We start from the raw sequence: 115,343 nt of genomic DNA on the forward strand, positions 1-115,343 counted from the left end.
AAATTTAGAGGTTTAAAATTTTCACTAAAGAGATTTGTACGCACATCTTCATAAGAAAAATGATTTTGAGCGTCAATAAATATTTCCGAGTAGAGAGAGATATCTACTTTTTGTGTTTTGTCATTTACTTTAAGAAGATCTGCAGCACTTACTCCACTAACTATTCCAGCTATTATAAAAAAATTAAAAATTAAAAATTTAAACTTGTTATACATTAAAAAAAATCCCTCATATTTTATACATTATATCTATAATATTTAAATGATATAATATAAAAATATAGCAAAAAGTTTTCTTTTTTTACCATGAAATCTATTTTTTTAACATTGACCAAATAATGCCTATATATTCATGTGTTGCCATTTTTGAATTCTTTAATGCAATAATACGAGGAGCAGTAAAAAATTTTGCAGATTCATCTTTATGAAAATCTGTTGGTGCTGCAACTGGATTTAATCCGAGTGTTTTAAATAATTTTATAGATCTTGGCATATGTGTAGCTGATGTTACCAAAACAAAAGCTTCATTTCCTACTATGCTTTTAACAAAAACAGCCTCTTCTTTTGTATCTTTTGGTTTAGAGTTTATTATAATATTTTCTTCTTTAACACCAAGCGCAATGGCAAGTTTAGCATTCATTTTAGCATTTGAAATCTCTGTTTCGCCTTCAAATCCGGTAAATATAAGTTTAGAGCCGGGAGTTCTAAAATGGATAATAACTCCTTCGAGTATCCTTTTAGTCCCTGAATCGCCGATATTGGATGATATCGGCTGAGAGTTGTCCGTGTTGTGGGAACTACCCAATACATGTATGTATTTTACCTGCTGTTTATAGTCATATTTCAAATACTGATTTTCTAAATTTTTTACTAAAAAATTTGAAAACGGCTGATATGAGAAAAGAAGCAAAAGACCAAATGACAAACCTAAAAACAGTTTTGCAAAATTTATCTTATTTGTAAATACAAAGTAGATTCCAATAGCAAAAAGTGACAAAACCATACCTAATGGCTCAACAAAAAAAGTCACAAATTTCTTTAAAAAAAATTCAAGTTCCACTGCTCCACCACTCCTTGCAGAATTATAGTATAATTCCAATAAACTTAACAGGATTTAATTTGCAGGCATTTGGAAAATTTTCAACAAATTTCGATATAGAATATATATCAGAGCAATATATTTACATACCCCAAGCAGATGAAATCATGGATGTAGAGCAACTGGAAAAAATGCTTCAGAAAAAGCGTAAAACTGTTGCGGGAACCATATTTTTATACAACCCGACTCTCTCACCCGTTGGATATAACAACAACTCAAAACTTGCATCTCAAGGCTATCTGTTTGACGGAAAATATTGTGAACTCAATTTTGACAAAAACTGCAACCTGTTTGCCTCGTCTATAAAAGATGGTTACAGAGGCAAACTTATAGAGATAAAATATCTTTTTAACCTAAACAAAGCCGATATAGAGCCGACTCCTATTTTAGAAGAGTTTGATGCCGACTTAGACAAGTATACAAGCAATCAACTTACCAGATATGATAAAGAGCTTAATTACCACGACTATTTAAATATCCGCCTAAGTGGTAAATTTGTCTTTTTCGGTTCAGGAAACAAATTTGACAGACATCATAAAAATATTATAGCCTACGCTAGAAATATCGCTGCACAGGCTGCTAAGCTAGGAAAAGAGATATCATTTATATATGATAATAATCATGACGCCAAAGAGAGTCAGGAGTTGGCATATTTTATACCGCCGGTTGCAACCGGAAAACTTAAAGAAGTAAGAGCAAATGCTTTTAAAAAAGCATTTTCCTCATATCCTCCATCTATCGTAAAAATAGGCTAAAAAATACAATAAAAAAAAAGATATTTAAAAAGATGAGTTAAATACTCACCTCTTTAATATCTGCAATTTGCAAAATACTTTTATATATAGCTGCAATTAAAGATTTTCTGTTATTTCTAATTTTTTCATCTTCAGCATTTACCATAACTTCATCAAAAAATTTATCAAGTTCAGGTTTAAGACCTAAAAGCGCATCTAATTCCTCTTCATATGATTTGTATTTAACTTGAGAAACTTCACTGTATCTGGCAAACAACGCCTCTTCTTCCCCTTTTTCAAAGAGTTTTGAATCAACAGTGAATTCTTTTGACATATCAATATCTTTTGTAATATTTGCAACTCTTTTAAATGTTGAAAATGCTTCATCAAAACCGTCGCTATTTATCATGATTTCAAGAGCTTCTATCTTTTTGCCTATTGCAAGAAGTTCTCTTTCGCCCGAAGCAAGGACTGCCTCTACAATTGATGGATTTACTCTAAAGTACTGTTTTAATCTCTCTAAGAAAAATGCTTCAAGTTTTGAGATATCAAAAGATCTATACTCTTTGCTTAAAAGCGTCAAAGTTTCAATTATATCAAATTTAAAGTCATACTCTTTTGTTATTCTAATAAGTCCGTTTACTGCACGGCGCAGTGCGAAAGGGTCACGAGAACCTGTAGGAATCTGATTTATACTAAATAATCCTATAAGGGTATCAAGCTTTAAACTCATCGCAACAATAGCGCTCAGGGGTGTTGAAGGAAGTGCGCTCTCTTCTCCGTTTGGAAGATACTGCTCTTTTATAGCGATTGCTACTGCTTCGCTCTCTCCCGCCTCTTTTGCATAATAATAACCCATAAGTCCTTGAAGCTCAGTAAATTCATATACCATCTCACTCATTAAATCAGCTTTTGCCAAAGATATTGCGCGTTCAAGAATCTCTTTGCTTGCATCTTTTGGCTTATACATCTCAAAAAGAGTATTTGCTATTTTTCTCTCACGCTCTATTTTATCGGCAACACTTCCAAGACCTTTCATAAATACAACTTTTTCCAGACCTTTAATACTCAATCCATTTTTCAAATCATTGTTATAGAAAAAAAGTGCATCTGCCAAACGAGGGCGTAAAACTCTCTCATTTCCTTCTATTACTTTAGAAAAATTATCTGTAAATGCATTAGATACAACAACAAATTTATTTATCAATTTAGCATCTTTAAAAACCGGAAAATATCTTTGATGCTCTTTCATAGAAGTAATAATTACTTCAGGAGGAAGTTTTAAAAACTCTTCGTCAAATGAACCAAGCAAAGCAGTAGGATGCTCAGTAATAGCCACTACTTCATTTAGCAAATCTTCATCTATCTCGATTGTAATTTCATTATCCTTTTCAAGTGAAGAAAAATTATTTAAAATATTTTCTCGTCTTAGTTCAGGAAAAAGTGTAACACCACCCTCTTGTAATACTTCAAAATACTCTTTAATTCCACTAATTTCAATAGAATTAAAATTGCTGATACGGTGAACAAATGTCTCTTTTTTTGATTTAACGCCAAAAAGTTCTACATCTACCAACTCATCACCCAAAAGTACATTTACCCAGCGAATAGGACGAATAAAACTATCTTTTAAACTCCCCCATCTCATTGATTTGCCAAAATCCAAAGATTTTATCAATGTATTTATAATATCAGATAAAATTTCAGCTGAAGGTTTTCCCTTTAACTCTTTTTTGTAGTAAAGAACCTCTTTTGCACCTTTTTGCACAGAACCGATCTCATCAATTTTTACACCGCATTTTTTAGCAAAACCAAGCGCGGCAGGTGTTGGCTTAGCATCTTTATAAGCAATTTCTACAGGAGCCCCGAAAAACTCTTCGCTGCTATCGTCTTGTTTTGTTTTAAACTCTCTATGCCAAAAAACCAAACGACGAGGAGTATAGTAAAATTCAAACTCACATAAAAGTGAATTTTTTTCTAAAATGTCAGCATATTTTTTTTCAATATTTTTTAACTCTTTTAAAAGTGCAATCGCGGGAAGCTCTTCTACACCGATCTCTATTAGTAATGGTTTTATCATAAACAGACTCTTTATTTCAATATTAATACCGCGATTTTATCTATATTTTTGTTAAATGCTTATAAATTAAACAAATCTTAATTTGCATAAATAGAGTGTTAGTAAAGTTTTAAGTAAATAAGATTATGGCTAAAATATGGCATAAATAAAATTTAAAGGATTATATATGCCAAAAATCAATCGTTATGTTGATATAGATACTGTTGAGAGAGAAAGCAAAAAGGATTATATAGATAGACACTCTCCGTTTATCCACTGTGAAGATAGTGCAAAAGAGGGAGAGATGTTTAGCGTCACAGTTAAAATGGGAAATGAATATGCTCATCCGGATGATTTTGATCACTATATAGCAAATATGTCGCTTTTTAATGGCGAGACTCTTTTGGCTCGTGCTGATTTTGTTCCAGGAACATTAGCTAATATGAAAGCACATGCAACTGTTACATTTAATATTATACCTACAGGAAACAAACTTAAACTTACTGCTCAAGCATACTGTACAAAACATGGTATTTGGGAATCAACAGAAAAAGTTGTAGAAATAGTCAAATAATCATTTTATTTATCAAGAGAAATTACTCTCTTGATAAAAATACTACTTAAATTTTTACTCTCTAAAAGTATGTTTTAACCACACTTTAAATATACTTACATCAACATTTTAAATTTCAAAAGGTTATTGTTGAACTCTTTTCAAAATTTACTTTTACTTCAAAATTTATACAGATTAAAAGCTCTTGGTTTTGAATATAGCGATTCATTTTTGATAAATCAAAAAAGCTTCAATAAAAAATCTAATAATCTTGATGAATTGACAAAAGATATATCAACATGTCACTTATGCGATCTTAGCAAATCAAGATCTCAAAGCATGAGCGGCTATGGAAACACAAATGCTGATTTAATGATAATCGACTACACAGTCTCTTTAACCGAAGATAGTTCTAATAAATACTACTGTGGCAGAAGCGGTGAAATGCTAAAAAATATGATAGAGAATGTTTTAAGCTTAAAAATAGAAGATATCTACTTCACTCATGCTATAAAATGTAAACCTCTAAATTCAAATCTTCCTTCAAATTCAGAGTGGGATTCATGCAAAGACTACCTGTTTTCACAAATAGAATTTATAAAACCAAAAATAATTGTAACTTTAGGTAAAGAAGCTTATGCTAAAGTTACATCTGAAAATGAAAATTTTCAAAATGTGCGAGGACATGTTATAGACTTTAAAAGCTATAAATTGATTCCAATTTACCATCCAAATCATCTGCTTAGAAATCCGGATGATAAAAAAATAGCATATAATGATTTAAAAACTATAAAGAGTTATTTATGAAAAAACTATATTTTTTAATACTACTGTTTCCTTTTGTATTTTATGCAAAAAGTTTTTTGATATCAAATATCGCGCTTCCAAAAACAAGTATACAAAACTTAGACCCCTATCCGTGTGATGAAAAGTGTTTGCAAGAACATCTTGATAATGGCTATATATTCTCTTTTTTAGCACATGCGGATGAAAAACTTGCTAATGAAGAGTTAGAAAAAGAGAGAGCAAAATATCTATCTGCTCTTGATATAAAATGGTTTATGCAAGAGAGCAAGATTCGCATCGCCCTTTTACTGCCTTATAAAAAAATCGGCAGATATGCAGCTTCTACAACAAATGCATCATTTGCTTATTTAATGTCAAAAAATCATCCCTATGAGTTAAAAAGTTATAATATTGAAGATGAAAGTCATGAAGAAATTTTAACAGCGCTAATCAAGATTCGAGAGGATGGCTTTTACCATGTTATCGCTCCACTGACTCAAACAGGTGAAGAGATTGTTTCAACCATTAACCCAGACATAAATATATACTTTCCAACTATAAATAAAAAAGATACTAACACTACATCTAGTTATCTTTATTATGGTGGGATAGATCACCGCGCTCAAAGTGATTTGTTGTTAAAAGAAGCACTCTCTCCGCTTATAATATTTAATGACAACTCCGAAATCGGGCAGCAGCTAACTTATTATCAAGAGTATAAATTCAAGCATAAATACAGCGAAGATGAAAATACAACACTACAAAGAAATAACAAAAATTTAACTGTTATAAAATTTTCTATTCCTCAAAGAATAACAAATCTGGAAAAGCAGCTAAAAGATAATGAAAAGATAAACACAGGATCATTTTTTATAAATACGCCTATTATCAAAAGCGGTATGATTTTATCTCAACTTACACTTTATGACACAAATGCAACAAATATACTATCAACTCAAACAAATTATAATCCGTTGCTGCTCTCTATGACACAGTATCAAGATAGAAAAAACATGATAATAGCAAACTCTATAACTCAGAACAAAGATGTTTTAATTGAAACAAACTCTCTTTTGGATAATGATATCATGTATGACTGGATCAACTACACCACTAGCGTCGGAATAGACTACTTTTCTCACCTTATAAACGGAGAAAGACGAGAGTATGATATAGAAATCCAAAATAATCAAATGATCTATCCTATAGAACTGCTTCAACCCTCTTTTTCAAGATTTATCCCTTATAAATCAATTTACAAAGAGCAATAAAAGAAGATCCTTAACTTCTTTTGTAATTTTTTGAGGTTTACCTCCAAAAGTTATGTACACCAAAGTAATCTTCATCTCAAATATTTTTTTATTTTCTTTGTAAATAGTTTGCAAAAGTTTGAAAGAAGCACCTTTCATCTCTATCAGTTCAGTTTTAACTTTCAGTTCATCACCAAGTTTAGCACTTATTATATAATCAGCTTCTATTTTTTTTGCAACAAAATGACCATTTTCTAAAACAGGAGTCAATCCTTTTTTAAAAAACAACTCACTCCTAACTCTTTCGCAAAAATTTAAATAATTTGAATGATATACAACTCCTCCCGCATCCGTATCTTCGTAATAAACTCGTATTTGCACCTTATAAACCTCTATATTAAGGCACTTTGACGGCTAAGAGTTAGCCAATGTGTCAAAAATTGTGCCAAATTTCTCTAATTTCTGAAACCTTGTTGCTTCATCTTCTTGGATAAATTTTGTATATGTTGAAAGTGTTATTGAGACATCTTTATGACCTAAAGTTTTTGATACCCAAACTATATCAACACCTTGACTTATCATCTGTGAAGCAAATGTATGTCTAAGATTATACAGAACTCTCTCTTTGATTTTGTTTCGAATAAGCAATCTTTTAAATGAAGCAGCAAGGGTATCGTGTGAAAAATATCTTTTGCCACTTCTTGTATAAAAGAGATACTCTTTATCTCCAGTGAGCTTTTGTTGGCTTAGTAACACTTCCAAAGTTTGAGGCAATATATCCACATATCGCATAGATGACATTGTTTTTGGTGTGCCATCTTTTCCTGCAACTCTTGTTTGCATTATTTTGATTTGCTTTTTATCAAAGAGTATATCTTGCCATCTAAGAGCAACTGCTTCACCTGGTCGCATCCCTGTAAAAAGCATCAGTTTATAAAAGTTTTTATTGTGTTCAAAAAGTTGTGTATCTTCTAAAATAAGCTTAATCTCTGAATTGTTAAAAGGCATCACATCCTCTTCTTCATCAAATAAAGTGTTTTGCTTTGATTTTTGTTTTGGTGCTTTTACTAACTGCATTGGATTTTTAACGATTATCTCATTGATAAAGGCATCTTGTAAGATGTTATAAAAGATTGAACGATACTTTTGAGCACTTGATGGTGTGAGAGTTGTAAGCAATCTATTTTGCCAATCTTGAATATCCATAGGCTTTATAGCACTTATTTTAGTCTTTCCAAAATATGGAACCACATAGTTTTTAAAAGCTGCCATTTTTCGCTCATATACATGAGGTTTAATATTTGGTTTATTAGCATTTATGCTTTTTATTCCAAACTCTTCCACTGTCATATCTTTTGGATCATCAAACTCCTCTTCTAAGGCTATATTTGCACCTGTAAGTCCTAGCATCAACTCTGGGATAATCTCTTTTTTGATGATAAGTAAATTATCGCTATTTGCTTTTAAAGAGGTACTTCTTCTTTGTCGCTTATTATCAATGAAAAAATCCAAATTCCAATGACCACTTCGCTCAATAATCCTAAATCTAACATCTTGATAGATATATTTAACAGATTTTTGCTTTTTCATCATCCTGCCCTCTTCATTTTCTCAAACATCTTTTTTGCATTTGGATTTGACAAAATCACTGGTTTTTCTTCAATCTCGACTTTGAGAGGTTTTTTCATCTCCACTTGTCTTTTTATACCTGATTTTTTAAATGCAATAATTGCTTCAGGAATGAAACGAAGTTTATTTTTGCCAACTTTTTCATAATGTAGCCCCTCTTCTAAAACACCGTTTCTTATATAGTGGTTGAGTGTAGGCTCTGTAATGTCTAAAAATGTCAAAACATTTCTTTTGAGCTGTAGATTTGGCATAAACATTTGCAAAGTATCTTGTATATCTTCAAATTTTGCTAGTAATAAATCTAATTTTTGTCCGTCATACATAATCTTCCTCCTATTACTACAATACATTCATATTTTTTATTTTTAACGATTATCTGATTTATAAATTTCATTTTCAACTTCCTTTGCATCTACAAATGGAAGCTTTGCCATTTGTTCTAGTGTATAAAGCTTATTTGCATTTGCTTTTGCTGATGTTTGCACATCTTTTAAAATCAAGCGATATAGCTCATCTTCTATGTTGTAGCCGATTATTTCATAATAAAATATCTCAAGCTTATTTGTCATTTTGCTTTGAATTTCAATTTTTATATATCTACCTACATACTTTTCAATATAGTCTTTTTTAACTACACCTATCACATTTTGGTTTTCATATAAAATTTTCCACAATTCTTTTGCTCTATTTGGATTGATATCTATTTTATTACCATTGTAATAACTCTCAAGATAGCCATTATCATTAATTCTCAGCTCATTCCCCACAAGTAGTGTTGGACAACAATTTGTAAGCACCTGCCCTTTGTATTTTTCAACACAAAAACTTTTAAAGCTCAAAAAGCTTTTCATATCATTTTGCTCTGTAGCTTTTAGCTTTAGCTCTTTTTCTTTCTCTAGCTTTATTTCTAGCTCTAGCTCTGGTGGATTTTTGTCTGGACATTCTTCGGACATTTGTCCCAACAATTTTTTATCTTCATTAATTCTTAGTCTATAGGCTCTTTTCCTATCAGCTTCCGTTGAAGATTTTCCAATATAGTTTTGAATATCATTGATGTAAATTGCACCATTTTGTAGTATTTCAATTAGGTTCAATTTTTGAAATATATCTACTGCTTTTTCAATATCTCCTACACTATGTCTGGTTACATTTGCAAGCATATTTGAGTTAAAAGGGATTGTTTTATTGAACATTAACTTCCCATCATTTTTGATACTTCGTAGGATAAATTTGAGCAGAATATTTGAGTATTTATACCCATCTGGCATACTTTCAAGAACAATCATTTCATCACTATCAAAATAATCAGCTTTTAATTTGATATAGTAGTAATGTTTATTATCGCTCATACATCACCTCATTTGAAAAAAGATAAATTTGTGTATAATTCAAACTTATCCACTCTGGATAGCTTGGCTTGAGAATGTTTGGCGACGCCTCAAGCCCTTTCTTTAACTCTTTAAAATCAACTTGCATATTCATCATCAAATACCATCATTAGTTGAGAGTGGCCGCTTTGGGTTTGTTCTTTTTTATACTTTTGCAAATTAATTGCTTCAGTTCCTATAATCTGTGATACTTCAAATCCAAACTTTTTACAAAGATATTCCATATCAAAATAATCAAAATCTTCCTCAAGTATTGAGTTGTTCCAAATTGTTTGAAGTCCTTTTTTTATGGTATCTTTATCAAATTTTTCAAGTTCCATAAGCTCAAGCACCGCATCAAGTTCATCATTTGATTTGATATTTTCATGAAGTTGTCCAAAACTTGGAGCACAATATAGTTTATATTTTTGATTAGTGGTTATATTTCTCATATTGTTAAGTAGTCTCTCTATTAGCCAACTTACAGCATTGGCTATATTTTCACACTTTAAAAATCTACTAATTCCTTTTAGATGGGATTTTTGAAGCTGACTTTTTAACATCTCAACTGCATCAGCGTATGCAAAATCAAAATCAGAAAATTTGAGTCGTTTTGATTTAGCAATTTTGTAGATATCATCTCTTGCTAGTTCAACAACTAAATCAAAATGATTTAACAAATCATCAACGGTTTTGATTTTGTTACTATGGCTTAAAATTTCAACAAGTTGCATTTAATCTCCTTTTTTGTATAATTTATGTGTATAATTAGTATATATTCAATAAACTATAAATATATACGCATATTATTGTATATATACACTTAATAAATTCTTACAAAAGGAGTATTTTTGGAAATAAAAATTGAAATTAATGATAAAGATTTCACTCAATTTGCACAAAAAACAGCAGAATTGGGTTTAGATCCATTAGATACTATTGAATTAATAATCACAAAAAGCTTGAACGAAAGAAATTTAAAATCATCTATTATCAAGGAAGAAAAGCCTAAAAATGATACTGAAGAGCTATTTATAGATTTTGAAAATAAAATGAAAAAATATAATATTCATCAAAGTTCAATTGCTCATTATTTACAAACTACTCAAGCTTCAATCTCAAGAGCACTAAAAAGTAAAAAAGACAACACCCTACTTTTTGAACAAATGAGTATATTACATGATAAATTACTAATATATGCGTATATTTATCAAAATGGGCATAATATTGATTTTAATGAAGTTGAGTGTAAAAAACCTTTGTCTGAGCAAAGTATGCCATTTATTAGTGCCCTTGCAGGAAAAGTTGAATCAAATCTAAATTATAAATTCTCTAAATCAACTTTTTTAAATATTTTGTGTGGCTTTGTAAAAACAGAACTTTTTCAAAAAATTGATTTTGAAACAATATACAGTGATATCGATGAGTTTATTGAAACTATAAATGAAATTGCTGATAACTATTTTTATGAACAGTACAATCCTAGAGGAAACTATTAACTAGATTTCCTCTACATCTCATATTTTTTACAATACATCAAATAACTGTTGTAAGTTAGCTTATTTGGCAACTTGTCATTTATGATTTTATAAATCGACATAATACTCACACCTTTTTCTCTTAAACTTTTAATCTCTTCAAAATGGTAATCCAAAATACTTACCCTTTTTCTTTTGATTTGCATTTCCATAATGTACATCCTTTATTTTTCTCTTTATTACATTCATATTTTTACAAATCCAAAAAATATGAATGTAATAAACAAATAAAATCAAATGAGGTGAACATGGAACAAAAAAACAATATTGTTGACAGTGGAACTCTTTCAAGTTTAGAATTTCACACAAAGCTCTCCAAAGAGCAGCGGAAGTCACTTATCAACTGGTTCAATAAACAAAATATTGAATTTCAGATACTGATATTTGATGAGCAAAAAAATCAGTTTTTTAAACTCAAAAATGATGGAATTGATAAAAAGCTTTTATCTTTGGCTTCGTTTCTTCTTGCTATCAAGCACTTTTACGACAAAGAGCAGCTTTTAAAATCAAAAAATAAATCTCAAACTCTAAATGAGCTTGGAAGTATCGCAAAAATAGAGAGGATAAAACTTAAAAAAGAGAAACCAAAACAAAAGCTTCAAATGCTTTTATCGATTCACTCTGTGATTTTGGCACTGCATAATGATGGATATAGTCTAAGGGATATAAAACAGCATTTGCAAAGCAAATATAGAAAAACTATTTCTCATACCTATCTATCTCAATACATCAATGAGCACATCATAAAAAAGGATGCAAAGCATGTATAACCAAACAACTTTTATGATGATGCAGGTGGTTGTATTTTTTAGTGGAGTGATTGCTGGAGCTGGAATATTTTATTTTTTGCAAGATAGATTTGCTCTTGGGATTCAAAAGCTTCTTATGAACTATTCATCAGAGTTTCAAACCCAACTAGCTCAAAATGTTGATGAGATAGAGGAGCAATTTAATGAGTATAAAAAATACCTATTAAAAATCGCTAGTGAAAACGCAAAAGAGCAAAAAGATATCCAAGATAGTTTCAAACTTATAGATAACAGCCTCTCAAAATTTCATACAGAGATAAAGTCAACCCATTATGTAAGACAATCTTTAGAAGATGAGATTACAAAACTAAAAAATATTATCAAACGACAAAACAAACACAATAAACAAAAGGAGCAATAAATGGCATTTTTATTCGATAAATTTAAAAATATGTTCAAAGAAAAAACGGGTGAGGAATTCACAAAAAATGAAAAAGAGTATGTGATAATTTATTTTGCAAATAGCAATCCAAAGTCATCTTCTAAAACAATATTCTATAGTACAATGCATTGCTTAAGAGCATTTTATCCATTACCAGTGGTTAAAGCTATGGTACAAGGTGAAGTAAAAAAAGTATTTCAAAAAGAGAAAGCACCAAAGCGTATTAAAAAGCTTTATAAAGAGTTTGCGGAAATAATTTTTGATGCAGCTATGGAAAAAAATATCAGCAATACTATAAAGCGAGATGAACAATCATAAACTTTCCCCCATCTTACAAAAGAGTTCCTGTCAACTCTTTTGTAAAGCTTTGTAAAAAAAGGTGTAAATTGCACCTCTTCTAACTTTGTAAATTATCAATTCAAAATCCCCTAAAACAAGCCACTTTTGAAACAATCTAAAAAAACAAGGAAACGGGAAGCAAAAAATCTTATCGCAAATCTTTTTTTCTACTAGCGGTTATAGTTGACAAATTTGGTGTTAGAATTTTCTTTTTTATAACCCTTACCAAAAGTAAGCATTGATTCAAACAATGACTAAAGTTGAGCTAGGTGGAGGAGTTTACCAGAATCTTTTCTTTCTAGACTACTAAAAAAACTGTGAAGCAAAATGTAAAGTTTTCAGATACTTTTTAAAACTGTATAGCTGCTTTTAGCAGTAGGAGAAATGCCTAAATTTAGTTTTATTAGATCTATTAAAAATCTAATCTTTGTTTGATGCTTTCAAAGTGAAAAAAAGTAGAAGGACTCAACACATACCTGTAACTAGAGGCAGGAAAAAGTAAAATTATAGATAAATGGAAAAGGTAAAAATGAGAGGAAGTGTATATTATCAAACAGCGGTACTTACAAAGCTCATATTCTTTGAAGGTGCAAAAAAATCTGATAGAACCAATCCAAATCATGAACACTATGGATGTGTATCATCTTTTAAAACGATGGAGAGTTATAGAAATGTTTGGAATAACTTTTTTAACTATCTTTTAGAGCATTTTAAACTCAAAAACTGTGAGCTTATAACAGATGAGCATATAAAAAGCTATATTGAATATAAAATAGAATACTACCCTTCTAAACAATATTTAGAAAAAATCACATCTGCTCTTAGAAAGTTAGAGATTGCTCTTAATCGCTACTCAAAAGAGAAATACCAATTTCCAATTATCTATGATTTTAAAATAAGACAAGAACTATTAAATAATGCTCGAGATTTAAAACTTGTGGCGAACAACTATCATAACAGGGTTTATGATAATCCACTTTTAATAATAGAAAATCTCTCCAATCCTAAACACCAATTAGCTGCAACCATACAGCTTGAAGGAGGAGCTAGAAGTGAGGGAGTGACACTTATCAAAAAAGAGCAGCTAAAAGCTATAAAAACAGATGAGATTACCAATAAAAGTGTGGGTGTAATAGAAACCAAAGAAAAAGGTGGAAAAGTTGGTGATGTGTTTATCTCAACTAAAACCTATGAAACTTTGCAAAACTTCTTTTTACAAAGTGACACCTCACACTTCAAAATCTCTTACCAAGAGTATATCGATGATATCAAAAGCACTTGCCAAAAGCTAAATATCCCTCATCATGGTTCACATGGGCTTAGATGGACTTTTGCACAAAACCGTGTAAGAGAGTATCAAAACCACAGCTATACCTATGAGCAAGCCTTACAAGGGGTTAGCTGGGAGATGAAACACTATAGGGCAAGTATCACTGAGCACTATCTTGGACACTAAAAAAATAAATCATTACAAAGGAAAAATAAAATGCAAACACTCATCATTAAAGAGTATTTAACAGCCATAAAACTAGATGAAGAAAACAAACTTCTATTTGCTTATGACATCAAAGATAAAATCATAGATGAGCAAAGTGAAGGGATTTTAAGTGAAATACATGAGGTGATGTATCAAAAAATATCATCATACTTTCATATCAAGCCAGAGGATTTTGGGGTGCAAATTGGTTGAAATTTGAACTAAATTTTGGTAAAATTTGCTTTGAATATCAAGCCCTAAGATGGGAGCGACTCTGCTAGTTCTTGAGGGCTGAAAATTAAACTTTCTCTAAAATCTCTTTCCGTTTTTCCCAATCACTCATATAAAGAGCTAAATAATCATAAAATTGCTTAGAATGGTTTGGATAAATCAAATGAACTAGTTCGTGGAAAACTACATATTCTATACAGATCTTTGGCTTTTTTATAAGTTCAATATTAAGATTGATATATGATTTATGAGGGTTGCAACTCCCCCATCTTGTTTTCATTTGTCTGATTTTTATATCTTTTATCTCTTGCATCACAATTTTATTAAACTCTTGCAAAATATTAAAGAAATGAAGCAATGCTTTTTCATAGTACCACTCATAAACCAAATTTTGTTTTCTTTTTAAATCATTTTTATTTTTTACATAGATTTCTAAATAGCCTCTTTGAAGCTTAACAGCTTCTTTTTTTGATTCAATGACTTTAAGTCTGTAACTTCGACCTAGATATTTAAAATCCTCTCCACTCACATACTCTTTTTCAGTTGTTTCAAATGAGGCAAAAAACTCTTTCTTTTTTTCTATCCATTTAGCTCTTTTTTTGACTATATACTCTATATGTTCGTTGCTTGTTATCTTTGGAGCAGTCAAAATTACTTCTCCAGATGGCTTTACTTTTAAAGTGATATTTTTTACATCTTTTTTAGTAATTTGGATGTTTTCAAGCATAAAAACTTATCCCTATGCCTCTAATAGTTTGATAAATTTTTTCTTTGTTCTCGATTGATATATCATATTCATCTTCGATATCCCAAAGAACATCTTCCATCGCACTTGTTATTTCATTTTCGACATCTTTATTTTTATGCCATTCAGGTTTTTTAGAAGCCCCTGCATAAATTTCATCAAATTTCAAAGTCAAATTTTTAACAATCAGCTCAAAATCTACAACTTCTAAGTTACCCAAAATGTCACTCAAGTTATCATATATAGCAATTAAAGTTTTTTTGTTTTCGAACTCTTTTGGGTACTTGTCCTCATTTGGTTTTGACATACCTGTTATTAGGTCTTTTAATTGTTTTGCTTTAGCTAATTTTTCCTCTTCGCTGAGTCTTTTTGCTTTATATTCATTGATTACATCTTCAATTTGCTGTGCTATAGATTTGTAAAACGCTGGGTTTGATTCCATTTTTTCTTTTACTACAGCACTTACGGCACTCAAAATTGTGTCAGCTTTTGCACTTTTACCCTCTACTCTTTGCACCTCTTCTTCAAACTCTGTTTCAAAGATATTTACAAGCCTTGTAAGCTCATTCACCTCTTTGGCACTTACAAAAGTATCAAGAAGTTTTTGCATCTGCTCTTCATATTTTCCAAAGTCACAAGTTTCGTGGTATCGTAACTGCACTACTTTTCTGAGTTCATTGTAAAATTTGATTTTTTTCTTATAAAGCTTTATTTCACTCTCACTTAAAATATCATCAATTTTCTCACTAGAAAGAGCCAATTTAAAAGCTCTTGCTAAATGTGATAACCACTCTTTAAAATCATCTCTTTTTTGTATATCTGCTAAAATCACTACGAAACTTTCTAAATCATCTTTAAATTTAACATCACTAAAAAGGTCTTCTAAATGGGTGTAATAAGTTTTAGCTTTTGCTATCTCAGTTCTTACATCTACTACAGCTCCCGTCAGATCTTCTGGATCAAAACCATCAAGTGAAGCATAGTTTGTTAAAGCTTGGTCAAGTTCTCCTAAAAGCCCTCTATAATCTACAATATATCCATAATCTTTTCCATCATAAAGTCTATTTACCCTAGCTATTGCTTGTAAAAGATTATGTTCTTTTAGTTGTTTATCTATATAAAGTGTACTTGCTCTTGGTGCATCAAAACCAGTTAAAAGTTTATCTACAACAATAAGTAAATCTATCTCATCTCCGTGGATAAATTCATTTTTTACATACTTTAGATATTCCTCTTCACTTCCAAAGTTTTTAATAGTTTCTTGCCAAGCTTTTGCAACATATTCTTTATTGCCACCATCCAGTTCTTCATGCTCATTGCTTGAAATCACATAAGCAGTTCGTATATCTCCATACTCTTCAAAAATCTCATGATATTTTATAGCTTCATATTTACTACTTGTTGCAAACATCGCTTTAAAACCACTGTTTGCCATTTTTAGAGTTTTTTTGAAGTGTTCATTAATATCTAATGCTATTAGTTCAAGTCTTTGCTCACTTGATGCAACTTTTTGAAATCTTGCCCATTTATGCTGTAAATCTCTTTTTGCTTCATCACTTAACTCTCTGGAAATCATATTGAACTTTCGTACCAATCCATCAGGACTCAGCACCTCTTGATCCACAAGTCTTCCCTCATAAAGTAGCGGTAAAACAGCCCCATCTTTTACAGCATCATCTATAGTGTAGCGATGTATCTCACCACCAAACTTTAAAAAGCTATTTTTGTCTTTTTCTTTTTTAAGAAGTGGTGTTCCTGTAAATCCGAGATAACAAGCAAGTGGTAGAGCCTTTTTCATTGCATTGTGTAAATCTCCACCTTGAGTACGATGAGATTCATCCACTAGCACAAATACATTATTATCATTGATAACAGTTTGCGAGTTTCTTACTTTTTCAAACTTATGCACTAGTGTGGTAATTACACTTATACCACTTTGAAGTTTCTCTATCAAATCACTTCCACTACTTGCTCGTCCTGCTTTTATATCACTATTCTCAAAAGTTTTATGAATCTGCTCATCCAAATCAACCCTATCAGTTACTACGATGATTTTTGCGTTTGTATAAGTGAGTTTTAGAAGTTTTGTAAGCATTACCATAGTTAGCGATTTACCACTTCCTTGAGTATGCCAAATAAGCCCGCCAGCTCTTATACCATCAGTTATTTTTTCCACTCTTTTAAGCGTCTTTTCAATCCCGAAAAACTGTTGATAACGGCTCACTTTCTTAACTTTTTTATCAAATAAAATATAGTGTTTTATAAGTTTCAAAAGTCTATCTTTTGATAAAAGTGCAAATAGCGTAAGGTCAAGACTAGTTACTTCTCTATTTTGTATCATAGTTTTTAAAGTTGCCTTTGTCTTTTCGCTTTCTTCTTCTTTCCACAAGCTATAAAACTTCAAAGGTGTCCCCATTGTTCCATATCTAGCTTCATTGCTATTTGCTGCCATAGTTAGTTGTATGTATTTAAACAGATGTGGAATTTCATCTTTTTTTTGCTCTTTTTCAAGTTGTTTGATACCATTTTCATAATTTATACTTGATTTTTTAAGCTCAATTACCACAAGTGGAATACCATTTACAAATACAACCAAATCAGGTCTTCTAGTCTTTGTAATTTCGTTTTGGCTGGCACGGTCTACTATAAACTCTTCTGTTACAAAAAAGTGGTTATTTTCAATATTTTCAAAGTCTATATATTTAAAAGAGAAACTCTTTTTTGTACCATCATCAAGATTCTCTTCATAGCTAGTACCTAAAAGCAGATGATTGGTAATCTTCTCATTTGCTATTATCAATCCCTCGTTTAAAGATACATCTAAATCATCTACTGCCTTTGCTATATTGTTGGCACTGAATTTATAGTTTTGTCCTTTGTACTCATAGCTATTTATGGCATAAAGTCTCTCTATAAGTATCTTTTTTAAAAGCACGGCAGATGTTTTGTTTTCTCTAAATATAAGATTATCTTCTTTAGTTATAAACTTATATCCAAAATCCTTATGGCTCAAAAGATTGATACAGTTTTGTTGTATTACAAGTTCAAGTGTAATGTTATCATTCATTTTAAAATCTCCCAATGTCCGCCTTTAGCACCGCCAATTCTTTCAAGCTTACCATCTTCTTTTAGTTTTTTAATTTGCCACTCAATACCTTTTACAGTAAGTTCCAGTGTATCGGCTAGTTCTTGATTGGTAATATTTGGATTAGCACTAATAAGCTCCAAAATTTTCTCCCTAGTTTTTACCCTAGTTTTTACCCTAGTTTCAGTATTTTCTATTTTATTAGGGGCATTATTAAAATAAAACTCCACCCAAAGACCATTTTCCCATCTAAACTGTGGGGTGATACCATTGAATTTTTGTGATTCTTCTATGATTTTTTCTATTCCTCTTCCCCAAGACTCTATATAACCAGCTAAGAAAAAAGGATAAGCAACTAGAGGATTGTGTGGCTCAGATGTATGTTTTCGTAAAAGTGTATCTATAGTCCAGTGTGGTGGTAAATCTCCTGCATTCCACATAAGAAGCTTGTCATCATATACACTTATTTGGATACTATTTTGTGAGCTATAATCTTTGTGAACAACTGCATTGATAAGAGCTTCTCTAAATGCTAATTCTGAAATCGGGAAGCTCTCTACTCTTTGAATACCTTCATAAGTAATCAAAGCACTAAGATATTTTGTAAAAATAAGTTCCATAGCTTTATCTACTTGTTCAAATAGATTACCCTCTATCACATCTTGATAGACTAAATCCGTATTTGATTTGAAGTACCCTATTTTGATCATACTACCCATGACATATTTCATAGGCTCTTTTGCAAAAAGTAGTGCAGTCGCTCGCTTGAGATAATCACCCTCTCGCAGTCTTAATTTATCTACTAAAACATCATCACTCTCTTTTAAAAGTTCAGGATCTATTCTCTTCTTTTTAGAGGCTTTGTCTCTAAAGAGTTTAAAAGAATAAGGATCTAAATCTGTATCTCCAAAATAAGGTACTGGTACACTATCCCAAGTTTTACCTTGAGTTCTGAGCAAAAATTTGTCAAGTGCCACACCTTTTAGCTCTTGTGTTGTGCTTCCACTTCTGTAGTAATATGAACCTTTATAGCTTATAGGGTATGGATATTTATCTGTGATGATTTCAATGTACTCTTTATCTTCATCTTGCAAAAGATTGACATCTACCATGATGCCTAAAATATCTCGTACTTTGTTTGGTATATCTTCAAGAAGCTTTTTGGCATTGTCAATGCCTTTGATTTCGCCATCATCATCCACTCCGATATAAAGTTTCCCACCATCAGTATTGCCAAATGCACTAAGCCATTTGATATAGTCATCTCTCCAAGTCTGTTTAAATTCTATGTTTTGCGATTCGTTAATTTGTAGTTTCATGTTTTTTACTTCCTATCAATCTGACTTTTCATGATCTTTAATATAAAGTCGAATTAAATTTTTTTTATCATCTTTTGCACTAGTAATAAATTTTCTATTTTTTAGAATATCTATTAATTTTTTGTTGTAATAGTTATTTTTTAGAACAGTTTGTTTTCCATCTAGGTTTTTTATTTTAGAATACTCTTCTGGTAAAAATTCTAAGATTTCTAGAAATTCATCATTATTTAATTCACTATGTTGTTCTACTATTAAATTTATTTTTAATTCCAAACTATCTAAAACTTGAAGCATTTTTTTAGTGTAGTAAATTGATTTTATTATTGTTTTATCAACATATTTATAAATTAACTTGGCAATAGTTTTATTTGAAATTAAATCAAAATCTATCTTTTCAACCAGATCCGTTTTAGTTTTATCTGATAAAACACTATTATTTATTTCAAGAATTTTAATAATATCATCTGCTTGAAATTCAAATCCTTCAAATTCTTTCAACAATTTATGTTTGTTTTTTTCAATCAGAAGAATATGTAAATTTTCAGTATTTTCTTTGAGGGCATCAAAACATTCTTTATTAAATGAAAACCTGTTATATTCAAGAAGTAATAAAATTTTTTCTTTATCAAGTTTAGATATATCTAAATTCGAATAACTCCAACCAATATTTTTAATTAAATACTCATAAGATTTAATATTAATTTCATTTGATTGAATAATAAGCTTTAATAATTCTTGTGTAAAAAATTGATATTGTTCGCTATACTCTTTTCCACATTTTATTTTAGATATTTCTTTTGCATTTTCTTCTAAATTTAAATAATCTATCAAGAACTTATTATTAGTGGTTTCATTATTGAAATACTTAAACACATTATCCCAACTCGCTTTTATTTTATTAAGTTTGAATAAATCTTCCCACAATTGATTATCAATGCTATCAATGTGTGATATTTTAGTTTCTTCTTTATCAATAATTTTGATTTTCAAATTTATATCAAGACTGTCATTATTTAATAATTCTATTATAGTCTTCTCAGACTCTTTAGTATTTGTCTCTATTATTAAAAATATATTTGTGATATATTCGTTAATATTATCCAAAATATATTGGATAAGAACTTCTTTATCTTTAATTAATTTATCTGATTTTATTGTCGTCAAATGGGCTGTTTTTAAATCTTCTTCAACTTCACTCCTTGGAGCACATTTATTAAAAATCATTTTATTTACCATATATAAATTCAATTCGTAATGAGATTTTTTAAATATAAAATCTACTATTTCAATATTATTACTCCAATCAAGTTGCGAAAATTTAAGATTTAAATCTTTAATAAGATTAATAACTTTTTGTGATTCTAATCCGCTAAAAGATTGCATAAAAGCTAAGTTATTTAAACTAAAATTATTATAATTGAGTTTTTTGATATCTTCATAATCTGCATAATGAATCATCCAACCAAAATAAGTATTGAGTTTTTCAGCTCTCTTCTCAGAGAGAAATATCCATATATTTTTATAGTATTTAACAATATTTTTTACAAACTCCACTCTCTCATTACAAGTATCTAAACAATACAAAATAAAATCTTTTGAAACTTCACTTTCATCTGACAACTTATGAAAAAGTTTATTTATATATTTAGGATAACTTTTTTTATGCTCAAGTAAAAAATCGACTAAATATATATTGAAAATACTTTCTTTATTAAATTCGTTTAAAACCAATCTAAAATCTATAATTTCCTTTAAATTCTTTAGTTCATAGTTAAATTTTAAAGCTTTACCATTGCTTTTCACATTTCGTAAAAAGTCTTGTTCATCTTTTGTGATACTGACACCAAAAAAGTTTGATATATACTCTTCATAATTTTCATCAATATGTCCATAAGACAATAAGTATTTCATCAGTTCTTTATTCTCAAAATTACTATCTTCGAAAATAGTTACATCAAGAAATTCTTCAAAAAGCTCTTTAATACTTATATCTTTTAGTCTTTCTTGCTCTTTTTTTAAATCTTCAATTTGCTTTAAAAAATCATTTCTTTTATTATTTATTTTATCTAGAATAAGTTGCTCTCTTTTTTTATAATCACCTAAATCTTTTTCTATGTTGGAAAATTTAACTGCTAAATAATGACTTTGTTGATTGTAAGTTCCTAATCCATTAGCTTCCATAATTAATTCAAAATTACTATCATCTGTACTATTTTCAATACTAAAACTATTATTTGCTGTATAAATAGTTTTATTGAACTGCTGATTGGACTTCTCTATAATTTTTAGAATATAAAGTTGTCTTAATTCTTTAATGTCTTGTTTTGGCTCTTTTTCAATTTTTTCTATATAATCTTTAATATCTGCTATTTTATTATCTAGTTTCTCAATATGTGATTTTAAATAATTCTTTTTTTGCGTATGGAAAATATTGTAAACCAATCCTTTGGATTTATGTAGTTCTTCAAAATCTTGAGGCTCAAAATTTTTATAAATTATCATTGCAAGTAGTTTAGTTTTATCTAATTTATTATCAAGTTTTTTACTATATACTAAATATTCATTGTAAATATTTTTTACTAACCTCATGTCAGAGATAAAAAGAGATATATCGTAAATAAAATTTTTCTCAACATTGCTGAAATAATTTAGAAGTACATCTTTAGAATTTGTTGCATTTATATATGGAATAATAGGAATTAAAAAATCAAAGAACTTAGTTCGTTCATTTGCATTTTTAAACATTTCATCTTTAACAGCGTAAATAAATACTATTTTTTTATCCACTTGTTCAGAATTATTTATAAAATTGTTTAATTCTCTTAATTTCGTAAAAATTTCTAAATTCTCAAATCTATCTAAATCTTGAAATACAACTACATCAAAATTTGTTTTTTCAAAAAAATATAATATCTCATCTAAATACTTATTTAATAATGAAGCACTTTCACTATTTGAAACTAACTCTAAATTTTGCAAATTCAATTTTTCAATGTTTGTATTACTAATTAAAATTAATATTTTCCGTATTGCATAATATGAGCCTATTAATAAAATAAACATTGGCAAATATTCTACATATTCAATAGTATTAATTTGTAGCAACTCTTTTAAAAATAAAATATTTTCTAATTGTTCTGGTTTAAATGTAATAAAATAAGCTAAAACCACTGAAAATATTGAAATAATCTTTATAGGTATCCATCTTAGTCTATTGATTTTTTTAAGTCTTGACTGTGGAATAGTTTTATTTTTTACTTTATAAAACATTTGCTCTAAAATACTTTTTTCAATCAATGATAAATCTGTTGTTTTTTGATTATTCCCTTCCATATCTTTAGGCTTAAAAGTTGCAAGAGAGATATCTAAAAAATTGTATTGGGCATTATTTTTTTCAAATGTTTTTATGAAACTACTTTTTCCAGAACCATAAGAACCAGAAATAGCAATATTTTTTACTTTATTGTTTGCAAGTGCATTACTTAACGCTTTGTTGTATTCTTCAATATTTTCTGCTTCATCATTAGCAGTTAAAAATTGATATTCAGTTTTATTTAGTCTATTAGCATTAGCTAAATTCAAATGAAAAATATTGACTTTTTGAATAAGCATAAGCAATACATTATCTAAAAACTTTAATATTTTTTGTTTCATATCATCTTCCCTATACAACATTTTTTATATTTTTTACCACTACCACAAGGGCATTTATCATTTCGTCCTATTTTGATTTTACTTTCAAGCACTCTTTTGACAACTTTTGCACCCATATCCACAGAATAAGTCCATTCAGTATTAGACATAACACCAAATCTAAAAGTTTGCGTTAATGGATCAAAACAAAGTCCAAACCAATTATTAGCCTTTTGCCTATATTTTCTGTGTTTACAATGATCTAAAAGTTTTGCAAAAGCTTCTTTATGAGGTAAGTTATTAGTATGAAAGGTCATTCCAGCAGATGCATCATCAAAACCCACTGTAAAATCATGACTTTTGCCATCGCTATTAAATAAATCAATTGTTTTTTGAATACCTTCGTTGATTTGACCAATGGCCTCTTCTGATAAAGTTAAAAGAAATAATCCGATTTCAATTGATTGATCATCTTCATATTTTTTTATTTGATCAATAAAGTTTCCAACAATAGTTCCTCTGTATTTGGTCAAAATACCTTCTGGTAAATCTTTTCCTGGCAAACCTTTTTTTCTTACCATTAAAGCCAAATCTAAATCAGATGAAACGCTATCATCAATCATCATCATTGAATACTCATCAGATAAGTATAAGTTCTTTTTTAAATGATAAGATAAAATTGAATATTCGCTTTGTGCAATAAAATTTTTAAAGTATGTAGTTCTTTTATTTGTATAACTCAAGAAATACAATGGATTTGAAAGCATCTCAGACATAACATCGAGTAAAAATATATCCATTACAAAAGGTGGTTTGATTTTTTTATTTTCTTCAAATTTTAGAAATTGTTGAGTTTGAAAAGCTAAAGCTGGATAATGATCAGAAACTACACAAAAAATATAAATTTCTTTAAAATTATTTCGTATAGTAAGCTCATTTTTTGAGGCATCTAATAATTTGTACTTTTCTTCTTGAATTAGTTTTGCACAACTCAATCCCTGATCATATGAATCTTGAATTGCTTTTTTAAAATCTTCAGCAAGGAGATTGTCATTTCCCTTACGAGATTCTAATCGTAGTTTTTTTGATTTAGCTTGCAATACAATCGCACGATTTGCAAACACTACCAAGACATCAATTTCTCCAACTTTAGTTTTATTATTAAAAATATCTATATTTTTAAAAACATTTTTTGCACCGAATATATTTGATAAAACTTCATAAGAAAAATCTTCAGTAAAATCTCCTCTGTGTTTTGTAGCTGTTGTTTTAAAATATGTTTCATCATACTCTTTGAACCAAAAAAATGGAGATTCGTAAGCAGCTTCTAAAAGTCCATAATGTTGGAATAAAATATAAGTATTATCATCTTGTTTTATCAATGGTTTTGCATTAATTACATTATAATCACCAATTGTTTTAAACTGTTCATTAGATGTATTAACTGTAAATTCTTGTAAAATATTTGATATTAATTCTCTAGAAAAACTCGTTAAGTCAATTAGTTCATCAACTGTGAAACTAAAAATATCCATTGTAGTCCACAAATCAGGATGTATGCTAAGTAATTTTTCTCCAAGTTTCAATATCTTTTTTTGTTGAATATCTACAATACATTTAAGTAGGATTTGAATATTTTCTACTTCAAAGTTTTTATTTTCAAAAAAACCATTTATTGTCATTTTTATATTTTTTTACAAATAAATCTAAATATTGAAAGTCATAAGCTGATTCAGAAGCATAAAATATTGATTCCCTTAAAAACACACCTTTAGTAAATGGATTTTCATCTCTATTATTTTGAAGAATATCCATAAATATATCTTTTGAAGGTGCTATTATTGCTTGGTGCAATTCTTTCAAAAGTCTGTATGTATCTTCTATATATTTTTGCAAGATAATGGGTTTGGGAATAGTATAGTCAATCTCTTTTTTCAACATCAAACCAACTAAGGTTGATATTTCAGTTCGTATCAACCTTTCATTTGAATGAATTTTAGCTAACTCATCTGTTGTTGGTTCATCATCAAACATAACTACATTATTTGAGAAACATAAAAATGCTATCGCATGAATGTAACCAGATGATATACATAATTGAGCTAATTCATTAAATATATCAATTTCATTTTTGACTAAATTAACCATTGCTATTCTCATTTTGCATATAAATACTTTTCCGTTTTAGGTAAATTTCATTTATAATATTTTTAACGCTATCTTGCTTTTTTTTCTTTCTTTGTTCAATAATTAATTGCTTAGGAGTATTTTTTATATTTTCATTTTCTTCTTCTTTGGAGCTCTCGGGATGAATACCACCACCTTTCCATTTATTGCTATAAAGCCATTCTTCATAAAAATATAACCAAAGATATGTCCAAGAAACAATAGTATTGCAAAGTGGCATATTTGTATTCCACTCATTATAAGAAGGATAATATAAACATAATCTAATTTTTTTATGGTCATACAAATGTGGTATAGATTTGCTTTTTGAAACTTCCCATATATCTTTATTCAAAACAAACACATCAGGTGAGTAATTATCAATATGAAAAATAATCAATACTTTATATGTTTTACTTAGTACTGTAGGTTTTGCATCAAATTCCCAAAAAAAATATTTACCATAAAACTCACCCGTTCCATTTTTTGAAAGAGGACAAAATTTTACATTACTATATTGTTGTAATAATGTTGTTTTATGATATTTAGATACACCTTTTGCTAACACTATCTATTTTCCAAAAAAAGTATTTTGCTTCATTGCAAGTGAGTCTGTTGCATTACTAGACAATCCAAGGGAAAGTAATCCATTTAACCTGTTTTGAGCAACATTATCTGTCATATCTTTATAAACTTTATTAACAGGTGATTCACCCAATCCATTTCTAAGAGATTCAAAAATTAGATGTTGACCTTGAAGATTAATGACTGATTCAAATATTCCAATAATTGCATTATGCCAATTATCAAAATTTTGTTTTTTTATAGGCTTATAATTCCATTTTTCAGCAAAATTTTCGCCATTAACTGTAGGGTTTTCAATCCAATATCCATTACGATTTTCAATAAATTTTGTCATATATTTTAAGGTATCTGTCATTAATGCATATTCATTATCGTATGAATAGTTTTGAATACAATACTCATAAGATTTTGTCGCTAAAGTGGTAATTATAATTGATATTGGGGCATCATCTTTCCCATCAAACATAATATCTCTATGTCTTTTAAAAATTTGGATAAATCTTTTTAATAGAGGTTTATTTGGATTATGTTCTGGAAGTTCTGTTACTGTTGCTGCATCCTCAGTTGTAATCATCATATTTCTAGAATCAAACATAGCTTTTGTAGATTTCAATATTGGTTGCATTGATGCAATATCATCAAACCACTTTGCATACCCTTCTGGATTTGTTGGCATATATCGTTCAAGTTTTTTATCTGCTACCAATTCACTCTCATTATGGGGCTCAAAATGATTGTCAAGAGATGGTGTCACATCAAGATGAAATTCGTTTGCATAATTAATACACCAACCTCTATTTAATGGCGTTAACATTTTTTTATATGTATCATGTTCTTTAAGTCTATTACCTACAAGCTCCTTCAATCGCTCTGGAGTAATCATATCCGCTGATACATTCGGCGTATAAAAAACCAAATCAATATCAAACTCATTTTTACCAATAGGTTTAACTGTAGTTTCTAATCTAAATGAACCTTGAGGATATATTTCTCCATCTTTAAAGCATTGTTTTTTACCATCACCCAATAAGCAATATTCTCCTTCTGCTAGCCATTTCCCTACCGCTTTATATCGCTCTTCCGCCAATTGACGCTGTGTTTTAGTAATTTCTAAAGACTCACCAACTTTTTCTAGTATTTTAAATATTTCATTTTTAGTTGACATGCTCATCCTTGATATATTTATTTATAAAAGATTGAATTTCAGAATGTCTATCTGAAAAATCTTTATCTGCTTTACTTAACAAATTCTCATTTTGAGATACATCATCAAGTGGCAATGCTTTATCACTTGTATATGTTAATCGTAAAATATTTTCTTTTGGCATTAAAAACTGAAGTAAACTATTATTGGTTTTAGTTTGCAAATTTAATATCATAGAAATTAGTTTTTCTCTTTTCCATCCAGTCAAAAATCCCCACCATTTTGTATTAATATGGTAATCATTTTCTTCTACACCAGTTCCAATTGATACGATTATTACATCATTTGGTTCCATCTTAAATATCTTTTTTGCTTCAGCAAGTGCAACTAAAACAGGACTATTAGCCCAAAGCCCACCATCTGCAAGTAAAAAATTACCAATTTTATGAGGAGGGAAAAAGATTGGAGCTGAAGAAGATGCCAAAATAGCATCAGATAATAAGATTTCTTTATCTCTTACTAATTCTTTTGTATTACCATTACTATCTTGTTGACCATTAAAAGTGGTTTTAAATACAAACTGTGTTGAATTGCCAATGTCGGTTGCATTTATTAATAGTGGTTTTTCTATATCACCCAAAGTTGTATTTTTAAAAATTGCTTTTAGTTGTTCTTTTAATGGATTAGGATTATATTTACTTGCAAATAATCCGATTCGAGAAAGCCATCTCTTTTTAAATATATTTTTACCTTCATTTACATATAAAGCAATAACTTTTTCTATATCAATCTGTTTTACTATCGATCCAGCTAATATCGAACCAGTAGAAGTACCCACAATCAAATCAAAATCATTATAAAAATCTATATTGCAATCTTTTTTCATTCTTTTCAATATTTGAGCTGAATATAAACCTCTAATGCCACCACCATCTAAACATAATATTCTAAATTTTTTACTCATACCTTAACCCTCACTTCTCCAGTTAGTAGTTTTTGCATAAGTGCTTTTTTTTGTAGTTTTAACTCTTCAAGTTCGTTTTTGAGTAGGTTTATCTCATTATCTGCAAGACTTAAAACTTCTGCTATTTTTTGTTGTTCTGGTAATGATGGGAGTTTTGCTTTTGTTTCATTAAAATCTTTAATTGATAATGTAAATCTTGTACTTCCATTTGCTCTCTTAGCAAATTCTTTCAATATATCTATATTATTAAACACATAACCACTAAATTTTAAATCAATACTTTTTTTAGGTCTAAATCTAACTAAATGATAGCTATATACTGTATTTGGTAAATCTTCGATTATTACGGCTGAATGTCCAATATCATCTGGTGTTTCTGATGATGGAGTAAATAATATATCACCTTTTTTTAGATTAACTTTTTCATATTGTTCCTCTTTAAGTGATGTTTCGGAGCATTTGAAATTTTGATTAATATGTTTGTTTCGATAAACATCCATATAATTAATAAGATTAACAAGCTTTTCATTTTCATTAACAATTTTATCAATACTACTTGTTTTAAATTCTCCTATGTCTCCTAGTCTTACTTCTTCCCACTCATCATCAAACCCATCAAAACGAATTGTCCCACTTAAAAGTTTTTGCATTAAACCTTTTTTTAATTGCTCCTTTTCTTTTATTAGCTCTTCTTGTTTCACAATGGCTTCATCATAAATAGTAAAAATATTTGCAATTTTTTGTTGCTCTTTAAAAGGTGGTAGTGCTATTTCTAATTCTGCGAACTCACCTTGTCCTAATGTTTTATTTCTCCCAGCTCCACCAGGTGATGCAAGTTCAAGTAAATATTTTCCTCTTTTAGATTTGAATAGATACACCAAATAATCAAGATCTACTTTATTGGGTTGTGGCTTATACATTGGAAATCTATGTGAAGCAATCATTCCTAGCTCATTTTCAGTAGTTTTCCCTATAGCTTGTTCCCAAGCAAACACAATATTTACTATGAAACAATCAGGCTCAATCCAAAATACTGATTTATTTCCAAGTTCTTTTCCCAAAACTGTTTCTTTGTAAAATATACCTTTTCCGTGAGAACGAATTCCAATCTGTTTATATTCTTCATCAGCTATCACATCTACAGAATTTCGAACTCTTTTTAATACTTTATCAGTACGATATAATTGCCAATCATTGGGTATCACTCCAACTTTGGTTTTTTTATAGCCCTCTGGCACTATAGTTTTCATCTTATAGCCCTAGCTCTTTTAGATAAGCACTCATTTGAGTTTTTATAGTTACAAGTTCATTCTCTATTTTTGAAATATTTGCTTTTGTAGCTTCTATATCTACAGGTTCTTCCTCTTCAAATGTGTCTACATATCTTGGTATATTTAAGTTATAGTCATTTTCTTGTATCTCTTCAAGAGTAGCTACATGTGAGTACTTTTCTATTTCGCTTCTATTTCTATATGTTTCGATGATTTTATCAATATTTACATCACTAATATTATTTTGATTTTTTGCCTTGTCAAACTCTCTACTCGCATCTATAAATAAAATATCGTTATGTATTCTATTCTTTTTAAAAACAAGTATTGTTGCTGGAATACCTGTACCAAAGAAAAGGTTTGCAGGTAGTCCTATGACAGCATCTAGTAAGTTTTGCTCGATGAGTTTTTGTCTTATTTTTCCTTCACTAGCACCTCTAAAAAGTACACCATGAGGAAGTACTACACCCATTCTTCCATGTTCATTTAAACTTTTTATCATATGTATCACAAAAGCATAGTCGCCTTTACTTTTTGGTGGTACAGTATAGTGGTTAAATCTCATAAATGGATCGTTCTCTGCAAAATCAGCTCCCCATTTATCAAGACTAAACGGCGGATTTGCTACAACTACATCAAAAGTCTTAAGAAGATTATCTTGTAAGTGAAGTGGATTTCTTATAGTATCTCCCCACTCTATTACTGCATCGTTTATCTCATGTAAAAACATATTCATCTTACAAAGTGCTTGAGTTTGACCGTTTTTCTCTTGCCCATAAAGACGGAAGTTTTTGCTTCCTATCTCTTTTGATGCTTTGATAAGTAGTGAACCAGAACCACATGTAGGGTCATATATCATCTCTCCCTCTTTTGGCTCAACTAGTTTTGCTAAAAGTGTTGATACTTCACTTGGAGTATAAAACTCCCCACCTTTTTTCCCTGCATCACTTGCAAAGTGTGAGATTAAGTACTCATAAGCATCTCCGATAACATCATTGCCCTCAAGCATTGAAGGTCTAAGGTCTAGTCTTGTATCACTAAAGTCTTCGATAAGATTTTTAAGTATTGTGTTTCTCTCTTTTGTATCACCGAGTTTGTTTCTATTGTTGAAATCTATACTTCTGAATATTCCTTCTAGTTTGTCTCTATTGTCCTCTTCGATTCTCTCAAGCACTTTATTCATTATTTCACCAAGGTTTGGAGCCTCTTTGTGTTTAGCCAAATAATCAAATGTACAACTATCATCAAGTCTGAATTTTTCTCTTTTTAACTTTGCTTCGATTCTATCAGTTTTATCGCCGTACTCTGCTTGAAGCTGTTCTAGTTTTTCTTTGTAAAAATCAGATAGATACTTCACAAATAGCATCGTAAGAACATAATCTTTATAATCACTTCCATCCATCGTACCTCTGAATGTGTCGCAAGCTTTCCATACTACATTGTTGATTGTGCTTTGAGTCGTTTTTTGCATTTAATTATTCTCCTTGTAATGCTAATGTTTCAAATATCTCTTTTGAGTATTTTTGTTTTTGGTTTATTAGGTTTTGTAAAAGCTCGTTTTCTTGATGAGCAAGTTTTAGGTATTCTACTATCTTTTTTTGTTTATCTAGGTTTATAAGTGGTATTTTTATCTCATTTACATCTGCTACTTTTATCATAGGTATTGTTGTACCTGATAGCTCTGTAGATAAAGCTCTTCTGACAATAGTGCTATTAAGATAATGAGCTATGAAATGTGGAACAAATCTAGTATCTTGAATTTTTACACGAACCATCAAAGATGGATAGATAAGATTTTCATACTCTTTATCTATATATACAGCAAAGTTTGGCTCTCGAAGTCTTAAAAGGATGTCACCTTGCTTTACTTGATAATCCTCTTTGATTTGCTCATTTGAGATAAACTCATCTGCAAAAGTATTATCATAGAGGGCATTTTCATTAAAAGACTTGAGAGATACAACACTATAATAAAACTTAGATGCTTTGCTCATATCAGCTTTTTTTCTGTTGAGCACAAGTCCAGTTTTTATCTCGGCTATGTCGTTTAGTTTAATCACGAAAAAACCTTTGCCAATTTATAAATCACATAATCTTCTTTATTAATAGAGACCGCTTTAAAATTAAAATTATGTAAGATTTTAGTCATTTCTTTTGATTTTTCTTTGCATCTTGCCATTAAACTATAATTTGGAAATTCTCGATTAATCATTTTAAATAAAACTTCCATATATTTTGTTCCATTACCACTGTGTCTGTATTTCGGTAAAATGGAAAAATACCAAATCTCAATTTCTTTGTTAGCAGAATCAATAGCTAATGTCATAAAACCGATAGTCTCTTTTTCATATAATGCACATGATAAAGTTATAGCATTTCTTCCACGAGCATCAGCTCCATGTTTTCCATTTGTCATATGTTCGATCATATGGTGAAATTGACTTTTATCGCTTATGATACTTTTTTCATAACTACCATTATTGACTCCATCTATAAATAGATCTTTGATTATTTCAAAATCACTAGTTTTTGTATCAATAAGGTCAAATTGTGGTACAAAAAATTTTCTTACAAATGAAAGCATTTACTACCTTTTTATTTTTATGCACTATCTTTAAAATAATACATTTATTTTGAAAGTATAGCAGATGAAAATATTATTGTCAAGAGTTTTTTTGTCGTATTATTAAAATAATACAATATCAACTATTAAATACATAAATGTTAATAGCTATAACAGAAAGTATTAGAACAACATCAACTTTCCAGCTCCAGTAATTAGCAATATTATTGAAACCATCATATCCTGATTCGCTTACTCCATCATCAAAACTATTTGAGTTACAACCATAAGGTGTACCTCCTGCATCAATTCCTCCACCTGACATTGGCAAGCCTGTACTTGGGTTTATATCGTTCATTGTTTTCTTCCTTTTTATAAATATCTTTATGTATATTCATATTTTGGAGAAACCCAATACCCCCCTCTAAAATTTCTAGATTAAATATAAACCTATTTTATGGGGTTTAAGAGATGTTTACAGAAAATATTTTTCTAGAAAAAAGTATATGTTTTTCTAGAATTTTATTATCAAAATTCATTAAGATAAGTCAGATAACCAAGATAACTCTACTTTATAGGAAATACAAATAAGAAAATGAAAAAGATAGCCAAGGATAGCTCTAAAAAGATATGTAAAATTTGAGTGTCAAAAAGTAGATTTGATGTGTCATTTCTTGTGACAAAAAGATTTTCTTAAAGGGTAAATTTTGAAGAGTTGTGAAAATTTAAAACCCTTTATTTATGGGCTTTACAGGGGTTTTAAGTAAAAGTTTCCTTTCTCGTAATAGACTTGTATTTTCAATATTTAATCCTTTCTTATATTTTTCTTGTTTATAAAAATGTATCTATATTTTTACAATTATTGAAAATCTATGCATAAACTAAATTAAGTTACATTAAGTTAAGAACAACTTAATATATTCAACAGTATACTAAAACATATTTAACATTAAAGGATAACAAATGAAAGGTTTATCACTCGTTCTTATAACTTTGATACCGGCAGTATTGAGCGCTATGACAATTACGGAGGCGGTTCAAAAGTCAGTTATGACACACCCTCAAATTGAAATGAAAAAAGAGGATCATCTTACTCAAAAAGAGTTGCTTGTTCGTTCGCAAGCTGGCTATTTACCATCAATTGATTTATCCTATTCAGTTGGTCCGGAAAAAACAAAAACTATAGCAAACAGCAGAGAGAAGTCTGATTTGACACGCCAAGACGCTTCAGTTACTTTAGTTCAAAATGTTTTTGCAGGTTTTGACACAAAATATGCTTTTAAACAACAAAAAGCACTTGTTTTATCTGCAAGCGATAAAGTTAAAGAGAGTGCAAACAATCTGGCACTTGAAACTGCCACATACTACATAGATCTTCTTAGAAATCATGAACTGCTTCAAATCGCAAAAGAGAATGTAGAAGTACATAAAAAATATCTTTCACAAATAGACGAAAAGGTAAAAGCGGGAGTTGGGCGCAGTTCTGACTATAAACAAACTTTAGCTCGTTATGAAAATGCTCTAAGTATCCAATATTTAGCACAGCAAAATTATGACAACTCTATCTCTAGTTTTGAACGAATATATCCGGGTGAAGTAACTGCTTCAGATTTACAAAAACCATCAATTGGAAATATCCCTGCTAATGATTTGGAATCTTTGGTTGAGATTGCTATGCAAAACAATCCTACAATAGATGTTTCACAAGCAGACATTCAAGCTGCAAATGCTGCAATTAAACGCTCAGAAGCATCTTATTATCCGCAAGCGGATATTAAACTAGAAGCTTACTGGGACAAAAATATAGACGGCACTTCAAAAGGAAGCGGAGATCCATTCCCAGCTGCTTATGAAGAGGAGTCAGGTTATAACGCTCTTCTTGTTATCAACTATAACATCTTTAATGGTTTTGCAGACAAAGCAAACAAACAAGCAAATCAACACAGATTGCTTAATAAAAACAGTACGCTAGCAGATGCAAAACTCTACATAAAAGCTTATACAGAAATTGCTTGGCAAACATTTGAATCAACAAAACAGCAATTAATTCACCTAGAAAACACTATAAAAGCGAGTGGTGAAACTGTTTCTGATTATCAAAAAGAGCATGAACTGGGAAGAAGAAGTATTATCGATCTTTTAAATATTGAACTTGAGTATAACAGTGCAAAAAACCGCAAAGTTATAACTGAGTATGACCGTCTAATAGCATACTACCAAATTTTAGCATATACTGGTAAAATCTTAGAAGAGATGGATGTAGTTGTTGAGTAACAAAATTGAGAATCCGCTCTTAGAGTGCTTGGTGATTTTCACCAAGCTCTATGGTCGTCCTTTTAGTGCAGACGCATTGATTGCTGATCTTCCTATTCCGCCTGGAAGAACTACTCCTAGACTTTTTTCACTTGATTCCAAAGGTTCAAAATCTGCTTTTCATCGCGCAGCGCAGCGTGCAGGATTTAGCTCTAAGTTAGTAGACTACTCATTTAAAGATATATCCCCTCTTCTTTTGCCTGTTATTTTGATTTTAAAAGGTGACAAAGAGAGTGAAAAAGCTTGTATTTTAACAGAAATAAGTCCCGACAAAAAGTATGCAAAAATTATACTTCCTGAAATCGGTGAAGGTGAAAACTGGGTAAAAACAGAATTTTTAGAAGCTGAGTATATTAATTTTGCATATCTGCTTAAACACAATCATCAATATAAAGATTCACATAACCGCTTACTTAAACATGAAAATCATCACTGGTTTTGGGGAACGCTAAGATACTTTTCCGGTATATATGCAGATGTGATTGTTGCCTCATTTTTAATAAATTTATTTGTTATGGCAACACCGATTTTTACTCTCAATGTCTATGACAGAGTTGTACCCAACAATGCTATGGATACTCTTTGGGTATTTGCAACAGGTATTATTGCAATTTATATATTTGATATAGTTTTAAAATTTCTGCGCTCCTATTTTCTGGAAAATGCAGCCAAAAAAAGCGATGTCATTATGTCCTCTATTATTTTTGAGCATGTTCTCAATCTAAAAATAGCATCAAAACCTCGATCTATAGGCTCTTTTGCAAACAACTTAAAAGATTTCGACTCTATTAGAGGGTTTTTTACCGCTTCATCTATTGCTACCATTATTGATCTGCCCTTTACCCTAATCTTTTTATTTATTATATATATAATTGGTGGCTGGTTGATTTTTATTCCTATCGTTGGTGCTTTAATTATTATCATTTACAGCATCATTGTTGAAAAACCGATGAGACGCAGTGTTCAAAACACATATGAAGCTTCTGCACATAAAAATGCTGTTTTAATTGAGTCACTCACCGCATTAGAGACGATAAAAGCCTTGGGTATAAGCGGTCAATATCAATGGAAATGGGAAGAGGCTACAGGTGATGTTGCGCAAAAAGGTCTAAAATCCAAAATTTTATCAAACTCTATTTCAACATTTGTAAATTTTATAGTTCAGTTAAATACTGCATCTTTAATAATCGGCGGAGTTTATGCAATAGGAGAAAAATCTCTAACAATGGGTGGATTGATAGCTGTTGTTATGCTTGGCTCAAGAACGCTTGCCCCGCTTGGTCAAGTGGCTGCACTTATTGCGAATTTTCAACAAACAAAAACTGCATATGATGTTATCAATACCATTATGAAGCTCTCAGTTGAACGCGAAGAAGCAAAAAACTATGTTCAGCGTCCATCTTTTAAGGGGAAAATAGAATTTAAACATGTAAGTTTTACCTATCCTGAAACTGACAATAAAATCTTGGAAGATATAAGTTTTGTTATAAATCCAGGAGAATCTGTCGGCATTATAGGAACAAACGGATCCGGCAAGACGACTATCGAAAAACTTATATTGGGTTTGTATGAGCCAACGGAAGGATCTATTTTAATAGACGGAATTGACATAAAACAGATAGATCCGGCAGATTTAAGACGCAACATCTCCTATGTACCGCAAGATGTTGTTTTGTTTCAAGGAACGCTAAAAGAAAATATTGTTTTACGCTCCCCGGGGGCAAGTGATGAAGATATTTTACATGTAGCTAAGTTAAGCGGCGTAAGCGATTTTGCCAATGCTCATCCTATGGGTTACGACATGCCTGTTGGTGAAAGAGGCGACGGACTCTCCGGCGGACAGAAACAATCCATTTCAATCGCAAGAGCGTTTATACATCGAGCACCTATTATTCTGCTAGATGAACCGACAAACTCTATGGACAGCACACATGAAAACCATTTTATCAGAACCATAAATAGTTATCAAAAAGAGAGAACAATGGTTTTAATATCGCATAAAAACATTCTGCTTGCGCTTACACAAAGATTAATTTTGCTTGACAGAGGAAGAATTATTTTGGATGATACGCATGATAATGTTATAAAACAACTGCAAACACAACAAAAAAGAGTAGCTCATGGGTCTTGAAGATAACTTTGTAGAGTACTCTTACAAAAAAAAAGATATTAAAAATCTTCGTATAAAAAATGAAGAAGATTTAGAGTATATGAACTCTGTCAGTGCTGCGCTTTTAAACCAGAGTACACTATCAACCAAAATAATGTTATGGATCGGTGCTTTTTTCATTGGCTGGCTTATTTACTGGGCATACTATGCGGAAATTGATGATCTAACTCGCGGCGAAGGCAAAGTTATTCCATCTACCCAAATTCAAGTCATACAAAATCTTGAAGGCGGAATTGTAAGCGAAATCCTTGTTGAAGAGGGAGAAAATGTAAAAAAAGGCGATATCCTTATAAAAATAGATGACACAAGTTTTGTAAGCAGTTTTATAGAGAGCAAGCTCCGCTACAATGAACTTCAAGCGAAATCAATTCGACTATTAGCAGAATCAACCGGAACACCTTTTAAAGCAAGTGAAACAGTTAAAAAAAATGCACCGGAACTTATAAACCGTGAAAAATCTTTATATCTAAGCAACAAAGAGCAGCTCGAAAACAATATACTTATCTATCAGCGCCGCTTAAAACAAAAAAAAGATGAGTTAAAAGAGGCTGAAGCAAAACTGGATAATCTTACAAAAAATTTTAATTTTATCACAAGAGAGCTGCAACTCAATAAGCCGCTTGTTGATAAAGGAATAGTATCAGAAGTTGAATATCTGAAACTTCAAAGAGAAGCCAGCAGCATCGAAGGACAAATGAGATCAACAAAACTCTCTATTCCGCGCCTCAACTCTATTATAGAGGAGCAAAGAAATAACATCAAAGAAGTTGAATTGCGATTTCGCAATGCCGCTAAAGAGGAGTTCAATGAAGTTGTAGCTGAAATGTCTCGAATAGAGAGAGCAAATATTGCCAGAGAGGATAAAGTCAAGCGCACATTTGTGCGCTCCCCTGTTGATGGAAAAGTTAAACGACTACTTGTAAATACAGTAGGCGGTGTTGTTAAGCCAGGAATGGATATTATAGAAATTGTTCCTTCACAGGACAATTTACTTATTGAAGCAAAAATCAGACCTGCCGATATTGCTTTTTTATTTCCTGGTCAAAGAGCTATTGTAAAATTTTCTGCTTATGATTTTGCAATATACGGTTCACTTGAAGGTACAGTGACCCATATTAGTGCTGATACCATTTATGATGAAGTCAGCAGACAGAACTACTATCTTGTCCGTATAAAAACTGATAAAAATTACTTAGGAAATGAATATAAAAAACTTAATATAATTGTCGGTATGACTGCAAGTGTTGATATTATGACCGGTAAAAAAACTGTTTTGGATTATATTTTAAAACCAATATTGCGTGCACGGGAAAATGTACTAAGCGAAAGGTAGCCTTATGAAAAAGATAATACTATTTACAACAATGTCATCTATTTTAAAACACTGGGAAAATGCTTTAAAAGATTCATATGACACAATTTCTATAGATAACTTTGATCAATTGAGAGAGTATCTGACAAAAGAGAAAAACAGAGTTATTGTAATGTTGGATGAGATGAGTCTACTAAATATTGAAGAAACACTGCTGAAGCTCAAAGAGTATCCGCATGCGATAATTTTACTCTTTAATGCCGTTCCTGAGGTTTACCATGCATCAACTCTGCTTGGAAGCGGTATAAAAGGGTATGAAAATTCATATATAAACAAAGAGAACTTGTTAAAAATGCTCTCTACAGTTGAAAATGGAAACAACTGGCTTTTTCCTGATTTGACCTATTTTATTATTAATAAATATATTCAAAACAAAAAGAAAGATGAACCTGACTTTGTATCATCTTTAACAGAAAAAGAAAAAAGCATCACATTTATGGTCGCTGAAGGTTTAAGCAATAAAGAGATTGCGCAAAGAGAGAAAATTGCGTTATCTACAGTTAAAAGCCATATTCACAATATATTTGAAAAGGCAAATGTAACTGACAGAATCTCTCTTGCACTAAAGTTTAAATAGCAAAATTAAACTGTTTCAATCGGTATATCTACATCGATAAGAAGCTGCACACTCGGATCATCTATATTTGTATATGTAGCATAACCATCTTCTGTAACTGTAGGTGAAGGATCAGGTATCCATCCGTTATCTGTCAAATTATTTACTCCATCACCACTCTCTCCCGTAACTTTTAGTACATTGTCACCATCTGTTATATCAACAACATCAGCCAATGTAATATTTGACAAAGTATAATCACCGCTAGAGAGATCGATTTCATCTATAGAATCTGGAGCATCACCCTCAAAATCATTATTTTGATCTAACAATACCCCAATATCTATCGTGCCTCCGGATGAACTCTCTCCTTCAAATGTGAGAACCTGTTCTCCATCAGGACCACTTATCTCAAAGTTGTCAATACTCCAAGCCTCCTTGTCTCCTCCCTGATCTTCAGTATTTTGCGATTGAAATTCAACCTTGATAATTCCATTTTCGGGAACGGTAACATCAAAGTCATAGTCATAATACCCAAGCCCATCACTATCAGGAGAGTATGTCTGAGTTTGTATGACACTATCTTCACTGTCATAAACTCTTATTATAAAGGTATCATCACCTTCCCACTCATTTACGCCGAGCGTAAACGAAATATTTACCTCTTCATCTGCATGATCACTCAGATCAAAATCATGCGATCTTGTGTCGCTGTCTTGAGTAAACCATCCTAGTTCATTTGGCGGAATTGTAGTGCTTCCTCCCCCCATATTGCTCTCATTACCTTCGCCAATCCAACCTTCATTATTATTGCCTGGAGGGCTGTCAAATGTATGCAGAATTAAGCTATCAGCTGGAGCAGTCTCTACATTTCCTGTAATATTGTTAATAGGAACTGATAAAAGTTGAGTTGTATAGTTCCCCGCTGAGTCTGTTACTGTTACATATAGGTTATACTCATTATCACTATCCAAATCTTTTGGATTTTCATAGTCAGGCGCCTCTTTAAAGCTTAAAATACCACTTACTGGATCAATAGTAAATAGTTCACTATCTTCTCCTGATATACTGTAACTGATAGCATTTTCACTACTTGCCGTAACCCGCATAACAGGAGTTGTATCTGTCTCATTAAAAAGAGCTATGTTAGAAGATGTGATTACCGGAGGAGTGACATCCGCAGAAGTGACATCGAGTTCTGCAATGTTATAAGTAACATCTAGGTCCCCTGCTAAATCCAAGTACACTGGAATCTGCAACGATATCAGTTTCAGTAAAAGCAGTGCTTCCTTCAGCCTCCTCTTCACCGGCTGCTGTTTCTAAATCTTCACTATCTTCTTTAACTTCAGCTGTTTCTAAAATCTCAACCAAACTCTCATCACTTGCTATGCTTTCCATTGCATCTCTGCCGTGGATAACGGAACCGTCTGCTAAAATTCTAAATACGCCCGTATATGCTGATGCCTCCGGAAGTGCTAAAAACTTAATCTGAAACAGAGCACCTGCATCATCGCTTATAATCTGTTCATCTTCGTACATAAAACTGCCATACACAGGTTCGCGAACAACTCCATCTGTACCCACAATTTTAATATTGCCCTCTGTAACCTGTATCTGCCCTACAATTTTTCCAGTAGCCATTTTGCACCTCCGAGTTTTATTTATACAAAAATACTAACATATATAAATTTACATGTAAATAGTACTTTAGTATTGATAAAAAGGAGTTACTTGCAGTCGTGATTGACTGCAAGTAAAATAGAAATTATTACTCTACTATAATACTGTCTTCTATTTTTAAAGTAACAGTATCATCGGTATAAATATTATAACCATCTACATTTTCACTAAACGGTAATAAAGTAGTATCCACATTAATTGTATATGCACCTTCATCTGAAGATTCAATCACTAATGTATTATTTCCATCCGTCGCATCCATAACATCACCTGGATTAATTGCACTAGCATCACCACTGCCAATTACCGTCGCACCAGAACTTAGCTGAATCACTTCAATATTGTCTACATTAGCAAGATTGATAGTTTCTGCATTTCCTATAAGCGCATCGCTGCCATCTCCTGCATCTATCAGTGTATCTAAAGTATCATATTCAATAGTGTCATTGCCCGCACCACCGTCAATAGTGTCATTGCCAGCGCCACCATCGATATAGTCATTACCCTCTCCACCAATTATAATATCATCGCCTGCACCGCCATCGATAGTGTCATCACCATTCCCGCCATCGATATAGTCATTACCCTCTTCACCAGTCAAAACATCATCCGCTGTTCCGCCTAATATTGTATGTGAATCAGGAACACCTGCACCAATTTCAGTTGTTACTATATCTACTGTAGGCACAAAAGTACTAGATATAGCTATTGGACTTGTTAAGGTCATTTCTACATCGTTTAGGTCTGTTAAAGTAGAACTCAATCCAAGGTCGGCTGCATCAATAACCCAATTTCCATATCCATCTGCTTCAATTTCAGTTACACCATCTGATAATGTTATTGTTGAACCTGCAGGAAAGCCGCTTAATGTAATAGTTGAAATTTCCTCACTTCCATCAGTGTCACCCAACCCTAAACCATTTAGATGTATGACTGAGTCATAACTATCAGGTGTTGATGATACAGTGCCATATACATTAAGTACACTAAATCCATCCGTACCAGCACTTGCACCACTATCATCATCAGAAATCAACATCTTTGCAAAAGCAGTTGTACTACTTATTGTAATTGTATGTGCAGCATTACCACTAAGTAAAGAACCATCTATAAGACCATCACTGCCTAAAATATAAACTGTTCCTTTACCATCAATTTGATAAGTAATTCCAGAAGTAATAGCAGCAGCAGATGCATCATACAATTGTATTGTCATTACATCGTCGCTTGCATGCTTAATATCTATATTTATTGTATTGAGCGTAGTACTTGTTGGAAACTCTATTTGAAGCCACTCTGTTAAAGCACCATCAATATCTCTTGCATCACCACTTCCGCTATTGCTGTCAATACCAAGACCATTACCGTCTGTATTAACCTGTACAACTGTTCCAACAGGACCGGTCAACTTTAGACCATCTGCTGTTTCAAAAATATTCGATGCTGTATTTATATCATCACTCATAGTTAATGTACTAGTATCTATTACCGGAGGCAATACATCCATAATCACACTCAAAGTATCAGTTTTAACAGTATCAGTAACAGGAGTAATATCAATATTCATTGTTTGTGATGAGCTCCAATCCGTACCATCACTTGCACTAAATGTAAAAGAGGTGTCACTACCATTATTTGGAGTAGTTAAGTACAAAAGACCGCTATTAATATCAACTACAGAAATTTCATCTCCCACAGCTACAGGATCACCATCCAAGTTTAAAACGCCGTTAGAAGGTAATGTATCAATTCTAATAGCACTCATCTCATCACCGTCTATATCATCAAAGCCTATGAAGTCTGCTAAAGTTATAGTGTAATCTATATCTTCAGTTGCATAGATTGTATTACTTTCAATAGTTGGTTTATCGTTTGTACCTGTAATCGTTATTGTTACAGTCTCTGTATCTGACAATGGTGTTCCAGCATCATCCGTCGCTTTAACTGTATAAGTAAGAATTAAAGTTTCACCCGCTGCCAAGTAATCAAACGCTTCACTGCCTGAATTAAAGTTCCATGTTAATGTATCACTGTTTTCAGTTCCATCTATAATATCCGTTGGCGTAACACTAAACATTGCTTTTAATTGAGCATCCGTCGGAGCAGCCGCATCAGTTCTGTCTGAAGTACCTGTTACAACAATCCCATCAACTGAAGCCGTAACATTATCTGTAGTATCAACATCACTAACAGTCATTGTCCCTGTAGCAATAAGTGCTGCATTTGTTTCATTTAATGAATCTATATCTGGTCCATCAGTAATAACCGGTGCATCATTCGCAGGAACAACATTAATTGTCAATGTGCCTACATCACTAAACTCCCCATCTGTTACTGTATAGTTCACACTATCCGTTCCATTAAAGTTCGTTTTAGGTGTATAAGTGTAACTGCCATCTTCGGCAATGACTATTGTTCCGCCTTGCGCAGTTGTATATGTGCCTGCCTCAACAGTTAGATCATCACCGTCGACATCATAATCATTTTCATTTAAATTGATTGTTGAATTAAGGACAATGTCTTCTATTGCATCAACAGTATCATCATATGCAGTTACAGGCTCATTGACATTATTAACGAACACAGAAAGAAGCTGTGTTGTATAGTTTCCAAATGAATCTGTAGCAGTTACATACATATTGTATTCATTGTCTTCATTAAAATCCTTTGGATTTTCATAATCTGGAGAGTCTTTAAAAGTTAAAAGACCTGTTAAAGGGTTAATATCAAAAAGGTCACTGTCCAACCCTGAAATACTATACTCAATAGCACTTGCACCGCTTGCTTTTACTTGCATAACCGGATCTGTATCATTTTCATCGAAAATAGTATTATTTGGGGATGTAATAGCAGGCAACGCAACTCCATTAGTACTATCTTCACTGCCATACTCTGTTATGCCAAACCCAAGCTCACTATTTTCACCTCTGTTAAATCCAAGTACACTAGAATCTGCAACAATATCAGTTTCAGTAAAAGCCGTGCTTCCTTCAGCCTCCTCTTCACCGGCTGCTGTTTCTAAATCTTCACTATCTTCTTTAACTTCAGCTGTTTCTAAAATCTCAACCAAACTCTCATCACTTGCTATGCTTTCCATTGCATCTCTGCCGTGGATAACGGAACCGTCTGCTAAAATTCTAAATACGCCCGTATATGCTGATGCCTCCGGAAGTGCTAAAAACTTAATCTGAAACAGAGCTGTAGGATCTTCACTAATCACCTGCTCATTTTCATATAAGTAACCTTCAAATCCTGGTTCACGAACACTACCATCAACCCCTAGAATTTTAATATCACCTTCTGTTACTTGTATCTGCCCTACAATTTTTCCAGTAGCCATTTTGCACCTCCGTATTTTATTTATACGAAAATATTAACATATGCTTTTAAACATGTAAATAGTACTTTGGTACTTATATGATAGAGTAGATTTAAAATTTTTATAGTAAAATTCAAAAATGACAAATGATTTAATTTTAAACTATGTACTTCTTTTTATGATTCTTGAACTCTATGAGATAACATGGCAGAAAGCACCTACTGTAATGGGAATGATTAGTAAAATGAACAAATACTATTCAAAAAGCATATTTCTGTTTTTGATTATGCACCCTACATTTTATTTCAGCATAGGTTTTGCGATGTTGACTGATTATAATATATTTGCCATGATTTTACTCTTTTTAAAAACAGCAGACATTGCAACAAAAATATTACTTATTGAGCAGATTTTTAAAAAAAAGAAACTATCTCATGAATTGAGCTTAGCTCTCTTAACGCCCATAAACAACTTTTTACCATATGTTGGATTATTCATATATCCTCTTTTTATCATACTTGCTTTTTAAACAAGATTATAAAACAATATCCAGTATCTCCATGGGCTTTTTTACAACAATTTTGGCATCACTTACTGGAGTAAATCCCCATGTTGCAAAGATAGAATCTATTCCTGCGCTCTGCGCACTTAATGTGTCTTTTATATTATCCCCAACCATCCAAGCTTTATGATTTTTACTATCAAATTTATAATGCTCAAGTATAAAATGTAACATCTCAGGACTAGGCTTAGCTTCAATTACCTTATCCGCTCCTATGATTACATCAAAAAGCGGTTTTACTCTTAAATGTTCAAGCATCCTCAGAGCAAACTGAGTAGGAGCATTTGTTGCTACTGATATCTTTACATTTGAGTCCACCAAACTCTTTAGCATATCTTCGACACCTTCATAAAGATAAACATTTTTCACACATTCACTCTCATAGTGTAGTTCAAAAAGATCTCTGTCTTTTGGAAGATAGATTTCAGTCTCGTAAAAAAGTTTTGCAAGATTTCTCTCTTGCATATTGATTGCTTCAACGATATACTCTTCACTCAACGGAGCAAGATTATGATGTGATTTTCTTACATAATTAACAGATGCCGTGATGTCTTTTTTAGAATCAATCAGCGTACCATCCATATCAAAGATAACTATTTTCATTGTTATTTTATTTCATTTTCTCATACAATTCAAAAAGTGTTTCAACAAAAAAATCACTATCATTAGGACATTCGCAGACTCTGTAGTCTTTAAATCCAAGTTCTTCTGCAACCTCACGATACTCGATATCAAGCTCAAAATCAGTTTCAGAATTATCGATAGTAAAAGCTATTGGAAATATAACAACTTTTTTGCTTTTTATCTCTTTTAACTTCTCTTCAAGAGAAGGTTTAAGCCACTCCATAGGTCCCACTTTTGATTGATACGCTAAATGTACATCTTTAAAATGCATTCCCTCATTTTGAAGCATCTCTTTTAAAAGCGCGACATGTTTTTGCACATGTCTCTCATAAACATCACCTCTCTCAATCACTTTGACAGGAAGCCCGTGAGCTGAAAAAATTATCTCAAAATTTGTGCTTTCATACTCGCTTATACGCTCTTTTATTCTTTGGATTATTGCTCTGTTGTAGTTAAAGTTCTGAAAAAAATGTTTGATTTCAACCAAAATAGCATCACCGCCTCTTAAATGGTACTGCTCTTCGAAATCTTCCAATGATGATTTTGTAGTTGTCGTTGAATATTGTGGATAAAGCGGGATAAGATAGATTTTTTCTATATCTTCTTTGTTGAGTCTCTCTATCACCTCTGACGCAAACGGAGGTGTATAGCGCATAGCAAAATCAACTACAACATCTTCTCCCACTTTAGCTTGAAGCTTTTGTACAAGTTTTTTTGTATGCCCGACTATAGGAGATTTTCCGCCTATCTGCTTATATATTTCTTGCGATTTCTCTGTTCGCGTAAAAGTAATCATTTTTGCTATAAAACTTCTTAAAAGCGAACTCTTAACGGTAATGATATTTTTATCATTAAACATATTTGTTAAAAAAACTTCAACCTCTTTTAGGTTGTTTGGACCACCCATATTGAGTAAAACTATCGCCTCTTTTTTCATAACTTATTCCTCTTTTACTCGTAAACTTATTTCATACATAACACGCTGCAATGGCAACATGTCTTCATAGTTTTTATAGAGCGTTTCAATAAGCAAATCACCATTTTCAATCAGATTTGGCTCTAAAATTTTATAAACTGCCATCCCTTTATAAAGACTCAAATCCACACTTGGCATCTCAGGGCTAAAACCTCGCGGATATCTCTTGTAACCCTTCTCTATAGTCTTATAACCTTTTGTCTCAATGTTTTTTAAAAGTTTATCAAGAGCAACTCTTCGTTCTTCATCTCCTATGTACTCTCTATAAGCATCAAGAAGGGGTTTTTCAAACCATCTTACACCTGCTGATACAAAAAGTTCATCAGGGGAGAAGTGAAGGTAAAATGATGATTTTTGAAGCCTGCTTCCACTACTGCCTTGAGTAAAAATGATGCCGATTCTTGATTTTAGAGGCGCTTTATTTGCTCCCATCCTGCGAGTATCTCTATAGATTCTAAAGAGTGATTTGTTTATTTTTGGTTCAAAGTCTATTGTCGGCTCTAGTGCCATAAGATGATCGCCCATCTCTTGAACAAAAGCGCGAGAAGGGTTTAAGATATACTCCTCATATTCGCTTCTATGCACCTCAAACCACTCTTTGTTATTATTTTTACGGATAGAGTCTAAAAAAAGAAGAGCCTCTTTAGGAAAACCTTTAAAATCCATTTCAAAATCCTCTAAGCCAACTTTCTATTTCTAAATGCAATAACAATTACAACAAAAAGAATCGTATATGTCACAGGCACAAAATCGGGGATAGGAACAGGGTCACCCTTTGCATATGAGTGCATTCCGGCAAGATAGTAATTTACTCCGAAATAGGTCATAAGAACAGATGTATATGAAAGCAGTGAAACTACACTAAAGCTAAATTCATTGTAAATTGATTTTATAAATCTAAGATGAATGACAACTGCATAAACCAAAATCGTCACAAGCGCCCAAGTCTCTTTAGGGTCCCATCCCCAGTAGCGTCCCCAGCTCTCATTTGCCCAAACGCCACCGATAAAGTTTCCAAGCGTCAAAAATGCAAGACCGATCATAAGACTCATCTCATTAATAGAGTTTAATTCTTTTATGGAGAGTGAGATATGTTTTTCATTGTTTTTGTTCTTAAACACAAAAAGAAGAATCACTATAAAGCCCAAAAGTGCACCAAGCCCCAAGAAGCCATAACTAGCCGTAATAACAGCTACATGTATGCTTAGCCAGTAAGAGTTAAGAACCGGTACGAGGTTTGTAACCTGCGGATTCATCCAGTTTAAATGTGCCACAAATAAAATAAGACCTGTCAAAACAGCAGTTGAAGCCATAGTCATAGACGAGCGTTTTGAGAAGAAAATACCTGCCAAAATAGTTGCCCAGCTGATATATATCATCGATTCATATCCATCTGACCACGGCGCATGTCCGGCTACATACCAACGAAGACCCAGCCCAAATGTATGTGCTATAAATAATAATGTCAATAGCAATAAAGAAATTTTCTCAATTGCTGTTATATTTATAGCAGGTTTTAATATTTTTATAAAACTAGCAATAAGCAGCATAAAACCAATCACAAAGTAAAGAGGATAAAGTCTTTCAAATATATTTGCATAGTTGTATAACATCTCCGCTTTTATCTTTGTTTCTGAAGGCATAACAGATGCTCCATAAAAGTTTTGATACTCTGATATCTCTTCTAATACACTGTTGGCTTCACTCCAGTTTCCTGTGTTTACTCCTTTTTCTATTGCCGTAAAATATTTAAATGCAATATCTCTTATCTTTTGAGCATTATTTTTTGAAAATGTTTGAAGTGCTTCAATAGTTGGATACCATTTGTTATTTAGATCATTTGGTTTTGGCCAAATTTTTACCAAAGAACCGGCATATACAGAGTAAGAAACATTTATTCTTTCATCAATTTCCAAAACAGCTTTATCCAGCAAATTTCTATTTTTCGGCTCTTTTATAATTGCATTGTTTACAAGTTCTGCTAACTTATATCCTCTTAGTTTATCAGGATCTGTAAAAAATTGTGAAAATGAAGCATATTTTGCATCAGCTTTTGCCCCAATAATTTTATTTATCTCTTCATTTTTTGTTCTAATAATTTTTAACTCTTTATAAGCGTCAGGCTTAGTCATCATTCCTAAGACAACTTGATTTGCACTAAGACTTTGATCCCCTATTTTTAAAGATGCACCTCTATAAATCTTTGCGAGTATCTCGTTTGAAAGGGTATCAAGGGGTTTCATTCTTCCTGAGCTGTCTTGAATGGTCAACTCTCCAAATCTTTTTGCATGCTCTTTATCAAAAGAGAGTACAGTTTTTATAATCGGATCTATCTCATCTGCATATGATGGCGCTACACTAAAAAGCAATCCTATTGAAAGTAAAATTCCGAGAGCTTTTTGCTCACTTGCCTTTTTCGCTCTGTTTGATAAAGCAGCAAATCTGTTTTTTCTTGAGAAAAGAGACCAGAACATCCCTAGTCCCAAAAGAAAATATCCTATATATGAGGGTAATGTTCCCGGATCGTTATTTACTGACAATATTGTTCCTTTCTCGTCTCTATCATATGAAGATTGAAAAAATCTATATCCGCGATGCTCTAAAATATTGTTCATATAGATTCTATAAGGCATATGTATGTTTTGTTCTTTATCAATCAATTCTACTTCACTTGCATACGATGCAGGAGACATAGAACCTGGATATCTGTCTAACTGAAAATCAAGAAGTTTAACCTCAAAAGGAATTTCTAATCTTTTAGAACCATATGATATAGAAACTTTTACACCGTCTATAACTGTGTAATACTCTTTTGCTTTTCTGCCGGCTTGACCGAAAATCGTTATATTTTTTGAAGTTTCACCAACTTTTACATTAAAGACTAAAGCATCCTGCTGCGGTTCCATTGGAGAAGCATTTGGATTTGAAACAAGTTTTGTAATTGCATGATTGTAAAATTTTCGTACTGCAAAACTACTTCCGTTTACACCAAAAATAGTTCTATATTCAAGACTATTTTTATCACTTGGATTCATTTCACCCTGTGAATTATCATCCATTTTTAAAAACATAAGAGGCATATCATGTTTCATAAAAAGTTTTCCGTTTTCACTAAAGATAGAAATAACAGGTTTTGAAAAACTCTTTTTAGAATCAAAATCTATGACTATATTTTCATTTTGATAATACTCACCTCTGCGAAGTTTTAATGGAGTGCTGTTTTCATTTTCAGTTACCATCATATCTATTATTTCAAAACCGCCCTCTTTTGCCTCAATCAGTTTGTCTACAACATCAGGAATATACTCAACAAGTTTTACATCAACATCTTTTGCGTCCACTTGTAAAGATGAAGAGAGCGAATTAGTACTTTTTTTGGAAAGATAGAGAGTTTTTTCACTTGTTGCTGTTTTGTCGCCTGATTTGGCAGTTACACTAAAGTATGTATCAGCACTTAGCATCGTGTTCGCTGTCTCGCCCTCACGAATATGCATAGTTCCTTCAAATCCAATAAAACGAGTTATTGCAGCACCAAGAACTATAATTATAAAAGAGAGATGAAAAATAAAAATAGGAATTTTTTTAACACTAAACATCTTATATTTAAAAATATTTATTATTAAATTAATTGTTAAAAGTGCGATTAAAATCTCAAACCAACGAGCATTGTAGATTTCTGCTTTTGCTGTTATAGTTCCATAGTCATTCTCTATAAATGTTGCATATCCTATAGCTGCCGCAAATATAATCATCATGATAGCCATGGATTTCATGGAGCCTAAAACTGATATAAGTTGTTTCATATGTCTAATTTCCCTCTAAGACTTTTAAAATGTCTTTTATTTAAAAAAGGATATTCTATTTAAAATTAGCTAACAAAGGGTTAAATTAGTACTTAACTATTGAAGTTACTCTTCTAACTTAAAGGTTACTCTAAAGTCTCCATTATCAAGTTCTTCAACTTCATGTGCAATAGTTAAAGGAATTCTTTCATATAGAGGAAAAGGCTCTTGCAAAAAAATCCCAACAATTCTAACATTTTCACTTTTAAGAAGAGTAAATGCATAAATAGCATTTATCATGGGTTCAGGCGGATGAGAATTTGTTGCATCAAATTCATAATATGTCAACCCATTCTCTTCATATTTGTAAAAATCAAAAGTTGCTCTTGGAATTTTAATAAGCTCTTTTTTCATTTTATACCTACTTTTTAACTAAAATTTTAACATTTTATAATTTAAAAATTATTATCATATAACAATTTTATTTTGATCTATATCAAGAATCATTAAAACTTAGGATGATTTTATAAAGACTATAAGCATCTTTACTTCCGCATAACTCTCTTATGGAATGCATTGCAAAAGTTGGAACTCCTATATCCAATGTTTCTATACCTAATCTTGTAGCTGTTATAGGACCGATGGTAGAGCCGCATCCCATATCACTTCTTGTTACAAATGTTTGAAAAGGCTCGCCTATCGAAGATGCAATATTCATAAATCTTGAAACAGTTTTAGAGTTTGAAGCGTAGCGTTGAGAAGCATTTATTTTTATAACACTTCCTTTATTTATATGCGGTGCATGATTTGCATCGTGTTTATTTGGATAGTTCGGATGAATAGCATGTGCATTATCGGCAGATATCATTATGGATGAACGAATCATTTGAACAAACTCTTCATAATCATCAAAAACTCTATGAAGTGTATTTTCTAAAAAACTTCCGCCCGCACCTGAAGTCGAACTGCTTCCCACCTCTTCATGATCATTTGCAATAAAAAGCATAGGTTTGCTCTCATCAATACTGCAAATTGAAAGCATACCGACATAGCAGCTAATAAGATTGTCAATCCTTGCGCTAGCAATAAAGTCATCATTAAGGCCTACAAAAGAAGCATTTTGAACATCATAAAAATTCAGATCATTTGCATATAGCTCTTTTACCTCATCGACACCGCTTATCTTTAGCTGATCTTTTAAAAATTGTTCAAAATGAAAATCATCTGAAGTAGATAAAATCGGCAATATATCACTCTGTGCATTAATACTTCGCTCTTGATTTGCTTTATCATCCAAATGAATCGCAAGCGAAGGAATAATAGCTATTGGTTTTTTAACATCAATCAAAGCATCTTTTATTATATTATTTGAGTCCAAATAACTGACTCTTCCGGCCAAAGAGAGATCTCTGTCAAACCATGTATTTAAAAGCAGACCGCCATATGGTTCAACTCCAAACTTTACAGCTCCATGCTCTTTAATAACCGGATTTGGTTTTACTTTTAGATTTGGAGAATCAGTATGTGCCCCAACCATTACATAATTCTTTTCGCCAGAGTATGTAAAAGCTATAATTGATGAATCATTTCTAGTCAAATAGTACTTTTTACCAGGTTCCAACTCCCATCTTTGCTCTTCATAAAGCTTTATAAATCCGGCATTTTCGAACATTCCTGCCATATTCTGCGTTGCATGAAAAGGAGTCGGTGAAGCATCTAAAAAACCTAAAAGTCCTTCGTTGAAATTTTCTTGTGTCATTACTATAGTTCCTAAATGAAATTTATACTTTATCTTTTTGATTATACAAAAATATTTTTTATTCTACTTATACTCTATCACTTTTGGAAGTTTTTTTGGTGCTTTTATGCGAAGTTGTTTATGAATGCTCTCACGGCCGTAAACTACTTCTATGTTTGATGCACTCACTCCAAACTCCTTTGCCAAAAAAGAGACCATATAGTCAGTTGCCCTGCCGCCTTCAGGCTGCGCTTTTACACTTACTTTGAGCTGGTTGCCCCTTACTTTGCCTATCACATCCCTTTTTGCGGCAGGTGTCCCCAAAATATTTAAAACCAGCACATCTGAGTCCCATTCATAAAAAATACATTCTAAATCTCTTGCCTTCATTATAAAAACAACCAAATTAAAAGTGCTATGCCAATGGCAAGGTTTATATAACTTATTCCCTCTTCAAAGAGCATTACTAATAACTCATAATACTGAGTATTTAGAAAATCTTGAGGTTTTAAAAGCTCATTATTTGCATACTTCGTAATATCTTCACCCCAAATATAAGCAATAATTTCAGGAACGATAAAAAAGAGAACAACTCCGCCTATCCCCCAAAAATTCTTCTGCGGTTTTATCGACTGTAATGCTTTTTTCGCATTTGGATTTTGTACTATGGCTTGTGCTTTTGCTTTAATTTTTTCTTTCATATAAACCTTATGAAGCTAAAATATCAACAAACTCGTTACCGTCCAATGCCGTTAAAATTTTGCTGTCTACTCTTATAGCCGAGTCGATTATAACATTTTGAAGTTTTGAGATTATGGTGATTTTCAGCTCTCTATTTCCTGGATTTTGTCTGACAATTCTATATAAATCTTCAATTACTTTCATATCACTGTCTAATTTTATAGAAAGATTTATAGGCTCAAGAGGTATTTCTCGTACCTCTTTTTTTGTCTTTTTTGTCTCTTTTTTAGCATCTTTAAGCGTCATAATTTTACTTACGCTGATTCTTGTAAACATATCTGTATGAGTGATTTTTGTCTTAAAAGCTATAGGCTCATTTAGGTTCATCTGATTTAACTCTTCGAGTTTGTCGCTAAAGAGCATAACTTCAATATTTCCGTGAAAATCCATAATATTTACAATGCCGAACTGATTCCCCTTTTTGGATGTTTTTTTTGTTATCTCTTCAACTTTTCCGATAAAAATTGCATACGAACCGTCTTTAACACTCTCTATCTCTGATGATAGCGTATACTCCAGCTCCTCTATCTTTTCTCTAAAATCATCAAGAGGGTGTCCTGAGACATAAAAGCCCAATGTCTCTTTTTCAAATTCTAAAATCTCTTTTAACTCATACTCTTGAGAATTTATTAACTTTAACTCAACGGTTGTAATTTCACTATCATCACTAAAAAGACTTCCTACTGCATTTTTTCTTGCCATTGAAGCATCTTTTGCAGTATCTACTATCTTTTCAACTTGATCCAAAAGAGCCTTTCTGGAAAATCCAAATCTGTCAAAACCGCCCGCTTTTATAATAGACTCTATCACTCTTTTATTTACTTTTGAGGGTTCAATCCTATTTACAAAATCTTCTATTGATGTAAAATCACCACCCTCTTTTCTTGTTTCTAAAATAGAAAGAACTGCTGATTGTCCAACTCCTTTAATAGCACCTAAACCAAAAAGAACAATCTCTTTGCCATCTTTTGTAATTGCGGAAAATTCTAGCTGTGAATCACAAATATCCGGAGGTGAGAGCTCAATGCCCATTCTCTTTGTCTCATCGATATAGCGCACGACTTTGTCAGTATTATCTTTATCTGATGTTAAAAGTGCCGCCATAAATTCATTTGGATAGTAAGTTTTTAGCCATGCTGTTTGAAATGTAACCATTGCATAAGCTGCAGAGTGGGATTTGTTAAAACCATATCCTGCAAACTTCTCAATCAAATCAAAAAGTTTAGATGCCTCATTGTAGTCAAATCCCTGCTTTTGAGCCCCTTTTGCAAACTCATCATTATAAGTAGACATATCCTTTTTCTTACCCATCGCACGGCGGATAATATCAGAATACCCAAGAGAAAAACCGCCTACGGTCTGTACTATCTGCATAACCTGTTCTTGATAAACAATGACTCCATATGTATTTTCCAAAATAGGTTTCATCGTATCAAATGTGTACTCAATCTTCTCTCTTCCATGCTTTCTCTCTATAAAGCTCTCAAGCATTCCAGACTCCATCGGTCCAGGGCGGTAAAGCGCCAAGACCGCAATGAGGTCCTCAAAACTGTCGGGTTTAAGTCGCTTATTTAGATCCTGCATTCCCGAGCTCTCTATCTGAAACATTCCTACCGTGTTTCCGCTACGAATCACATCATAAACTTTAGGATCATTCTCATCTATCTCATGCCATTTAATCTCTTTGTTGTATCTCAATTTTATAAGTTTTATAGCATTGTCGATAACATCAAGTGTTTTAAGCCCTAAAAAGTCAAACTTAATCAAGTCGACATCTTCTAAGTAATTTAATGAATACTGCGTTACAAAAGTCTCTTCGCCCGATGGTTTATAGATAGGTGTTTTTTTCCAAAGCTCCTCATTTGAGATAACAACGCCGGCAGCATGTATTCCGGAATTACGCTTGAGACCTTCGAGTTTCTTAGCAAACTCCCAGACTCTTGCAGCATTGGCATCACTCTCTATAAATTCTTGAAGCTTAGGTTCTTTTTGAAAAGCCCCCGGTATAAAATCACCATTTTTTGTTTTACCGTTAAGTGTGATTCCAAGCTCATCTGGAACAAGCTTTGCCATTTTATCCGCCTGTGAAAGAGGCATATCAAGAACACGCGCAACATCACGAATAACCCCTTTTGCCAAAAGCGAACCAAATGTAATAATCTGCGCTACCTGATTTCGTCCATACTTTTTTACAACATAATCAATAACTTCTCCGCGGCGCGCTTGCATAAAGTCCATATCAATATCAGGCATACTTACGCGTTCTGGATTGAGAAATCTCTCAAAAAGAAGATCATACTTCATAGGATCGATATCTGTAATCTCTAATGAGTATGCAACAAGACTTCCTGCTGCCGAACCACGACCCGGTCCTACAGCTATACCCATCTCTTTTGCAACTTTTACAAAATCCCAGACAATCAACATATAACCGGGAAATTTCATGGAGTTTATAACATCCATCTCGAAATTAAGTCTATCTCTATACTGCTGATGTTTTTCTTGAGGTACATGCTTAAGTCTTTGTTCCAAACCAAGTTCACAACGATAAACAAAATAGTCTGCATCATTTTTATCCGCTGCGCTTTTCCAAGCTCTTTTTTGCTCTTTGGTCGCATCATCTCCCAGCGGTGCATCATCTTCATTATCAATATTTAGTCCCTCATTTTTTGCATACTCTTTTGTAAATTTAAAATTTGGGGGAACTGGGTCACCTAATTTTAACTCCAGATTACACTTATCTACAATCTCCTGTGTATTTTCAAGAGCTTCAGGAATATCAGCAAAGAGACGCGCCATCTGATCTGGGCTTTTGAGATAAAATTCATGCACAGAGTGACGCATGCGGTTTGGGTCATCATAGAGTTTATTCATTCCTATACACATAAATGCTTCATGATACTGCGCATCATTTGGAAATGTATAGTGAGTGTCATTTGTGGCAATTATTTTTATATCAAGTTCTTTGGAGAGCTTTAATATCTGATCATCAATAAAAAGCTGATCGCCTATGCCGTGACGCATTAGTTCAAGATAAAAATCATCACCAAAAATTTCTTTATACTCAAGTGCAGCAGCCTTGGCTCCCTCATATCCCAAGGCGCCGTTTTTAATATTTCTTTCGTTTGCCGTATTTAAATGCCAGTTTATTTCGCCTTGAAGACACGCAGAGCTGCATATAAGACCCTCAGAGTGCTCTCTAAGCTCTTTTTTATTGATCCTCGGAAAGTAGTAAAAACCGTCTATAAAAGCTTTTGATGAGAGGTACATAAGGTTTTCATAACCCTTTTGATTTTTGGCAAAAAGACAGATATGAAATCGCTGTTTTGTGCTTTTATCATCAATATTTTCACCATTATGAATATATCCCTCTATTCCAATAATAGGTTTTATTCCGGCATCTTTCATAAGTTTGTAAAAATCTATTGCACCGAACATATTACCGTGATCTGTCATAGCAACAGAAGTCATGCCAAGTTTTTTTACCTGTGTTACAAGATTTGAGAGTTTATTTGCACCGTCTAGAAGTGAATATTCAGTGTGAAGATGTAAGTGTGTAAATGGTAAAACACTCATTATTTTGTAACCTTTTGTATATATATTTTAATACTTGAAATTATAGTAAAATTGATATTAAGTGCAAGTTACAATGTTAGATTGTTTTATTTTTTTTAATTATTTCAGCAGATTTCGGATACGAAAAATATCGTATCCAGGAAAATTACTTAACTTTTTCTAAGTACTCACCCTCTACAGTATTTACTTTAATAAGATCACCCTCAAGCACATGGTAAGGTACTTGAATAACAGCTCCTGTTTCAAGAGTTGCAGGTTTTTTGCTTCCGCTTGAAGTATCGCCTTTAAAGTTTGGTGGTGTATCAGTAACAATAAGCTCCATAGTTTCCGGAGCAGTTACAGATATAGCTTTTCCTTTATAAAATATAATGTCAACATTGATTCCGTCTTTAAACCATTTAGAAGCATCATCGCACTGCTCATAGCTAAGTCCAAGCTGCTCGTATGTTTCATTGTCCATAAACTGATACATTTCACCATCATCATAAAGATACTGCATTGTTTTATATGTGATTTCAGGCACTTCAAATTTATCACCTGCATGAACAGTTTTTTCAACTACTTTTCCATTTAAAAAACTTTTTACTTTCATACGAACAAATGCCGCACCTTTACCTGGTTTAACATGTTGAAATTCCACCACTCTATAAGGTACTTCACCTATAATTAGACGAACACCTTTTTTAATATCACCCATTCCAATAGCTGCCATAAATTCACCTTGTAAATTTTTTTGTATAATTTTACAAAAAAAGTGCTTAAAAAAAGCATTTAACAAGAAGCTCATTTAATGTAACAAATAAGTAAAAAATATTAATATTATTTTAATTGCTTATATTATAAAATACATTCATAATATTTAATAAGGAAAAAATTATGAAAAATGTATTAATTTTAGGCGGTGGATTTGCCGGTATTGAATCAGCGATATATTTAAGAAAAGCAAATTACAATGTTACACTTATAAGTGATAGAGACTACTTCTATATCTATCCAACTTCTATATGGGTACCGACAAAAGAGAGCAGCTTTGATGATGTTTGCGTAGACTTGAATGCTCTTAAAAATGCACACGGGTTTGATCTCATCATAGATTCTGTAGAAGCTATATCAGCGAAAAATAACACTGTAAGCTTAAAAAGCGGCAAAACAATAACGGAGTATGATTATCTTGTTGTTGCTATGGGCGCTTCAAAAATGAAACATCCCGGTCTTGAAAACACTCTCTCTATTTGCGGAGCACCGGAGCAATCAATTCTTTTAAGAGACAAACTCGAAGAGATAGTTAACAAAGGAAGCGGAAATATCTGTTTTGGATTTGGCGGCAATCCTAAAGACAGCTCTGCAGTTCGTGGTGGTCCTGCATTTGAACTGCTGTTTAATGTTCATAATTATCTAAAGAAAAAGAAAATTAGACAAAACTATAACCTGACTTTTTTTGCACCTATGGAAGAACCTGGAAAAAGAATGGGAAGTCAGGCACTTAAAATGATGGATGTTTTCTTTAATAAATTAAATATCGACAAACATTTTGGCAAAAAAATAAAATCATTTGAAAATGATGGCATATTATTTGAAGACAATACAAAGCTATCATCAGATTTTACTATGTTTATCTCTGCTGGAGACGGGCATGATGTTATTAAAAACTCAGATTTACCGACAAATGAAGCAGGATTTGTAAAAGTTAATGATTACTGTAATGTAGTTATAGATGATAAAATTAGCAATATCTATGCAGTAGGCGATGTAGCTGCACTTGAGGGGTATGATTGGAGAGCGAAACAGGGACACATAGCTGAAGTTATGGCTAGAAATGTGGCTCACAATATAGAAGCTAGAGACAAAAACAAAACCGATTTTAAAGGTTATAACGAACATTTAAATATTTTATGTGTAATGGACAGCGGTGATGGAGCGGCTTTTGTCTATAGAGATGAGAAAAAAGCATTTATGATACCTATGCCGATTTTTGGACACTGGCTAAAAAAAGGGTGGGGTAAATACTGCAAATACTCAAAATTGGGGAAAATTCCTAGAATTCCTGGAATGTAAAAAAAACATAACAGCAACAATATAAATTTGATTTTGATTTTATATGGAGAAAATAAGTTTTAGGGTACAATTTTGCTAATAATTGTAAAACTTCTTATAGAATCTAAATCAAAAATCTTATTCTTCTTAAATTTATTTTTTGATTTTATATATTGATTTTACAAAAAGTTTATTTAGGATTTAAAAATAATGCAATTTACATTAAACGCTACTTCAAAAAATGCTCGTGCATGCACGATTAAAACAGCGCACTCTACCATTAAAACTCCTGTTTTTATGCCTGTTGGAACTGTAGGGAGCGTTAAAGCTCTGGATATGCAAGATGTTCTTGATCTTTTAGGAGCCGAGATTATTTTGGCAAACACCTACCATATGTACCTGCGTCCCGGAGATAAAACGGTTGCAAAAATGGGCAAGCTCCACGGCTTTACAACCTATCCAAAAAGCTTCTTGACAGACAGCGGCGGATTTCAGGCATTCAGTCTTAGCGATATCTCAAAAGCTTCGCAAGACGGTATAGAGTTTCGCTCTCATATCGACGGAAGCAAGCACTTCTTTACACCCAAAAAAGTTATAGACATTCAACACAATCTCGGCTCAGACATTATGATGATTTTAGATGACTTAGTTGCACTTCCTGCAACACAGGAGCGCATTGCTCTTAGTATTGAGAGAACGACTGCATGGGCAAAAGAGTCTATAGAGTACTTTAGAGCAAAGCAAAAAGAGGGAATCGGAGTAGAGCAAAATATCTTTGCAATTATCCAAGGCGGAACTGACAAAGCTTTTCGCACAAAGAGTGCTACTGAACTTTGCAAACTGGATTTTGACGGTTTTGCTATTGGCGGTCTAAGCGTAGGCGAAGCGAATCAGGATATGTATGATACGGTGGAGCATACGGTAGAGTATATGCCAACAGATAAACCTCGCTATCTGATGGGCGTAGGTACTCCAGAAGATCTTATTGAAAATATTGAACGAGGCATCGATATGTTTGACTGTGTTATGCCCACACGCAATGCACGAAACGGAACACTTTTTACATCATTTGGAAGATTAAATATTAAAGGTGCGGTATATAAAGAGGATAATTCACCAGTTGATAGTGAATGCACATGTCTTACATGTCAAAGATACTCTCGCGCCTATTTAAATCATCTCTTTCGCGCGCGCGAAATAACCTACTTTAGACTTGCAACCATCCACAATCTTCACTACTATCTTAACCTTATGAAAGAAGCAAGAGAAGCAATTTTAGGGGATAGATTTACAGAGTTTAAAGCAGAATTTTACGCAAAAAGAAGCTAATCCGTCAAAATAACGGATTAGAGATTATGCTCTTTTTTATGTTGTAATAAAATAGCATACGCTTCATCTTTTAATTTTAGTTTCTCTTTTTTAAGAGTTTCTAACTCCATATCAGTTAATGGCACATCACCATTTTCACCTTTTGTTATCTTATCATCAATTTCATTGTGCTTATTAAATATTCTTAAAAAATGAGCATGTTCCTTTCCATTTTCTTTCATATGAGTAATTACATCACGATATTCATGTAACATTTAACATCCTTTATTTTTTTAAATTTTATCATAAGTTTTAATATAATCTGATTAAAAAAAGACACTTTTTATCTCGCCATAAAGCTCTTGCCCACAATAAAGAGAAAATTTTTCATCCATTCTTACAATCTTGTTTGGATCAAAAAGCATAGCATTGGCACTCTGCCCCACTTTTATAACTCCTCTCTCTTCACCTATTGTATCAGCAGGATTTTTCACACAAAGCCTTACAAGCTCACTCATTGATATGATATTGTTTTTAACAAGTTTTGTATAATAGAGACTCATCGCTTTTTCAACTCCTTCACATCCATACGCAGCATCATAAAAAGCAACCTCTTTATTTACCGGAGAACTTGGCTGATGCAGAGTTGTCAATATATCAATTTTACCGCTTTTAAGTGCTTCTAAAAGTTCTGCTCTATCACTTTCACATGCAAGCGGCGGATTTAACTTTGCGGTTGTATTGAAATTTTCACACGCTTTATCAGAATTTATAAGATGATGAATAGATACTTCACATCTTACATCTACACCATCACTTTTTGCTTTATCTATAAGATAGATTGAACGAGGTGAAGCGATTGACTTAAAAAGAATTTTTATCTTAAAATGCCTTGCTATTTCTATCATACGAGATACATGCAGAACTTCACTCAGATCCGGTATGCCTGCTAGACCAAGTTTTGAACTTACATCTCCATCTAGCATAACTCCGCTGGAGATTAACGAATTATCCTCTGCTTTACAAAAGAGAGTAACTCCATACATTTGGCAATATTGAGCAATTTTAATAGCTAAATCATTTTTTGCAATAGTACTCATATATGGAACAACCGCTCCGCGTTTTAATAAAATCGCAATATTGCTTAAGGTATTCTCTTGATTTAATGTATTTATCATTAAATCAACTTTTGCACCATTTAAATTATGGAGTCCATTTTGGGCAAACTCCAAAACTATCTCATTGTCAATTGCGGGAGTGCTCTCAGGATTTAAAACTATATGCCCTATTCCGGCTTTTAATGCTTCATCTGAAAGAGCTTTTATATTATTTGCATTAAGTATTGAGTCTTGAACTCTTATATTTGTATCTACTAAAAGAGGTATAAAGTATAAACCTTTTGCATCTATGATTTCATCACCTGAGAGATTTGTACCTATTTCGGTAATTATATTATCTTCTATACGAACATCAACTTCTCTTTCGCACTCTGCATCACAAACTATTGCATTTTTTATAATCATTGATACGACCCTCTTTTAAAAAACAGATTTGATATAATGTTAAAATTATAAACAACAAAGGCTTAGAGTTGCGTTTTATTTTTTTGTTTTTATTGTTCTTCTCATTTTCACATGCTAAAACGGCTTATGAATCGGGAAAAATTCTCTATATGCAAAAGGGTTGTTACAGCTGTCACGGAACAAAACTTGAGGGTGTGCATAAATATCCATATCTTGCAAACCGTGCAAAAGGTTATATGATATACAAATTGAAACAATTTCGCTCAAAAATCTCTGACAATCAACAACAAGAGATGATGATACCTTTTGCAGTAGATTTAAGTGATGATGATATAGAAAATTTGGCAACTTATATCAATGAATTTGTTGCACAGGAGAGTAGTGAAAAATATGATGACAGTTATCAAATACATGGGGACGGCGGTTCATGAAAATATTAGTATCGGCACTTGAGCATTCAGCAAATGTACATCTTAAATCTTTAAAAAAGGAGTTAAGCCCTAATGTGGAGTTTGTCGGTATCTTTGACAAAGAGCTGGGAGAGAGCATAATAGACTTAAGAAGTCTTGCCATAATGGGGTTTGTAGATGTAATAAAAAAACTAAGATTTTTTTTTAGATTAAACAATCAAATGTTAGATTTGGCAAAAGATGTTGATAAGGTTCTTCTTATTGATTCATCAGGTTTTAACCTGCCGCTTGCTAAAAAAATCAAAAAAAAATATCCTCATAAAGAGATAATTTACTATATTTTGCCTCAAGCATGGGCATGGAAGAAAAAACGCATACCTGTTTTAGAAAAAACTATAGACCATTTAGCTTCTATTTTGCCTTTTGAAAAAGAGTACTACTCTAAAAATGCTCCTATTACTTATGTGGGGCATCCTCTTCTTGACCAAATCAAAGAGTTTAAAGAAAAAATAAACAGTGAAGTAAAACATATTGCCTTTATGCCAGGAAGCAGAAAAGGTGAGATAAAAAAGCTTATGCCCATATTTGCAGAGGTGCAAAAAAAGCTTGGTATTGAATCAACAATTGTAATACCAGAACACTTTTGCAAAGAAGATATAAAAGAACTTTATGGTAACCTTTCAGGTTTTAAAATAGCTCATGATGCACACAAAACACTTATAAATGCGGATTTTGCTTTTATTTGCAGCGGAACGGCTACTTTGGAAGCATCTCTTATAGGGATACCGTTTGTACTAAGCTATATTGCCAAACCTTTAGACTACTTTATAGCGAGCAAACTTGTAAAGCTTGAGTATATAGGGCTTGGAAATATTATGTTTAGCAAATTTCAAAACAGAGCGTTGCATCCTGAATTTATTCAAGATAATGTAACGGTTGAGAATCTTATAAAAGCATATCGCGAATATGACAGAAGCAGATTTTTAAGTGATTCAAAAACATTAAGGGTCTATTTGAAGCACGGCAGTTCTAAAACAGTAGCAAAAATTATAGAGGATACGCATGAAAATTAATTTTATAGATCTACAAGCTCAATACAAAGAGTATAAAAAAGAGATAGACAGTGAAGTGTTAGAGGTTATGTCTTTAGCACAATTTATTGGCGGAGAAAAACTAAATTTATTTGAGAAAAATCTTGCTGCATATACAGGTTCAAAACATGCCATAGGATGCAGCAGCGGAACTGATGCACTTTTATTGTCACTTATGGCACTTGATATCAGCGCAGGCGATGAAGTAATAACTTCCCCTTTTACTTTTATTTCAACTGCCGAAGTTATTGCACTCTTAGGTGCAAAACCTGTTTTTGTAGATATTGATGAAGAGAGCTACAATATTGATTCCTCTAAAATAGAAGATGCTATTACAGAAAGAACAAAAGCTATTATGCCGGTTTCACTTTATGGGCAGTGCGCCGATATGGAAGCCATAAATGATATAGCAAAAAAACATAATCTCTCTGTTATAGAGGACGCATGCCAAAGCTTCGGTGCCACCTACTATGATAAAAAATCATGCAATCTTTCAACTATAGGCTGCACAAGTTTTTTTCCCTCTAAGCCGCTTGGCGCTTATGGAGACGGCGGAGCAATATTTACAAACGATGATGCACTGGCAGCAAAAATGCGTATGCTTCTCAATCATGGACAAAATGAGAGATACAAGCATAAATATATCGGTATAAACGGCCGCTTAGATGCTATTCAGGCTGCAGTTTTAAATGTTAAGCTAAAACATTTTGACAAAGAGGTGCGACTCAGAGATGAAATAGGGAGCAGATATAGTGATTTACTTGAAGATAGTGATGTAATCACTCCAAAAATTGCACCAAATGCAACAAGCGTATATGCTCAATACTCAATAAGAGTTAAAGATAGAGAAGCAATGATTGAAAAACTGAATAAAAAAGAGATTCCAACTGCCGTTCACTATCCTGTTCCTCTTCATATGCAGGAGGCTTTTAAATATCTCGACTACAAAGAGGGGGATTTTCCTATAAGCGAACTTGTATCAAAACAGATAATGTCACTGCCTATGAGTGCTTATTTAAGTGAAGCTGAGCAGGATTTTGTAGTACAAGCTATTAAAGGTTAATTTTTGAAAAGAATTGCTATTGTCGGCCTCGGTGCCATGGGAAAAAATCACTACAACACTCTTAAAAAGATAAGCGGTGTAAAAATTGTAGGACTTTGTGATGTTGTAAAAAATGAAAATTTTACAGAACCTTTTTTTACAGACTTTGATACAATGCTTCAAGAGTGCAATTCTCATGCTGTTATCATAGTAACTCCGACATTTTTGCATAAGGATGCAGCACTTAAATGTGCTGCGCGCAAAGTAGACATTTTTATAGAAAAGCCTGCTGCTTCAAGTGTTGAAGATGCCAAAGAGATACTTAGTGCAATAGAAACAAACGGCATCAAAAGCTGTGTAGGACATATAGAAAGATACAATCCGGTTGTAAAATCTCTTATGCATGAGATAAAAGATCATGAGATACTCTCCATCTCCATTACAAGAAGCGGAGCTTTTCCGGAGCGTATAGCAGATGTTGGAATTTTAACTGATCTTTCAGTTCATGACAGCGATCTCATTCGATTTATCACAAAAAAAGATATTATAAACAGCGCAGTTTTTAAATCTCAAAAAATTCATAAAACGCATGAAGACAACGCCATTCTTGCATTTGAACTCGAGGGTCAGATTATCGGTGATATCTCTACAAACTGGCTTACGCCATACAGAAAAAGAAGTATTGCAGTAGCATGCAGGGTAGATGAACACAGCAAGATAAAATATTTTGAAGCGGACCTTATTTCTCAAACTCTCAAAGAGCGTATAAATATCAACCCAAATTCGCACATAACAAAAAACTGTTTTGTAAACAGAAGCAATGCTCTGCATGATGAACTTGAAGCATTTATAAACTATCTAAGAACAGATGATAGAGGTTCATTGGCAACTGTTCATGACAGTATAATCACACTAGAAATTGCGAGCAAATAGTGTCAAGAGATAGAGCAAATATTCACAAATCAACCATTATAGAAGATGGTGCAAAAATAGCTTCTGATGTTATAGTAGGTCCGTTTTGTTTTATCGGCAGAGATGTTGAACTAAAACCGGGATGCAGACTTGAGTCAAATGTCATACTAAAAGGCAAACTAACAGTTGAGCCAAATGTTAAAATATTCAGTTTTGCAGTAATAGGACATAAAAATTCAGAGATACATATCGGTGAGAAAACACATATAAGAGAGTTTACACAAATAGGTGCACAAGAGAGTGAAGATGGAAGCTGCAAAAAGGTCATCATCGGTGCAAACAACTTTCTTATGGGGTATGTGCAGCTTCTTAGCGGCGTTGAACTGGGTGATTTTTGTATTGTTACAAATGCTGTAAAACTTTATGAGAATGTAAAGTGTGAGGAGAGAGTTATACTTGGCGGATTTAGTGTCGTTGAGGCAAATAACACCATAGGAACAGGGGTTATGATTGGCGGAGCATCCGTTGTAAACTCAGATATCCCTCCTTTTATGCTTGTTGAAGGCAACAAAGCAACCATAAAAGGCTTAAATGTTATCGGTCTTAGAAGAAGGCTTGAGAACAAAAGCGATATTGAAGAGATTAAAGCAGTTTTCAAAAAGATACTCGGTGATGGTGCGAATAAAATTTTAGCTCAAGAGATAGCAGACACCAACCCTAACGAATTCATACAAAAACTAGCATCATTTGTAGCTTCAAGCAATCTTTAACATTTTTTTCATGACATGTAAAAAATAATTACATGCCATGTTTTCGTTTAACTCTTTAGTTTTTCTCTTACAATCCTAACCGCTTCAACCATATTTTGAAGGCTTGGTTTTACCTCCTCCCATTTTCTTGTTTTAAGTCCGCAATCGGGGTTTATCCAAAGCTGCTCTTTTGGAAGCACTTCAAGCAGAAGTTCTATCTGTTTTACTATCTCCTCTACACTTAGGATTCTTGGGCTATGGATGTCATAAACTCCCGGTCCTACCTCTTTTGTATAGCCAACTTTTTTGAAGATTTTCAGCAGTTCATTGCCGCTTCTTGCCGTCTCTATGGAGATAACATCCGCATCCATATCTTCTATGGTGTTTATGATATCGTTAAACTCGCTATAGCACATGTGGGTGTGAATTTGCGTCTCTTTTTTTGCACTGCTAACGGCTATTTTGAAGTCTCTTGTCGCCCACGCTTCATACGCTTTTATCTTCGCACTTCTTAGCGGATAACCCTCTTTAAATGCCGCTTCATCAACCTGTATAATCTTTGTACCTGCATTTTGCAAGTCGTCTATCTCATCGCTTAGTGCCACCGCTATCTGTTTTGAAACCTCTCCTCTTGGCATATCGTCTCTTACAAACGACCAGTTTAGTATGGTCACGGGACCAGTTAACATCCCTTTCATGATGCGGTTTGTTCTGCTTTGTGCATAAGTTATCCAATCAATCGTCATAGGGCGAGGTCTGCTTATATCTCCATAGATAAACGGCGGTTTTACACATCTGCTTCCATAGCTTTGAACCCATCCGTTTTGGCTGAATCCATACCCGCTAAGCTGTTCTCCAAAATACTCGACCATATCATTTCTCTCAGGCTCGCCGTGGACTAAAACTTCTAAACCGCACTCCTCTTGAAATGCCACACACTCATCTATGTACTTTTTTATCTCTTCTTCATAACGCTCTTTTGAAATAAGAGCATTTTTAAAGTCACTTCTTGCACTTCGCAGCTCCGGAGTTTGCGGAAACGAACCTATGGTTGTCGTTACCAAATCTTTGTATCCTAAAATCTCTCTTTGGAGTTTTAGTCTCTCTTTCGCTTCACCTTCTCTTTGGAGTTTTTTATGGTTTTTTACTCTCTCTTGCACAGCTTTATCATGGATAAGAGGCGAATTTTTTCTCTTTTTATTTGCCTCAGTATTACTTTGAAATGCCTCTTTTTCTCTCTCATCCAAACTACTCTCTCCATCAAAAAAGAGTTTTGAGAGAAGCGAAATTTCATTCAACTTTTCAAGTGCAAAACTTAACCACTCTTTTATCTCGCTACTCATTTTTTCTTCATATTTTAGAGTAAAAGGAGTGTGAAGAAGCGAGCATGACGAACCAAGCAAGATATTCTCTTTTTCTACAACTTTTGCAATATCTTCTAAAAGTGTGAGCGTTTTTACGATATCGCATCTCCATATATTTCTGCCATCAACCACTCCGGCAATTAATTTTTTGCCGCTAGAAGCAATAAGTTCTAAAGATTTTAGATTTTCATCTCCATGTAAAAAGTCCAATCCCAATGCCCAGATTGGCGTATGAACTAAAATCTTTGTCGCCTCGTTTGAGTGTTCAAAATATGTCACAACCGCAATTTTTATATTTGGCGAAACTCTTCCTAGTCTATCGTAAGTCGGTTTTATAAGACTAAGAACTTTTGTATCCAACTCTTTTGCAAAAATCGGCTCATCTATTTGCACGATTACTTCATCATCAAGAGTGCGTATAGCTTTTAAAAGCTCTTCATAGAGAGGAACTATTTTGCTCCAAAGCTCATAAACATCGCCACGGTCGACTCTTTTGCTAAGTCCCATATATGTAATAGGACCGATGATATTTATCTTTGTTTTTATGCCCAGTTTTTTTGCTTCTTCATACTCTTCTATGATTTTTGAAGCATTAAGCGAGTAGTTATCATCTAAACTAAGTTCGGGAACTATGTAATGGTAATTTGTATTAAACCACTTTGTCATCTCCATAGCAACACTTGAAGCATTGCCTCTTGCCATTGCAAAGTACAACTCCTCATCTTTTAGTTCTTTAAATCTCTTTGGAATTGCACCTAACATTACAGATATATCTAACATGTTGTCATAGAGTGAAAAATCATTTGAACTTATAAACTCAATTCCGGCATCTCTTTGATACTCCCAATGTCTCCTCTTTAGCTTGCTTGCTATATTTTGTACATCTTTAAATGAGCATTTTTTTGCCCAAAACTCCTCTAAAATTCTCTTTAACTCTCTTTGCTCCCCTATTCTAGGAAATCCAACTATATAATTTTTTGACATTAAAATATCCTTGTGAGTCATTATTTTTTTATTTTGTTTGGGTTTGTAATGATTTTGTAAAAAGGGATATTAAAGAGGAGGATGTACGCCTGTGCGTCTAAATGCGAAGTAAGTTGTATAATACGGACATCTTGGGATAAAATGGTTTATCAGGAGTGAAACTCTTGTTCTGATGGCAAAAAGAATATTGCAGTAACAAGGTTTAGAGTTTGAAATATATAATAATTTTAACAATCTAAAATTAGCAATGTCATAAAGTGGTTTCAAACTCTTCCTTTCAAATAAATTTTTAAAATTATATCCATTTTATTTTCAGATGTAGCCTATATATTATTTAAGTGCTTTAAAAACTCATCAGGGCCTATAAATCCTACTATAGTTTTTGATTTTATAACATTTAAATCTTTATCAAAAAATAGAATAACCGGCGGACCAAATACACCATACTTTTTACTTAACTCTTTTTGTTCTTGATTGTTTGCTGTAAGATCTGCTTGGATAAGTACAAACTCACCCATTTTTGCTTTTACCGCCTCATTTGAAAAAGTTTTTTTGTCAAGCTCTTTACACACCGCACACCACTCAGCACTAAAATCAAGCATGACTTTTTTGCCTTTGTTTGCATTTAGTATTGCATCAAGTTCTTTAATGGAAGTTACTGTTTCAAACTTTAAATGCGAAGATTTTTCTACAGCAGAAATAGAAGAAGCCGATGGTTTTAAAAATTCCAGTGGTTTTTTCATACTTTGAGAGCCGCCCAGTGTTCCGATAAAAAGCAGTATTGAGTAGATAAATATAATCATACCTGCACTTTTTCTAAATACATGCGCCTCTTTTTCAAAAACTCCCAAATACAGAGCAAAGCTGATTCCAAGCATTGAATAAAGAAGCATAGTGATATAACTATCTACAACACGCTCAAGCATCCATATAGCAACACCGAGCATCATTACACCAAAAATAGCGCTTACCATTGTCATCCATGCACCGGGCTTAGGCATAAACTTACCGGCACTTACACCCACTAATATAAGAGGAAGCCCCATCCCTATACTCATAGCAAAAAGAGCTGCTCCTCCAAGAAGCGCATCACCTGTTTGACCAATGTAAACCAAAGCACCTGCAAGCGGTGCTGCCACACAAGGACCAACTATAAGAGCTGATAAAAAGCCCATAATTGCTACACCGGCATAACCGCTATGACTCGAATGATGATTTGAACTTATTTTTGCAACAAATGAGTCAGGAAGCTTCAACTCATAAAAACCAAACATACTTAAAGCAAGAGCTACAAAAATTCCGGAAAATGAGTAAATCACCCAAGGAGTTTGTAGAGCTGCTTGTAGATTTGAACCAAAGAGCCCTGCTAAAACTCCCGCAATTGTATAAGCAACAGCCATGGCTAAAACATAAACTAAAGAGAGCATAAATGCTTTTTTAGTTGTAATTCCCTCTCCTTGAGAGATAATTACTCCTGAAATAATAGGAATCATTGGAAATGTACATGGAGTAAGAGCCAAAAGCAGTCCAAAACCTAAAAATGAAAGAAGAATCCATACAACACTCCCTTTTTTTATCGTATCTGCAATTGAATCACTCTCTGAGAGCTCATTTTTTGTTTCAATATTATCTTTAATTTTTTCTTCTATTTTGGTATCTAATTTTGCTGCGGTTTTACCACTCTCTAGCTTCGAACTGTCTAGTTTAAATGTAAAAAATTCTGTATAGGGTTCATAACAAAGTCCCTGCTCCGAGCACCCCTGATATGAAAGTGCAAACTCTACGCTTACTAAACCGCTAACTTCCGCCTCTTTTTCCAAACTTACGATTAATTTCGGAGATTCCAAATAGACCATATCGCCATGATGTTCTACGCTTTTTGGCTTTTTTATATCTTTTATACGGATGCCGTTTTGATTTTTTATCTCAAATTTTAAGGCATCTTCATAAAGATATATATCTTTTGCAATCTCCAGTGTTACTTCTATCTGCATCTTATCGTTTAATTTTGCAGAGGGCTTAAAAGCCTCTTCAGGCATTAAAAATTTAGGCTGTGCGCCAAAAAGCAAAATAGATGAGACAAGCAGTAAAAGAAATTTTTTCATAATTATGTTTTTCCGATTTTGTAATATGGCAGGATTATAACAAATTAATGCAAATCATCAATGAAAGCATTAATATTTATGCTCTTTCAATGCAAAATACACCCTTTACTAATCTCTTGGCGCGTAGCATAGCAAATCAGCCAAAATTATTAACTCTTTAGTGATAAATATAGTACAATTTGACATGGATGTACATAATTTTTTTTTAACACTTTTTCTTATACTTATAACAGCAAGAATTTTAGGTGAGATTTTTGCAAGAGTGGGGATGCCTTCCGTTCTAGGCGAACTCTCTGCCGGAATCCTTCTCGGCTCTTCTGTTTTAGGCATTGTTGAACCTAATGAAATTTTAAAAATATTGGCAGAAATCGGTATCATTTTACTTCTTTTTGAGGTTGGTTTAGAGACTGATTTTACACGCCTTAAAAATGCAGGAGCGAAATCTCTTTTAGTGGCGATAATGGGCGTGATTTTGCCTTTTAGCTTTGGACTGCTCACGGCATACTACCTCTTTGGACTCGCTTTTGATATCTCTCTTTTTATAGGCGGAACGCTTACAGCTACAAGTATAGGCATCACCCTTAGAGTCCTAAAAGATATCCATATGGAAAACACCAATATTGCCCAAATCGTGATAGGTGCGGCAGTAATTGATGACATCATAGGAGTTATTCTTCTTGTTTTTATCTATGATTTTTCCATATCACATGAAACAAACTTTGAGCACACTCTCTCAGTCGCTGGAATGGTTATTACATTTTTGCTTTTAGCGCCTGCTTTTGCGAAAATTCTCTCATACATAATACATAAATATCATGGTAACGATTTAGTTCCAGGATATATTCCTACAATTATTATTTCGCTTATTCTTCTTTTTTCCTACCTCTCTCATCTTGTAGGCGCACCAGCTATTTTGGGCTCTTTTGCAGCCGGAATCGCACTCTCTAGAAGATTTTTTCTCCCTTTTGGGGCATTTTTAAGCACAAACGAGCCTCTGCTTAAAGAGGTAAAATCAAATATGACGCCCATCATCCAGATATTTACGCCTATTTTTTTCGTTATGGTCGGACTCTCCGTGGATCTTAGCATTATAGATTTTTCATCCTCCTCTTTTTGGATAATGGGGCTCTCTTTTATCTTTATAGCTTTCTTTAGTAAGTTTATCGGGGCGTTTTTTATCATACAAAAATCTGCCAAAAACAATGCACTTATCGGAATATCGATGATTCCAAGAGGAGAAGTGGGTCTTATATTTGCGGAGATGGGCAGAGTCAACGCCATTTTGCCAAATGAGATATACGCCATGCTTATCTTTGTTATCATCATCACAACCGTCATACCTCCTTTTTTGCTCAAAAAATATTTTAAAGGAGAGTGTGTTTAGAACTTTGGAGCAATTTTTTTAAGCACAAAATTAGCAATTTTTCTCTACTCTACAAAAAATCATTTATAAAGAACTAAAAATGTCAAACAGATTAAAACTAGAAGATTCCCCATATCTTCAACAGCATAAAGAGAATCCGGTAGATTGGTATCCGTGGTGCGAAGAAGCATTTGAGAAAGCAAAAAAAGAGAATAAAGCCATCTTTATCTCCATCGGTTACAGCTCATGTCATTGGTGCCATGTTATGAAAGAGAAGGTTTTTGAAAACCAAACATGTGCAGATATTTTAAATAAAAATTTTATCAGCATAAAAGTGGACCGGGAAGAGCGTCCGGATATAGACAAGTACTACCAAGAGGTTTATATGCTTTTAAACCGCCGTGCAGGCGGATGGCCGACCTCTATATTCTGCACACCAGACAATAAACCTTTTTATGCCGGAACTTATATAGCTCCGGAATCAAAAGAGAACAGCATTGAGGGAATGGGATTTATAGAGCTTACTAAACTGATAGCCGATAGAATATCACAAAATGATGAGCAGATACTAAAAAATGCAGATGAAATAGAGCATTTTTTGCAACAAAAAGAGCATCCAAAAGAGGCAACAGTTTTAAAAGAGGATTTTGCAAAAAATTTTATGCATCAGGTAAAAAATAATTATGATACAAGATATGGAGGATTTTCAGCTGCGCCGAAATTTCCTCATACAAGCACTCTTGGCACGCTTCTTATTATTGACAAACTCTATAGTGACAAAGCTGCAAAAGCTATGGTTATTTATACACTAGAGAGTATGAAAAAAGGCGGCATATATGATTTAGTCGATGGCGGTTTTTGCCGTTACAGCGTTGATGATAAATGGATGGTGCCTCATTTTGAAAAGATGCTTTATGATAATGCTCTGCTTTGTGAACTCTATACAAATGCCTATCTGACTTATAAAGATGAAAATTTTTTAAATATTGCAAAAGAGACTGCGGATTTTTGGCATAACTATATGAGCGAGGATTATTTGATGTATAGTGCCAGTGATGCTGACAGTAAGGGTGAGGAGGGAGTATACTATACATACACTTATGATGAAGTTTATAAAATTTTATCTGAAAATGGGTATGAAAATATTGAGGATATTTTAAAAAAAATAAATATAAATAAAGATGGAAATTTTAACGGTAGAAATATCATTAGATTTGAAGATGATGAAATAACGGATCTATTTGCAAATATAAAAATTTTGTTAAAAAAAATCAGATCTTTTAAAGAGCACCCTTTTTATGACAAAAAAATCCAGACTTCATGGTCTGGCATGATGATAAAATCTCTTTTTATTTTAGGAAATATTGATACCGGTTATAAACAAAGAGCAATAAAATATCTTGATAAACTTCTTGATACTATGTTTGTAAACGGTACTCTTTATCACTCAACTCTTATCCATAAAACTCCAAAAATAGAGGCTTTTTTAGAAGATTATGCTTTTCTTTCTCAGGCATTAATCGAAGCCTTTAACTCTACGCAGGATGAAATCTACTTAATTCGCGCCCAACACTTTGCGAATTTGGCTTTAGAGAAATTTTATGACAAAGGAACATGGAAGTTTAGTATTGGAGAGTTTGAAACAAAAGCAGAAATCTCAGACAATATATATATAAGTCCTGTAAGTGTAATGATTGATGTACTTATCTCACTCAGCGCTCTGCTTGAGGATGATAAATATAACCATTTTGCTTTTAAAACACTTGAATACAACTCCTATGAACTGGGAAGACGCCCTGTTATATATCCATATATGCTGCGACAAATGCTAAGATATCTAAAGGGTGAAAGAGTAGTAAAATCAAATGTAAAAAATTTAGAGTCAAATGCTTATGCATTAAAATCTTTAGATTATCCCTTTGTACAAAAAAAAGCGAATGAAGATGAAAATTATATGATTTGTGGCGATAAATGTTGCTTTGCAACAACACAAAACAGTAATGAAATCAATGATATAATTAAAAATAGTTTTTAAACAAGAAGGATAACAGTATGAAATTAGGTGTAAATATCGACCATGTGGCAGTTTTAAGAGAGGCTAGAAAGGTAAATGACCCAGATATTTTAAATGCTCTGTATGTTGCCTGTGCAAATGGTGCCGATCAGATAACCATTCATTTAAGAGAGGATAGACGCCACATTCAAGATGTTGATGCCTATAACATTATGAGACACTCCACTCTTCCCGTAAACCTCGAGTGTGCAATAAATAGAGATATTTTAAATATAGTAGCAGATTTAAAACCCCACCGCGCCACCTTTGTTCCTGAAAAGAGAGAGGAGGTTACGACAGAGGGCGGACTTGATGTTTTTCGTTATGAAAATGATATAGCATATGCCGTAGAGCTGCTTCATGACTATCTTATCCCCGTTTCGCTATTTGTTGACCCAACGATTGAAGCTATAGAAAAATCAAAAGAGTTAGGTGCAGAAATGGTGGAGCTTCATACTGGAAGCTTTGCAAATATTTACGCAATGCTTAACTCATCTCTTAGTTACTCGAATCACTCTATAAAAGAGTTGGAGCTTCCCCGTAATGAGTTGGCTATAAAACTTGAAAAATCGATTCAAAATATAGCTGATGTTTCTGCATATGCTAAAAAAATCGGTCTTGAAGTTGCAGCCGGTCACGGATTAAACTACCATAATGTTTCTCATATGATGCGAATAAAAGAGATTACGGAATTAAATATAGGTCAAAGCATTATTGCAAGAAGTGTTTTTAGCGGCCTGGCAGAAGCCGTAAAAGAGATGAAAAGATTAACTACAAGAGAGCTAAATATATGAAGCCTCGCATAGCCATAAGTGTCGGTGACTTAAACGGTGTCGGAATAGAGATAGCTCTTAAGTCCCACAAAGAGATTTCTGCTTTTTGTACCCCTATCTACTGCATAAATTCTTTTATGTTGAATCAGGCTTGCAAACTCTTAAATATGGAACTGCCTGCTGATTTTCAAACTTTTGGAGTGAAAGGCGGTTTTGAGATAAAAGCCGGCTGCGTAGACAAAGATTCAGGAAAATACTCTTACGACTCTTTTATCACTGCAATCAAACTATGTGAAAATAAAGATGCTGATGCAGTTGTAACCATGCCAATTCACAAAGAAGCATGGATGCTCTCGGGAGTCAAATACAAAGGACATACCGATCTGCTTCGCGAATATTTTAAAAAAGATGCCATTATGATGCTTGGATGCGAAAAGATGTTTGTTGCTCTCTATACGGAACATATACCGCTAAAGGATGTGCCAAACTTAATCAAAAAAGAGAAACTGCTTCATTTTTTGATTGATTTAAACAGATCTGTTCCAGAGAAAAAATTTGCTGTTTTAGGATTAAATCCTCATGCCGGAGACAATGGAGTTTTAGGGAGTGAAGAGAGAGAGATAGAAGAAGCTATCAAAGAAGCAAACAAAACGATAGGAGAGGAGCTTTTTTTCGGTGCGATTGTGCCAGATATCGCATTTACACCCCGCTTTAGAGCCTCTTTTACACACTTTGTCGCTATGTACCATGATCAAGGTTTAGCACCTCTAAAAGCACTCTACTTTGATGAGAGTGTAAATATTTCACTTAATCTGCCGATTATAAGAACATCGGTAGATCACGGAACTGCCTTTGATATCGCTTACAAAGGCAGAGCAAACACGCTTAGTTATATAAATGCGCTTAAGAGTGCAGTTGAATTTATAGATATGAAAAAATCTAATATTTAACTTATTTAGTATTGCAAAGTTTTGCTTCTATTTTCATTTTAAAACTTATTGCAACATCACTCCATGTTTTTCCTTCATGAAGGTCAAAACATGCTTTGTTAATTGATGAAAGCGCTCTGTTGGCGCTAAAATCTAAAATATCAATCACGCCTTTTGCTTCAAAAACACCTTCACTAAAGCTATATTTCATAGGAGCTGTTTTTTTAACCCCATTCATCTCTATCTCAATAGTTACAACACCTGTTCTGGGAGCATTTTTAACTCTTTTATCAGCTTTGATATCTACAATTTTTGCTTCTATATCTTTGTCACTCATTATGTCAAAAAAGAATTTATAGAGTGTTTCATCACGCTGCTTATGCTTTGAGTTTATAGTTGCCGTATCTATGGCAACTTTCGAGCCAACTAAAATGGAACGGAAATTCTCTCCGCTTTTTGCAATCGGAGTGTACTCTACACTATCAAAACTGCCATGCACACCAACTTTTGCTGCTGTTTTATAAGCCGTCCAATAAACCTCAACAGCTCCGACTTGAGATAGTTCACAACCACCTTTGGTATTTGCACTTAAAAAAGTAGAAAATACCATCAATAAGAAAAAAAATATTTTTTTCACCCTTACCCCCTAATATTATTTTAAAACAAAAGTATAGCTTCTATTTCTTCTATAATTATCACTTTTGAAAAATGATAATATTTTTAAGATTATGTTTAACTATTTTTACATCTAATGCATCTGCAATATACTCAAATGTTTTCAAATTAAAAAAGCCTATATGAGTAATATCTCTAATATACCACCACTTTAAAAATTCTTCATCATTTGATGGGTGGAAGGCACTCATAAGCAGCAAATAACCATCTTTTTTCACATAAGAAAGCAACTCTTTAAAGATTTCAAGAGGATTTTTCAGATGTTCAAAAACTTCAGTTGAGAGTATAATATCATACTCTTTTCCTAAATAAACTTTTTGTGGAAAATAGAAAAGATCATATCTGTCACATACAATGTTATTTCTCTCTAAAAGCACAGGCAAGACTTCACCCTCACCGCATCCAAAATCAAGCGCACTCTTTATATTCTCTTTTAGTGGAGTCACAAACTCCTCTATTAAATCCTCAAACATCTTTACATACCCTAAGGATTCAAAACTGTTATGATGTTTGTCGTAATGCTTTTTTTCGCGCACCTCATCTACATAAAAAAACTCATCCAAAAAGATATATTCACACTCTAAACATTTGTGATATATTTTTTTGGTTTTATTATCAACTATGTCTATTGTTTCATTATCACATATTTTACATTTTCTCATTAAGAAATAATACCATTTTATTTTTACAATTTTGTTATACTTCGTCTTATGAACTATATTCTCTTTTTCAGCGCTTTTATCGGTGTTTTTATCTTACTAAATATGTATATATCAAAGCGACTTATTCATAAGTTGGATGTCTCTGATAAAACAAAACTCTATTTGCGTATTTTCCTTGTTTTAAACCTTATCGGCATTGTCTGTTATATGCTTGCCAGATACTATATTGATACGCCTAGCTGGCTCTATTTTATCTTTTCTGTTCCTATTGGCATCCTCTTTTTACTCTTCTGCACTGCTGTTGTTTATGATATATCAAGAGTCTTTCTACTGTTTGCGCCAATCTCTAAATCAAGAAGAAATTTTTTAAAAAAATCACTAGATGTTACCTCCTTGGCGGCTGCGGCTACTGTAACTCTAAAATCTATATATAATGCCAGATTTGTTGAAGTGCAAAAGGTGAATATAAAAATCAAAAACCTAAAAGAGCCGTATAAAATTGTTCAACTTAGCGATCTGCATATCGGTGGCTTAATTGATAGAGACTTTATAAAAGATATCGTTAAAAAAACAAATGCTTTAAATCCCGATATTGTTGTTATAACAGGTGATCTGATAGATATAGATATATTGAGTGCTAAAAAGATTATAAATGAACTGACAAAATTAAATTCTAAATTCGGAATATACTATATTGTGGGAAATCATGAATATTTTCATGATATAGCAAAAATTATAAAAACAGTAAAATCTTTAGGCATCAGAGTACTTGAAAATGAAAACATATATATTGGAGAGAAAAACATAGGATTTAACCTCGCAGGCGTTTATGATATTTTTGGATATAGAACAAAAAACTATATGCCTGACTTGCAAAAAGCGCTCCAAGGAGCAGAAAAAAAAGCTCCTACCATACTTTTGGCTCATCAGCCGAGATATATTAATGAAGTTAATAAAGGGGTTGATTTAGTATTAAGCGGTCATACGCATGGAGGACAACTCTATCCTTTTAAAATTTTGGTAAAACTTCAACAAAATTATGTAAGCGGTCTGCATCAACACAATGAAAATATGCAAATCTATATAAACAAAGGTACAGGTTTCTGGGGACCGCCTATGAGGTTGGGTGCCAGCAGTGAAATAAGTGAAATCACTATATCTCCCGCGTAACTATCTCTTTTTAAAGATAAGAAGTGTTTTATCTTTTGTGTCATAAAGAGAGAAAGTTTGCTTTTCTGCCAATTTCAGACCGGAGAGTTTTTCAAAAGCTCTGATTTTGTGAAAATATTGAACTATAGTATCCTGATATTTTACATATTTTGAATCTTTCTCTTTTTCAAAAAGAGTAAATTTTGTATATAGTTTATCATCTTCAAATACTGCATCTACAACTAAAAACTCTTTATCATTTTCGCTGCTCATCGTACCCTCAGCAACATCTTTAAAACCGTATAGAGTATTAATATCAGCTATAAAAACTCCATTATCATTCAATCTATCCGACACAGCATCTAAAAATTTTAGAAGTTGGTCTTGATTTAAAAAATTGAGTACATCAAATATAGCTACAACAGCATCATATTTACCGCCTACTTCACTTACATCCGCACACTCGGCATCTAAACCCTGCGCTCTGCACTCATCTATCATAAGAGAACTAAGGTCAATCCCCTTGCACTCTACTCCATCGCTTGCCATACGCTGCATAAAACCACCGCGGCCGCAGCCCACATCTAGAAGTGTTTTTATCTTGTATTCATCTAATTCCGAACGGTAAAGATCATAAAGAGCCTCTGTTGCCTCTTCAATTCCAAGCAGATGTTCAGCTTTTGCATAAAGATCCAAATTTGTCATACTATGATTTTCTCTCAGCTTCTACAACCGCATTTATCTTTTCATATATATCTAAAACTTCATCTTTTTTTGCGATATAGCTGTTTTTATTTGCAATAAGATAAGTTGATGATGTCATAATATCCTGAACAACTTCAAGCCCGTTTTGCTTCATTGTAGCACCGGTTTCAACAACATCTACTATCATATCTGCAAGCCCGATAAGCGGTGCCAGTTCAATCGAGCCATAGAGTTTAATAATATCAACAGAAACCGCACGCTCTTCAAAGTACCGTTTTGTAATATTTACCATTTTTGATGCCACTTTGATTTCAGGTTTATTAAGATCAAAAACATCACCCTTTTTCATCCCAATAGAGACTTTACAGATACCGCGTTTCAAATCTAAAAGGCGGATAATGTCAAGCCCCTGCTCTTCAAGCGTATCAAGTCCCACTACACCGATATCTGCTGCTTGGTGAAAGACATAGGTCGCAACATCTTGATTTCTTACGAGTAAAAAACGAAACTTTGGAGTCTCTAATATAAGTTTTCTGTCATCAAATGCAAAACTGTCACCGAAAATGGTCTCAAAAATTTCTAAAGTTTCTTGTGCAATACGACCTTTTGGAAGTGCAACTGTTAGCATATATCAGCCTTTTTCATAATATTTTTCATTCCTTTAAATAGCAGCATCTCATCTACAAATGAGTCTGGAAATATTTTTACAAACTCTTTGGCATCTCCGCCGGTTAGATATATATCCATATTGTATGATTTTACTTCGCTTTGCAGCAGTTTTAAGTAACCATAACTTATGGCGTCACGAGAATTTTTTGGCATTTTATCCAAATCAAGCTCAAAATTAAATGAGTAATCAAGTGCATTTGATATATTTTTATAAGTTTTACCTATTGCTTTGATTCCAGGATAGATAAAACCGCCTTCAAATTTTGAATTTTTTACTATATCTACCGTAACAGCACTGCCTGCATCAACAACAACCCCTTGAGTTATCGCTTCACATGCCATGATTCTATCGATACCCATAGTTGCATAATATTTTGAAAAATCAATATATTGTGATAAATCAATCCAATTTTTTAAATGCTTTAAAAGCTTTTTTGCCTCAACATTTACGCAGATATAAAAAACTATGTCTTTAAAAGATGACGGGTCAAAAAGTTTGACACTCTCTTTGTACTCTCTCTCTTTATCAAGAAAATGGTATGTTGTATTTCCAATATCACACAAAATCATTATTGAATTTTCCACCCCTGCTGCATAAATGCATCTTTGGCCTTTGAGCAGATCGGCGCATCTATAAAAATAATTTTATGCTTAAAATTATGAGAACAAAATAGAGTTAACTTTGCATATATCTCTTCAAATTTATGTACATCTTTCATTAGTAGTTTACTTTTTTGACTTATTGCAAAAATCGCCCAAAAATATCCGCTGACATCTGTCGCCTTAAATATTTTTATTTTGTTTCTTATACCAAGCTCTTTTGGTGTAATCTCTTGCATTTTTTTATAAATCTTTCCTTTTTTTCTCAAAGAATCAACTACCATTTGCATTTTTTTTACCTTTTTGTTAAAACATAGTATTTTAACAAATAATGCTTTAGCATTAGATTTATTAGATAAAAAAAGCTCAATTCGCTTATTATCTGCATTTACTTTTACTCTAAAAACAAGTAAAATACGCGTATTAATTTCATTAACTATAAATAAGAAATTAATATAATATTGTACATAAGGATAATTATGAAAAATATATTTGCTTTTATATTTATAAGTTTTTATTTTAATATATCTTTACTAAATGCTTCGGAATCTATAAATTTAGATGAAGCAATAGAGATTTTAAAATCACAAAACTTAGAGATAAAAAGTGCTCAATTTGATATAGAAGCTGCTTTGCAGGATGCAAAAGCCACTTCGGCAAGTCACTACGGAAAATTGGATTTTATTCAGGATTTTGCCAGAAGCGATGACGCTGGAAATGTTTTTGGGTTTAAACTCTCTTCAAGAGAAGCGGATTTTGGGGATTTTGGGGCAGACGAGTTCATGTCTAACTCGGCGGCATGTCAAGGTGGTGATATGGCTGCATGTTCTAGACTCTATACCGATCCGCCGGAAAACTTAAACAATCCCGAAGCAAGAAACTACTTCCAAAGCAAACTAAAATATGAAGTGCCTCTATTTACCGGTTTTAAAATATCAAGTTATGAAGATATTATGAACTCTGTTACAAAACTTAAAAAACTTGAAAAATCACAGGTTATTAATGAAAAAATTTATGAAACAAGAAAAAGTTTCTATGATATGGCGCTTCTTGAAGACTCTATCGCAAACTTAAGTGTAATTTTAAAAAATATTGAGACATTAGAGGACATGACAAAAGAGATGATCGATGTCGGTTATGCTAAAAAAGTTGATCTGCTTGAAGTTAAAGCAAAAAAAGGAAATGTTGAGAGACTTATATCACAGATGAATGCAAATAAAGAGCTTCTATATCACTATATAAGTTTTTTACTCAATCAAAAAGTGACATCGATTCAAACACCATCATTTGAGATGCATATGCCCTCTATCTCAAACAGCGATATTATAAATAACAATTTAGATATTCAAAAAGCAAATACCGGACTTGCTATTCAAAAAAGAATGGTTGATGTTTCAGAATCATCTTATTATCCAATGGTTGGAGCTTTTGCAGAAATTGCAACTGCCGATAATACATTTTTAGGCGATGCTGACGATCATAAGTCATACACAATTGGCGCAAGACTTACATGGAATATATTTAACGGTGGAGCAGACAGCGCAAATGTTGAGAAATCAAGACTTGAATATCTAAAGACCAAAACACAGGTAGCTCTTGCAAACAATGGTATCGCCCTTAAAATTGATGAAATAAGAACTGAGATAAAAAGTTATGAAAAAGATATAGAATCACTAAGAAAAGAGTTGCTTTTAGCTGATGAAATTTACAAAAACTATGAAGCAAGATACAAAGAAAAACTAGTTTCTATGAGTGATGTAATAATTAAACAATCCGAACAGATTCAAAAAATATTGCAACTGCAAGAAACAATAAATAAACGAAACAAAAGAATTTTCGCACTTGAAAAATTAGCAAATGGAGAAAAATAATGAAAAAAATTATACTACTTTTGGCTCTGGCAGCCTCACTGATAGCAGAAAGCATAACCCTCTCAGGCACAGTAATAAGTGATAATAGAAAGATGATTACAAGCCGTTTTATGGGCTTTGTAACAGATGTAAAAGTTTCAGAAGGTGATTTTGTAAAAAAAGGTCAGCTTCTTTATACCATTGATTCCAAAGAGATAGACTCTGCACTTACTCAGGTAAAACTGGCTATATCTCAAGCAGAACTATCGCTTCAAATGTATCAAAACCAATATACCAATGTAAAACTAAATCTTGAAAGACATAAAAGATTACTTGAAAAAGATATGGTTTCAAAGTTTGAAGTTGAAAACCTTATGCTAGCTGAACAAAATCTTGCAAATATGATAGATATAGCAAAGAAACAGGTTGCTCAAGCAAAAACTCAGTTAGAAGAGGTAAAGAATCAATACCGATATTTAAACATTAAAGCTCCAAATGACGGCGTAATTGTAAGCAAAAATATAAATGTAGGTGAGATGGCAATGCCTGGAATGCCGGCACTTGTGCTCTCTGATCTATCTGATCTTAAAATATCTGCAGAGATCTCCGAAGACAATCTAGATCGCATCCAGTATGATAAAAAAGTAGAAATTAATATTCCATCACAAAATATTAAAACTGATGGAATAATTAGTGCAATCATACCAAGCTCAAATCCTATGACGCACTCATTTAAAATAAAAATTTCATTTAAAAATGTATACGAGTCCATATATCCAGGTATGTATGCTACTGTAACTATAGATTAAGGTTTTAAAAATGAATATTTATAAACCATCAGATATTGCAGGAAAATTAGCATCTGGATTTATACGAAATCCTCTTACTATAGTTCTTGGTTTCTTTTTACTTGCTATCGGGTATTTAGCTCTTAACATTATGCCACGAGAAGAGAATCCTCAAATGGTAGTAAGCGGATCAACTGTTATTGTTGCACTTCCGGGTGCAAGCGCAGCAGAGGTTCAAAAAGTAATAGTTAAGCCTCTTGAGAGAAAACTAAAAGAGGTAAAGGGTGTAGAAAATATAACTTCAATGGCTATGGACAATGTCGGGATTGTCAATGCTGCATTTTATATCGGAGAAGAAAAAGAAGATTCAAATCTTAAAATCTATGACAAAATAATGCAAAACTCGGATATATTTCCAAAAGGGGCAATGAATCCTATAATCAAGCCGTTAGACATTGATGTAGATATACCTGTTCTTTCAGTTGCATTTTACTCTCATGATAAAAATATGAGCAAAACAGAACTCTATGATAAAGTAAAAAGAATACAGCACCATATAAACGGTCTTGAAAATGTTGCGGTAACAGAATTAAAAGGCGGCAACAAACATCAATTTAATATTGAAGTAGATCTTAATAAACTCTCCGGATATAATATTTCCATGGGACAAATCGTTCAAGGCGTAGAGTCTCTTTCATACAGTGTTCCGGCTATAAAAAACAGAACCAAAGATAATGAGATTATTATGCTTGGTGTTAAAAATGCCATAGAAAACGCTGAAGATATAGGCAATATAATTATTGCCCAATATATGGGTTCACCCATCTACTTAAAACAGATTGCAAAAGTTACAGACTCATATGATATACAAAATTTCAAATCAGCGACAATTAGCAAAAAAGATGAAAACGGAGAATTTTCACCTCTACAAAATCAAGTAACACTTACAGTATCAAAACTTCAAGGCACAAATGCAGTTGTTATAGCAGATACCGTTAAAAAAGAGTTAGAAACATATAAAGAGCTTTTACGAGAAAACGGAATCAATTATGCTATTACAAGAAATGACGGTGAAAGAGCTAATGAGGCTGTTAATGAACTGGTATATCATCTTCTTTTATCTATTGTTATTATTGCCATTTTGCTTGTTTTAGTACTTGGATGGAGAGAATCTCTTATTGTTACATTTACTGTTCCGGCAATTCTTGCTATCACACTTTTTATCGCTTATATAACCGGACAGAGTATAAATCGTATCACTCTTTTTGCATTCTTACTCTCACTCGGACTTTTAGTTGATGCTGCAATTATTGTTATAGAAAATATTCACAGACATTTTCACTCAAAAGAGTCTGCACATGAAAGTGTGGATGATATTATGGTTAAAGCAACAGATGAGATAGGTCCGCCTACAAATATAGCAACACTGGCAATTATTATGACCATGATACCTATGGCGTTTGTCGGGCAGATGATGGGACAGTTCATGAAGCCAATTCCGGCCAATGTTCCTGTAGCGCTTATTGCGTCTTTATTTGTTGCTTATATTTTCACACCTTACTTAGCAGCAAGAATGCTAAAAAAACCAGATTATCACGGCGAGGAAAAAAATAATGTTTAAAAAATTTCAAAATGCTGTATTTAACGGTATCCAAAGTCCGACAAAAAGGAAGTTAATTCTTTTTGCAACACTTATGGCTTTTATTTTATCGGTACTTATGATTGCACCGACAAAAATAGTTTTAGCAAAAATGCTTCCTGGAAAAAACAATGATACATTTACAATCTACACAACTCTGCCTGAAGGAAGCTCAATTGAGCAAACCAGAGAAGTAACAGAGTGTGTAGCTGATTTTATTAAAAAAGAGAAAGAGGTTCAAGATTTTGAAGTTTTTTTAGGAATGGGAGCTCCTCTGGATTTTGCAGGACTAATTAAAGGCTCTCATTTTAAAAACTCTGAAAATGTAGCTGAAATTGTTGTAAATCTTTCAAAAAAACATAATAGAGATGAGCCGTCATACTTAATGGTACAAAGAATGAGACCCGATATTCAAAAGAGTTGTGCCTCAATCTATGACAAAACAACAATCTCATTTGTAGAACCGCCTGCCGGACCTCCAGTAATGGCAGCGATAGTTGCAGAAATATATGGAAATGATGCAAACGGTATTAGAGAATTATCCAACAGAGTTGAAGGTGTCTTTAAAAGCACAGAAGGCCTTGTTGATGTGGAGATTATGCAAGATGAAATTTATGATACATTTGAAGTTGAAGTAGACAGCACTAAAGTTGCACTCTCAGGCGTAAATGTAAAACAACTCAATGACATTCTCTATTTGGCATTTGAAGGTATGCAGATTGCGGTTAAAAACTCAGACATTGTTAATGATCAGATTCCTATCTATCTCTCTCTTAGCAAAGAGTCTAAAAAATTTTCAAAAAAAGATATAAATGCGATTAAAGCAAAACTATCATCTTTAAAACTTATGAATAAAAAAGGCATGATGACACCAATTACCGAGTTAGTAACAATTGTGCCTAAAAAATCCAATCCAATGATAATGAGTAAAAACCTTCATCAAATGACAAATGTTATCGCTGAAACTGATATGGTTTCACAAGTTTATCCATTAATTGAAGCAAGAGATACTATTTTAAATACATTTAGCGATAAATATGATATTGAAAAAATCGGTCTATTTAATCTTAAACTTACTGATAAAAATAGCAAAAAAATATATAAACTAATTTGGGACGGAGAGATGGAAGTAACACTTGACACTTTCGTTGAACTTGGTGCCGCATTTATAGCTGCTCTAGTGCTTATATTTTTGCTTATGGTAATTTACTATAAAAGCTATGCTCTTAGCGGAATTATTCTTTTAGGTTCATTTTTATCAATTATTGGCGTTATTATAGGACACTGGATTATGGATCTTTTTACTGCAGACACATTTTTCTTAACTGCAACTTCTCTTATCGGTTTTATTGCTTTAATCGGCATAAGTTCAAGAAACTCTCTTCTCTTAATTGATTTTACAGCTTCACTAATGAAAGAGCGCAATATGGATAAAGCAGAGGCGATCGCTTATGCAACGGCAACTCGTGCAAAACCGATATTTTTAACAGCAGCAGCAATTATACTTGCTTCAACGCTTTTAGCAGGGGATGCAGTATTTGGCGGTCTTGGCGTTGCTCTTATATTTGGTACCGTCGCAGCAGTTATTGCGTCGCTTATGGTTGTTCCGATACTTTTATATAAAGCAGATTTAAAGAGACATTTTAATTTAGATTAAAATTTTAGGGCATACCCGAATGGGTATGTAAACCTGAAAAAAAATAAAAAGATTTAGTGAAATTTCTGGGGCAAGCCCAGAACAATAAGAAGAAAAATATTTGTTTATATAGATCTATAATCTAGCGTATTGAACACTTATACAAGCTTCAATCTCTAGTAGCTCATTTAGCGTAACATCATTTATAATATTATCAACTAAAATAACAGCTAAAGCCTCTTTTTTCTCATTTCTTGCAAGCGAGAAGTCAGCGATATTTACACTATGTTTTGCTAAAGTTGAGCCAATGTTTCCTATTACTCCGGGAACATCTTTATTTTTAAGGATTATCATATCGCCTTTTAATGCCACTTCTATATCAAAACCGTCAATTGAAACAATTCTGAAAATATTATCATCAAAAATTGTCGCACCGATTGTTGTTGTTCCGCCTTCTGCAGTAGTTAATTTTATAGTAATTAAATTTTTATAAACAGTTGAATCTTGAAGTGCTTCTGATTCTATCTTTATGCCCTTCTCCTGTGCAATATAATCAGCATTTACATAATTAATCGTATCATCACTAATCTGACTCATAGCACCGACAGCAACAAAAGTAGCCAGAGAATCTATATATTTACCGATTTCACCCTGCCCGCTTACTTTGATTGAAACAATTTGAGATTTATTAAGCTGAGACTCTAAAAAACCTATTTTTTGACCCATCTCTAAAAATGGTTTTACAAATGAAGGAATTTTGCTCTCATCAATCGGTAAATTCATAGCATGCGCATATGATATACCTTTTGCTGCAGCAATAGCATTTGCAGCAGCTTGAGTTCCGATATTGTATTGAGACTCATATGTATTTGCACCTAAATGAGGAGAAACCGTAATATTGTCAAGTTCAAGAAGAGGATGACTCGTTGCAGGCTCCTTCATAAATACATCAATACCTGCAAAACGAATCTTACCGCTTTTTAAACCGGCATAAAGTGCTTCTTCATTATAAAGGCCGCCTCTGGCACAGTTTATTAAAACGACACCGTCTTTCATTTTAGCAATCTCTGCACTGCTTATCATATTCGTAGTTTCTTTGTTTTTAGGCGTATGGATAGTAATAATATCACATGCTAAGATATCTTTGAAATCCTTAGTATAAGTCATATTAAGGTCTGTAACTTTTGATGGATTGATATATGGGTCATATGCAATAATTTCCATCTCAAAAGCTTGTGCTCTTTTTGCTACACGGCTTCCTATATTACCAAAACCTATTACGCCGAGCTTTTTACCTTTTAGCTCATATCCATACCATTTTTCTCTTTTCCATACTCTATCTTGCTTTAGATGATTATGTGAATATGGAAACATTCTCATACAAGAGAGCATGTGCGTCATAGTAAGTTCAACAGCGGCAATAGTGTTTGCAGTAGGAACATTCATTACAATAATTCCCTCTTTTGAACATCCAGGAATATCTACATTATCAACACCGACGCCGGCGCGGACAATTGCTTTCATTTTTTTAGCATGTGCAATAAACTTCTCATCAACATCAGTTGAACTTCTTGTTATTGCTACATCAGCATCTTCAATAATATCTAATAATTTAACTTTATCTTCATCAGCTGCCATTATGAAATTTATACTTTCATCATTACGGAGCATCTCTAAACCAGCTTCATGAATATGATCACAAACAACTATAGTATGTTTTTGCATTGTTAATCCTCTTGATATAGCCTGATATTGGCTGAAATTTGGTAATTTTTTAACATTTAAATGAGAGTTTAATTTATCTCTATTTTTGAGTAAATTAGCAATTTTGAACCATTTTTAGCAACGGTGCAAATAATTTTTATATGGTTTAACCTGCTCTTTTCTCATTCAAATCAACTTAAACAAAAAATATTTAAGTTAATTAAAATAAGAAAAATAGAAACAGCCACTCCCATTCTTATAATGAGAGTGTAAACTGTTCTAAAATTTTCTATCTGATTTATTTAAATTTATCTTTAATTAAATCACCCAAAGAGTGTGATTCATCATCATTGATCTCTTCAAGTATCGCTTTGTTTTTTATATAATCAAGCTTTTTAACAGACAAACGAATACGGTCACGACGAGTATCTATCACTGCTATTGCAGCTTCTATTTCTTGACCTATCTCTAAATCACTCTTTTCCAGTGGAGAAAGATCTTCATCACGAATAAGTGCATCAACGCCATCTTCTAAAGATACAAAAACACCAAAATCTTTGATATCACGAATTGTCCCTGTTACAATACTATTCACCTTATGTGTTTTAGCAAATGCATCAATAGGACTCTCTAAGAGTGCTTTTCTGTTTAAAGATATTTTTTGATCTTCAGGATTAATTTTTGCAATCTTTACTTCAACTTCATCACCGGTTTTTAAAACATCTTTGCATTTAACATTTTTATCCCAAGAGATATCTTGATTGTGTAAAAGACCTTCAACACCGTCAATACGAACAAATGCACCAAAATCTGTTAGTGATGTAACTGTTCCTGTCACAATATCACCTTCTTTATGGTTTTTTACAAACTCATCAAAAGGTTTTGGTAATAATCTTTTTAACGAAACACGAAGTTTATGTGTCTTTGGATTGATTTCAATCACTTCAACATCAATCTCTTGACCTACTTTGAGATAATCATTAGGATTTTTAACATTTTTATCCCAAGAGATTTCAGATATATGCAAGAAACCTTCGATATCATTTCCTAGATCAACAAATACGCCGTATGCTTCAACATTTGAAACAGTTACAGTAATAGTATCACCTTCGTCTAGCTCACTCTCAACCTCTTCCCATGGATCTGGATGAACTGCTTTGATAGAGAGTGAAAGATGTCTTTTATCTTTATCATAAGATATAGCTTTAACTGTTACTGTATCACCCTCTTTATAAAGTTTTGAAGGATTAACAGGACCTTTATAGCTGATTTCATTATAATGAACTAAACCATCTACGCCGCCTACATCTACAAACATACCATAGCTAGTGATCTTTTTAATAGTTCCTTCTACAACCGTATCTTCTTCCATCAACTTGTCAATAATCTCTTTTTTCTTTTTACGCTCATCATTGAAAAGTTTACGACGAGATACAACAATAGAATTTTGATCTTCATCGATTTTAACAACTTGAGCTTTAATTTTACGACCAATGACATCATCACTATCTTTAAAAGCTGCAAGTGAACGAGGCATAAAAAATGAAACATCATCTGCTTCTACAACATAACCGCCGCGGTTTTTCTTTGTAATTACACCTTCAATAACCAAATCTTCGAAGTTTTCTTTGTGTTCATCAATAAAATCAATAGTTTTTTGCTGCTCTAGAACTTTTTTATATGATATTTTAGGACGCTCATTATAGTATCCCGTTACCATTACTTTAATTTTATCACCAACATTAAACTTCAATTTACCATTTTCGCTGATTTCATCCAAACTAAGAATTCCTTCTAGTTTATCACCTACACCTACTAATGCTCTGTTTTCATCCGCTTGGATTTCAACAATTTCACCTTCTACAATACGACTTGTCTCTTGCTGCTTCTCACTTGCAGCAAACATCTCTGCAAAATTTTCTTCTTCTTCAAATGATTCGTTATCGAACGCCATTACCTATCCTCTGTTACATAAAAATTTCGTGATTATAGCTAATTATTGATAATTTTTGCATTAATTATATAAAATCAAACTATAAAAAATAAAAAAATAATAAAAAAAATAAAAAATTATTATTGTTTATTGATTTTTTTCAATAGTATCTACAACATTTTGAATAATCCAGTCGGGAGTAGATGCTCCTGCACTTATACCGCAAAACTGTTTCCCTTTAAACCATGAAAAATCCAAATCTTTCTCATCTTCTATATGATAGCTGTCTTTGCAGTTGTCTTGAGAAATGCTAAAGAGCTGTTTTGTATTTGATGAATTTTTTCCGCCGATAATTATCATAATATCTGCTTTTTTAGAGATTTTTCTAACAGCTTCCTGGTTTTCAAAAGTAGCATTACATATAGTGTTAAAAACTCTTACCTCTTTATGTCTTGGTATAAGATAATTTGCAATTTCTAAATAATCTTCTACGCGCCTGGTTGTTTGAGCTACAAGAGCTATCTTCTCTTTTAGCTTTAAATTTTCCAACTCTTTTGGCGATGTAACAACTCTAGCTCCGTAAGTTGCATAACTTTTAACACCTTTTATCTCCGGATGAGCTTCATCACCAAAAATAATAATATCATAACCCTGCTCACTCATCTCTTGGCAAATCTGCTGCGGTTTTGTTACATAAGGACAGGTTGCATCTACTACATTTACATTCTTTGCTTTAAGCTCTTCTAGCTCATTTTTTGGTATACCGTGCGTACGAATAACTGCTTTATCACCTGAAGAAAAACTTTTATGACTATCTGTCAAACCAACATTATAATCTTTTTCAAGTCTTTCTATCTCTTTGGAGTTATGAATTAAAGGTCCATATGTAGCAGAATTTTTATTCTCTTCAGCAATCTTTATTGCGCGTTTGACACCAAAACAAAATCCATAACTCTCAGCTAATTCAATTTTCATTATTAATTATCTCCTTAATAATAAAGAAAGTAATTTCTCTATTGAATAAAATATTTAATCTTCAATATCTATTTTAGTAATTTTTTTAAGCAGCTCAAAAAAGTTTGGAAATGATGTATTTACACATGCAACATCATCCACCTTCATAGAAGACCTTAATCCCGCTATCATAAAACTCATAGCTATTCTATGATCACCATAACTTTTAACCGCTGCTTCTTGAAGTTCACCGCCTTTTACGCTATAACCATCTGCAAACTCTTCTACTTCAATACCGCATGTCTTAAGGTTATTTACAACTGTCGATATTCGGTCACTCTCTTTTACTCTGAGTTCTTCAGCATTTTTAACAAAGCTTATACCCTCAGCACAAGCAAAAGCTATTGAGAGTACCGGCAGTTCGTCTATCAGCCACGATATATTGTTTTCAACTGTAATTGCTTTTAATGGAGCATATTTTACATGTATATTTCCAATGGGTTCATACTTATTATCAGTAATATCATAGCTTATAACAGAACCCATTCTCTCTAGCGCCCTAAAAGCTTCAATACGCGTCGGGTTTAATGTAACACCCTCTAAGATAACATTAGAATCCGGAGTAATTGCAGCGGCAACAGCAAAGAAAAAAGCGCTTGAAGGATCGGCTGGAACCCTGATTTTTAAAGGGGATAAAAGTTTTTTCATAGGTCTGATTGTAGTAGTAAGCTTATCTACCTCTATATCTGCACCCATGCCCTTTAACATTCTTTCGGTATGGTCTCGGCTTAATTCAGGTTCGCTGTAACTGCATTCGCCATCAGCTCTTAAGGCAGCCAGTATCATTGCACTCTTAACTTGAGCCGAAGCAATTTTACTATTGTAATGAAATGCTTTTAGTGAAGCTCCTCTAATACTAAGGGGCGCTAAATCACCATTGTCTCTTCCATCTAATTTTGCACCGATATTGCGAAGAGGAAGAGTCACTCTTTTCATTGGACGACGACGCAGATACTCATCTCCCGTTAAAACAAAGTGTCCATCCGCTGAACTTAAGAGTCCGCAAAAAAGTCTTATTCCAGTTCCTGAATTGCCGCAATCTAAAATATCATCACTCTCTTTTATTCCATTAGAGCTTATTTTGATTGTTATGCCATCATCAATAACTTTGGCACCGAGCTTTTCAACTATTTTTAAAGAATTTAATGTATCTTCTGCTCTTAAAAAATTTGTTATCTCACTTGTTCCTTCTGCCAGCATAGCAAACATTGCACATCTGTGAGATATTGACTTGTCCGGCGCTATCTCAGATATAACAAGTGAAAATTTTGATGCTTTTGCTACTTTTACACTTTTCATCTAATCGTAATTCCCAACTCACTGTTTAAAGCATCTAAAATACTCTGCATAGATTTGGTAATATCCTCTTCTTCTAATGTTTTATCTAAAGATTGAAGCACAAATCTAATAGTCAAACTTATATTTTCTCCAAGAGATTCATCGCTGTATTTATCTACCGGATAAAAGCGAATAAGCTCATCTGAAGCCGATTTTTCTATCACTTTTTTTACTTCTTCATAACGCATCTCTTTTGGCATTACTATACTCAAATCTCTATGTACAGATTGATATTTTGAAGTTTTTTTTGCAGTTTTTAAATTATTTGGCAATTTTTCAAAATCAAGTTCACACATATAAGTTATATCTAAATCATAACTCTCTTCTACATCCGGATGAACACGGAACAACTCCCCGACAACCTCATTATCAACAACTACTTTAGCACACTGAAAAGGATGAGAGAGTGTATGTCTTGTTTTAAATTCATGAAGCTCAAATTTTCCTATAATATTTGAGATCTTTTGTACAAAAAATCCAAAATCAACCTTCAAAGGTTTTCCTGAGTTAGCTAAACCCTCAGATTCTCTATTTCCTGAAAAAAGCACTGCCATCTTTAGAGACTCTTCTCTTTTAGGATTAAATACCGATCCGATTTCAAAAAGTTTTACAGAGTTATATCCGTTTTTACTATTATTTGATGCGGCTTTAAGAAGACCTGTTAAGAGTGTAGATCTTAAAGTATCAAGCGTATTTACAATAGGATTAAGAAGTTCTTTCTCCTCTTGCAGTGTTTCAAATCCATACTCATGTAAAACCTTTTTCTCATCAAACACAAAATGTACAGACTCAAAAAAACCGCTATACGCTGCTTTATGTCTATATAATTGTCTTTTTTTATATTTAAAATAGTCATTTTCAAGTCTATTGTTTTCCATAAAAACAAAAGGTTTTGATGGTATATTGTCTATGCCCACTAAACGGACAATCTCTTCAACAATATCTTGTTTATTAGATATATCATGTCTAAAATTAGGGACAGAAATGACAAAATTGTCAGCTGATGATTTTGTAGTGTCAAATCCTAAATTTTTCAATATTTTTGTTATTTTAGATTTATCAATATTTGCACCGATTATTGCATCAATCTCTTTTTTGCTGATACTTATAATTTTATCTTCATGCATATCGCCAAGTTCAATTGTACCGCCAAAAACTGACGATTCAGAATTTGATTCAATCATACTGATACAATAGTTCAATCCCTCATTTAAATCCGGCTCACTTCCTCTGGAAGTTCTGTAATACATAGGACCTACAGGCATTTTTTTCTCTTGCATCTTTTTAGAGATTATATCTGGTGGAATATAGCTTGCTTCAATTAAAACAATACCTTTATCACCAATGACTTTGGAAGCATCTTCTTGAATTATTCCTATCGTTGAAGCTTTTTCTTTATCTTTTGCCATAATAGATGCAAAACCATTTTCATCTTGAGACAAAGAGACCTTTGCCAAAGTTTTATTTTCATTGCAAAAAAAGTCATAATTGTATGCTCTTAAAATCACACCAGTGCTATGAGTCACATAATGAATAAGAGCTTCGATATCCGTCTCTTTTTTTTCTTTTATTTGGGCAAGTCTAAGTTTTAAAACAAAAGGCAAATGTAAATCTTTCAAATCTACCGCTTTATAACGAAGATTTACATTTAAATTATTTTCATGAGAAAGAGTTAAAATTCTTCCAATGCCTACTCTTTTGTCATCATTTTCATCTCTGTTTTCTTCTTTTAGAGATTTATCATAAGCTGCACTTAAATCCCTAGCTATACCCCGTATACTTAAACAATCACCGCGGTTGGCAGTCAGCTCTATCTCTATCAAATCATCACTAAATATATCATTGCTTGAAACTTCTTCACCAAGAGTATAACTTCCAATGCTCTCATCAAGTTCAATAATTCCATCTTGAACATCTTCTAAACCGATCTCTTTAGCTGAGCAAATCATTCCATCTGATTCAACACCACGGAGTTTTACAGGTTTTATAACCATACCGTTTGGCATAACCGCACCAACAGTTGCTACAACTACATCCAAGCCTGCTCTAACATTTGAGGCACCGCACACAATCTGACGCGTACTTGTACCGATATCTACTTGACAGATATTTAGTTTATCTGCCTCCGGATGTTTTTTACACTCTAAAACTCTTCCAAATACTATCTTATTTGGTACTTTGTATGTTGAAACACTATCCACTTCTAAACCAATAGAGTTAAATGTTTTTACCAAATCATCAGTAGATATATTGCTTAGATCTATCCACTCGTTTAACCAACTTTTCGTAACTATCATTGAAACTGCTCCAGCAACTTAATATCTCCCTCAAAGAGTGAACGAAGATCTCCTATATGATGAATAAGCATAGCGAATCTTTCAACTCCAAGACCAAAAGCATAACCGCTTACATCCTCATAGTTTACCGCTTCAAAAACATTTGGATCAACTATTCCGCAGCCTAGTACTTCAAGCCATCCAGTTTTTGAACAGACTCTACAACCCTCACCTTTACAAAAAACACATGAAATATCTACTTCCGCAGAGGGTTCTGTAAAAGGAAAAAAGCTGGGACGAAAACGAACATCTACATCACCAAACATGTACTTTAAAAAGTCCTCTAAAATAAATTTTAAGTTTGCAAAAGAGACTTTGCCCTCTTTATCAACCAAAAGTCCCTCTACTTGATGAAACATCGGCGTGTGTGTAATATCATAATCTCTTCTAAAAACTGCGCCCGGAGCTATCATACGAATAGGAGGTTTGGAGCTCATCATAGTTCTTATCTGTACAGGAGATGTATGTGTACGCAACAGCATCTCATCTTTAAAATAGAAAGTATCTTGCATATCGCGTGCAGGATGATATTTTGGAAGATTAAGAGCCTCAAAGTTATTAAAATCATCTTCTACCATATTTCCTGTTTTTACTGCAAAATTCATTGATGAAAAATATTCAACAATTTTATCCATTGTTTCCATAACGGGATGCAAAGCACCGGATTCAGGAGTTAAACTATACATAGAGACATCAATGGATTCTGCTTTCATTCGAGTTTGCAATTCCAATGTTTGAAGAACTATTTTTCTGGCAGTTAATTCATTCATCAATGCATTTTTATGTGTATTTAACTCTTGTGCGATTTTTGATTTTTCTTCACTCGGTGCTGTTTTCATTTTGGCAAATTCTGCCGCTAAAACACCTTTTTTACCAAACACAGATATACGAATCTCTTCGATTTTCTCAACACTCTGCGCTTCTTTTATTGCGTCATACCATTCTTTCAATAGATTCACCCATAATGGAGGGAAATACCCTCTGAATTTTTAAAAAGATTATAGTCAAATATAATTTATATATAGCTTCATTTATTCATTTATATGTTACAATAATGCCAAATATGGCTAGTTAATACTGTTTTAAACATTTGTATTTACTAGTTTTAAATTAATATATTTAAAAAAGGGAATATAATGTGTATATTTTGCAAAATAGTCAATAATGAAATACCGGCAAATATAATATTGGAAAATGAAGATTTTTTAGCATTTCATGATATAAATCCAAAGGCACCTATACATGTATTGGCAATACCAAAAAAACATATAGACAGCTTTAATGAAGTAGATTCAAAAACTATGAAAAATATGACTACTTTTATGCAAAATGTTGCAAAAGAGTTAAATATTGACAAAAGTGGATACAGAGTCATAACAAATGTTGGTGAAAATGGCGGGCAAGAGGTAGAGCACTTACATTTTCATATTCTCGGCGGTGCAAAATTGGCATGGTCACATTTAAGCGATGCAGATCCAAAAGGCAATATTTAAATTTTAATGAGAGCTTAAGAAGGACAGCTCTCAATTTCACCTAAATCTATCTTATTTCCGGTGCCTGATATCATTTTCTCATTTTCTTTTATCTTTTTACCATTGTGCATAATTGAGTAAGATATTGCAACAGAGTCTCTGATGGTATTGATAGTTGAGCAGTATGTCTCAAGTGATGCCATAACCCAGCGAGCAGCGGTTATATCATCCGCATCAGAATTAAAACTATAATTAAGATGCAGAGTGTTAAACTTTCTAGGGTGATTATCGGCTCTTAAAGCATCACCATCAATAGTTAAATCTGTAACTGTTTTATTTTGATTTTTTGGTATTAAAATCATATCGCTGGCGCTGCATGTAATAATTCCTGCCAAAAAATACTCCACCGGTGTTATCTGTGGACAATCAATTATAAAACTGCTTTTTTGCGTTTTTGCTTCAAATTTCATATCTTCTTTGTGAGTAATTGTTACTTTCATACTAATAACTCCGGATTCGTTTTTGCTATAAAGTTTTTAAAATATTCTAACTGCTCCTCTGTTCTTTTAGTAGAGGTTCCACCGGCTGAATTTCTTGCATTCATAGAGTTTTTAATTGATAAAAACTCCAAAACATCACTGCCGATTCTACTATCAATTTCTTGAAGATATTTTAACTCAATATCACTCAAATCAATTTTTAGCTCTTCGCTCTTTGCAACAGCTTTTCCTGTAATAAAATGAGCTTCTCTAAAAGGAATATTACATTTTTGAACTAAGTAATCAGCCAAATCAGTAGCGCTTAGATGACCCACTTTACAAGCACTGTTCATATTTTGAGTTTTTACTTCCATTGTTTTAATGGCTTCTTTTAATATTTTTAAAGATATCTCGGCAGTTTCAACCGCATCAAAAACTCCCTCTTTATCCTCTTGTGTATCTTTGTTGTATGCTAGCGGAAGAGCTTTCATAACAGTCAGAAGACCCATTAATGAGCCATAAACACGACCTGTTTTACCGCGAAGAAGTTCAGGAACATCAGGATTTTTCTTTTGCGGCATAATTGATGAGCCTGTAGAGTATTCATCACTAAGTTCTATAAACTTAAATTCATAACTTGACCACATAACAAGTTCTTCGCTAAGGCGGGAGATATGCATCATCATAGTTGAAATATTAAATAAAATCTCCAACGCAAAATCTCTGTCACTTACCGTATCTAAGCAGTTTACGCTTACACCGCTAAAACCTAAAAGCTCAGCTGTCATATCTCTGTCTATATTATGAGGCGTTCCGGCAAGCGCTGCACAGCCAAGAGGTGAAATATTATTTCTTTCATACGAGCTCTCAAATCTCTCAATATCTCTTTTAAACATAGATAAATATGCACCTAAATGAAATGCAAAATTTATCGGCTGAGCATGTTGAAGATGTGTCATACCGGGGATAAGAGTTTGAGTGTGTTTATTTGCTGTTATCAATATTTCACTCATTAAAAGTTTTAAAGCGTGAACTATTTCCAAGTTTTTACGAAGAACATAACGACGAAAATCGACCGCGATTTGATCATTTCTGCTTCTTGCTGTATGCAATTTTTTACCGGCATCGCCAATTAGAGCAGTTAAACGCTTTTCAATTCCCATATGAAGGTCTTCATCAGATATTTTCCACTCAAATTTACCTGATTCTATTTCAGCTGTTACCTGATTAAGCCCATCACTGATCTGTTTAAGTTCTTCAGCTGTTAAAATACCTTGTTTTGCGAGCATTTGCGCATGTGCCAAAGAGCCTTCAATATCTTCGCGATAAAGTTTTTTATCAAACATAATGGAAGCGTTAAACTGATCCAAAAGATTTGCCGCACCTGCAGAAAAACGACCTGACCACATTTTATCCATAATTTCTCCAATATAAAAAGTTTGGTATTTTAACTAAATTAAATGATTTTATAAAGAGAAATACACTTTATAAAAAGCACTTTTACTATTTTTTATGCAAATTAAAATTAATTACAAGCAGGCACTTTACCGCTATCTTTTGCATATTCTGTCAAAAACTGTATTAAATGAACTGATTTTTTTTTAAATGCTTTGCTTTTAAAATATATATAAGAATCTTTTGCTTTTTCATCTTTGCTTGTTAAATGAATTCTAATCAGCTCTTTACCACTGTTGCGCATAATTTCCTTCCATTCTGAAATAGTTTTTTGGGCAACAAACTCTTGCCCTTCGCTATGGCAGGGAGCACATTTTTTTACAAATTCTTTCTGACCTTTGTAAACAGCCGCTTCTACATTTAAAAGTAAAAAAATAACAATAAATATGAAAGAAATGAAAAACTTATTCATATACTAAACCTCTACTTCACTTTATATTAGATTCTATTATAGTAAGATTTTAGAAAAAACTATCTTTTTATTTTAAAGTTGATATTTTTGATAAAGCTTCTCGTCCAAGTCCCATAAACTTCTTCTTTTTAAAGAATCTATCACACTGGAAGTGCAATCAACATCATCCGGCCACTCTCTGTTAAACCCATCCAACATATTTTTGTTAGTTCCATCCAAACCGACCATCAAACCTGAGATAAAAATATCTCTAAGAGCATCTATATTGTTTGTAACTCTCCATACTAACATATATGGGTTCAAAATATCATTTTTGGCATCATCAACAAAAACCACTACTCTTATATGTGTACTTAACTCAACAAGAGCATCAAAATAGTTCTTTACATTTTTTTTCTTTTTCAGAGGTATAACAGTGATAGGATTTTTTGTTTTTTTCATAAACTGATGTAAATCAACAGCTTCTGGAATAACCTCTTTAACTTTTGCAAACAACTCTTTATCATCTAAAAGCTGCGGTGCTTCTACCGTATGTGCTGTTGTTGCATCTATTCCCAACTTTCCGCCAACCAGATTTTCCGGGGAAGAGTGATCCAGAGCATCTAAAATTCCCTCCGTGATAAAAAGAGATTTTGGTGTAAATCTGTCAAGTACATATGCAGCTATAGCTTCATACTCTTCCAATTTTGGAGCATTTTCATCTAAAAATATTGCATGTTTAACAAAACTCATCTGTCCTGCACCCCAAAAAGCGTGCATAAATTGTTTTGCGTGACCTTTGTAAAGCGGTTTCATTTTTGCAAGAATAAGATTATGAAAACCTGCATTTTCAGGCATATGATAATCAATCAAATCAGGCGCAGTTGTTTTTAAAAGAGGAAAAAATATTTTCCCTGTTGCCCAGCCCATATATTTATCTTCAAGCGGCGGCTTTCCTACAACGGTTGCTAAAAAAACAGGATCTGTTTTTGTAGTTATAGCGCTAACTTCCATAACAGGATATGGTTCAGCAAGAGTATAGTAACCTGTATGATCTCCAAAAGGACCCTCAACTCTCATTTCTGAAGTGTCTACCCACCCTTCGATAACATAGTCTACATCTTGTGGTATATAAAGAGGAGTTGTAATTGATTTTACAAGTTTTACATTCTCTTTTTTTATAAGACCATACATTAAGAGTTCATTTACTCCATAAGGAAGCGGAGCAGTTGCACACCAAGTGTAGAGAGGATCACCTCCTATTGCAACTGATACAGGCATTTTTTTACCCGCTTTTTGATATTGGTCAAAAAAATGAGAAGAGTCTTTATGAATCTGCCAGTGCATTCCCAAATGGTTTTTATCATACACTTGGAGTCTATACATTCCAAGATTTACCATCTCGCCGTCTAAACTCTGTGTATAAACCTGCCCCATTGTTATAAAAGGTCCGCCGTCTTGCTCCCATGTAGTCAATACTGGAAGTTTATAAAGATCTATATCTTCATCTAAATATTTTATCTCTTGGCATGGACCGCTGCCTTTTAATTTTTTTGGAAATATATTTTTTAGTGAAAAAAGTTCACTTGCCATTGCAAGCTTATCAAAAAAACCTGCAGGAGGTTTCATATGAAGAAGTTTTGTTATCTCATCTGCAACTGATTCTATTGTTCTGCCAAAAAGAAGTTCACAACGCTTATAAGAACCAAAAATATTCATAAGAACACTCTCTTTAAACTTTTTACCGCTTTTTTTATCCACTACATTGGTAAATAAAAGAGCCTTGCCGCCATTTTCTTTTTTTACTTCCGCATAAGCCAAATGAGGAATTTCTAAATATATATCAAGCTCTTCATCAATAATTTTTAATTCATTATTTTGTTTTAATAACTCGATACTTTTTTTCATTTTATTCATTTCCCATCATAGCTTCTGCACGCGCAAGCAGCTCTTTAGCGCCTTTTGCTATAAACTCTTGCGCCATATCTCTACCTACACTCTTATAATCTTTTTTAGATGTAATCTTTGAATCACTTAATACTTCAGTTCCATCAGGAAGACCCAAAATAGCTTTAACACTTATATTTCCATCTTCTAGAACAGATGCATTTACACCGATTGGAACTTGGCATCCGCCGTCTAATTCATCAACAAAAGCTCTCTCTATAGTTGTCTCTATTCTACTGTATTCATCTTCAAGTCTAGCAACAATTTTTAAAACTTCATCATCATTTATAGACTCAATTCCTAATGCTCCCTGTCCCATTGATGGAATCATCTCTTCAAGAGATATCGGATAAACATGCTTTACAGCATCCAAAAGAGAGAGTCTGTTAATACCGGCAGAAGCTAAAATTATTGCATCAAATTCACCCTCTTTTAATTTTCTTATTCTTGTATCAACATTGCCTCTTAAATCTTTGATAATTAAATCAGGACGAAGTTTTTCTATCTGCATACGACGGCGAAGCGAAGATGTTCCAACTACTGCTTTTTTTGGAAGAGAATTTATGTTTGAATATTTTTCAGATAAAAGAGCATCCCTGCAATCCTCTCTCTCGGTAATAGCAGCCAAAAGCAAACCATCCGGCATTTCAGTTGGAACATCTTTTAATGAGTGCACAGCAATTTGAGCTTCACCTCTCATCATTGCTTCTTCAAGCTCTTTTAGAAAAAGTCCTTTTCCGCCAATAGTAGACAAACCTCTGTCTTGAATTCTATCTCCAGTTGTCACTATAATATTAAGATCAACCTCAAGACCCGGATTTTGTTCTTCTAAAACAGCTTTGATGTGATTTGACTGCCAAAGCGCAAGCTTTGATCCTCTTGTAGCGATTGTTAATTTATTCATCTATTTTGCCTCTTTATATCTATTTTTTGTTTTATCTATTTTTCCGTCAAAGAACATTGTAGGAGTTCCGTTTACCATCAGTTCACTAACGATTTTTAAATCACTTTTAAGTTGATCTGAAACCTCTTTTGATATTAAATCAGCCATATTTATATTTGATTTCATTACTTTGTTAAATGCCGCCAATATTTTTTCATTAGACCTCTCTTTTGGATTTATTTCAACTTTATAGAGATTAAGGATTACATCTTTTCTACCTTGAAGCTCAAGAGCAATGGCTGCTTTTACAAGTTCAACAGCAGCAGGATGTATTCTTTCAAGTGGAAAATGATAGTAATACACTGCAAACTTATCTGGCTCTTTTTTCATATAATTTATAACTTCCGGAACAAATTGTCTACAAAAAGGGCATAGTGGATCAGAAAAAATAGCTACTTTATGTTTTGCATTTTCATTACCATAGATTAAATTCTCTTTTTTATAATATTCATCTTTAAACGGCATTGAAATCAAGTCACTCATATTTTTTCCGCTTTTTAAATCATACAGCTCTTTTGTAACAACTTCCCCATTACAATACCAAATCATATTTTGAACAACATGCCGCTTGTCCTTTTTTAATACCGCATCTAATTCAACAACAAATGCGCTCCAATCTTTAAATCCTTCAATTTCAATTTTTTCTTTGATATTAACTTTAATGGATTCTATATTTGGATTCGTGTCAAAATTATCTTCTAAGAACTGCTCTACTTTTTGATTTAAATCATCTGCTTTTAAAAAGCTACTTACTATCAGTATTATCGCTAATAATTTCAACATCAATGACATCACTATCCTTTTTTAGATTTTTTTCTTTATACTCTGTTTTACACTTGCCTGATTTTACATGATAACGATTAACAAGCATAGTCGTAAATACGCTAAATTGCAGCAAAGCACCCACAATATCTGTTAAAAAGCCTGGAACAATAAGCAATACTGCTCCAAAAATTGTAAATAAATTTAAATTTTGAAACTGCTCTAAATCAATACAGCTGTATGATACAGCTGCAAAGTTTTCTCTAAGTGTTGATTTAAAATTTGCCAATATAATCAATCCGATAAATGCACTTAAAAGTATCTCAAAAAATGTTGCCAGTCCGCCAATTGCAGATGATATGTTTACGGAGATTAAAACCTCTAAAAATAGGTAAATAAGAAAATAGATCATTACTTTGTCAATTCCATTATTTTATTATAAACAGTATCTGATTCTACGGAGATACTGTTTTTTGTTTTTCTGTCATATATCTCAACCAAGCCATTGTCTAACTCTTTTCCTATAATAACAGTATACGGAAAGCCTATTAACTCAGCATCTTTCATTTTAAAACCAAATCTATCTTTTCTATCATCTAGCATAACTTCTACTCCTGAACTCTTAAGCCTCTTATAAAGCTCTTCACCCAGTTCAAATTGGCGGTTCTCTTTTATATTTGAAATTAAAATATTTACCATATAAGGAGCAGTCTCTTTTGTCCATATACAGCCATTTTCATCGTGATTTTGCTCTATAACAGCTGCTACAAGCCTACTAACACCCATTCCGTAAGTTCCCATTATAAATGGCTGCGCTTTTCCATTCTCATCTAAAAACTCTGCTTTTAGCGCTGCTGAATATGTAGTTCCAAGTTTAAAGATATGACCAACCTCTATACCTTTGGTTAAAGAGAGTTTGCCGCCGCATTGAGGACAAATATCATCTCCTTTTATATCTTTTACAGATGTAAAAACCATATCTTTTTGAGCTTCATCGCCGGCACCTAAAAATATCTCTATATTTGCACCGTATTGACAACTATCACAAACAGCCAAAGTATCCTCTCCGCTTCCGGCAAGTACCATCAGCTCTTTAGAACCAGTTCCGCCGATTGCACCACTGTCTGCTTCAACTATTCTAAAATCAAGACCTAATCTTGTCAAAATTTTCTTATATGCTTCTTCCATCATATCAAATTCTCTATCTAAATCCGCATAAGATGCATGAAAACTATATCCGTCTTTCATAAGAAATTCACGACCTCTCATAATACCGAATCTAGGTCTCGCTTCATCACGGAATTTTATTTTCATCTGATATAAATTGATTGGAAGTTGTTTATAGCTTGTAACTCGATTGCGCACTAAATCAACCATCATCTCCTCATGTGTCGGGCCGAGAACAAACATTGTGTCTTTTCTGTCGTGAAATCTTAAAAGCTCTTTTCCAAACTTTTCACTTCTTCCACTCTCTTCCCATAAAGAGATTGGTGTTACAAAACTTAGTTCAACTTCTTCACATCCGACAGCAGCCATCTCTTCATTGATTATATTTTCAATTTTTTTAATCACTCTTTTTGCCAGTGGCATATAACTATAGAGTCCACTTGCGACCTGTGATATAAAACCTGCTCTACTTAAAAATATATGACTCGCCAGCACAGCATCAGATGGAGCTTCTTTTGTTGTTGGTATAAACGCTCTACTTCTTCTCATTATTTATTTTTCCTCTATAATATTTAAGGCATACTCGCATTTATATTTATCAGGCATGTCATTACTTTCTTTATTTATTAAAAACTGCAGAGCACTTGTTACCATGTCTGATTTTGCTTCCTCTGATACACTACGCATTTTAGAGGTCATTTGATGTAAAAATCTTTTCATAACCTGTTCGCTCATTTTATGAACCTGAGCTTCATACTCTTTTGGAATGTAACCATTTTTTATAACTCTGTCACTCTCCGCTTTTGCTGCTTCAAAAGCTTTTTGATATATCTCTTTTATTATCGGTTCAATATTAAGCGTGTTTAGCCATTCAAAAAACTCTACCGTACTCCGTCCAATTATTCCATGAGCTCTTCTTGCACTGTCTTCACGCAAATTTAAATTTTCATCTACAATATTTTTTAAATCATCAATTACATAAAGATTTATACGGTCACCTTTGTGATAATTAATATCGCGAGGAAGTGCCATGTCAAACCAATACCTATCAAAATCGCAAGGCTTAATAATCTCATCTGTTATAATAGGCTCAGATGCAGCCGTAGCGGTAAAAAGAATTTCAAATTCATTTATCACTTTTGGAAGCTCTTGCATATCTAAAACTTTTACACCGCATATATTTGCCAAATCTAAAGCTTTCTCTTTTGTTCTATTCATAACATGAACATCTGCGCCACTTGAAATCAAATGTTTAACAGTAATTTCTGACATCTCTCCAACACCGATGACTAAAGCTTTCTTTCCTTCAATATTATCAAGAATTGATTTTAATTTTGCTACAGCAACGCTGGCGATGGAAACCGGTTTTGAAGAGATATCTGTTGCGTTTCTGACTTTTGCGGCACATTTAAAAGCGTGGTGCATAGCACGAGACAATTTTTGACCGCAATATCCGCTATCATAAGAGAGTCTAAAAGCATCTTTTAACTGTCCTGGAATCTGTGTTTCTCCGACAATCATTGAATCAAGTGAAGATGCAACGCTAAAAATATGATGAATAGCACTGCTGTCATCAAATATATCAGCTCTTCCTTCAAGCTCATCTATACTAATTCCTGATCTTAAAGATAACATCTCAAAAATATGCCGTGTTGCTGATGCAATATCACTGCAACTGCAAAATACTTCCATTCGATTACATGTAGAAATAAGGATTGACTCATTAATTGCTTCACTGGAGTTCAACTTAATTAAACAGGCTTTTATAGCATCATCATCTTTGTAAGAAAGTTTTTCTCTAATTTCTAAAGTTGAATTTTTATGTGAAAAACTTATATTTAAATAGTGCATTAATAACTTCTTTTTATCATAGTTTGTAAAATATTTACGAGTTGTTCATCATCTTTCATGGTAATCATAGCTTCATTTGATAATTTTTGTGCTAATTCAAAAGATTTTTCGATAGTTTTATGTTCTTGCATTTTTTGTTTAATCCAAAGAGTCTCTTGCTCGTCTAATGCTTTTGCATGTAGGCTAACTAACCTCTCTTTTTCATCATCGCTTAAAACTTTATATAGATAGATATAAGGAAGTGTGCATTTACCCTCTGCAAAATCATTCATAGAAGGTTTTCCAAGAGTTGCAGAATCGGCAGTTATATCCAAAATATCATCTATTATTTGAAAAGAGAGTCCAAGATTTCTACCATATAATGCATAAGGTTCAGGATTTTTACCGGTTAAAATTGCAGCCGCTTGAGCCGCTGCTTCTATAAGAGTGGCTGTTTTAAGATATAGCATCTCAAGATATTTCTCTTCATCGCTGTTAAAATTATCTGCCATCTTAACATCCATCATTTCACCTTTGCTAAGTGCCGTAACGGAAGATGAGATGATTTTTGCTATCTCTTTATCAAATGAAACCAACTCGGTAAAAGCTTTTGAGTATAAGATATCACCAAACATTACAGCTGTTTTGCTCCCGTCTGTTGCATTTACAGAAGCCACTCCGCGTCTTAATGTTGCTTCATCAATTACATCATCATGAAGCAGACTTGCCGCATGAATAAGTTCTACTATTGCCGCTAAAAGAGGAGCTTTTTTATGAGATGCGGCTATCTTTAAAATCAATTTGGCACGAAGCCTTTTTCCACCTAAGAGCATCTCAAAAAGACGAGTGACCTCATCATAATTTATCTCTTTAATTAGTCTTGCAATTTCGTTTTCAACTCTTTGCATAATCTCTCTTTAACCATATTTTATTATCGTATTTTACAAAAATTTTCTTTTGCACATCTTTTTTTAATAATATTTCTTTACTTTTTCTAAAATCAACAGTAATTATGAAACTAAAACAAACTAATTAAAAAATAAAATTTTGTAAAAAAATCTCAATTATTCACTTTTTGAAAGTATCGCACCCATTAACTCTATATAGAGGCTTTTTGCATAATTATCAACTTCTTCTCTGTTTGAAATCATATAATTTCGAACTTCTTTATCTATGTCCTCGCCAAATTTTTCAGCTATTAAAAGCTCCAAAGCAGCAGTTCTGTCTATAAAATTTTGCAATTCATGTCTGACTACATCATTGTTGGCATTAAACACAACATCCATTAATTTGCTCTTTGGAGAGCCCATAAAAATATCATCTTCATCTTCAAAGAGTCCGTACATTTTACATCCTGTTATCATAATATTCCCGCGATTATAGCATCACTATTCTTATAACGGCTTAACACATATCTCCTAAAAACGGTTCTTAAAACAAAAATCACAAAAGATTTTTAAATTAAGTCTTAATTTTCTATAATGTCAAAATGAAAATATATGATTATTTAATTATCGGAGCCGGAAGCGCAGGTTGTAGTGTTGCTTACTTTTTACACCAAGAGGAAAAAAGAGTAGCTATTGTTGATAGAGAAGGCATAGCCGGCGGTGCAAGCGGAGCTGCCGGAGCTTTTTTATCACCTCTTCCTGGCAAAAAAAATCTTTATAATTCACTGGTAAATGATGCACTAAATTTTTCCATAGATTTTTATAAAAATCTGCTTCCAAATATAGTAGAAAAAAAAGGTGTTTTAAGAATCCCAAACAATAATTTCAATAAAGACAAATTAGCACAAAGTTATATAAAATATAGCTATTATGACACGCAAAAATTGAAAAATATCTCAAAAAATTTTATGGATATCGATGGCTACTTTTATGAATATGCAGCTGTAATTGAACCAACTGAAATTTCTAAAAAATTAATAGAAAATTGTGATTTTTATAAAAAAGATATAAAAAAATTAGATTTTAAAGATGGAATTTACAACATTGATGAAATTAAAGCAAAAAATATAATTTTAGCTCAAGGAGTAAGCACCTCTTTAGTAGAGATTCCTTATATGAAAATATCTCCTATTTTCGGTTTAAGAATTGATGTTAAAACAACTACAAAAATACCTTTTAATATTCATAAATCTATCTCTGTTTCAACAAACAAACAAGATGGAACCGTATCTATCGGAGCAACACATGAAAGACATGACAACGCTATACTAGAGTGTTTAACTACATGTGACAAGTGCCCTTTTTATGTAAATAGCGAACAAGGACAGATAGAAACTCTTTTGAAACAAGCACAAGAGTTGATTAAACTTGAGGATTTAAAAGTTGTAAAAATATACAAAGGTGCAAGAGCAACGATAAAAAGCTATTTTCCAGTAATAGGCAAAGTTATTGATTATGAAAAAAGTTTAGAAAAATATCCCTCTATAAAAAATGGAACAAAAATTCCACCAGACTCTTTAGAATACTTTGAAAATTTATATATTATAAATGCTCTTGGTTCTCGAGGTTTTGTATTTGGTCCCTATTTGGCAAAAATCTTAACTCAAAATATTTTGCACAATACTCCGATACCAAAAGAGATCTCTACACAAAAACTCTTTTACAAAACAGCTCGGGCAAAAGCTAATTAACTATCTGTGTTCCTACACCTGCAGATGTAAAGAGTTCTAAGAGTAAAGAGTGCTCTATTCTGCCATCTATAATATGGGCTTTTTGTACACCGCCCTCTATCGCTTCAAGACATGCATCCACTTTTGGAACCATACCTCCATGAATCGTTCCATCACTCTTTAGAGCTTCAACTTCATCTTTTGTAAGGGTACTTAAGAGCTCTTTGTTACTGTTTAAAACTCCTGCCGTATCTGTTAAAAATATAATCTTGTTTGCTCCTATTGCCTTTGCAACATAAGAAGCACACAAATCTGCATTAATATTAAAACCAGGATGCCCCATCTCTGAACCGTCAGCAATTGGAGCAATTACGGGAATAAATTTTTCTGCAATAAGATTTACAATAACATCAGCTTTTACTTCTGTTATATTTCCGGTTAATCCCCATTTTGCAAAATCTTTTGCGCGAGCAGTGATGAATTTTGCATCTTTTCCGCTGATTCCTATTGCTTTTGCTCCGTGAGAGTTTAAAAGTGAAACTATCTCTTTGTTTATCTCTCCGCTTAAAACCATCTCAACAATTCTCATAACTTCTTTTGAAGTTACACGCTGTCCGTCGATAAATTTAGTATCAATTTTTAAAGCATCCAGCATCTCATTTATCTGTCTGCCGCCGCCATGAACAATAACAGGTTTAATTCCCACTAGATACATAAGCAAAATATCCTGCGCAAATCTCTCTTTGAGCTGTGGAGATTCTTGCGCCGAACCGCCATATTTTATAACTACTATTTTTTTATTAAACTCTTTTATAAACGGTAAAGCTTCAAGAAGTGTTTGTACTGTTTCAATCTTTTTTTGCACTATTTTCCCCTATAATTATCTACTATTTCAAAAATTTTCTTATCAATTGTCACTTTAAGATCTAAAAGTGACAAAGGTATATCAAACTGCTCTAATTTTACAAAATCTTTGTATGTAACCAAAATTGAATCTGCATTATCTCTTTGCAAAATAGCAAGAACCTCATCTTTTGTAAATGAATGATGGTCTTCAAAATAATTTTTACTAAGGACTTCAGGCAGATACACATCAAGACGCTTCGGTCTTGCTATGGCAGTTACGAGTGACATTTTATCACTTTTATTTTTAAGTTCAACCACTCTCGTAAAATCTATCTCTTCTTTTACTAAAAGAGCTTCTTTTGAACTCCATAATCTCTCTCTAAAAGGACCTGATGGAATACATGAAGAGTTTTTACTCTCTACATCTATAAGAATATCGAGTTTTTTTATCTCATGCTTTGAGTAGGCATCATCTAAAAACACAATCTTCGCACCTAACTCTTTAGCTTTTAAAATACCTTTTTTTCTATCTTCACTTACAATCACTTTGATATTTGGCAATTTATGTGCATAGATCATCGCCTCATCACCGCTTCTATCTACATCACATAAAATTTCTCCATCATTGCTTACAACAACAAGACCGTTGCTTTTTCTGCCATATCCCCTAAGCACTACTGCAGCATCTTTGTATCTTGATGCAAGAGCAGTTACAAAAGGAGTTTTGCCGCTTCCGCCGACGCTAAGATTTCCAACACTAATAACATCAACGCCCAAATCTTCGCTTTTTTTACTTTTAAATCGTAAAAACATAGCAAAACAGTAAATCCAACTTAGAGGAAGAAGTAAAATAGAGAGAAGTTTTTGTGTAAAACTTGGGTTGTAAAAATACTCTTCAACCCAAAAAATTACTTTTTTTTTCAATTTTTTGCTTTTTAAACTCTAGTCGATGCTACTGATTTGATCTTATCTATTACATACTGCACTTCTTCATTTTTCATACTTGGATATATCGGAAGCGACATTACCTGTTGATATGTTGTAAGTGCAACAGGAAAGTTGTTTACTTTTAGTGAATATTTATGCTTGTAATATGATAAAAAATGAAGCGGAATATAGTGAAGTCCAACTTCAACACCCTCTTTTTTAAGCTCAAGCGCAAAAGAGTCTCTGTTTTTATCTACTTTGATAATATATAAAGAGTATGGATGTTCATCGCTCTTTGGTTCAGGAATAGTCACATGTTCGACTCCCTCAAGCGCTTTATTGTACATCTGCGCTATTTCTTGGACTCTTTGTAGACTTTTATCTTGTTCTTTAATTTGAGCCCGTATATAAGCGGCATCTAACTGACTCATTGAGTAATCAAAACCTATATCTACAACATCATATATATATTCTAAAGAGTCTTTGTCTCGTTTAATTGCATGTGAACTTAAAAGATTTGCGCGCTCAATAATCTCCTGGGAATTTGAAACTAGCATACCCCCATTGCAAACATCTTTTTTTAAATGAGATGAAAAATCAAAACATGTAATATCTGCGCCTGTTGAACCTATTTTATCCCCTTTATAGGTAGCTCCAAGAGCCTCACATGCATCCTCAACAATCTTAACATCATTTATTTTTGCCATAGTATAAAGTCTATCCAAATCAACACATTGTCCTGCTATATGCGTAACAATTACAGCTTTTAGTTTTTTAGCTTTGTTGTCTTTTAAATATGTTTCTAGCTTATCAAGATTTATATTGTAGGTTTGAGGGTCTATATCTATAAAAATAGGCTCAGCATCAAAGTGTCTAACAACTTCAGGCACATTTGGATGCGCATTTACAGAACATACTATTTTATCGCCTCTTTTTAAATCAAGTGCCAGCATTGCCAAATGAAGCGCTGATGTACTGTGCGATGTAGCCAGCGCATAGTCTGCCCCGATATATGAAGCAAACTCATTTTGCAGCTCTTCTACTTGATCTATATCTTCACCGTCTAAAACATCACTTACATTTGAGTGCGCTTCTACACTGCTTTCATACTTGTAAAATGGAACTTTCATTATCTAATCCTTATAATATATTGTTAGAGGTTAATTTTGCTATAACAGGCATTTTGCCTTTAAACTGATTGCGCGATATTCTTGATAGTATCATATCGATCATCTCTTTGTTATAACCCATTTGAACCATCTCTTCTTTAGAAAGTTTTTCTTCGGCATAAAGTTTAAGCATTTCATCAAGTTGTGCATATGTATAACCCAAATCTGCTTCATCGCTTTGACCACTCCACAAATCTGCTGAGGGAGCCTTTTTTATAATGCTTTCTGGCACACCCAGATACTCTGCCAACTCATAAATTTCACTCTTGTACAAGTCACCTATCGGATTTATGGCACACGCCAAATCCCCATAAATAGTTCCATAACCTAACAGCAACTCGCTTTTGTTGCTTGTTCCTAAAACCAAAGCTTTTTGTTTAGCCGAGATATCAAAGATTGTAGCCATTCTGAGCCGTGCTGAAAAATTGCCTTTTCTTAAATTATCCATATCTGGATTCAACTCTTCATAAACTCTTAACATCGGTTCAATTGAAGCCGTGACAGATTTTAATCCAAAATTTTGACATAACTCATCCGCATCAATCAAAGAACTTTGCGAAGAGTAATGCGAAGGCATCTTGACACATAAAAGATTATCTTTGAAAACTTTTTGAGCAAGCACGGCAACAACAGCTGAATCAATTCCACCGCTAAGACCTAAAACAACATTCTCAAGTCCAGTTTTATGAACTTCATCATTTAAAAATTGTTGCAAATATTCCGTTATTTGCTCATATTTTTTCATTACTAACCCCTAAAAAAGTAATAAGTGCCCTTTATCAGGGCTTAACAAAAAATATTATATCAAATTTTGGTAACCTTAAGAACATATTGCATTTTTTATAATATTTTTTACAAAAAACAACAAAACTGCTCTGCTTTTTTGTTACAATTTGTCAAAAAAAAAATGAAAAGTAAAAAAATGAAAATACAAGTTAAAGCAATGGGAGATTATCAAACAAACTGCTATATCGTCACCATAGACAAAAAAGATTTTATCATTGATCCTGGTATCGGCGCCACGGAGTGGGTTATGAAAAATGTAACAAATCCTGTCGCAATATTAAATACACACGGACATTTTGATCATGTATGGAGTAATGCCGAACTGCAGAAGAAATTAAAGGTTCCCCTTTATACTCCAGTAGATGATGTTATGCTCTTATCAAGCAGCTCATGGATGCCGGATCTGCCGCCTTCAAAACCAGATGTGGAAGTAAAACCGGATGAAGAGTTTGATTTTGAGGGTATTAAAGTAAAGTTTCGCCACTTTCCGGGACACACACCTGGATGCTCAACGATAGAGATAGGCAATGCTATGTTTAGCGGCGATTTTATATTTGAACGCTCTATCGGACGAACTGATTTTCCATACTCATCCCCGCAGGATATGAAAAAATCACTTGAAAAATTTAAAAAAATCCCGTATGACAAAACTATATATCCAGGACATGGAAATACTACAACCATCAAACAAGAGCAGCAATATAGCGATTACTGGATAGAAAATCTTTAAAAAGTCTTCTACTCCTAAGCATTTTTTGTTTTAAGAGAACTTAATTCCAGTACATGTTTTTCAGTAACAAATGTTTTAAATTCACCCTCAAAAACTTTTGTACTTAAAACATTTCCTATTACATATACACTACTTTTTCTGCCTTCTGTGCTTTTAATTTCAGCAGTAAAATCAACTATATCTCCAAGCTTTACAGGAGCGATAAATCTGCAACTGCTTGCCGCTAAAACAACATTTTCCTCATTTATGGCAGCCATTGCGGCATAATCTGCTGCACCGAAGATAAAGCCTCCATGGATTAAATTTTTAGAGTCAGCGACCATTTCAGGAGCCGTTACAAATTTTAATTCTACAAATCCATCTTCAAGTCTCTGTATCTCACCACATAAATTACGATTTATCTTTTTATGCGTTTTTAATTTCGTTTCAATACTCTTATTCATCTTTATCCTTTCGTTAATTTTACATATACCCTTGCAGGTGCCGGATAGCCTTCAACAGTTTTACTTTTATCATTTTCATCTAAAAAGTTCTCTAAAGACTCTCCCTCTATCCATTCAGTTTTTCTCTGCTCATTACTATTTGTAACTGAAGTTTCTAGAACTTCAAAACTCTTAAATCCTGCTCTTAGACACCAATTTCTTAAAGCTTTTATTGTCGGTACAAAGTAGATGTTTGGTATTTTAGAATAAGATGACTCGGGACATAAACACACCTCATCATCACCCTCTATATAGAATGTATCAAGAATCACTTCGCCTTTTTTATCAAGACCCTTATAAAGAGATTTTAACATTGCAACAGGATCACTTCTATGATAAAGAACTCCCAGACAAAAAATAACATCAAACTTCTCTTCATAAAATTCCAAATGCTCAACGCCCAAAAGTTCGTAAACAATATCACTCTTTACAAAATGGTTGATAAATTCAAACTGTGTTTTATAGAGAGGCGAAGGATCAAAACCTACTAAAGATTTTGGTGCATCCTCCTGCATTCTAAAAAGATAGTACCCATTATTACACCCTATATCGGCAACTCTTTTATCTTTTAGATTAAAATGTTTTCGCAGAAGATTGTATTTGATATAGCTTCTCCACTCTGAATCAATAAATGTATCAAAAAGTTTAAAAGGTCCTTTTCGCCAAGGCATCATCATTTTTGCTATTTTATCTACATCTTTTGGAGCAGCTCCATTAACACTTATTATATCACCAAGTTCTACTTCCCAAGAGCCATCCTCTAAACTCTTTAAAGCCTCTTGAAGCGGTGCTATATTTTTCCATTTCATCCATTTAAGACGCTCTTCTCTCAACTCTTGTAAATTCATATTTTTACACCCTGTCTTTAATTACTATAAAATATTAATTTTATTATAATTGTATCTTAAAAGATATAGGATTTAAAATGAGAGTAGAAAAAAAAGCAACAGTTGTTTCAACTTCAGTAGCAGCACTGCTTGTTGTTATGAAAATGACAATTGGTATCTTAAGCGGTTCTATTGCAGTTTTAGCTTCTGCAATTGATTCTTTGCTAGATTTGACAGTATCCTTGTTTAACTACTTTGCACTCCATAATGCTGAAAAGGACCCAGACAACAATTTCAACTATGGACGAAATAAAATCGAACCACTTGCAGCAGTTATAGAGGGTACTGTAATTTCTCTCTCAGCACTATTTATACTTTATGAAGCGCTTATAAAAATAATTTATCCTCGAGAAATGAACTATGTAAACGAAAGTATTACAGTAATGCTTCTTTCTATTTTAATTACATCTTTGCTTGTAATGTACTTGAACAGTGTTGCTAAAAAAACAAACAATATGGTTATAAAAGCAGATGCGCTTCACTATAAAACAGATATTTTTTCAAACGGCGCGGTTCTTTTAGCACTTGGGCTTGTTTCGCTAACAGGAGAAGGATTAATTGACCCTATTCTTGGTATTTGTATTGGCATCTATATGATTTATTCGGCAATGCCTATTATAAAAGAGGGTATTTTAATGCTTCTTGATGCTGCATTGTCTGAAGATGATATAAAAAAGATTACAGATACTATTGAAAGTCAAACAGATATAACTGACTATCACAAGCTTCAAACAAGAGAATCAGGCTCTCATATATTTATATCTGTTCATCTTGTCTTTAATGTAAGCATATCACTCTATGATGCACATCTTGTAGCAGATAAATTAGAGATGAAATTAAAACAACTTTTTAAAGATAAAAATGTTCATGTGCTTATACATATGGATCCATATGATGATTCAGAGATAAACGATATAGAAGAAACTATCTAGTTGTTTTAGATAGTTTCATTTATGTTTTATCTCGCAAATTCAACAGCTCTGCTTTCTCTAATAACATTTACTTTTATCTCGCCCGGATACTGAACTTTCTCTTCTATCTCTTTTGCTATCTCTTTTGCCATTAAAACAGACTCATCATCATTTACAAGAGAAGCGTTTACGATTACTCTTACTTCCCGCCCCGCATTGATTGCATATGCCTGTTTTACACCGGTATGCTCTGACGCTATCTCTTCTATTTCTGTAACTCTTTTTAGAAAACTCTCCAACACCTCTCTTCTTGCACCCGGTCTTGCCGCAGACAACGCATCTGCAGCACATACTGCACCACACTCTATCGAATTCATCTCCTCGTATCCGTGATGCGCATAAATCGCATTTATAACCACACCATGCTCATTATAACGATTACAAATCGCCGCACCCAAATCAACATGACTCCCATCATGCTCATGTGTCAAAGCTTTGCCTATATCATGCAAAAGCCCTGCTCTTTTTGCCAATCTGACATCTCCGCCCATTTCAGCAGCCATTATTCCAGCCAAATGAGCAACTTCAAGAGTATGCGCAAGTGCGTTTTGCCCATAACTTGCACGATAACGAAGCTTGCCAATAAGTTTAATAAGCTCAGGATGCATCACGCCGATATCCAAATCTGCGATAATTTCTTCACCCTCGTTGAGTATATTTGCATCAAAATCATCACAAACTTTACTATAAATCTCTTCTATTCTAGCCGGCTGAATACGACCATCTTCTATCAATAACTCTATAGTTTTTGTTGCAATTGCACGACGATAAAGATTAAAACTGCTTACAAGAATCGCATTTGGAGTATCATCTATAATAATATCTACACCTAAGAGAGTTTCAAGAGTCTTAATATTTCTTCCCTCTTTACCTATTATACGCCCTTTTAACTCATCATCAAAAAGATGCACTAAATTTGTAAGGCGCTCTGCGGCAAATTCACCTGCATATCTGCTTGTTGCCTGAGCTAAAATATAGTTTGCTCTTTTTTTAGCCTCTACTTTTGCCTCATTTTCATACCGTCTTACAATATGAGCTATCTGCGCCCGAGATTTCTCTTCTATTTTTTCAAATAGAACAATTTTTGCTTCATCTTTTGTCATTCCTGCACAGTGCTCAATCGCACCTAGTGCTTCATCTATTTTCTCTTCATATCTCTTTTTTAGTGAGTCTAAAGATTTTTCATTTCTTTTTAAATCAACTTGTCTCGATTTTAAAATAGCTACTTCATCTTGAAGTCTTTTTTCTTCATTTTGTTTATAGCGCTTAAAATTTTGCTCTTTTACTATAATATCATCTTCTCTTTGGCGAAGATCTGCTTTAGCTCTCTCTTTTGCACTCTCATACAATTTTACTGCTTCTAATTCTATCTCTTGAGATTTTATATTAGCTTTGTAGAGCAGCATTTGTGCTTCATTTTCAATAGCACCGGCTTGAGCTTTAGCTTTTTCGACATAAATATCAAAATTAGCATTAGTTATTTTTTTAGAAATGAAAAATCCAATAAGCCCACTAACGGTAGCTGTCACACCACCAATTAGTATCTCATTTAACATTTTACTTCCTGTTTATAGCCATATTTTTATTTCGTACTTTAACGCGTGGCGTAATAATTAAATCGCATGTAATGTCATACTCATCACAAATAAACTCTTTTGTGTAACAAAATTCTGATTGTATAAAAATTGTGTACGGTCTCTTTTTCAACTTTGCAAAGAAACGATCATACATTCCTTTTCCAAAACCAACTCTTTGTAAATTTCCATCCACACCAACAACTGGCACTATAGCTATATCTATTTTTTTAATATTTCTTAAACTGTTTCCCGCTTCATAAATTCCAAATTTCTTTTTTTTAAGCGGTAATCTAAATGGTACCATCTTAAAACTTTCGCCTTGCATAAACGGCACATAAATATCATACTTTTTTCTCATTATTTTTATTGATTTTGCCGTATCAGCTTCAAAAGGCAATGAAGTATAAAAAAGTATTTTCTTATTTTTAAACTTTTTAAGTTCTTTTTGAAGTTCAATATTTATCTTGGCATTTTTATAAAAACGATTATATTTAGGACTGTTTTTAATTTTCCTTAGACAATTTTGTCTAAAAGTAGCTTTTGTAAGAGACATATAAAATCTTTATGGTTATAATTTCAGTTATTTTAACTCAAAAAAACAGAAAACAAGGTAAATCTATGCTAAAAAATTATATTTTATCACTCTCCATTTTATCGGCAATTTTATTTCAAGGCTGCTCTGATAATAAAGAAAAAACTGAGAATGCTCAAAGTGTAAATCAATTAGTTTCAACAAAAGAGTATGTGCTTACAGGTATTGATCAAAAACAGTATGTTGTAAAAAAAGAGGGTACAGGTTTTATTTTAGAAGGAGCAAATGATAAAATAGTAATATTTGATATATTTGCAACATGGTGTCCTCCTTGTCGTGCTGTAGCACCACATTTAAGCTCGTTGCAAGAAAAATATAAAGAAGATATTATTGTTATCGGTGTAACCATAGAGGACAATATTCAAAACTCAAAATTACAAGAATTTGCAGAAAAATACAACGCGAAATATATTTTAGTAAATTCAGACCAAAACCGTCGTTTAAGTGATGAGATTGTAAAAGAGCTCGGACTTGGAGACAGATACCCTATTCCGACTATGGCGATGTACAAAAATGCAAAATTAATCAATCATTATGTCGGTGCTACCGCGGAAGAGTTTATTGAGAGTGATATCAAAAACGCTTTAGGAAAATAGATGTTTGGATTTATAAAAAAATCCCTTAACAAAACTGCTGAGGCGATTAAGTCAGTAGTTCCAAAAAAGAAACTCTCTTTTTCCAAAGAGGAGATTGAAGATATTCTGCTTGAAGCTGATGTTGAGTATGAATTAGTAGAGATAATTTTAAAAGAGATATATCAAAGCAAAGTAACTCGTGACATTCTTCGTTCAAAACTACTTGCAACGCTTGCTTACACAACATATAAAGAGCCTGAGTTT

General features: G+C 32.9%; 108 protein-coding genes (2 of these 108 cut by a window edge). 37 read left to right on the forward strand and 71 right to left on the reverse strand.

Annotated elements, in window-relative coordinates:
• Both CVO_RS05265 and CVO_RS05270 read right to left on the reverse strand, forming a co-directional pair.
• Nucleotides 1-215, reverse strand: the 5' portion of a protein-coding gene (locus tag CVO_RS05265) for a sensor domain-containing diguanylate cyclase (RefSeq protein WP_159570556.1). It extends 1,606 nt beyond the left edge of the window; the window shows 215 of its 1,821 coding nt (coding positions 1-215); its start codon is at nt 213-215; its stop codon lies beyond the left edge, outside the window.
• Nucleotides 216-312: 97 nt separating this feature from the next.
• Nucleotides 313-1,059: an ElyC/SanA/YdcF family protein gene (locus CVO_RS05270; protein WP_159570559.1), complete on the reverse strand. Its 747-nt coding sequence runs from the start codon at nt 1,057-1,059 to the stop codon at nt 313-315.
• Nucleotides 1,060-1,118: 59 nt separating this feature from the next.
• Between CVO_RS05270 and CVO_RS05275 the strand changes: the two genes are divergently transcribed.
• Nucleotides 1,119-1,853: a hypothetical protein gene (locus CVO_RS05275; protein ID WP_159570562.1), complete on the forward strand. Its 735-nt coding sequence runs from the start codon at nt 1,119-1,121 to the stop codon at nt 1,851-1,853.
• 37 nt (nt 1,854-1,890) lie between these two features.
• On the opposite strand, the gene glyS is transcribed toward CVO_RS05275, so the two are convergent.
• Complete coding sequence (glyS, locus tag CVO_RS05280) at nt 1,891-3,912, reverse strand: glycine--tRNA ligase subunit beta (RefSeq protein ID WP_159570565.1); 2,022 nt, start codon at nt 3,910-3,912, stop codon at nt 1,891-1,893.
• A 166-nt stretch (nt 3,913-4,078) separates the two neighbouring features.
• On the opposite strand from glyS, the gene CVO_RS05285 reads away from it, so the two are divergent.
• From CVO_RS05285 to CVO_RS05295, 3 genes are all read left to right on the forward strand, one after another.
• Nucleotides 4,079-4,465: a class II SORL domain-containing protein gene (locus tag CVO_RS05285; protein WP_159570568.1), complete on the forward strand. Its 387-nt coding sequence runs from the start codon at nt 4,079-4,081 to the stop codon at nt 4,463-4,465.
• A gap of 129 nt (nt 4,466-4,594) precedes the next feature.
• Nucleotides 4,595-5,251, forward strand: coding sequence for a uracil-DNA glycosylase (locus CVO_RS05290; protein ID WP_159570571.1), 657 nt, complete (start codon nt 4,595-4,597; stop codon nt 5,249-5,251).
• Nucleotides 5,248-6,501 carry a hypothetical protein gene (locus tag CVO_RS05295; RefSeq protein WP_159570574.1) on the forward strand — a complete coding sequence of 418 codons (1,254 nt, stop codon included), beginning with the start codon at nt 5,248-5,250 and terminating at the stop codon, nt 6,499-6,501. Before CVO_RS05290 ends, CVO_RS05295 begins: the two co-directional genes overlap by 4 nt.
• On the opposite strand, the gene CVO_RS05300 is transcribed toward CVO_RS05295, so the two are convergent.
• The 5 genes from CVO_RS05300 to CVO_RS05320 all read right to left on the reverse strand — a co-directional run bounded on the left by CVO_RS05300 (nt 6,481) and on the right by CVO_RS05320 (nt 10,210).
• Complete coding sequence (locus tag CVO_RS05300; RefSeq protein WP_159570577.1) at nt 6,481-6,861, reverse strand: YbgC/FadM family acyl-CoA thioesterase; 381 nt, start codon at nt 6,859-6,861, stop codon at nt 6,481-6,483. The two genes, CVO_RS05295 and CVO_RS05300, sit on opposite strands and share 21 nt — an antisense overlap.
• A 33-nt stretch (nt 6,862-6,894) precedes the next feature.
• Nucleotides 6,895-8,070 (reverse strand): tyrosine-type recombinase/integrase, encoded by a 1,176-nt coding sequence (locus tag CVO_RS05305; protein WP_159570580.1) that lies wholly within the window; start codon nt 8,068-8,070, stop codon nt 6,895-6,897.
• Nucleotides 8,070-8,432 carry a hypothetical protein gene (locus CVO_RS05310; RefSeq protein WP_159570583.1) on the reverse strand — a complete coding sequence of 121 codons (363 nt, stop codon included), beginning with the start codon at nt 8,430-8,432 and terminating at the stop codon, nt 8,070-8,072. The genes CVO_RS05305 and CVO_RS05310 overlap by 1 nt, the downstream gene beginning before the upstream one ends.
• Nucleotides 8,433-8,474: 42 nt before the next feature.
• The gene (locus tag CVO_RS05315; protein WP_159570586.1) at nt 8,475-9,458 is read right to left on the reverse strand and encodes a phage replisome organizer N-terminal domain-containing protein; all 984 of its coding nucleotides are present in this window, start codon (nt 9,456-9,458) and stop codon (nt 8,475-8,477) included.
• 116 nt (nt 9,459-9,574) lie between these two features.
• Complete coding sequence (locus CVO_RS05320; protein WP_159570589.1) at nt 9,575-10,210, reverse strand: hypothetical protein; 636 nt, start codon at nt 10,208-10,210, stop codon at nt 9,575-9,577.
• A 117-nt stretch (nt 10,211-10,327) separates the two neighbouring features.
• Between CVO_RS05320 and CVO_RS05325 the strand changes: the two genes are divergently transcribed.
• Entirely contained in the window at nt 10,328-10,975 is a 648-nt protein-coding gene (locus tag CVO_RS05325; protein ID WP_159570592.1) for a hypothetical protein, read from the forward strand.
• An 11-nt stretch (nt 10,976-10,986) separates the two neighbouring features.
• Here CVO_RS05325 and CVO_RS05330 read toward each other — a convergent pair whose 3' ends face one another.
• The gene (locus CVO_RS05330; RefSeq protein WP_159570595.1) at nt 10,987-11,166 is read right to left on the reverse strand and encodes a hypothetical protein; all 180 of its coding nucleotides are present in this window, start codon (nt 11,164-11,166) and stop codon (nt 10,987-10,989) included.
• Between the two features lie 96 nt (nt 11,167-11,262).
• Here CVO_RS05330 and CVO_RS05335 point away from each other — a divergent pair, with 96 nt between their 5' ends.
• From CVO_RS05335 to CVO_RS05355, 5 genes are all read left to right on the forward strand, one after another.
• Nucleotides 11,263-11,784, forward strand: a complete 522-nt coding sequence (locus CVO_RS05335) for a hypothetical protein (RefSeq protein WP_159570598.1) — start codon at nt 11,263-11,265, stop codon at nt 11,782-11,784.
• Nucleotides 11,777-12,184 carry a hypothetical protein gene (locus CVO_RS05340; protein WP_159570601.1) on the forward strand — a complete coding sequence of 136 codons (408 nt, stop codon included), beginning with the start codon at nt 11,777-11,779 and terminating at the stop codon, nt 12,182-12,184. The genes CVO_RS05335 and CVO_RS05340 overlap by 8 nt, the downstream gene beginning before the upstream one ends.
• On the forward strand, nt 12,185-12,523 hold the full coding sequence (locus CVO_RS05345; protein WP_159570603.1) for a hypothetical protein: 339 nt from the start codon (nt 12,185-12,187) through the stop codon (nt 12,521-12,523). It abuts the gene before it with no gap.
• 535 nt (nt 12,524-13,058) lie between these two features.
• The gene (locus CVO_RS05350; RefSeq protein WP_159570606.1) at nt 13,059-14,000 is read left to right on the forward strand and encodes a site-specific integrase; all 942 of its coding nucleotides are present in this window, start codon (nt 13,059-13,061) and stop codon (nt 13,998-14,000) included.
• Between the two features lie 30 nt (nt 14,001-14,030).
• Nucleotides 14,031-14,234: a hypothetical protein gene (locus CVO_RS05355; RefSeq protein WP_159570609.1), complete on the forward strand. Its 204-nt coding sequence runs from the start codon at nt 14,031-14,033 to the stop codon at nt 14,232-14,234.
• Nucleotides 14,235-14,319: 85 nt separating this feature from the next.
• Here CVO_RS05355 and CVO_RS05360 read toward each other — a convergent pair whose 3' ends face one another.
• The 14 genes from CVO_RS05360 to CVO_RS05425 all read right to left on the reverse strand — a co-directional run bounded on the left by CVO_RS05360 (nt 14,320) and on the right by CVO_RS05425 (nt 32,085).
• A complete protein-coding gene (locus tag CVO_RS05360; protein WP_159570612.1) occupies nt 14,320-14,979 on the reverse strand; it encodes a M48 family metallopeptidase in 660 nt (219 codons plus the stop codon).
• Entirely contained in the window at nt 14,972-18,064 is a 3,093-nt protein-coding gene (locus tag CVO_RS05365) for a type I restriction endonuclease subunit R (RefSeq protein WP_159570615.1), read from the reverse strand. The genes CVO_RS05360 and CVO_RS05365 overlap by 8 nt, the downstream gene beginning before the upstream one ends.
• Nucleotides 18,061-19,401, reverse strand: coding sequence for an RNA-binding domain-containing protein (locus CVO_RS05370; RefSeq protein ID WP_159570618.1), 1,341 nt, complete (start codon nt 19,399-19,401; stop codon nt 18,061-18,063). Before CVO_RS05370 ends, CVO_RS05365 begins: the two co-directional genes overlap by 4 nt.
• Before the next feature lie 15 nt (nt 19,402-19,416).
• Entirely contained in the window at nt 19,417-23,055 is a 3,639-nt protein-coding gene (locus tag CVO_RS05375) for a YobI family P-loop NTPase (protein ID WP_159570621.1), read from the reverse strand.
• The gene (locus tag CVO_RS05380; RefSeq protein ID WP_159572167.1) at nt 23,052-24,716 is read right to left on the reverse strand and encodes an SEC-C metal-binding domain-containing protein; all 1,665 of its coding nucleotides are present in this window, start codon (nt 24,714-24,716) and stop codon (nt 23,052-23,054) included. The genes CVO_RS05375 and CVO_RS05380 overlap by 4 nt, the downstream gene beginning before the upstream one ends.
• On the reverse strand, nt 24,694-25,194 hold the full coding sequence (locus tag CVO_RS05385) for a hypothetical protein (protein WP_159570624.1): 501 nt from the start codon (nt 25,192-25,194) through the stop codon (nt 24,694-24,696). Before CVO_RS05385 ends, CVO_RS05380 begins: the two co-directional genes overlap by 23 nt.
• Nucleotides 25,175-25,768 (reverse strand): type II CBASS E2 protein, encoded by a 594-nt coding sequence (locus CVO_RS05390; protein WP_159570627.1) that lies wholly within the window; start codon nt 25,766-25,768, stop codon nt 25,175-25,177. The genes CVO_RS05385 and CVO_RS05390 overlap by 20 nt, the downstream gene beginning before the upstream one ends.
• A gap of 3 nt (nt 25,769-25,771) precedes the next feature.
• Nucleotides 25,772-26,950: a nucleotidyltransferase domain-containing protein gene (locus CVO_RS05395; RefSeq protein WP_159570630.1), complete on the reverse strand. Its 1,179-nt coding sequence runs from the start codon at nt 26,948-26,950 to the stop codon at nt 25,772-25,774.
• Nucleotides 26,940-27,893 (reverse strand): CBASS cGAMP-activated phospholipase, encoded by a 954-nt coding sequence (locus tag CVO_RS05400; protein ID WP_105939025.1) that lies wholly within the window; start codon nt 27,891-27,893, stop codon nt 26,940-26,942. Before CVO_RS05400 ends, CVO_RS05395 begins: the two co-directional genes overlap by 11 nt.
• On the reverse strand, nt 27,890-29,143 hold the full coding sequence (locus CVO_RS05405) for a restriction endonuclease subunit S (protein ID WP_159570633.1): 1,254 nt from the start codon (nt 29,141-29,143) through the stop codon (nt 27,890-27,892). Before CVO_RS05405 ends, CVO_RS05400 begins: the two co-directional genes overlap by 4 nt.
• Before the next feature lies 1 nt (nt 29,144).
• Entirely contained in the window at nt 29,145-30,635 is a 1,491-nt protein-coding gene (locus tag CVO_RS05410; protein WP_159570636.1) for a type I restriction-modification system subunit M, read from the reverse strand.
• Nucleotides 30,636-30,639: 4 nt separating this feature from the next.
• The gene (locus tag CVO_RS05415) at nt 30,640-31,224 is read right to left on the reverse strand and encodes a restriction endonuclease subunit S (protein WP_159570639.1); all 585 of its coding nucleotides are present in this window, start codon (nt 31,222-31,224) and stop codon (nt 30,640-30,642) included.
• Complete coding sequence (locus CVO_RS05420; protein ID WP_159570642.1) at nt 31,221-31,748, reverse strand: GNAT family N-acetyltransferase; 528 nt, start codon at nt 31,746-31,748, stop codon at nt 31,221-31,223. The genes CVO_RS05415 and CVO_RS05420 overlap by 4 nt, the downstream gene beginning before the upstream one ends.
• A gap of 118 nt (nt 31,749-31,866) precedes the next feature.
• Nucleotides 31,867-32,085 carry a hypothetical protein gene (locus CVO_RS05425; protein WP_159570645.1) on the reverse strand — a complete coding sequence of 73 codons (219 nt, stop codon included), beginning with the start codon at nt 32,083-32,085 and terminating at the stop codon, nt 31,867-31,869.
• Between the two features lie 605 nt (nt 32,086-32,690).
• Between CVO_RS05425 and CVO_RS05430 the strand changes: the two genes are divergently transcribed.
• Genes CVO_RS05430 through CVO_RS05445 form a run of 4 tightly spaced genes read left to right on the forward strand, consistent with a single transcriptional unit; the run spans nt 32,691 to nt 38,159 of the window.
• The gene (locus CVO_RS05430) at nt 32,691-34,001 is read left to right on the forward strand and encodes a TolC family outer membrane protein (protein WP_159570648.1); all 1,311 of its coding nucleotides are present in this window, start codon (nt 32,691-32,693) and stop codon (nt 33,999-34,001) included.
• Nucleotides 33,991-36,171: a type I secretion system permease/ATPase gene (locus tag CVO_RS05435; protein WP_159570651.1), complete on the forward strand. Its 2,181-nt coding sequence runs from the start codon at nt 33,991-33,993 to the stop codon at nt 36,169-36,171. The genes CVO_RS05430 and CVO_RS05435 overlap by 11 nt, the downstream gene beginning before the upstream one ends.
• Entirely contained in the window at nt 36,161-37,543 is a 1,383-nt protein-coding gene (locus CVO_RS05440) for an HlyD family type I secretion periplasmic adaptor subunit (protein WP_159570653.1), read from the forward strand. Before CVO_RS05435 ends, CVO_RS05440 begins: the two co-directional genes overlap by 11 nt.
• Nucleotides 37,544-37,547: 4 nt before the next feature.
• Nucleotides 37,548-38,159, forward strand: coding sequence for a response regulator transcription factor (locus CVO_RS05445; RefSeq protein ID WP_159570656.1), 612 nt, complete (start codon nt 37,548-37,550; stop codon nt 38,157-38,159).
• Nucleotides 38,160-38,164: 5 nt separating this feature from the next.
• On the opposite strand, the gene CVO_RS05450 is transcribed toward CVO_RS05445, so the two are convergent.
• From CVO_RS05450 to CVO_RS09905, 3 genes are all read right to left on the reverse strand, one after another.
• Nucleotides 38,165-39,397 (reverse strand): cadherin repeat domain-containing protein, encoded by a 1,233-nt coding sequence (locus tag CVO_RS05450; RefSeq protein WP_159570659.1) that lies wholly within the window; start codon nt 39,395-39,397, stop codon nt 38,165-38,167.
• Nucleotides 39,345-39,779, reverse strand: coding sequence for a hypothetical protein (locus CVO_RS05455; protein WP_159570662.1), 435 nt, complete (start codon nt 39,777-39,779; stop codon nt 39,345-39,347). The genes CVO_RS05450 and CVO_RS05455 overlap by 53 nt, the downstream gene beginning before the upstream one ends.
• Nucleotides 39,780-39,906: 127 nt before the next feature.
• Nucleotides 39,907-43,158, reverse strand: coding sequence for a cadherin-like domain-containing protein (locus tag CVO_RS09905; RefSeq protein ID WP_159570665.1), 3,252 nt, complete (start codon nt 43,156-43,158; stop codon nt 39,907-39,909).
• Nucleotides 43,159-43,276: 118 nt separating this feature from the next.
• On the opposite strand from CVO_RS09905, the gene CVO_RS05465 reads away from it, so the two are divergent.
• Nucleotides 43,277-43,666, forward strand: a complete 390-nt coding sequence (locus CVO_RS05465) for a hypothetical protein (RefSeq protein ID WP_241690938.1) — start codon at nt 43,277-43,279, stop codon at nt 43,664-43,666.
• A 6-nt stretch (nt 43,667-43,672) separates the two neighbouring features.
• Here CVO_RS05465 and CVO_RS05470 read toward each other — a convergent pair whose 3' ends face one another.
• The 10 genes from CVO_RS05470 to efp all read right to left on the reverse strand — a co-directional run bounded on the left by CVO_RS05470 (nt 43,673) and on the right by efp (nt 55,848).
• Entirely contained in the window at nt 43,673-44,302 is a 630-nt protein-coding gene (locus CVO_RS05470) for an HAD family hydrolase (RefSeq protein WP_152299202.1), read from the reverse strand.
• A gap of 7 nt (nt 44,303-44,309) precedes the next feature.
• Entirely contained in the window at nt 44,310-45,260 is a 951-nt protein-coding gene (hemH, locus tag CVO_RS05475; protein ID WP_152299201.1) for a ferrochelatase, read from the reverse strand.
• Between the two features lie 3 nt (nt 45,261-45,263).
• Complete coding sequence (locus CVO_RS05480) at nt 45,264-45,965, reverse strand: DUF2461 domain-containing protein (RefSeq protein ID WP_159570668.1); 702 nt, start codon at nt 45,963-45,965, stop codon at nt 45,264-45,266.
• 11 nt (nt 45,966-45,976) lie between these two features.
• On the reverse strand, nt 45,977-49,102 hold the full coding sequence (locus CVO_RS05485) for a cytochrome c biogenesis protein CcsA (RefSeq protein ID WP_159570671.1): 3,126 nt from the start codon (nt 49,100-49,102) through the stop codon (nt 45,977-45,979).
• A 105-nt stretch (nt 49,103-49,207) separates the two neighbouring features.
• Entirely contained in the window at nt 49,208-49,495 is a 288-nt protein-coding gene (locus tag CVO_RS05490; RefSeq protein WP_152299198.1) for a hypothetical protein, read from the reverse strand.
• 82 nt (nt 49,496-49,577) lie between these two features.
• Nucleotides 49,578-50,840: a M18 family aminopeptidase gene (locus CVO_RS05495; RefSeq protein WP_159570674.1), complete on the reverse strand. Its 1,263-nt coding sequence runs from the start codon at nt 50,838-50,840 to the stop codon at nt 49,578-49,580.
• Nucleotides 50,841-50,903: 63 nt separating this feature from the next.
• A complete protein-coding gene (locus CVO_RS05500) occupies nt 50,904-51,209 on the reverse strand; it encodes a DUF167 domain-containing protein (RefSeq protein WP_159570678.1) in 306 nt (101 codons plus the stop codon).
• Complete coding sequence (locus CVO_RS05505) at nt 51,209-51,520, reverse strand: hypothetical protein (protein WP_152299195.1); 312 nt, start codon at nt 51,518-51,520, stop codon at nt 51,209-51,211. The genes CVO_RS05500 and CVO_RS05505 overlap by 1 nt, the downstream gene beginning before the upstream one ends.
• A 7-nt stretch (nt 51,521-51,527) precedes the next feature.
• The gene (dnaE, locus tag CVO_RS05510) at nt 51,528-55,136 is read right to left on the reverse strand and encodes a DNA polymerase III subunit alpha (protein ID WP_159570681.1); all 3,609 of its coding nucleotides are present in this window, start codon (nt 55,134-55,136) and stop codon (nt 51,528-51,530) included.
• 145 nt (nt 55,137-55,281) lie between these two features.
• Complete coding sequence (efp, locus tag CVO_RS05515; RefSeq protein WP_159570684.1) at nt 55,282-55,848, reverse strand: elongation factor P; 567 nt, start codon at nt 55,846-55,848, stop codon at nt 55,282-55,284.
• Nucleotides 55,849-56,012: 164 nt separating this feature from the next.
• Here efp and CVO_RS05520 point away from each other — a divergent pair, with 164 nt between their 5' ends.
• Nucleotides 56,013-57,191, forward strand: a complete 1,179-nt coding sequence (locus CVO_RS05520) for an NAD(P)/FAD-dependent oxidoreductase (protein ID WP_159570687.1) — start codon at nt 56,013-56,015, stop codon at nt 57,189-57,191.
• Between the two features lie 189 nt (nt 57,192-57,380).
• Nucleotides 57,381-58,499: a tRNA guanosine(34) transglycosylase Tgt gene (tgt, locus tag CVO_RS05525; RefSeq protein WP_152299191.1), complete on the forward strand. Its 1,119-nt coding sequence runs from the start codon at nt 57,381-57,383 to the stop codon at nt 58,497-58,499.
• Nucleotides 58,500-58,516: 17 nt separating this feature from the next.
• On the opposite strand, the gene CVO_RS05530 is transcribed toward tgt, so the two are convergent.
• Both CVO_RS05530 and CVO_RS05535 read right to left on the reverse strand, forming a co-directional pair.
• Entirely contained in the window at nt 58,517-58,753 is a 237-nt protein-coding gene (locus CVO_RS05530) for an HP1242/YdcH family protein (RefSeq protein WP_152299190.1), read from the reverse strand.
• Between the two features lie 51 nt (nt 58,754-58,804).
• Nucleotides 58,805-60,001, reverse strand: coding sequence for a metal-dependent hydrolase (locus CVO_RS05535; RefSeq protein WP_159570690.1), 1,197 nt, complete (start codon nt 59,999-60,001; stop codon nt 58,805-58,807).
• 68 nt (nt 60,002-60,069) lie between these two features.
• On the opposite strand from CVO_RS05535, the gene CVO_RS05540 reads away from it, so the two are divergent.
• From CVO_RS05540 to CVO_RS05560, 5 genes are read left to right on the forward strand one after another with little or no spacing between them, the layout of a single operon-like run.
• Nucleotides 60,070-60,432, forward strand: a complete 363-nt coding sequence (locus tag CVO_RS05540; protein ID WP_152299188.1) for a c-type cytochrome — start codon at nt 60,070-60,072, stop codon at nt 60,430-60,432.
• On the forward strand, nt 60,429-61,484 hold the full coding sequence (gene lpxB / locus CVO_RS05545; protein WP_159570693.1) for a lipid-A-disaccharide synthase: 1,056 nt from the start codon (nt 60,429-60,431) through the stop codon (nt 61,482-61,484). Before CVO_RS05540 ends, lpxB begins: the two co-directional genes overlap by 4 nt.
• Entirely contained in the window at nt 61,474-62,565 is a 1,092-nt protein-coding gene (locus tag CVO_RS05550) for a DegT/DnrJ/EryC1/StrS family aminotransferase (protein ID WP_159570696.1), read from the forward strand. Before lpxB ends, CVO_RS05550 begins: the two co-directional genes overlap by 11 nt.
• A 3-nt stretch (nt 62,566-62,568) precedes the next feature.
• A complete protein-coding gene (locus tag CVO_RS05555; protein WP_159570699.1) occupies nt 62,569-63,477 on the forward strand; it encodes a Gfo/Idh/MocA family oxidoreductase in 909 nt (302 codons plus the stop codon).
• Complete coding sequence (locus CVO_RS05560) at nt 63,477-64,226, forward strand: acyl-ACP--UDP-N-acetylglucosamine O-acyltransferase family protein (protein WP_159570702.1); 750 nt, start codon at nt 63,477-63,479, stop codon at nt 64,224-64,226. Before CVO_RS05555 ends, CVO_RS05560 begins: the two co-directional genes overlap by 1 nt.
• 47 nt (nt 64,227-64,273) lie before the next feature.
• Here CVO_RS05560 and metE read toward each other — a convergent pair whose 3' ends face one another.
• Nucleotides 64,274-66,553 (reverse strand): 5-methyltetrahydropteroyltriglutamate--homocysteine S-methyltransferase, encoded by a 2,280-nt coding sequence (gene metE, locus CVO_RS05565; protein WP_159570705.1) that lies wholly within the window; start codon nt 66,551-66,553, stop codon nt 64,274-64,276.
• 323 nt (nt 66,554-66,876) lie between these two features.
• Nucleotides 66,877-68,658, reverse strand: a complete 1,782-nt coding sequence (dsbD, locus tag CVO_RS05570; protein ID WP_152299182.1) for a protein-disulfide reductase DsbD — start codon at nt 68,656-68,658, stop codon at nt 66,877-66,879.
• A 160-nt stretch (nt 68,659-68,818) separates the two neighbouring features.
• On the opposite strand from dsbD, the gene CVO_RS05575 reads away from it, so the two are divergent.
• The 4 genes from CVO_RS05575 to pdxA all read left to right on the forward strand — a co-directional run bounded on the left by CVO_RS05575 (nt 68,819) and on the right by pdxA (nt 73,797).
• The gene (locus CVO_RS05575; RefSeq protein ID WP_241690939.1) at nt 68,819-70,042 is read left to right on the forward strand and encodes a cation:proton antiporter; all 1,224 of its coding nucleotides are present in this window, start codon (nt 68,819-68,821) and stop codon (nt 70,040-70,042) included.
• Between the two features lie 79 nt (nt 70,043-70,121).
• On the forward strand, nt 70,122-72,056 hold the full coding sequence (locus CVO_RS05580) for a thioredoxin domain-containing protein (RefSeq protein ID WP_159570708.1): 1,935 nt from the start codon (nt 70,122-70,124) through the stop codon (nt 72,054-72,056).
• Between the two features lie 17 nt (nt 72,057-72,073).
• Nucleotides 72,074-72,868: a pyridoxine 5'-phosphate synthase gene (locus tag CVO_RS05585; RefSeq protein WP_152299179.1), complete on the forward strand. Its 795-nt coding sequence runs from the start codon at nt 72,074-72,076 to the stop codon at nt 72,866-72,868.
• A complete protein-coding gene (pdxA, locus tag CVO_RS05590; protein ID WP_152299178.1) occupies nt 72,865-73,797 on the forward strand; it encodes a 4-hydroxythreonine-4-phosphate dehydrogenase in 933 nt (310 codons plus the stop codon). The genes CVO_RS05585 and pdxA overlap by 4 nt, the downstream gene beginning before the upstream one ends.
• Before the next feature lies 1 nt (nt 73,798).
• On the opposite strand, the gene CVO_RS05595 is transcribed toward pdxA, so the two are convergent.
• On the reverse strand, nt 73,799-74,413 hold the full coding sequence (locus tag CVO_RS05595) for a YceI family protein (protein ID WP_241690940.1): 615 nt from the start codon (nt 74,411-74,413) through the stop codon (nt 73,799-73,801).
• A gap of 58 nt (nt 74,414-74,471) precedes the next feature.
• Nucleotides 74,472-75,113, reverse strand: coding sequence for a class I SAM-dependent methyltransferase (locus CVO_RS05600; protein ID WP_188093928.1), 642 nt, complete (start codon nt 75,111-75,113; stop codon nt 74,472-74,474).
• A 48-nt stretch (nt 75,114-75,161) separates the two neighbouring features.
• Between CVO_RS05600 and CVO_RS05605 the strand changes: the two genes are divergently transcribed.
• The gene (locus CVO_RS05605; RefSeq protein ID WP_159570711.1) at nt 75,162-76,283 is read left to right on the forward strand and encodes a metallophosphoesterase; all 1,122 of its coding nucleotides are present in this window, start codon (nt 75,162-75,164) and stop codon (nt 76,281-76,283) included.
• Here CVO_RS05605 and CVO_RS05610 read toward each other — a convergent pair whose 3' ends face one another.
• Genes CVO_RS05610 through CVO_RS05625 form a run of 4 tightly spaced genes read right to left on the reverse strand, consistent with a single transcriptional unit; the run spans nt 76,284 to nt 78,526 of the window.
• Complete coding sequence (locus CVO_RS05610; protein WP_152299176.1) at nt 76,284-76,967, reverse strand: class I SAM-dependent methyltransferase; 684 nt, start codon at nt 76,965-76,967, stop codon at nt 76,284-76,286.
• Nucleotide 76,968: 1 nt separating this feature from the next.
• Nucleotides 76,969-77,595: an ATP phosphoribosyltransferase gene (hisG, locus tag CVO_RS05615; RefSeq protein ID WP_152299175.1), complete on the reverse strand. Its 627-nt coding sequence runs from the start codon at nt 77,593-77,595 to the stop codon at nt 76,969-76,971.
• A complete protein-coding gene (locus tag CVO_RS05620; protein WP_241690941.1) occupies nt 77,589-78,221 on the reverse strand; it encodes a type III pantothenate kinase in 633 nt (210 codons plus the stop codon). The genes hisG and CVO_RS05620 overlap by 7 nt, the downstream gene beginning before the upstream one ends.
• Nucleotides 78,206-78,526, reverse strand: a complete 321-nt coding sequence (locus tag CVO_RS05625) for a hypothetical protein (protein WP_152299174.1) — start codon at nt 78,524-78,526, stop codon at nt 78,206-78,208. Before CVO_RS05625 ends, CVO_RS05620 begins: the two co-directional genes overlap by 16 nt.
• 189 nt (nt 78,527-78,715) lie before the next feature.
• Between CVO_RS05625 and CVO_RS05630 the strand changes: the two genes are divergently transcribed.
• Genes CVO_RS05630 through CVO_RS09885 form a run of 4 tightly spaced genes read left to right on the forward strand, consistent with a single transcriptional unit; the run spans nt 78,716 to nt 84,170 of the window.
• Complete coding sequence (locus tag CVO_RS05630) at nt 78,716-80,107, forward strand: TolC family protein (protein WP_159570714.1); 1,392 nt, start codon at nt 78,716-78,718, stop codon at nt 80,105-80,107.
• Nucleotides 80,107-80,895 (forward strand): efflux RND transporter periplasmic adaptor subunit, encoded by a 789-nt coding sequence (locus CVO_RS05635; protein WP_152299172.1) that lies wholly within the window; start codon nt 80,107-80,109, stop codon nt 80,893-80,895. The genes CVO_RS05630 and CVO_RS05635 overlap by 1 nt, the downstream gene beginning before the upstream one ends.
• Nucleotides 80,896-80,905: 10 nt before the next feature.
• Nucleotides 80,906-82,495, forward strand: a complete 1,590-nt coding sequence (locus tag CVO_RS09880) for an efflux RND transporter permease subunit (protein ID WP_159570717.1) — start codon at nt 80,906-80,908, stop codon at nt 82,493-82,495.
• Nucleotides 82,488-84,170, forward strand: a complete 1,683-nt coding sequence (locus CVO_RS09885; protein ID WP_159570719.1) for an efflux RND transporter permease subunit — start codon at nt 82,488-82,490, stop codon at nt 84,168-84,170. Before CVO_RS09880 ends, CVO_RS09885 begins: the two co-directional genes overlap by 8 nt.
• 114 nt (nt 84,171-84,284) lie before the next feature.
• Here the strand turns inward: CVO_RS09885 and serA are convergent, their stop codons facing one another.
• The 6 genes from serA to pheS all read right to left on the reverse strand — a co-directional run bounded on the left by serA (nt 84,285) and on the right by pheS (nt 93,424).
• Nucleotides 84,285-85,874, reverse strand: coding sequence for a phosphoglycerate dehydrogenase (serA, locus tag CVO_RS05650; RefSeq protein WP_152299169.1), 1,590 nt, complete (start codon nt 85,872-85,874; stop codon nt 84,285-84,287).
• Between the two features lie 277 nt (nt 85,875-86,151).
• Nucleotides 86,152-87,807, reverse strand: a complete 1,656-nt coding sequence (locus CVO_RS05655; RefSeq protein WP_159570722.1) for a 30S ribosomal protein S1 — start codon at nt 87,805-87,807, stop codon at nt 86,152-86,154.
• A gap of 126 nt (nt 87,808-87,933) precedes the next feature.
• Entirely contained in the window at nt 87,934-88,761 is an 828-nt protein-coding gene (locus tag CVO_RS05660) for a 4-hydroxy-3-methylbut-2-enyl diphosphate reductase (RefSeq protein ID WP_159570725.1), read from the reverse strand.
• A gap of 54 nt (nt 88,762-88,815) precedes the next feature.
• Nucleotides 88,816-90,099 (reverse strand): 3-phosphoshikimate 1-carboxyvinyltransferase, encoded by a 1,284-nt coding sequence (gene aroA / locus CVO_RS05665; protein ID WP_159570728.1) that lies wholly within the window; start codon nt 90,097-90,099, stop codon nt 88,816-88,818.
• Nucleotides 90,096-92,435, reverse strand: a complete 2,340-nt coding sequence (gene pheT, locus CVO_RS05670; RefSeq protein WP_159570731.1) for a phenylalanine--tRNA ligase subunit beta — start codon at nt 92,433-92,435, stop codon at nt 90,096-90,098. The genes aroA and pheT overlap by 4 nt, the downstream gene beginning before the upstream one ends.
• A complete protein-coding gene (gene pheS / locus CVO_RS05675; RefSeq protein WP_159570734.1) occupies nt 92,432-93,424 on the reverse strand; it encodes a phenylalanine--tRNA ligase subunit alpha in 993 nt (330 codons plus the stop codon). Before pheS ends, pheT begins: the two co-directional genes overlap by 4 nt.
• A gap of 186 nt (nt 93,425-93,610) precedes the next feature.
• Between pheS and CVO_RS05680 the strand changes: the two genes are divergently transcribed.
• On the forward strand, nt 93,611-93,967 hold the full coding sequence (locus CVO_RS05680; RefSeq protein ID WP_159570737.1) for a histidine triad nucleotide-binding protein: 357 nt from the start codon (nt 93,611-93,613) through the stop codon (nt 93,965-93,967).
• A 14-nt stretch (nt 93,968-93,981) separates the two neighbouring features.
• On the opposite strand, the gene CVO_RS05685 is transcribed toward CVO_RS05680, so the two are convergent.
• The 11 genes from CVO_RS05685 to CVO_RS05735 all read right to left on the reverse strand — a co-directional run bounded on the left by CVO_RS05685 (nt 93,982) and on the right by CVO_RS05735 (nt 104,284).
• Entirely contained in the window at nt 93,982-94,446 is a 465-nt protein-coding gene (locus tag CVO_RS05685) for an OsmC family protein (protein WP_159570740.1), read from the reverse strand.
• Nucleotides 94,443-95,843 carry an argininosuccinate lyase gene (argH, locus tag CVO_RS05690; RefSeq protein WP_159570743.1) on the reverse strand — a complete coding sequence of 467 codons (1,401 nt, stop codon included), beginning with the start codon at nt 95,841-95,843 and terminating at the stop codon, nt 94,443-94,445. The genes CVO_RS05685 and argH overlap by 4 nt, the downstream gene beginning before the upstream one ends.
• 107 nt (nt 95,844-95,950) lie before the next feature.
• Complete coding sequence (locus CVO_RS05695; RefSeq protein ID WP_159570746.1) at nt 95,951-96,292, reverse strand: cytochrome C; 342 nt, start codon at nt 96,290-96,292, stop codon at nt 95,951-95,953.
• A gap of 72 nt (nt 96,293-96,364) precedes the next feature.
• Entirely contained in the window at nt 96,365-98,179 is a 1,815-nt protein-coding gene (locus CVO_RS05700) for a menaquinone biosynthesis decarboxylase (protein ID WP_159570749.1), read from the reverse strand.
• A gap of 1 nt (nt 98,180) precedes the next feature.
• Nucleotides 98,181-99,122, reverse strand: coding sequence for a hydroxymethylbilane synthase (gene hemC / locus CVO_RS05705; RefSeq protein ID WP_152299158.1), 942 nt, complete (start codon nt 99,120-99,122; stop codon nt 98,181-98,183).
• Nucleotides 99,123-99,944: a thioredoxin domain-containing protein gene (locus CVO_RS05710; RefSeq protein WP_241690942.1), complete on the reverse strand. Its 822-nt coding sequence runs from the start codon at nt 99,942-99,944 to the stop codon at nt 99,123-99,125.
• Complete coding sequence (locus tag CVO_RS05715) at nt 99,907-100,335, reverse strand: FxsA family protein (protein WP_152299156.1); 429 nt, start codon at nt 100,333-100,335, stop codon at nt 99,907-99,909. Before CVO_RS05715 ends, CVO_RS05710 begins: the two co-directional genes overlap by 38 nt.
• Complete coding sequence (proS, locus tag CVO_RS05720) at nt 100,335-101,639, reverse strand: proline--tRNA ligase (RefSeq protein ID WP_159570757.1); 1,305 nt, start codon at nt 101,637-101,639, stop codon at nt 100,335-100,337. The genes CVO_RS05715 and proS overlap by 1 nt, the downstream gene beginning before the upstream one ends.
• Before the next feature lie 3 nt (nt 101,640-101,642).
• Nucleotides 101,643-102,941, reverse strand: coding sequence for a glutamyl-tRNA reductase (hemA, locus tag CVO_RS05725; protein WP_152299154.1), 1,299 nt, complete (start codon nt 102,939-102,941; stop codon nt 101,643-101,645).
• The gene (locus CVO_RS05730) at nt 102,941-103,828 is read right to left on the reverse strand and encodes a polyprenyl synthetase family protein (protein WP_152299153.1); all 888 of its coding nucleotides are present in this window, start codon (nt 103,826-103,828) and stop codon (nt 102,941-102,943) included. The genes hemA and CVO_RS05730 overlap by 1 nt, the downstream gene beginning before the upstream one ends.
• 156 nt (nt 103,829-103,984) lie before the next feature.
• Nucleotides 103,985-104,284, reverse strand: coding sequence for a DUF2018 family protein (locus CVO_RS05735; protein ID WP_241690943.1), 300 nt, complete (start codon nt 104,282-104,284; stop codon nt 103,985-103,987).
• 125 nt (nt 104,285-104,409) lie between these two features.
• On the opposite strand from CVO_RS05735, the gene CVO_RS05740 reads away from it, so the two are divergent.
• A complete protein-coding gene (locus CVO_RS05740) occupies nt 104,410-105,558 on the forward strand; it encodes an FAD-dependent oxidoreductase (RefSeq protein ID WP_241690944.1) in 1,149 nt (382 codons plus the stop codon).
• Here the strand turns inward: CVO_RS05740 and argB are convergent.
• The 4 genes from argB to CVO_RS05760 are packed head-to-tail and all read right to left on the reverse strand — an operon-like array spanning nt 105,551 to nt 109,224.
• The gene (gene argB / locus CVO_RS05745) at nt 105,551-106,402 is read right to left on the reverse strand and encodes an acetylglutamate kinase (RefSeq protein ID WP_152299152.1); all 852 of its coding nucleotides are present in this window, start codon (nt 106,400-106,402) and stop codon (nt 105,551-105,553) included. The two genes, CVO_RS05740 and argB, sit on opposite strands and share 8 nt — an antisense overlap.
• Nucleotides 106,402-107,307 (reverse strand): tetraacyldisaccharide 4'-kinase, encoded by a 906-nt coding sequence (locus CVO_RS05750; RefSeq protein ID WP_159570760.1) that lies wholly within the window; start codon nt 107,305-107,307, stop codon nt 106,402-106,404. The genes argB and CVO_RS05750 overlap by 1 nt, the downstream gene beginning before the upstream one ends.
• An 11-nt stretch (nt 107,308-107,318) precedes the next feature.
• Nucleotides 107,319-108,440, reverse strand: coding sequence for a DegT/DnrJ/EryC1/StrS family aminotransferase (locus tag CVO_RS05755; RefSeq protein ID WP_159570763.1), 1,122 nt, complete (start codon nt 108,438-108,440; stop codon nt 107,319-107,321).
• 10 nt (nt 108,441-108,450) lie between these two features.
• Nucleotides 108,451-109,224, reverse strand: a complete 774-nt coding sequence (locus tag CVO_RS05760; RefSeq protein ID WP_152299149.1) for an NAD+ synthase — start codon at nt 109,222-109,224, stop codon at nt 108,451-108,453.
• A gap of 177 nt (nt 109,225-109,401) precedes the next feature.
• Here CVO_RS05760 and CVO_RS05765 point away from each other — a divergent pair, with 177 nt between their 5' ends.
• Complete coding sequence (locus CVO_RS05765; protein WP_152299148.1) at nt 109,402-109,995, forward strand: MBL fold metallo-hydrolase; 594 nt, start codon at nt 109,402-109,404, stop codon at nt 109,993-109,995.
• Nucleotides 109,996-110,009: 14 nt separating this feature from the next.
• Here CVO_RS05765 and CVO_RS05770 read toward each other — a convergent pair whose 3' ends face one another.
• Both CVO_RS05770 and cmoB read right to left on the reverse strand, forming a co-directional pair.
• The gene (locus tag CVO_RS05770; protein ID WP_159570767.1) at nt 110,010-110,438 is read right to left on the reverse strand and encodes a hotdog domain-containing protein; all 429 of its coding nucleotides are present in this window, start codon (nt 110,436-110,438) and stop codon (nt 110,010-110,012) included.
• A 2-nt stretch (nt 110,439-110,440) separates the two neighbouring features.
• Nucleotides 110,441-111,325: a tRNA 5-methoxyuridine(34)/uridine 5-oxyacetic acid(34) synthase CmoB gene (gene cmoB / locus CVO_RS05775; RefSeq protein WP_159570770.1), complete on the reverse strand. Its 885-nt coding sequence runs from the start codon at nt 111,323-111,325 to the stop codon at nt 110,441-110,443.
• A gap of 77 nt (nt 111,326-111,402) precedes the next feature.
• On the opposite strand from cmoB, the gene CVO_RS05780 reads away from it, so the two are divergent.
• A complete protein-coding gene (locus tag CVO_RS05780; RefSeq protein ID WP_152299145.1) occupies nt 111,403-112,296 on the forward strand; it encodes a cation diffusion facilitator family transporter in 894 nt (297 codons plus the stop codon).
• A gap of 26 nt (nt 112,297-112,322) precedes the next feature.
• On the opposite strand, the gene rny is transcribed toward CVO_RS05780, so the two are convergent.
• Nucleotides 112,323-113,891 (reverse strand): ribonuclease Y, encoded by a 1,569-nt coding sequence (gene rny, locus CVO_RS05785; protein ID WP_159570773.1) that lies wholly within the window; start codon nt 113,889-113,891, stop codon nt 112,323-112,325.
• A gap of 1 nt (nt 113,892) precedes the next feature.
• On the reverse strand, nt 113,893-114,465 hold the full coding sequence (locus tag CVO_RS05790; RefSeq protein WP_152299143.1) for a 5-formyltetrahydrofolate cyclo-ligase: 573 nt from the start codon (nt 114,463-114,465) through the stop codon (nt 113,893-113,895).
• Nucleotides 114,466-114,530: 65 nt separating this feature from the next.
• On the opposite strand from CVO_RS05790, the gene CVO_RS05795 reads away from it, so the two are divergent.
• Both CVO_RS05795 and ftsY read left to right on the forward strand, forming a co-directional pair.
• Nucleotides 114,531-115,100 carry a TlpA family protein disulfide reductase gene (locus CVO_RS05795; RefSeq protein ID WP_159570776.1) on the forward strand — a complete coding sequence of 190 codons (570 nt, stop codon included), beginning with the start codon at nt 114,531-114,533 and terminating at the stop codon, nt 115,098-115,100.
• A protein-coding gene (gene ftsY / locus CVO_RS05800) for a signal recognition particle-docking protein FtsY (RefSeq protein WP_152299141.1) crosses the window boundary here: on the forward strand, nt 115,101-115,343 show its 5' end (the start). It continues 636 nt past the right edge of the window; the window shows 243 of its 879 coding nt (coding positions 1-243); the start codon lies at nt 115,101-115,103; the stop codon falls past the right edge of the window.

The sequence above is a fragment of the Sulfurimonas sp. CVO genome, assembly GCF_009883775.1.
In the GTDB taxonomy this organism is placed as follows: Bacteria; Campylobacterota; Campylobacteria; order Campylobacterales; family Sulfurimonadaceae; genus Sulfurimonas; species Sulfurimonas xiamenensis.

Excerpts from the sequence above, each read along its gene's own strand:
- glyS (WP_159570565.1), bottom strand. The coding sequence starts at position 3,912 with ATGATAAAACCATTACTAATAGAGATCGGTGTAGAAGAGCTTCCCGCG.
- CVO_RS05285 (WP_159570568.1), top strand. The coding sequence starts at position 4,079 with ATGCCAAAAATCAATCGTTATGTTGATATAGATACTGTTGAGAGAGAA.
- CVO_RS05295 (WP_159570574.1), top strand. The coding sequence starts at position 5,248 with ATGAAAAAACTATATTTTTTAATACTACTGTTTCCTTTTGTATTTTAT.
- CVO_RS05305 (WP_159570580.1), bottom strand. The coding sequence starts at position 8,070 with ATGAAAAAGCAAAAATCTGTTAAATATATCTATCAAGATGTTAGATTT.
- CVO_RS05310 (WP_159570583.1), bottom strand. The coding sequence starts at position 8,432 with ATGTATGACGGACAAAAATTAGATTTATTACTAGCAAAATTTGAAGAT.
- CVO_RS05315 (WP_159570586.1), bottom strand. The coding sequence starts at position 9,458 with ATGAGCGATAATAAACATTACTACTATATCAAATTAAAAGCTGATTAT.
- CVO_RS05320 (WP_159570589.1), bottom strand. The coding sequence starts at position 10,210 with ATGCAACTTGTTGAAATTTTAAGCCATAGTAACAAAATCAAAACCGTT.
- CVO_RS05330 (WP_159570595.1), bottom strand. The coding sequence starts at position 11,166 with ATGGAAATGCAAATCAAAAGAAAAAGGGTAAGTATTTTGGATTACCAT.
- CVO_RS05335 (WP_159570598.1), top strand. The coding sequence starts at position 11,263 with ATGGAACAAAAAAACAATATTGTTGACAGTGGAACTCTTTCAAGTTTA.
- CVO_RS05340 (WP_159570601.1), top strand. The coding sequence starts at position 11,777 with ATGTATAACCAAACAACTTTTATGATGATGCAGGTGGTTGTATTTTTT.
- CVO_RS05345 (WP_159570603.1), top strand. The coding sequence starts at position 12,185 with ATGGCATTTTTATTCGATAAATTTAAAAATATGTTCAAAGAAAAAACG.
- CVO_RS05350 (WP_159570606.1), top strand. The coding sequence starts at position 13,059 with ATGGAAAAGGTAAAAATGAGAGGAAGTGTATATTATCAAACAGCGGTA.
- CVO_RS05355 (WP_159570609.1), top strand. The coding sequence starts at position 14,031 with ATGCAAACACTCATCATTAAAGAGTATTTAACAGCCATAAAACTAGAT.
- CVO_RS05360 (WP_159570612.1), bottom strand. The coding sequence starts at position 14,979 with ATGCTTGAAAACATCCAAATTACTAAAAAAGATGTAAAAAATATCACT.
- CVO_RS05365 (WP_159570615.1), bottom strand. The coding sequence starts at position 18,064 with ATGAATGATAACATTACACTTGAACTTGTAATACAACAAAACTGTATC.
- CVO_RS05370 (WP_159570618.1), bottom strand. The coding sequence starts at position 19,401 with ATGAAACTACAAATTAACGAATCGCAAAACATAGAATTTAAACAGACT.
- CVO_RS05375 (WP_159570621.1), bottom strand. The coding sequence starts at position 23,055 with ATGAAACAAAAAATATTAAAGTTTTTAGATAATGTATTGCTTATGCTT.
- CVO_RS05380 (WP_159572167.1), bottom strand. The coding sequence starts at position 24,716 with ATGACAATAAATGGTTTTTTTGAAAATAAAAACTTTGAAGTAGAAAAT.
- CVO_RS05385 (WP_159570624.1), bottom strand. The coding sequence starts at position 25,194 with ATGAGAATAGCAATGGTTAATTTAGTCAAAAATGAAATTGATATATTT.
- CVO_RS05395 (WP_159570630.1), bottom strand. The coding sequence starts at position 26,950 with ATGTCAACTAAAAATGAAATATTTAAAATACTAGAAAAAGTTGGTGAG.
- CVO_RS05400 (WP_105939025.1), bottom strand. The coding sequence starts at position 27,893 with ATGAGTAAAAAATTTAGAATATTATGTTTAGATGGTGGTGGCATTAGA.
- CVO_RS05405 (WP_159570633.1), bottom strand. The coding sequence starts at position 29,143 with ATGAAAACTATAGTGCCAGAGGGCTATAAAAAAACCAAAGTTGGAGTG.
- CVO_RS05410 (WP_159570636.1), bottom strand. The coding sequence starts at position 30,635 with ATGCAAAAAACGACTCAAAGCACAATCAACAATGTAGTATGGAAAGCT.
- CVO_RS05420 (WP_159570642.1), bottom strand. The coding sequence starts at position 31,748 with ATGCTTTCATTTGTAAGAAAATTTTTTGTACCACAATTTGACCTTATT.
- CVO_RS05425 (WP_159570645.1), bottom strand. The coding sequence starts at position 32,085 with ATGAACGATATAAACCCAAGTACAGGCTTGCCAATGTCAGGTGGAGGA.
- CVO_RS05430 (WP_159570648.1), top strand. The coding sequence starts at position 32,691 with ATGAAAGGTTTATCACTCGTTCTTATAACTTTGATACCGGCAGTATTG.
- CVO_RS05440 (WP_159570653.1), top strand. The coding sequence starts at position 36,161 with ATGGGTCTTGAAGATAACTTTGTAGAGTACTCTTACAAAAAAAAAGAT.
- CVO_RS05445 (WP_159570656.1), top strand. The coding sequence starts at position 37,548 with ATGAAAAAGATAATACTATTTACAACAATGTCATCTATTTTAAAACAC.
- CVO_RS05455 (WP_159570662.1), bottom strand. The coding sequence starts at position 39,779 with ATGGCTACTGGAAAAATTGTAGGGCAGATACAGGTTACAGAGGGCAAT.
- CVO_RS09905 (WP_159570665.1), bottom strand. The coding sequence starts at position 43,158 with ATGGCTACTGGAAAAATTGTAGGGCAGATACAAGTAACAGAAGGTGAT.
- CVO_RS05465 (WP_241690938.1), top strand. The coding sequence starts at position 43,277 with ATGACAAATGATTTAATTTTAAACTATGTACTTCTTTTTATGATTCTT.
- CVO_RS05470 (WP_152299202.1), bottom strand. The coding sequence starts at position 44,302 with ATGAAAATAGTTATCTTTGATATGGATGGTACGCTGATTGATTCTAAA.
- hemH (WP_152299201.1), bottom strand. The coding sequence starts at position 45,260 with ATGAAAAAAGAGGCGATAGTTTTACTCAATATGGGTGGTCCAAACAAC.
- CVO_RS05480 (WP_159570668.1), bottom strand. The coding sequence starts at position 45,965 with ATGGATTTTAAAGGTTTTCCTAAAGAGGCTCTTCTTTTTTTAGACTCT.
- CVO_RS05485 (WP_159570671.1), bottom strand. The coding sequence starts at position 49,102 with ATGAAACAACTTATATCAGTTTTAGGCTCCATGAAATCCATGGCTATC.
- CVO_RS05490 (WP_152299198.1), bottom strand. The coding sequence starts at position 49,495 with ATGAAAAAAGAGCTTATTAAAATTCCAAGAGCAACTTTTGATTTTTAC.
- CVO_RS05495 (WP_159570674.1), bottom strand. The coding sequence starts at position 50,840 with ATGACACAAGAAAATTTCAACGAAGGACTTTTAGGTTTTTTAGATGCT.
- CVO_RS05500 (WP_159570678.1), bottom strand. The coding sequence starts at position 51,209 with ATGAAGGCAAGAGATTTAGAATGTATTTTTTATGAATGGGACTCAGAT.
- CVO_RS05505 (WP_152299195.1), bottom strand. The coding sequence starts at position 51,520 with ATGAAAGAAAAAATTAAAGCAAAAGCACAAGCCATAGTACAAAATCCA.
- dnaE (WP_159570681.1), bottom strand. The coding sequence starts at position 55,136 with ATGAGTGTTTTACCATTTACACACTTACATCTTCACACTGAATATTCA.
- efp (WP_159570684.1), bottom strand. The coding sequence starts at position 55,848 with ATGGCAGCTATTGGAATGGGTGATATTAAAAAAGGTGTTCGTCTAATT.
- CVO_RS05520 (WP_159570687.1), top strand. The coding sequence starts at position 56,013 with ATGAAAAATGTATTAATTTTAGGCGGTGGATTTGCCGGTATTGAATCA.
- tgt (WP_152299191.1), top strand. The coding sequence starts at position 57,381 with ATGCAATTTACATTAAACGCTACTTCAAAAAATGCTCGTGCATGCACG.
- CVO_RS05530 (WP_152299190.1), bottom strand. The coding sequence starts at position 58,753 with ATGTTACATGAATATCGTGATGTAATTACTCATATGAAAGAAAATGGA.
- CVO_RS05535 (WP_159570690.1), bottom strand. The coding sequence starts at position 60,001 with ATGATTATAAAAAATGCAATAGTTTGTGATGCAGAGTGCGAAAGAGAA.
- lpxB (WP_159570693.1), top strand. The coding sequence starts at position 60,429 with ATGAAAATATTAGTATCGGCACTTGAGCATTCAGCAAATGTACATCTT.
- CVO_RS05550 (WP_159570696.1), top strand. The coding sequence starts at position 61,474 with ATGAAAATTAATTTTATAGATCTACAAGCTCAATACAAAGAGTATAAA.
- metE (WP_159570705.1), bottom strand. The coding sequence starts at position 66,553 with ATGTCAAAAAATTATATAGTTGGATTTCCTAGAATAGGGGAGCAAAGA.
- dsbD (WP_152299182.1), bottom strand. The coding sequence starts at position 68,658 with ATGAAAAAATTTCTTTTACTGCTTGTCTCATCTATTTTGCTTTTTGGC.
- CVO_RS05580 (WP_159570708.1), top strand. The coding sequence starts at position 70,122 with ATGTCAAACAGATTAAAACTAGAAGATTCCCCATATCTTCAACAGCAT.
- CVO_RS05585 (WP_152299179.1), top strand. The coding sequence starts at position 72,074 with ATGAAATTAGGTGTAAATATCGACCATGTGGCAGTTTTAAGAGAGGCT.
- pdxA (WP_152299178.1), top strand. The coding sequence starts at position 72,865 with ATGAAGCCTCGCATAGCCATAAGTGTCGGTGACTTAAACGGTGTCGGA.
- CVO_RS05600 (WP_188093928.1), bottom strand. The coding sequence starts at position 75,113 with ATGAGAAAATGTAAAATATGTGATAATGAAACAATAGACATAGTTGAT.
- CVO_RS05605 (WP_159570711.1), top strand. The coding sequence starts at position 75,162 with ATGAACTATATTCTCTTTTTCAGCGCTTTTATCGGTGTTTTTATCTTA.
- CVO_RS05610 (WP_152299176.1), bottom strand. The coding sequence starts at position 76,967 with ATGACAAATTTGGATCTTTATGCAAAAGCTGAACATCTGCTTGGAATT.
- hisG (WP_152299175.1), bottom strand. The coding sequence starts at position 77,595 with ATGCTAACAGTTGCACTTCCAAAAGGTCGTATTGCACAAGAAACTTTA.
- CVO_RS05625 (WP_152299174.1), bottom strand. The coding sequence starts at position 78,526 with ATGCAAATGGTAGTTGATTCTTTGAGAAAAAAAGGAAAGATTTATAAA.
- CVO_RS05630 (WP_159570714.1), top strand. The coding sequence starts at position 78,716 with ATGAAAAATATATTTGCTTTTATATTTATAAGTTTTTATTTTAATATA.
- CVO_RS05635 (WP_152299172.1), top strand. The coding sequence starts at position 80,107 with ATGAAAAAAATTATACTACTTTTGGCTCTGGCAGCCTCACTGATAGCA.
- CVO_RS09880 (WP_159570717.1), top strand. The coding sequence starts at position 80,906 with ATGAATATTTATAAACCATCAGATATTGCAGGAAAATTAGCATCTGGA.
- CVO_RS09885 (WP_159570719.1), top strand. The coding sequence starts at position 82,488 with ATGTTTAAAAAATTTCAAAATGCTGTATTTAACGGTATCCAAAGTCCG.
- serA (WP_152299169.1), bottom strand. The coding sequence starts at position 85,874 with ATGCAAAAACATACTATAGTTGTTTGTGATCATATTCATGAAGCTGGT.
- CVO_RS05655 (WP_159570722.1), bottom strand. The coding sequence starts at position 87,807 with ATGGCGTTCGATAACGAATCATTTGAAGAAGAAGAAAATTTTGCAGAG.
- CVO_RS05660 (WP_159570725.1), bottom strand. The coding sequence starts at position 88,761 with ATGAAAATTGAATTAGCTGAGAGTTATGGATTTTGTTTTGGTGTCAAA.
- aroA (WP_159570728.1), bottom strand. The coding sequence starts at position 90,099 with ATGAAAAGTGTAAAAGTAGCAAAAGCATCAAAATTTTCACTTGTTATA.
- pheT (WP_159570731.1), bottom strand. The coding sequence starts at position 92,435 with ATGATAGTTACGAAAAGTTGGTTAAACGAGTGGATAGATCTAAGCAAT.
- CVO_RS05680 (WP_159570737.1), top strand. The coding sequence starts at position 93,611 with ATGTGTATATTTTGCAAAATAGTCAATAATGAAATACCGGCAAATATA.
- CVO_RS05685 (WP_159570740.1), bottom strand. The coding sequence starts at position 94,446 with ATGAAAGTAACAATTACTCACAAAGAAGATATGAAATTTGAAGCAAAA.
- argH (WP_159570743.1), bottom strand. The coding sequence starts at position 95,843 with ATGGATAAAATGTGGTCAGGTCGTTTTTCTGCAGGTGCGGCAAATCTT.
- CVO_RS05695 (WP_159570746.1), bottom strand. The coding sequence starts at position 96,292 with ATGAATAAGTTTTTCATTTCTTTCATATTTATTGTTATTTTTTTACTT.
- CVO_RS05700 (WP_159570749.1), bottom strand. The coding sequence starts at position 98,179 with ATGAAAAAAAGTATCGAGTTATTAAAACAAAATAATGAATTAAAAATT.
- hemC (WP_152299158.1), bottom strand. The coding sequence starts at position 99,122 with ATGAATAAATTAACAATCGCTACAAGAGGATCAAAGCTTGCGCTTTGG.
- CVO_RS05710 (WP_241690942.1), bottom strand. The coding sequence starts at position 99,944 with ATGTTGAAATTATTAGCGATAATACTGATAGTAAGTAGCTTTTTAAAA.
- CVO_RS05715 (WP_152299156.1), bottom strand. The coding sequence starts at position 100,335 with ATGATCTATTTTCTTATTTACCTATTTTTAGAGGTTTTAATCTCCGTA.
- proS (WP_159570757.1), bottom strand. The coding sequence starts at position 101,639 with ATGAGAAGAAGTAGAGCGTTTATACCAACAACAAAAGAAGCTCCATCT.
- hemA (WP_152299154.1), bottom strand. The coding sequence starts at position 102,941 with ATGCACTATTTAAATATAAGTTTTTCACATAAAAATTCAACTTTAGAA.
- CVO_RS05730 (WP_152299153.1), bottom strand. The coding sequence starts at position 103,828 with ATGCAAAGAGTTGAAAACGAAATTGCAAGACTAATTAAAGAGATAAAT.
- CVO_RS05735 (WP_241690943.1), bottom strand. The coding sequence starts at position 104,284 with ATGATAACAGGATGTAAAATGTACGGACTCTTTGAAGATGAAGATGAT.
- CVO_RS05740 (WP_241690944.1), top strand. The coding sequence starts at position 104,410 with ATGAAAATATATGATTATTTAATTATCGGAGCCGGAAGCGCAGGTTGT.
- CVO_RS05755 (WP_159570763.1), bottom strand. The coding sequence starts at position 108,440 with ATGAAAGTTCCATTTTACAAGTATGAAAGCAGTGTAGAAGCGCACTCA.
- CVO_RS05760 (WP_152299149.1), bottom strand. The coding sequence starts at position 109,224 with ATGAAAAAATATGAGCAAATAACGGAATATTTGCAACAATTTTTAAAT.
- CVO_RS05765 (WP_152299148.1), top strand. The coding sequence starts at position 109,402 with ATGAAAATACAAGTTAAAGCAATGGGAGATTATCAAACAAACTGCTAT.
- CVO_RS05770 (WP_159570767.1), bottom strand. The coding sequence starts at position 110,438 with ATGAATAAGAGTATTGAAACGAAATTAAAAACGCATAAAAAGATAAAT.
- cmoB (WP_159570770.1), bottom strand. The coding sequence starts at position 111,325 with ATGAATTTACAAGAGTTGAGAGAAGAGCGTCTTAAATGGATGAAATGG.
- CVO_RS05780 (WP_152299145.1), top strand. The coding sequence starts at position 111,403 with ATGAGAGTAGAAAAAAAAGCAACAGTTGTTTCAACTTCAGTAGCAGCA.
- rny (WP_159570773.1), bottom strand. The coding sequence starts at position 113,891 with ATGTTAAATGAGATACTAATTGGTGGTGTGACAGCTACCGTTAGTGGG.
- CVO_RS05790 (WP_152299143.1), bottom strand. The coding sequence starts at position 114,465 with ATGTCTCTTACAAAAGCTACTTTTAGACAAAATTGTCTAAGGAAAATT.
- CVO_RS05795 (WP_159570776.1), top strand. The coding sequence starts at position 114,531 with ATGCTAAAAAATTATATTTTATCACTCTCCATTTTATCGGCAATTTTA.